Here is a 115343-nt window from a genome sequence, read left to right as displayed (position 1 = left end):
CCACCCGATGGCGCCGGAGCATTTCGAAATGGTGCGTCGCAGCCTGGCTGCCTATCTGCAGGGGCGCGATGTCTATGTGCTGGATGCCGCTGCCGGGGCTGATCCGGCTTACCGCATACCGCTGCAGGTCATTACGGAACTGGCCTGGCATAATTTGTTCGCGCGCCAGCTCTTCCTGCGTGTGAGGGATGAGGATCTGGCCAGCGAGCGCCCGGGCTTCACGATTCTCTGCGTGCCCAATTTCCATACTGACCCACGGACCCACGGCACGCGCTCAGAGACGGCCATCATTATCGACTTTGAGGAACGCCTGATCTTGATCGCTGGGACCCACTACGCGGGCGAGATGAAAAAAGCGGTCTTCACGGTCCTCAATTTTATGCTGCCAGCCCAGGGAGTCCTGCCGATGCACTGCTCGGCCAATGTGGGGGAGAAAGGCGATGTGGCGCTCTTTTTTGGCCTCTCGGGTACGGGTAAGACGAGCCTGTCTGCTGATCCGACACGTCGCCTGATTGGCGACGATGAACATGGCTGGGGCGATACGGGGATCTTTAACTTCGAGGGCGGCTGCTATGCGAAGTGTATCAATCTCTCACGCGAGCATGAGCCGCAGATCTGGAACGCCATGCGTTTCGGCGCCATCTATGAGAATGTCGTCCTCGATGAGAAGACGCGCGAGCCGCGCTATGAGGATGCCTCGATTACTGAGAATACACGTGCGGCCTACCCGGTCGATTTTATCGACAACGTGGTCCTGGAGGGTCGGGCCGGTCATCCCCAGGCGATCATCTTCCTCTCTGCAGATTCCTTCGGGGTCCTTCCTCCGATCTCACAGCTGACGACAGAGCAGGCAATGTACTATTTCCTCTCCGGCTACACCAGTAAGCTGGCGGGGACGGAGTCAGGAGTGACGACGCCGCAGGCCACATTCAGCCCATGCTTTGGAGCGCCTTTCCTGCCGTTGCGTCCCGGAGAATACGCCAATCTGCTACGTGAGCGTATTGTCGCTCACAAGGTGCGTTGCTACCTGGTCAATACGGGCTGGACCGGTGGTCCCTATGGGGTGGGACGGCGCATCAACATCAACTATACGCGAGCGATGGTACGAGCGGCGATCAGCGGCGAACTGGAGGGGGTGGAGACAATCACGGACCCTGTCTTCGGCCTGCATGTGCCTGTAGCCTGCCCTGGGGTGCCCGCGGAGCTGCTCAATCCTCGCAGTACCTGGCCTGATCCTGAAGCCTACGATCGCCAGGCGGCAGAGCTGGCGGCGCGTTTCAAGGAGAATTTCAAGCAGTTTACGCTGCCAGGTGAGGAAGTACGCGCTGCCGGGCCGCGCTGAGCTGCTCCCTGTGGCCGACCAGACCACGGCAGAGACTGAAGGGCTGCACCGCTTGCTCGCGGGTGCAGCCCTTTTTAGCATTGGCGGTGTCGGCCCGTATGAAGGCTGAGCCGCCCTCGCTAGTGGTCTTGCTCTGGTTCTAGCCGCTGTCCCTTGTGCTCCTGCAAAGCACGCACATAGGCGATGAAGCGCCGTCCTCGCTCAAATTCGTTCTGGAACATGCCGAAGCTGGTGAAGCCGGGCGAGAGCAGCACGACGTCTCCTGGCCGGGCCAAGGCTACAGCGGCGTCGAGGGCCTCCTCAAAGCGGTTGAAGATCCCCTGAACCGGGTCAGGGCGTCCCTGTCTGGCAGCTTCGGCGCGCAGGGCAGGCAGCAGCTCCTCTGTCCCGCTGCCCTGGAGCAAGAGCACGGCGCGGCAGCGCGCCACAATCTGAGCTGGCCAGTCTTCCAGCGGCAGATGTTTGCTGTTGCCGCCAGCGATCAGGATCAGAGGCTCGTTGAAGGCCATCAGGGCCATGCGTCCGGCGACCGGCGTGGTGCTGGTCGTATCGTTGATATAGCGCACGCCATCGATAGAGGCCACCTCTTGCAGGCGGTGTTCGACGCCGCGGAACTGGCGCACGGTGCTGGCGATGATCTCATCCGGGATCTCTAGCAGGCGGGCGACAGTAGTGGCCAGCAGCACATTTTCCAGGTTATGCCGCCCGGGCAGAGGAGTGTCACGGAAGATAAAAGGCAGCAGCTCGTTGGAGCCACGGGGAAAGCTGCCGCCGCGTTCAAGGCTGGCGAACCAGGTGCGGCCTGGAGCCTCCTCGCCGAAGCGACGTGTCCAGGGATTATCGTAGTTGAAGACGGCCAGGTCTTCGGGCCGCTGATAGCGGAAAATATTGGCTTTGGCCGCGCCGTATTCTTCCATACTGGCGTAGGTGTCGAGGTGATCGGGGTAGAGATTGGTCATGACGGCCACAGCAGGGCTGATGTGGTGTTGCTCGAAGCCCTCCAGCTGCCAGCTTGACATCTCCAGGACCACCAGGGTTTCGGGCCTGATCTGGGGCAACAACGAGAGCGTTTCGACGCCAGCAACGTTGCCGCCGATAACCACGGGCTTGCCGGCAGCGCGCAGGATCTCGTAGATGAGCGTGGTGGTAGTGGTCTTGCCACGTGTGCCGGTGACGCCGATGGTGCGTCCCGGACAGGCAAGCATAAAGAGCGCCAGCTCCATCTCGATCTGGGCGCCGTGAGCGCGGGCGATCTGCAGGTAGGGTGAATTACGTGGAATGCCCGGGTTGCGGATAACGATTTCGGCCCAGCGGAAGTCTTCTTCGCGATGTTCGCCGAGGATGAACTCAATGGGAAGGCCCGCCAGGGCGCGAATGCTAGGTGCCAGCACGTCCGCCGGCTTCTTATCGGTCACGCGCACGATGGCGCCCTGCTCAGCAGCATAGCGAGCTGCGGCGATACCTGAACCCTGCAAGCCCAGCCCCATGACCAAAACGCGTTTCCCGCGTAGCTCCATCCGTCAACAGCTCCTCTTCTCCGCTCCCCCAGAGAGGGCAGTCTCATCAGCAGTATATAGGAGGTTGTATAGCAGCCTGGGCGCGCTGCTGTCAAGCCCCTGCTCTGGAACAGGAACGCGGCTGAACGCCGGTCTGGCTGTCAACCATGCGGACCGCTCGTCTGCCAGCCGGGCCAGGAGCTTATGTGTGGGATGAAGAGCTGTCCTCCGCTTCGCTCTCGGGACGGCGTGGCACGAGGTGAATATCGATGTCGTTGCTCAGGCGGAGCAGGCGATTGACCAATGAGCCGCGCAGCAGCTCCTCCCAACGGTGGCGTGTTGGGAGGCCCAAGACGATCAGGGTGACGCGGCGCTCGCGGGCGATGGTAGCGAGCGCCTGGGCAATGTCAGGGCTGCGCACATGGAGCACCTCGGCCCCCAGGTCCTCAGCGAGCAAGGCGTGTGCTTCAAGACGGCGCCGCGCCGCCTCCTCCTCAGCGCGCAAGCGACGGCCATATTTGAGCAGGCGCACCAGGCGTGCCGTCACAGAGGCGAAGCCAGTTGGCTCTACGGAGACGGCGATCAGCTGAGCCTGGAGGCTGTGCGCCAGGCGCCAGGCATCGCGGATCACCTGGCGGCTGTGAGGACGGTGATCGAAGCCGACCAGGACGCGCTCGCAGGCTGGCCAGAGCTTATTGATCCTATGCGAGGCCATGTATTGCTGCAGCTGGGCCTCGGTCTTCTCGGCAGTGCGCCGGAGGGCCAGCTCGCGCAGGGCCGTCAGGTTCCCCTCGCGGAAGAAATTATTAAGGGCGGCATCGATACGCTCGCGAGGATAGATGTTGCCATGTTTCATGCGCTGGCGTAGGGCATGGGGTGAGATATCGATCAGCTCAACCTCGTCGGCCTGGTCGAGAATCCAGTCGGGCAGCGTCTCGCGCACGCGCACGCCCGTGATGTTAGCCACAATGTCATTGAGGCTCTCCAGGTGTTGGATATTGAGGGTAGTCACCACATCGATGCCGGCCTCCAGCAGCTCCAGCACATCCTGGTAGCGCTTTTCATGTCTGGAGCCGGGGACATTGGTATGGGCCAGCTCATCGACCAGCACCACCTGGGGACGTCGTGCCAGAACGGCCTCCAGGTCCATCTCTTCCAGGGTCAGGCCGCGGTAGGCGCTCTTCTTGCGAGGGATGATCTCCAGATCGCCGATCTGCTCGGCGGTACGTGGACGCCCGTGGGTCTCGACGTAGCCGATGACCACATCAGTTCCGCGGCTCTTGCGTCGGTGACCCTCGTTGAGCATCGCATAGGTTTTGCCTGCTCCCGGGGCGGCGGCCAGGTAGATGCGAAGGCGCCCACGGCGGCCTGAAGAAGGCCGTGGAGGGCGTGCCCCCAGTGCTGGGATTGGGCCTGTAGCCGGCCTGTGGTTGCTGCCAGCCGCCCCGGCTCCCTGTTGGGGTTGCTGCTGCCCGGCCAGATCCTCATCGCGCAGGCCGTAGCGCTGCAGCAGTTCCTCGGGAGAGGGGCGCCCATCGCTGGGCTCGCGGCTTTCTCTCTGCTCGCTCATAATCGGCAGGCTCCTCCCTGCTGGGCTGTGGGCCTCTCCAGCTGATCCATTTCCTCAGTTGCTCGACCTGCCCTAATGTTTGAGGGCGTCGAGCGCCAGATTCAGATCGAGCACATTGACATGAGGCTCGCCGAAAATGCCCAGAAAGCGCCCCTGAACGTGGCTCAGTACAAGCTGGCGCACCGTTTCCTGACTCAGCCCGCGCGCCTTGGCCACACGCGGCACCTGGTAGAGCGCGGCGGCTATCGAAATGTCAGGGTCCAGGCCCGAGCCGGAGGCCGTTACCAGATCGGCGGGCACCGGACCCGGTGGAGCATCCGGGTTCTCGCGTTTCAGCTCGGCAATACGCTGCTGCACCGTCTGCACCAGGACCTTGTTAGTGGGTCCGAGGTTAGAGGCGCCGGAATTCTCTGCATTGTAGGGCTGGACGTGGCTACCGTCATTGCTCAGCGTGGCCGAGGGCCGTCCATGAAAGTACTTGGGCGAGGTCCAATACTGGCCGATCAGCTCTGAACCGACCAGCCGGCCATCGGCATAGCGCAGGCTGCCGTTGGCCTGGTAAGGAAAGAGCAGCTGCGCCAAAGCGGTGACCACTCCTGGGTAGAGCAGGCCCAGCAGAATAGTGAGGAGCAGCGTTAGCATCAGCGCCGGGCGCAGATACTCGCGCAAGAGAGACTTCAATGACAGATGCATGGTGCTCATCCCCTTGAACAAGATGGCCTAGAGCGTTAAGTGCAACAGCGAGAGCAGCAGATCGATAAGCTTGATGCCCACGAAGGGGGCCACGATGCCACCCAGGCCGTAGATCAGCAGGTTACGCCGCAGCAATGGCCCGGCCCCGAACGGGCGGTATTTGACCCCGCGCAGGGCCAGCGGAATCAGGGCGATGATGATCAAGGCGTTAAAGATGACCGCCGAGAGCACCGCGCTGTGTGGGGTAGCCAGGCCCATAATATTCAGAGCATTCAGCTGTGGATAGGTAGTCGAGAAGGCCGCTGGGATAATGGCGAAGTACTTCGCCACATCGTTGGCGATGCTGAAAGTAGTCAGGGCGCCGCGTGTGATCAGCAGCTGCTTGCCGATCTCCACGATCTCGATCAGCTTCGTCGGGTTTGAATCGAGATCGATCATATTGGCGGCCTCTTTGGCGGCCTGCGTGCCACTATTCATAGCGACGCCGACATCGGCCTGTGCCAGGGCGGGGGCATCGTTGGTTCCGTCGCCGGTCATGGCCACCATGCGTCCGCCGGCCTGCTGCTCGCGGATCAGCTTCAGCTTGGTCTCTGGTGTAGCCTGGGCCAGGAAGTCGTCGACGCCGGCCTCGCGAGCGATCGCCGCTGCAGTCAGCGGGTTATCGCCTGTGATCATAATCGTACGAATACCCATGCGACGCAGCTGCTCGAAGCGCTCGCGCATGCCGCCCTTGACAATGTCCTTCAGCTCGATGACGCCCAGTACGCGGGCCTGCTCCTGATGATCCTGGCCGGTGCGCCAGGTCTCAGCGACCACCAATGGTGTACTTCCAGCGCGAGCAATCTCATCGACCGTGCGCTGCAGCAGCTCACCATGTGTGTTATCGCCGCCATGTTCGTGCACATAGGCTATAATCGCTTCAGCAGCCCCTTTGCGAATGGTGCGCACAGGGGGAGCCGCCTCCTCCTCGCCCCTAACACTGGCAGCCTGTCCGTCGGTATCAGCCAGCACATCGAGACCGCTCATGCGGGTCATGGCCGAGAAAGGCACGAAGCGGCTAGCCTGCTGCTGGAGGCTGGCCTCCTCGCCGATTGCGGAGCGTTCGCGGGCCAGCGCCACAATCGAGCGGCCCTCGGGGGTCTCGTCGGCCAGGCTAGCCAGCAGAGCTGCCTGGGCCAGGGCCTGCTCGTCGATGCCGGGCAGGGGCAGAAAGCGCGTGGCCTGGCGATTGCCCAGAGTGATGGTCCCCGTCTTATCGAGCAAGAGCACATCGATATCGCCGGCGGCCTCTACGGCGCGCCCGCTCATAGCCAGCACGTTGCGCTGCACCAGGCGATCCATGCCCGCGATGCCGATAGCGGAGAGGAGGCCGCCGATGGTCGTCGGAATCAAACAGACCAGCAGGGCGATGAGCGTTGTGATCGAGACCGGGCTTCCCGAGTAGATGGCAAACGGTTCCAGGGAGACTACGACCAGCAGAAAGATGATGGTCAGGCTGGCCAGCAGAATATTGAGGGCGATCTCATTCGGGGTCTTCTGGCGCTGCGCCCCCTCGACCAGGGCGATCATGCGATCGAGGAAAGTTTCGCCAGGATTGGCGCCGATGCGCACGATAATCCAATCCGAGAGTACGCGTGTCCCGCCAGTCACAGCGCTGCGGTCGCCGCCGCTCTCGCGGATGACCGGAGCCGACTCGCCGGTGATGGCCGATTCGTCGACCGCCGCCACGCCCTCGATCACCTCGCCATCGCCGGGAATGACATCGCCAGCCTCCACCAGCACATAGTCGCCTTTGCGCAGGGCGGGTGCGGGCACCTCCTCCCAGGGAGCCGAGCGCTCGGGACGGCGCAGGCGCTTGGCCATTGTGGTCGTCCGCGCGCGGCGCAGTGTTTCAGCCTGGGCCTTGCCGCGTCCCTCGGCCATTGCCTCTGCGAAATTGGCGAAGAGCACCGTAAACCAGAGCCAGAGACTGACGGCCAGCACAAAGAGCGTCTCGTTATGTAAACGCGCGGCAGGAAAAGCCGGCCCGGGGGCGGTCAGCAGCAGGCGCACGAACTCGATAGTCGTGATCACGCTGCCGACCTCCACCACGAACATCACCGGATTCTTGATCTGCCAGCGCGGATCAAGCTTGCGGAACGCATCCAGTAAGGCCTGGCGCACAATCTGCGGATCAAAAGACGAAACGGCTCCTTTGCGCCGTGTCTTCCACGGTCGCACTTCCAGTGTGTGACTGCTCATTCTTCAGAAGGTCCTTCCTGCCAGCATCAGCAAATGTTCAACAATTGGCCCGAGGGCGTAAGCCGGGAAGTAGGTCAAGGCTCCCACGATCAGGATCACTCCCACCAGAAGCGAGACGAAGAGCGGCCCCGTCGTCGGGAAGGTGCCTGGTCCGGCGGGGACAACGCGCTTGCCGACGAGCGAGCCGCCAAAGGCCAGAATGGGGATCAGGAAGGCGAAACGCCCGATCAGCATAGCCAGAGCCCCGGTCCAGTTGTAGAAAGGCGTATTGCCAGCTAGGCCGGCGAAGGCTGAACCGTTGTTGCCGTTCGAGGAGGTATACAGGTAGAGAATCTCTGAGAGGCCGTGCGGGCCAGTATTCGTCGTCAACGAAGCCAGGCCCTGGGGCAAGACGCTGGCCACGGCGGCGAAGCCCAGGACCGTGGCCGGGCTAATCAGCAGAGCCAGAGCAGCCATCATGACCTCTTTACGCTCGATCTTCTTCCCGAGGTACTCTGGCGTGCGCCCTACCATCAGCCCGGCGATAAAGACGGTCAGGATGGCGAACATCAGCATGCCGTAGAGGCCCGAACCGACGCCGCCGAAGATCACCTCACCCAGAGCGATATTGGCCAGAGGCACCAGACCGCCAAGCGGCGTATAGCTGTCAAGGAAGCTATTGACTGCTCCACAGGAAGTGGCGGTTGTCGTCACTGTAAAGAGCACGGAGTCAGTGATGCCGAAGCGCACCTCCTTGCCCTCCATGTTACCGCCGGGCTGCAGGGCGGAAGCCTGCTGGTTGTCCCCCAGATGCGCGAGCAGGGGGTTCCCGCCTTGCTCGGCGGGCAGGGCCACAGCCAGGCCGAGGACAAAGAGGATGGCAGCGGCGGCCCACAAGGCCCAGCCCTGACGGGTATCGCCGACCATGCGTCCGAACATATAGAACATGGCGGCCCCGATGCTGATGATCGCCAGCATCTCGATCAGATTCGTCAGGGCCGTCGGATTCTCATAGGGGTGGGCTGAGTTGGCATTGAAGAAGCCACCGCCATTGGTCCCCAGCTCTTTGATAATCTCTTGGGAAGCTACTGGCCCCTGAGCAATGACCTGCAGGCCGCCATCGAGTGTATGGACGACCGTGTAAGGATTGAAATTTTGGACCACGCCCTGTGAAACCAGTACCAGGGCCCCGACCAGGCAGATGGGCAGCAGGATATAGAGCGTGGCGCGCGTCAGGTCGACCCAGAAATTACCAAGGTGCTCGGCGCTGTGGCGGGCCAGGCCGCGTACTAAGGCCACAGCCAGGGCCATACCGGTGGCCGCCGAGATAAAGTTATGGTAAGCCAGGCCGACCATCTGGGTCAGGTAGCTCATAGTCTGCTCGCCGGCGTAATTCTGCCAGTTCGTGTTCGTCGTAAAACTGGCGGCGGTGTTAAACGCCAGCTGTGGCTCAACTGGCCCCAAATGCTGCGGATTCAGCGGCAGCCATTGCTGTGTCCGCTCCAGCCCGTAGAGCAAGAGCATGCCAGCCAGATTAAAGACCAGCATGGCGATCACGTAGCCGGTCCAGCGTTGTTCCCGTGCGGGATCAATGCCGCAGGCGCGGTAGAGAAAGCGCTCTAGCGGAGCGAAGACCGGCGACAGCCAGGTGCGCTCGCCGTTGAAAACCCTGGTCATATAGAGACCAAGCGGCTTCGTCAGCGCTAGCACAAGTGCTAAAAAGAGCGCAATCTGTACAAAGCTGTTGAAAGTAATAAACATTGCAAAAGCCATCCCCTATGGCTGAATGAGAGATTTAGAAGCGCTCCGGCTTCAGTAGTGCGATGAACAGGTAGATCAGCAACAGCAACGCGCTCAAACCGGTCAGCAAGTACTCCAGTGGTGTATTCATCGAGAGAGCTCCTTCGTCCTTCTGCGGGGCCTGCTCACAAGCGCTCGCAGGCTAGCGTGAAACCGACAAAGATCAGGAATATGAGCAAGGTCACCAGCACAATCAGCAAATCAAGCATAGAGCCACTCCTCAGAAGCCAGCCTCTCTGTATCTGGTAGGGCGGAAGAATGGGCAACCTGCTCCCCTCGCTGGCGGGCACAGGCTCTGGCAACCAGCCGCAACACGGCGCCAAGTGGGCAGAGACGCGGCAGACAGGCCAGCGGACGCAGCTCGGCTCTGTGCCATACCTGAAGCGGATTAGCAGACAACAGGATGACAGGGAGACAGGGATCGCCTTGCTCCGTAGCATGTGGAGCAAGTAAGCCACGTGCGCGGGCCTGGCGTAGCAGACCCCAGCCAGTATCGTCGCTCAGGGCCAGATCGACGATCAGCAGAGCGGCTTTTCTCCCTGTAAGCTGAGCCAGGGCTGCCGCCGCAGTCTCGCAAAGTGTCGTCTCGTAGCCCTGAGCTTGCAGTGCCCGCTGCAGCAGAGGGCCGAGGAATACATCACTGGTCGCAATCAAGATATGTTCCGTTTTCATCGCTTAATATATACCTCTGCTCTATAGAGCATAATAAAACCAGCAAGCCGTGATTGATAGCTTTCTAGCGCCTCTGGCCTTAGTGATGCTATCTAACGAGCGCTGCCGATGCGAGCCAGTCGTCCAAGGCTGTGGACCTTCAGCCAGGCGCAGAACCGTTGCACAAGTGAGAGACCTTCAGACTGCTCTGGTAGGTAAAAAAGCATCAGGGGTACCAGGCGCTCGCGCACGAGCCGCTGGACCTGTGATGCGGGCAGCAGAGCGTCACCGTGCGGACGGCGGATGACGAGAACTCGATCGCAGGCAAACTCGTGAGCAAAGCTCACAATGCTTTGCCCGACATCCTCGGTCAATAGCTCATAGGCTTCGCCTTTGACCCTGTAGCGCTGGCGCTTCCAGCGCACCACTTCCAGGAAATCCTGTGACTGCTGCCAGTGCTCGGCGCGCAGCTTATAGGGCGAGCGTGTCGTTGCCCCTGGCAGCAGAGAGAGCGCGATCAAGCTTGCTCCCTCCAGAGCGGCGAGACGCATAATGGCATCGATCGCCTCTACATCGACCTCCCAGCTAAAGGGGAGTAACCAGCGTCGGCTCATCTTGATCTGTCCCTTCTTGCGGCTTCGCCATCGCATCGCCACCGATAGCGGAGCCTTGGCACTTCTCTGCTTCGGCTTGCTCTCAGCTAGAGTGTAGAGCAGGATTGCTCAGGATGCGTTCCGAGTTTGTCCCACTTTGCTCAAGCTTTTCTCCAGAGGGCGGGGCAAGGACTCAAGACAAACTCAAGGCTCTGAAGAGTCAAGCTCGCGAGCAGCCTCGACCTCATCGCTGAAGCGGTAGCCCACGCCGGGAATGGTCAAGATCAGGCGTGGCTCGCCGGGTCGAGGCTCGATCTTCTGCCGGAGCTGTGCCACATAGACGTGGAGGCTATGCATGCGATCATACGAGGCTGCACCCCAGAGCATTTGCAACAACATCTGGCGTGTCAGCAGCTTACCGCGATGCGTTACGAAGATCCTCAGCAGTTCATACTCAGTCGGGGTCAGAGCTACATCGTGTCCATTGAGCAGCACCCGGCGACTTCCCAGGTCAACCACCAGCGGCCCGATGCGCACCTGCTCCTCCGCAGAATGTCCATTTTGTCGCTCCAGCCGGCGCAAGGCCACGCGGATACGGGCCAGCACCTCGGCGATCCCGAACGGCTTGGCCACGTAGTCGTCGGCCCCCAAATCCAGGGCCTCTACCTTATCGTGCTCGCTATTTTTCACCGAGAGCACGATGATTGGCGTCGGCGAGACAGCCCGGATACGGCGACAGACCTCCAGGCCACTTACATCGGGCAGCAGCAAATCGAGCAGCACGAGGTCGGGATGAGTGCGGCTGAACAGCGCCAGCGCCTCCTCTCCGCTGCCGGTACTCTGGACCCGGTAGCCGTGAGCCATCAGACTGCGCTCCAGAGCGCCAGCCAGTTCCGGCTCATCTTCGACCACCAGGATGGTGGCCCCAAAGCTCGCCATAGTATGACACCTCCCGCAGCCAGGCAGCAGAACCGAACCATCTGTCTCTCCGCTGCCACTGGTCCGTTTGTCCTTACCTACCCTCGGCAAGGGCCAGTATAGCCTGAGAACGGTCAAAAAACGGGCAGAAGTTCGGGGTCTGGTTCTCAGGATTTCCTCAAAAAATGGCCCTGTTCCGCCGCGACGCCTCTGCTCCCGGAAAGCAAGCTGCCAGCTATGTCGAGTTGGAAGAAGGAGAGACCTTGCAATAAGGAGGGGGTGGAAGGAAAGAAGAGCTGTTGAAGCTGGACAGGACCTTTGCCTGCCCTCACACCCGTGCGAGGAGGGCCATCAAGGGCAGATGGAGACGATGGGTCAGGAGTCGGGAATGTTGCCTGTAGCCGTCCTGGCCCATCGTCGCCTGGCCGAGAGAGAAGGGGAAAAGAAAAGCCAGATGTCAGCGGCCTGTGCCTGAGAGGGCCACTTAGCCCCAGACCTCGCGCGCCACGCTGGCCACCAATTCCAGCTTGCGGCGCTGGTCTTCGAGCGATAGGCGATTCCCTTCGATGGTAGAAGCGAATCCACACTGCGGGCTAAGCGCCAGCCGCTCCAAAGGAATATAGCGCGTCGCCTCCTCGATACGCCGGCGCAGCTCATCGCGGCTTTCCAGCCGTGGCTTCTTCGTCGTCACCAGACCCAGGACCACAAAGCGATCCTCTGGCATATAGCGCAGTGGCTCGAAGCCGCCCGAGCGCTCATCGTCGTATTCCAGCAAGAAGCGCTGGAAATGCGTCTTCTGGAAGATGCGAGCGATTGGTCCATAATCGCCGCTGGCATAAAACTTGCTTTGATTATTGCCGCGGCAGATATGGATACCGAACGTAATTCCCGGATGGCCATCGATAATGGCGTTATCCAGCTCGATGCAGCGATCGATGAGCTTCTCGGGGTCGTTGCCGCGCTGGCGATAGCCCTCGCGGATCTGGGGATCGAGCAGGGCAGCGTACTGAGGGGCATCGATCTGGATATAGGTGCAACCCAGGCGGATCAACTCCTCGACTTCGCGGCGGGAGATATCAACGATATCGGCGAGGTAGGCATCGAGCGTAGGGTAAGCGCCCTTCGACTTCTCAGGATCGTAGTAGGCCGCGGCCTGCTGAGCGCTAATCATGGTCACCTTACCAGCGTGCTTCTTGCGCGCACGCAGATAGACCCACTCTTCGCTGCACATATTGCGGCGCCAGCGCAAGCGATCCACCACCACTGGACGGCGCATTACCAGCTCCTCGCCGCTCTCATCGCGAAAAGGAATAGCCCAGCCGCCATACTTATCAAAGCCGTCGAGGGCCTCGATGAGATGGCCGAAGAAGGCATAGCGTCGCTGCTCTCCATCGGTAATCACCTCGATGCCGGCCTCCTCCTGCAGCGCGATCGCCTCATCGACGGCTCGGTCCTCGATGGCCTTAAATTCGGCGGCGCTGATCGCTCCCTCCTCTAACTGCTGGCGCGCTTGATGGAGATAGGGGGGACGGAGCAGACTGCCGATTACTTCGCTATGGTAGACCATTGCGCTTCTCCTTCTTCCTTCATGCACTTCTCGTTCTTCTGACTCACTGACTGACCCCTCTCCCTCTGACCCGCAGTCGTAAGCGAGGGAGAGGGGTTTTACCGGCTGTCTCGGCCAGGCCCTGGCCAGGCAGCGGCCCTTCTATCTCACCCGCCGCTTGCCGAGGGACTGGTGACTGGCGACATGCCGTTCCGGGCTGGTCAGCGAACGCGGAAAGCGAACAGCCAGCAACATCTCGGTCTGACCTGAGTGAGCGGCAGGCGGAAAGCCACCGCCTCAGATCCTATCTTGGGAGGCCCGATCAAGAAGCGGAGCGGCCTGGAGCGCGCGGCAAGCCAAGCCACTATTTGGCCCGATAGTCACGTCAGCAACCAGTGGAGATTAGCGAGATAGTGACCGGCCAGGCCGATCGCAGCAGATCAAGAGCGAGAGCGGCGTGCTCTTGTCCTCTGTCAGAGAGGATCGAAGACAGGAGCTGGGGTCTGTCCACCCTGACCGGCCTGCACTGGCTCGATGACCGGCGTCCCGTAGGTCTTAAAGCTCTCTGGCAAGGCGCCGCCCCAATAGACGCCACGCCCGCGCTGCTCACGGCGCCAGACGATCGGCTCCCAATCGGGAGCAAAAGCGAGATAGCCGCCGGAGTAGACTTCGACCCGATTGCCACCTGGCTCATACAGGTAAAGGAAGAACGCCTGCGAGACGTTATGGCGCGCTGGTCCCGCCTCAATAAAGATATCATGCTCTGACAGAATATCGGCGGCGCGTAGCACCTCCTCCCGGCTATCCAGCCAGTAAGCGATGTGATGCAGGCGCCCGTGCGCGCCACTGAAATCGCGCATATAGGCGATATCGTGGGTGAGCGGCGTCACACTGAGCCAGGCTCCTTCCTCAACACCGTTCTCCTCCGGTTGCAGTAGCTCGCGCAGACGGAATCCGAGCTGTTCCTGCAGGAAGAGGCGGTTGGGCGTGATATCGTGGCACATCAGGTTCACATGATCGATGCGCTTCACACCCACGCCGTGGCCAGTGAACTTTTGGGGCTGATTGTAGAGGCGGGAGCGTAGCTCTGCCGAGGCCAGATATTTTTTAGCCTCGTAGTACAGCTCCATGACATGCCCATCGGGATCAGTAAAGCGGTAGGCGCGCCCGTGGCCGACATCGCCATCGATCCAGCCCTGGCCGTAGCCCTGAGAAGACAGCGCCTGAACGCGTCGTTCCAGCGCCTGGGGGCTGACCGTGCGCCATCCGACATGACCGAGGCCGGCGTGGGGTGCCTCGGTCAGCTTGAGAGTACAGTGTTCGTAATCGCCGTAAGCGCGGAGGTAGACCGACTGGCCCTGGCGGTCGGTCACCGTCATTCCGAGTACCTCTGTGAAGAACCAGAGGCTCTCGGCAGGTCGAGGGGTAAGCAGCTCAACATGGCCCAGGTGGGCAACATCCCTGATTGGCTCCTGAAAATCCGTCATGGGGCCATCTCCTCTCTTGATTGCGGCATTGCAGCGCGGCGGAGAACAGGCTCTGACCTTGCCTGCGGCTGCAGTAGGCCCTGTTGAGCACAGCACAGGATAGAGGTCTGTCCTGTAGCTGGCAAGGCTCATGTCCTGCTCTTCCGTCTCGCGTCAACGTGGTTCTGACTCCTTTGAACCATGCTGGTCTTCATCCGCGACCAGTTGCTGAAGAATTTGGGCACCGAGATTGCCAGCGGGCAACCCGCGAAAGAGAAAAGCCAGATTGACCACCGCGTTGAGTTCTTCCCAGGTGGCGCCAGCGCGCCGGGCGGCGCGTGCATGCAGATGAGCCGCATCAGAGAGCAGCACCAGCAACATGCCGAAGAGCATTAACTGGGCTGTCTTTGTATCAAAGCATGGGGGATACATAGCGCGCCGGCGGATCTCTTCCTGGAGCAGAAGGAAGTCGGGATCGAGGCGAGCTAGCAGATCGGTTCGGGCCTGAACCCGCGGGGGAACAAAGCCAATCAGCTCAGTATAGCGCTGGCGAAGCTCCGCCAGTTGCTCCTGGCTCAGCTTCAACTCAGGAAGCTGCTCTCCCCCTTGAGAGTGGCTCATATGCGCGTCTCTCTCCTTGCCCTTCAGTGGGCTGACTGAAATAGCCGGCCTGCATACGAGGCGAGCGTCTTTGTTTGTATACATGATACCATAAAATAGCTGCCAGGCCTGCATCTTCTTGACCTTCCAAGTCAACAGTGGATCAGCGTACCTCCAAACAAAACGAAGCCGATCCCCCGGGGTAGAGCAGAGCAGGTGTGTGGGGAGCTGGGAGCATATGACCGTGGAAGAGATAGCCTATCTGCCCTTGTAATACCGCTCCGTCGTGGTTAACCATGCCATTCTTAAATATATCATGAGAAATAGTCTTTAAAATTGACTATAGTGATCAAAGGAGATTTTACAATCTGGGCTTACTCTGGACTTGAATAAATGGAGATCGCCAGCATTTTCTATCTGGATAATAGACCAGTCTGATTGCATTTAGCGAGCCTTAGCAGTGCCAGAAGGCTCGCTTGATGTGGAAGGCTGAACTTCTCCTCGACCTGCGTTGGGGGAGAGAGGTAGTTTTTGTCTGGCGGAAGAAAGTGCTGTCTCTCGCCTGAGTGAGAGCCGCTTTCGCCCAAACTGAGTGGGGACAAGCGCGTGCTGAGTATGACAAAAGGAGGTTCAGGATGACCACATCCACGCATCTGAGAACTAGCCCAGAGAAAGTCAGGACCAGTATTCCGTTTCGGCTGGATCGCCTTCCCTGGAGTCGCTGGCACTGGCTGGTCGTCATATCGCTGGGAATCACCTGGATTCTCGATGGTCTAGAGGTGACCATTATTGGCTCGATCGCAGCTGTCCTGACAGATGCACGTACGCTCCACCTGTCAAGCGTTCAGGTCGCCTCGGCTGGTACAGCCTATCTGATTGGAGCTGTGCTTGGCGCCTTTTTCTTTGCACGCCTGACCGATCGTTTCGGGCGCAAATTGCTGTTTTTGATCACTCTCAGTGTGTACCTGCTGGCAACGGTAGCCACCGCTTTTTCCTTCAACTTTCTCTGGTTTGCGGCCTGCCGTTTCCTAACGGGGACTGGTATCGGAGGCGAGTATGCAGCGATTAACTCGGCAGTTGATGAGTTGATCCCCGCCCGGATGCGCGGTCAGGTTGACCTGGCGATCAACGGTTCCTGGTGGTTAGGGACTGCTGTCGGGGCCTTGCTAACCACGATTTTGCTTAACCCGCATCTTCTTCCCGTGAACGTTGGCTGGCGATTGGCCTTTGCGCTGGGGGCCATACTGGGCCTGGGGGTATTGCTGGTACGGCGTAATCTTCCAGAGAGTCCACGCTGGCTCTTAATGCACGGACGTTTTGAGGAGGCAGAACGTATTGTACGTCAGATTGAAAGCATTGTAGTCAAGGAAAAACATCTGACTGCTCTGCCCGAGACCTGTGAGACGATCGAGATGCATCCAGTGGGCATGGTAAGTCTGAAAACGCTGGTGCGTATCATACTCAAAGAGTATCCGACGCGCTCGCTGCTAGGTTTCTCCCTGTTGGTTGGCCAGGCCTTTCTCTATAATGCCATCTTTTTCACCTATGGTCTTGTGCTTGCACGCTTTTATCGGGTGCCAGATGAGGCCATAGGCTTGTATCTGATCCCGTTCGCGATTGGCAATTGCTTTGGGCCGCTGCTCCTGGGGCGTTTCTTTGACACGCTAGGAAGACGCAAGATGATCAGCTTTACCTATATCCTGCCGGGAATACTGCTGGTACTCACTGGCTGGCTCTTTATGCGGGGGAGCTTAACGGCAGTCACTCAGACGCTCTGCTGGTCGGTCATCTTCTTCTTCGCCTCAGCGGGTGCCAGCTCGGCCTATCTCACAGTTAGCGAAATTTTCCCCTTGGAGGTAAGGGCCCAGGCCATTGCCCTCTTTTATGCGGTTGGTACAGGTGCTTCAGCGGTGGCTCCGCTCCTCTTTGGCCTGCTGATCCAGTCCGGCGGGGCTATCAATGTCTTCTTTGGCTACCTCCTGGGGGCTGTAGTGATGGCGGCTGCGGGAGGTGTAGAAATGGTTTTTGGGGTTGACGCAGAGCGGCAATCGCTAGAGAAGGTAGCTCGTCCTCTTTCAGTCAGTGAGTGCTTCGATGAAGGTCATGGCTGATTGCCCCAGGGCACTAGCCAGGCAAACAGCAAGCCTGGCTGGTGCGTGAGGTGTCTGGTCTGATGGCTCCCTGGGCTTGCTGGTGGCGAGGCACAGAAGGCACCAGGGCAGGGAGCTGCCTTACTACTCAGCCAGGTACCAGAGGGATCCGGTGAGCGGCAAGCGCGCCACGCCAGCCTTCAGGGGGTATCCCACTCGCGCCCATCGCGCCGGATCAGCTCTTCCGCCTCGGCGGGCCCCCAGGTCCCGGCGGCATAAGGGCGCACATTGTCTGCTGGCATCTGCTGCCAGGCCGTTGTAATAGAATCAATGATGCGCCAGGCGGTCTCAATCTCATCGCGGCGGATAAACAGCGTCGAATCCCCGAGCATACAGTCAGCGATCAGGCGCTCATAGGCATCGGGTGGCTCGGTCTGGAAAGCTGTCGCGTAAGAGAAGGTCATGTCAACCGACTTAAGCCGCTGGGCGGCGCCGGGTACTTTGGCCCCGAACTTCAGCGTGATCCCCTCTTCTGGCTGGATACGTACCGTCAGACGATTAGGGATCAACTCACGGGCCTCGCTTGGCTTGTAGAGTAGATGAGGCACGCGCTTGAACTGAATAGTCACCTCAGTGCTGCGTTTTGGCAAGCGTTTCCCCGTACGGATATAGAACGGTACATCGGCCCAGCGCCAGTTTTCGATAAAGAGTTTGAGCGCCACGAAGGTCTCGGTCGACGAATCGGCAGGAATCCCATCCTCCTCACGATAGCCGGGAACCTCCTGGCCGTTGATAGTACCGCGCGTATACTGGCCGCGCACCACCTGATGTGCTACCTCCTCGGGGGTCAGAGGAGGAATAGCGCGCAGCAGCTTCACCTTCTCGTCGCGGATCGCATCAGCCTCGAAGGCGACAGGCGGTTCCATTGCCGTCAGGCAGAGCACTTGAAAGATATGGTTTTGCACCATATCACGAATGGCCCCAGCCTCATCATAGTACTCGGCTCGTCCGCCAATACCGATATCCTCTGCAACCAGGATCTGCACGTGATCGATATATTTCTGATTCCAGAGTGGCTCAAAGATGCCGTTTGAGAAGCGCATGGCCAGGATATTCTGTACCGTCTCTTTCCCCATATAGTGATCGATGCGGTAGATCTGATCCTCGTGCAGAATGCGGGCGATCTCGCGGTTAAGTTTCTGGGCGGAAGGAAGATCGCGCCCGAAAGGCTTTTCAATGATCACGCGGCTCCAGGGACCATGATGATTGGCACGGTGGCCGCCGTGAGGGCGATGGACGAGTCCATTTTCTCCGAGCATATGCACTACCGGAGCATAGAGATCAGGGGGGATAGCCAGATAGAAGATGCGATTGCCGCGGGTCTGATACTGCTGATCCAATTGCTCAAGCAGCTGAGCGAGTTTCTGATAGCCTGCGGACTCATTCAAGTTAGCCTGGCAATAGAAAGTACGCTGGGCGAAAGACTGTCGGGCCTCCTCATCCAGGCCCAGCTCGGGTGGACTGTTCTCGGCAAGAGCTTGCACGACAAGCTGGCGCCATTGTTCCTGTGTGAAAGGGCGGCGGGCGAAAGCTACCACTACGAAACCCTGGGGTTGTGGGTGGGCGTGCATCAAGTGGGCCAGGGTTGGGAGCAGTTTGCGTCGGGTTAGGTCGCCCGTGGCCCCAAAGATGACCACAATGCAAGGCTCAGGATGAATACCATCCTGCCAGATGACGTGAGGCTGAAGGGAGGATTGCGCCTGTGTATCGTTCGCCATCGAGGTCTCTCCTGCTTCCTTGGCGTCTGGACCGGTCTTTTTTTGGTCAGATCAGTGGCTCGTTGCGGATAAGGCAAAGGGCCGGCCAGCGGTCTTCTCTGTTTCCTACCCTCATTGTAGCAAAAAAGGATGACCAGCCGCTATCCAGCCAGGGGTTACACGGTCTGACTGCGGAGACAGGCAGGCTGTCGACCGCTGGTCGACAGCAAGCGATCAAAGTGGGGACCAGGCGGTGGAGGAAAGAGGGCGAGCAGACTGTTTAAGTAGCGCTCGCAGTCCTCGCTGCCCTGGCCCCAAGTAATACACTCGCGGAAAGGCTATGAAGCTTCAGCGTGTTGGTATAGTGGCTACGGCTACCTTCACCAGCCGTCAGCCCCCGCCTGTTTCCGCCGGGCAACGGGGAGACGCAACGGGTCGCAGGAGAAAGTCGGGTGACAAGCGGGCTGACGGCCTGCTCAGATCGGTGGAGGATAGGAATGGCCAGTTTAAGGACTGGCGTCAGGCTTCGATTTGGAGAGCCTCCAACACCGCGCGTCGACTCTCCTCGCGCGAGGGGAGGGAACCGCGTAGGTAGAGCGAATGGCGAGCGATAGCGGCATTCGCGGCCTGACGGAGGGTGATGCGGTAACCATGCGTGCGATTGAGGGTCTGGGTAACATCCTGAAAGTCCTCCAGCTCCTCGATGCTTCCTTCGGCGCGACAACAGAACGCATAGAGTGCCATGTCAGCATAGTGAAGGACCCACCAGCGGCGACGCTGCTCCCAGGGCGAGCGCTGCGACTCGGAGAAAGCGGCGTATGATTGCTGGTAGCACTTGCGGAGCATTGCGGCAGTCCAGTAGCAGGGAGGCTCATGGAAGACACTGGCTAGCTTGCTGGCCAGGTTGCAGACCTCGTTGATGATCTCATCCTGTTCGGTGGCCTGTTGCAGTTGCAACTGATTCGACATAACCTTCCCCTTTCCGTTCCTTCCTTGCCACGAACGGGGGCAGTGACTGTAGACTGGGGAGCTACACAGCTCCCCTTATATAGGGTACATGAAAGACAAAAATTTGTCTAGAGCAATTCGGGCTTTTCTTGTTATACAAGAAAAATAGTGCGAAGAAAAGTGATAAAAGAGGGTCTGTGTCAACTGGATATCCTATTTATGGAGTAAATCACGTTTTAGTGGTAGAAGACTTTCTGGGGGCGCTGGAGTAGTACGTTGCCATTGCGACACGGAGGCGGGCGAAGATGGTGATCAATACCAAGCAGATCAAAATTGGAACATAGAGAGAAACCATCGCTGGAAAGTGTAATACGAAATAGAACAGTGATTGAAGCACCGGCAGAGGTACGATGAGGAGCAAGACCGAGAGGGTCACGGCCAGCGACCAGCGTCCACCAAGGTGGGAGACCAGCGTCTTGTAGCGTAGCTCAGCCTGTTCGCGGATACTCTGCTGCATCTGCAGGAGCTGCTGACGCTCGCTGGCGATCTGCTGGCGTTCGTGGGCCAGCTCCTCTTCAAGCTGACGGGCACGGCGCTGTGCGTCGCGTATCAGATAGAGAGCGGCAGCGGCCTGTTCATCTTCCTCCTGGCGTACTTTCAGCTCAATTGTCTTTTTAACATCCTGGAACAGAGAAGGGACATGATCGGGGCGCATAATGATCGTATTGGCCGCCTCTGCTATCATCTTGTGCGCCTCTTCCTCGACTGCTTGCTGAAAATTCCTCTGAAGATCCTTATACTGCCCTTGCAGGATCTGCTTCTCTGCCTGGAGGTGGCGATTCTCCGCCAGCATATCGCGGAGGTGCGCCTGATACTGCTCAATCTGTTGCTGATGTCCCTCTTTCAGGGCTGCCAGCTCCTCGTCGAAGCTAGCCTGCTGGGCGTTATAAGCGGCGACCAGGCGCTCCAGCTCGGCGCGCTGCTCGGCCAGCTCAGTGCGCAGGCGCTTGTTCTCCTCGCGTAGTAAGACAAGCTGGCGTTGAAGATTACGTGTTTGGGCCAGATTGATCTCGCGGTTCTGGCTGGCGGACCACGACTTGAGCATGCTGGCGGAGGCGGCCTCATGCTGGTTGGCTGAGTGCTGACTCTCGTCGAGGGCTGGAGTACGCTGCTCAGGTGGTCTCTCCTCTGAAGAGCGTGTCATGGTGCTTTTCCTATATCTAAATATGCCTGCAATGATCTGTATCTTGACCTATGGAGAGATGTCAGCAGACACTATCTATCACATGATAGTATAGCACGCTTCTTAACCTGCTTGAAGGAGCAGCAAAATAGAAGCACATCACGCCGGTACAGTTCTCTCTACAGCAATTATGCCTCGAATTGAGAGAGGTTTCAAGGGATACAGCGCCGCATCTCCTGAGACAGTGGCAGGGGACGCTCCTGGTAGGAAGGCGGATCAAAAAAAAGGGACCCGGCTCCAAATGCTACCGGCACCTTGGGCCTGGGTGCCTTCTAGCGTTGAGCCGGGTTGCGACTCAGCTCGCTCTCTGGCGGACGAGCGCCGGAGGCGGCATAGCCAACACAAAAGGTAGCCTCACGGGTGAGGAGTGGCCGTTCCTCGGGGTGGCCCTGGAGGGAACGTCACCGTGATCGTCACGGTCGGGAACGGCACGGCAGTGGAAGTAGCCGTGGGCGTTGGCGTTTCCTGTGTCGGGCTACCGGTCGCTTGAGGGCTGGCCGTCTTGGTGGCTGTCGCTGTCCCACCGCTGCTGATTGTAAAATAGGCGGCCTGGGGCACCGTACAGCCTGGTGTTCCCTCTTTGCTGAAGGTCACGTTCACCAGCGTCAGCTTGCCGACAGCATCCGCCCGAGGGGGGATGGAAAACACCGCCAGACCGTCGCTTGTCGTCTGCACCGTCTGCGTCGTCACACTGCCATCCCACCAGCGCACTGTGGCTGTCGCAGTTGCATCTCCCACTCCTACCGGGTTCCCATCGACAGTGTGCACAAACTTTGCGTAGACCATGATCATCTTCCCGCTACTGATCTGTGGTGAAGTGTCGGTCGCCCACGCACCACAGAGGTAGTCTGGCAGGGACGGAGTGGGAGAATCGTTCGTGCCGAAAACAATGGTAGCCGTTACGCTCGGGCTCTCCAGGTTCGCTTGCGAGCTATTATTGCCACAGGCGGCAATCACTACACAAAAAGCTAAAAACAGACCCAGAGAGCTAAACTTTAACGCCCGTTTATAAATGGAAGAAGGAAATGTCTTCTTCATCAGTCATCATCTACAAAAATAGCAGCAACTGCTTTCTATTCAGCCAGCGTTTCAGGCTGCCGGATGAGGGGCCGCTGCTTGAGACTGACTTGAGTATAGCATACCGTCCCTGGCCATCGGCGAATCGGCGTCTGCTTGTGACAAAAAGTACTAGCAAGCGCGTAGGACCCACGGCGGCGGCTGATCTGGGTGGCGGCGGAGAGGAGAGGACAGTGGCGGCAGGAGCAAGACTGACCTCTATGCGAGGGCCGGCGGACCAGAGAGCTTCCTGTCCTCTGTGACAGGCGACAGGTAAGAGCGATCTCCGGCGACCCGGCCCTCTTGCTTCGCTGCTTCTGGCTGGCCTGGGAGCGGCCTTGCTTCTCCTGCTACTGGACGATAACGGTTAACTGCATGTTGGGATGGATAGTGCAAAGCAGATGATAGGTGCCAGCGGTGGTGAAAGGTGGGGTTGTAGCGCTTTCACCCTGAACTCCATTGAAGTTCAGATCCACCGTTGGGGCGCCAGCCTCCTTTGTCACATCGGGGCTGGAGCCTTTCCAGGTGCCGTTTTTGATCACGTGGGGGACGGCCACATCATCTACCAGGGTAAGCGCCTGGCCCTTCTTGATGGTAATCTGCGTCACCTCAAACGCAGTTGAACTCATCTTCACCGTCGGACCAGTGTTTGTCGCACCTGCGGCTGTATCGCGGATACCGCAGGCTGCCAGAACCAGTGTGAGGAGTCCCAGAAGTACCAGACCCGTAACAACCTTTTTATACATAGGAAGACATCCCTTTCGTCATAGAGAGATAGAAAAGGAGCAGGCGAGCGAGATCCTGCTGCCGTCAGCCTGGCGCGGACCGGCTAATGCGGGAGTCTGCGTAGCCGGCCAGGTGGTGCAGTGCTCGCTACCTGAACAGGTGCGGTGCCCCTGCTAATAACTATAGCAAAAGCCGGCAGTGGCGAGAAGGGAAAAGGACCTCTCCCTACACACGATCGTGCCAGGGGGACAACCGTGGCGTGCCGACACAAACAAAAGGCCCGAGGCGTAGCCTAGCCAGCGGGCCTCGGGCGAGAAAAGGTAGCGCATACGGGATTTGAACCCGTGATCTCCGCCTTGAGAGGGCGGTGTCCTAGACCGCTAGACGAATGCGCCAGGTAAGCGATTCACTCAAGTCAGCAGGGACTCAACTGCTGGCGCGGTTATCATACCCTATTCTTGGCCGCCTGTCAAGGGTTCCCGGAGCCAAGGCCCAGCGGTTGGCTTGCTGAGTACTGAGACCGCGGCTCAAGTCCTCTCTCTATCGGAGCGTCCCGGCGCGCGTGTATAGCTGAGGGAGCCTGAGCTAGCTGCCAGGCTAAATCAGGGCGCGGAGAAAGGGAGGGAGGGAGGGAGGGAGGAGGAGGAGGGGACGCACAAACAAAAGGCCCGAGGCGTAGCCAGCCAGCGGGCCTCGGGCAAGAAAGGGTAGCGCATACGGGATTTGAACCCGTGATCTCCGCCTTGAGAGGGCGGTGTCCTAGACCGCTAGACGAATGCGCCAGGTAAGCGATGCACTCAGGTCAGCAGGAGCTGAACCGCTGACGGCAACTATCATACCCTACCCTTTGCCATTTGTCAAGTACTTTTCTCAGAAAGACTATCATCGCGAGTGCTGGCTGAAGTTGAGACCCAGGAGCCGCAGATCTGCTGCCAGTCATTCGCTGCGAGTGGAAGGGGAAGGCTCACCCGAGGTGGTGGCCATAGATTGTAAGGGATCAGTCACAGAATAGTATCCTCCCCAGTGCTCACGAGCGATGGCCGGTCCGGCGACCAGCGCAGCCACAATGGCCAAGGCACTAAAGAGCAGCATGATCCCAAAAGCATCGCTGTAGCTGGCCGTTTGATCGAGCAAGAAGCCAATCAGAGGTGGACCCATAATCAAGGTAGGCGAAGAGATCACGCTCACCAGGCTCTGAGCCACGCCTTTGCCGACGCTGCTCAGAGAGGCGGCCTCATTAAAGATGGCCGCATAGGGAGCGCTAGAGCCAATCGCCGTCAAAGTGATCCCGATCCAGCTTAGCGGGGTGCTATGCCAGGGCAGAGCCAGGCAGATAATACCTGCGCAGCAAAATAAGGCCATCAGGCGTACCAGGGTGATGCTGCCCAGCCAGCGCCGCCCAAGGATCAAGCCTCCCAACGGGCGGAAAAGCATCCCGCTCAGCAAAGCCAGCGAGCCACAGGTCGCTGCCAGGGCCAGAGGCAGGTGATCCAGCTGCACCAGGTAGAGTGCGATCCAGGTAGCGATGGCATTCCCCAAACCGAACGTCCCCATGTGCGCCAGCCCCAGGCTCCAAACGGCCCCCGAGCGGAGTCCGCGCCTCAGTCCTCCCTGGCGCAGCGGGTGCTGCTCCGCAACGTCTACCAGGAGCCAGATCAGCGCGCCGAGCAGGCCAGGGAGGCCCCAGCAAAAGAAAGCTCCACGCCAGCCAAACAGCCGGGTGAGATAGGGAGTCAAGAGCAGGCCCAGGCCGGCTCCCACCTGGGTTGAGCCGCCGTAGAGGCCCTGGGCCAGGGCCGCCAGGCGACCGCTACCTGCCGCCAGGCTGGCGCCTGCCACGAAAGCCCCGCCGATCCCCAATCCCGTCACGAGTCGCATGGCCAGCAGCCAGCCGAAATGCGGAACAAGAGGGAGCAGCAAGGCCCCGCAGGTTGCCAGCAGCGTCGAGGCCAGTAGCACTGGACGAGCGCCATACCGATCGATCAACACTCCTGCTGGCAGATAGGCCAGGGTGAGGCCGAGAAAGAGTAGGGTCGAAAAAAGGCCGACTTCACCAGCGCTGATCTGCAGCGTGGCTCGCAGCTCAGGGATCAGCGGGCTGTAATTCGTGTATTGCACCGTCAGAATCAGCAACGTCAGACAAGCAGCAAAAATACGCCAGGGCGCGCTGCGTCGTTGCTCGAAGAGAGGAGAGCGCATGATAACCTTCCTTGTCAGCCGCACTGGAGCATGCATGAGCGGCGGTCACCAGGCCAGCAGATAACATAGCCCAGCCGAGCCAGGCGACCTCATCGCAGAGAGGCCGCCGCTGGCGATCTTCGCCTGGATCTTCTTGCTCCATACAGAGAAAGGATGCCAGCCAGAGAGCGGCGCGTCAAGTACCTGGCAGCCGCGATCAAATGCGGGCATAAGAGAGCATAGTGAGCCAAGACTTGACAGATGAGCAGAGGAACGGGTACAGTCTTGCTATAAGCACGGGCAGAGCGAGAGGCGAGGTAGCGCGGCCAGCGTTGGACGCGCAGATGAGCTGTTCTCTCGTCTTCGTCTGCGCCGTCAGCCAGACCGGAGGTCGAATCCAAGCCAGGCCAGGTCAAGCCACGCCGCGCGCGACCCCCAGGCCGGCCAAGTATGCCAGCCGAAGCCTAGAGAAGAGAGGGGGAGAAACCTCATGGAAATCGGCAAAGACTCAGGCGAAGTGGCCATGAGCGCCGCAGCGACTGCGGAGCTTCCTATCCGTCGAGTGTCGCTCCTCGAACACATCAACATCAACGTCTTCTGGTTCGCCAACAACTTTCACTGGCAGGCGTTGCTGGCCATTGTCATTCCCAGTATGGTGGCCAAATTCCTGCCAGTCAGCCAGGAGGCTATCAACCTCACCACCGTCGTTCTCTGGGGGACTATCGTCGCTGTGATTGTCAACCCGCTGGTCGGAGCCATCTCCGACTATGCCACCTTTCGCCTGGGACGACGGCGCCCCTTCATGATCATTGGCACCGTCTTCAATATCATCGTCCTGGTGGCTTTTGCCTTCGCCCCCGGCTGGGCCAGCTCTACGGCCTTGCTCGCACTCTTCGCCGTCCTCTTCATCCTTCTCCAGATCGCCAACAACGTTGCCAATTCCCCCTGGAGCGCTATTATCGCTGACAAAGTTCCTCAGAGCCAGCGCGGCCTCGCCGCCGGCTTCAATGGACTGCTCTCGCTGCTCGGAACTGCCGTCGGCTCGCTCGTTGCCGGAGCCATTGTCAACAAGCACGATCCTCTCCCGGTCTACCGTCAAGAGATTGTCCAGATCTTCCTCCTGATCGCCGCCGTCCAGATCATCTTCGTCGCCTACACGGTCCTCACTGTCAAAGAGGTGCCCCTTCCCCTGACGGATCAGGAGCGTTTCAGCTTCAGACGCTTTATCCGCCGCTTCCTCTTCAATCCCCTCCACTATCCCGACATGGCCTGGGTCCTCCTTGCCAGGTTGCTTGTCATGATGGGGATCTGGACCGTCTACTATTTCCTGCAATACTACTTTGACAACGTCCTGGGGGGACCGGGGGTACGGACCATCATCTACAATACGCCCTTCTCCGGCGAATTCTTCAATGGCCTCGTCTTTCAACCGGCTCTCTTGCTCACCGCTCTGCTGACCTCGATCGTCGGCGGCTGGGCTTCGGACCACTGGGGCCGCAAAGGGCTGGTCTATCTCTCCGGGGCGATGATGGCCATCGTCTGTCTCGTCTTTATCTTCTTTCAGACTCAATACGGGGCCTTAATTGCGGCTCTCATCTTTGGCGTTGGCTTCGGGGCCTACACGAGCGTTGACTGGGCTCTGACCACCGATGTGCTGCCGCCAACCAACGAGGCCGGTAAATTTATGGGCTTCTGGTCAATGATGGGTATTCTGCCCCAGGTCATAGGGACGGCCATCGGTGGCGTCATTCTCCAGCTGCTACAGAGCCTGCCCAATCATCTCGGCTACACAGTCCTCTTTGCCGTGACTACGCTCTACTTTGCCATTGGTACCCTCGCCATCAAGCAAGTTCGGGGAGCGCGCTAGCATGGCGATCCGGGCAAGGAGCCAGCTAGCGGCGCAGGCTTGAGACGGAGGGAGCAAGCCATCCTGCGAGAAGCGAGGCAGTGTGGCCAGCCAGGTAGAGCGCTAGGCTAGCGTGGGCCGGCGCGCTGCCTCTGCCAGTGTATGGCCAAAGCAAAGGGCTGGTCAACCCAAAACCGGGCGACCAGCCCTGCGTAGTCAGCCAAGGCCGCTGTGGCGACCCTCACCTATCGTGCCTGTCACGCGAGCAGCTGAGCTTAGCGAATGGACCCCTCGTAGATGCCCATCACTGTGTTCAGGAAGCGCAGTGCCTCGTCCTTGCGGCGCTGGAAGGAATTGCGTCCGATGATCGAGCCGAAGCCGCCGCCATCGCGAATAGCGCGCACTTCCTCGAAGACCTGCTCGTCGGCAGCTGCCGGTCCACCCGAGAAGATCACGATGCGCCGGCCATCAAAGGCGCTCTGCACCACATGGCGCACACGATCAGCCAGGGTAGCGATTGGAATTTCGTACTTCTGATAAACCTTTTGCGCTTCTGGCTTTTCAATCTTCTCGCTAGGGAGCTTCACCTTAATAATGTTCGCGCCGAGCTGGGCGGCGATGTGCACCGCATAGGCCACCACGTCGATGGCCGTCTCGCCCTCCTTGCTCAGGCCACTGCCGCGGGGATAGGACCAGACGACCACAGCCAGGCCGTGGGCCTTGGCCTGGCGAGTCAGCTCGCGTAGCTCCTCGTACATCGTGTCGCGAGCAGCCGAGCCGGGATAGATCGTAAAGCCGATCGCCGAGCAGCCGAGGCGCAGAGCGTCCTCGACGCTAGAGGTCAAAGCTGGCAAAGGATCACGCGACTCATAGAGCAGGTCGTGGTTATTGCACTTCAGGATGAGAGGGATCTCACCGGCGAACTCTGCGGCGCCGGCCTCCAGGAAGCCCAGCGGGGCGGCGTAGGCGTTGCAGCCTGCCTCGATAGCCAGCTGGAAATGGTAGCGGGGATCATAGCCAGCCGGGTTCGGTGCGAAGCTCCGCGCCGGACCGTGCTCGAAGCCCTGGTCGACTGGCAAGATTACCAGCTTACCGGTTCCTCCCAGGCGACCATGATTCAGAATACGGGCCAGGTTTGTTAAGACGCCGGGGTTCTCGCCGGCGTACCAGCTCAGAATCTCGCGAATGCGCTCGTTCATAGGTGTTGCTCCTTCCTCCATCAACAGCGACAAATACGTTGGTAAACAGGATCTGTAAGCGTAGCTCAGCTAGAGAGAGTTCACAACCTTTATTGTACCACGGCTGGGACCGCGGTCCTGACCAGGGAAGACAGCGGACCGCACGAGTCGCTGAGCCGGGCCAGACAGACCGGGCAGGCATAAGCATCTTCGCCACTGTCTGGAACCTGCTCCTCTACGAGCGGGCATCACTCTGCTCAAGGCTATTGAGCCGGCCAGTTGGGATTGGCCACGCCGACGGCGCACCTGCTGAGCGCCTGCTGAGCGCCTGCTGAGCGCCTGCCGACCTTCTCAGGTTACCAGCGCTTCACCATATGCGCCACCTGCATTCCGCCACCGGGACTAATCTCGTAACTAATGCGATCGGGGTTAATATCCTCAATCCTGGGCACCTCGTCGGCGGGGACAATCGTATCGTGAGGGTGAACGATCTGCCAGACGCGGGCGATCGTTCCCGGCTCATAGGGACGGTAGACATAGCGGCGGGTGCTGATTTTAGCGCGGCGAGCCTGGCTTTCGGCCTTCCCGAAGAGTTCCTTGGCCTGTTCATCCTCCAGGTAGGGATCGACCACCTCGAAGAGGCGCGGCGTCCGGGCCACACGTGGCTCGCCAACGTAGAGGAAGACCACTGGGCGCCCATCGGCGCTCTGGAGTGCCGTACGGATCACATCCTCATTATGAGGATTATTGGCTGTTAGCACTGCCAGAATGGAGCCGTGGAGATGATCCTCGATCGTTGTCACAGGCACAGGCAGGCGGCCCATCAGGCGGTGGCTGCGATAGTTATAGAAAGCCACTCCCATGCCCAATAAAGCGACCGAGCCGCCGAAGGCCGTAGCCAGCGGCTTGGCCACCAGGTTAATTGACCAGGCCAGCGTCACCAGGAAAGTGGTAACGACTCCCAGATAGAAATCGATAGTGTACCAGAGGCCGCGCCAGCCCTCGTAAGAGCGCTCGGAGCTCTCCACGATCTCGCCGTGAGTGGATTGCCGCGAGGACTGAGGCCCGTGGTGGCCGTTGAGGGCCAGGCCACTTTCGGCGGTGAGCGCCAGCTCCGCCTCTCTGGAAACGTGGCCATTCTGCTGGCTCTCTCGCAGCTCCGCCAGGGCCGCGGCGCGATTCCGGGCCGCGTGTCGCTCGCGCCAGCGCACAACATCCAGGCCCAGGCAGGTCAACGAAAAGGCCCCCAACAGGCCAAAGGCGTACATATCGCCGAGCAAATCCAACTGGCCGTGAACCAGCAGCAGGACCACAATCGGAACGCCAGTGGCCAGAGCGATCGAATAGTGGGGGGTACCGCGCAGGCGATTCCGCTTCAGCACGAAGGAGGGTAGGAACTCCATACGCGAGAGGGCCATAAACACGTGGTAAGCGCCGATGATCGCGGTATTGCTGGCAAAGACCAGCAAAGCGCTGGCGCTGATCGCCACCTCACTTTGGAGCCAGATATTACCCCAATGGCCAGCCAGCAGCGAGACAAGCTGGCTGTTCTTGAGGGGGTCAGTGGCCTCCTGGGGCTGCAGGAGCGTCGAGAAAGTCGTAAGCAGGGGGCTGGTGAGGCCGATCGTCACGACGACCAGCAGCAGAGCCAGGCCGGCGACCTTTTTGCGAGGGGTCTTCATGACCGGCGACAGCTGAGAGATGCTCTCCAGGCCCGAGAAAGCCAGGAAGGCCCCTCCGAAGCCGACCAGCAGCTTGACCGGAGTCACGGCGTTGCCGGCGAACATGCTTGCGAAAAGATGGAGGGCCTCAGCGAGTGAGATATGGCTAAAAACTGTAACGAGAATAGCCAGATCGCTGACAAAGGCGATCAAGGCGCCGATCAAGCTCACCGTGGCGCTCTCTGTGATACCGATCCAGTTAAGGATGCCCAGAAGGGTCAGGACAGCGATTGTAATCCAGAGAGCGTTAGGCCCCAGGACTGGGAAGACGACGCTGAAATAGAAGATGCCCGAGAGACAGCTCAAAGCTGCCGTCAGGAAGTAGTCCACGAGAATAAACATACCGCCCAGGGCGCCGAACCAGGGATTAAGAGCATGGGCTGCCACACTGACAACACCACCGCCCTGGGGGAAGCGGGCCGAGACCTCAGCGTACTTGAGCGTGAGCAGTATGAAGACAAACGTTGTGAGGAGGACAAAGAACCCGGCCAGTTTCCCCACAGTAACGTAGAGAATGCCGGGCGTATAGTACACTGAAGTGCCAATGTCGGCGAAGACGACTGCCCAGCAAAGCAGGGGGCCGAGGCGGCCACGGCCTGGCTGATGCTCCTGCGACTGGTCTGTTGTTGCTGCCTGTGTCACCGATTCCTGCATTGTAGAGTCCTTAGCTGAGCTCAGATGATCTTGGGTTGTGCCATCCCCTATTTGGTTTCCCCCAAAAGGGAGAGGCACCTGAGCCGGCGCGTCGGTTGTTCCGGCTATAACTGTAACATGCAATCTTAATCCGGGGCAAGGGGAAAACGCCTCACTCTGGGCCATTGGCCAAAGCTCGGCCACTGTTACTTCGCTGCCGCTCAACCGTTCTAAGCCAAAGAAATGTTTCTCGGGTAATCATGCTGTTTCACTGGTCGGACGGACCTGGTGACAGGCGCATCTAGCTGGTAGTGTATCGGTGTAGGGTGGCTGGAATCAGCGCCTGGACGAGGCAAGAGGGCGGCAGTTGTCTTACGCTGGGAAGTGGGGAGCAGGTCGAGCGGTTATAGTCCGTCTCTATCTTGTCTGTCTCCAGAGTTCGCGGGCAGCGGTTGGTCGTGGCTGATCGGATCGTCAGGTCTGCAACTGGAGAGGAGAAACTGAATACGATGACAGTAAGTGGCGATACCTTTGATCGTCTTCTAGAAGCAATCTATGCCCAACAGCGTCTATTAGAAGAGCTTGAAAGAGAGAATCGCGAGCTGCGCCAGCAGCTGCAAGATCTACGCGAGGGGCGAGGGATTTTTGTAGAGATTCTGGGGGTGCGCTATCCCCTGTCTGTGGCGGGGGCGGTAGAGCGGCAGATCACCGCGCCTGCACCGGCAGTCGCTGCGCAGCCTGAATACATAGCCGGGCCGCCGTCATCTCAGCCGCTGTCAGAGCGGCCAGAGGAGCGCCTCGGGGGTCAGGACCAGCGAGGGGTAACGTCGGCGGAGGAGCGCTCCGGAAAAATTGCGCAGATCAGAGCCTCGATTGGTCCGCTGGAGGCCCAGCAGATGGCTCGGCCTCTGCCCCCGGCCCAGGCGCCAGCCTTAGAGGGGCCGCGGCTCTCCCCTTCGTATCTCGAAGAAATGTTACTTGATGAGTTTGCCGCCGCTGCCACAGGGCCGCTCGGGGCCTTTGCCAGCTCTGGTACTGAGCCTGGATCAGCTGGACCCCAGAGCGCAGAACATCCACCTGAGCAAAGGCTGGCTCATGGTGAACCAGCAGGCCCTGCACCTACGGCCCTCGACGAAGAAAGCAAGGCGGCTCTCAGACGTGAGCTGATGGGGAGCTTCCTGCTGGACTAAGCGCCAGCACGAGTCAGGAACCGCTGCTTTTCACTGCTCCTGTGGAACACAACTGCCTGCTGTCCCTGGAAGGGGGGATCTCCTTCCAGGGACACGTCCTTCTGACCAGCTCAGCAGCTGGTCCTCCACGTCTCTTCTCTTTGCCGTCTGTTTGCTCACCTTTGATCCACGGTAGTGATGGACGAGCTACCGGCCAGTGCCGATCTGTCTGGGCAGGCAGTGGAGGCAAGGCTAGGATGTCAGGCGAATGGTCGTGCTAGCGCTCTGCATGCCGCTGCCGGACTGGCCCATTATCAGGGTAAATTGCTGATCCTGCTGAGGAACACTAAAAGTGACCATGCCGCCCTGGCCATTAGCTCCCTGGGCGAAGGCCACGGGCAAAGTGCTATAGCTAGGGGCAATTCTGTCACCGTTGGCTGTCTGGAGACGGATATAATCGTACGGCGAGCCGGGGATCACCGTCTGGGCCAGCGTATTCTCAACCGTCAGCGTCAGGGTCAAGAAGACCTTGCCCCGTGGGGCCTGCTGGCCGGCAGTGCTCCAGGCCAGCATTGCCCTGGTAACGGTCCAGTTCAGTCCGAAGTACTGCAGTTGTGTATTCAGCTTGACGCTGCGGGGGGCGTAGCGTGAGAGATCCGGCTTACTCGTCAGAGGGATATCCATCTGGGCCTCATTGGCCGTGCCCAGGCGCAAGGTGAGTCTGCTGAGGGGGAGGTTCAGAGGGACTGCAAAGTCCAGCAGATTGTTGCGGCTCGCCTGGGGAGCGAGCGGGCCATTGACGGTCACAAGCAACGGGGCCTCCGCGCCTTTCCCGGGCACGAGCAGATGGACACACTGGTAAAGATTATACATAATTGGGCTGGCTGTCGGATTCTCCTCTTGCAAGAAGATACGCAGCATCCCGTCTGCCGTAGCTTGTGGATCATCGGCGAAGGTCTGCGCCTGCTGAACGCGTTGGATCGTCAGGCGAGCGCTAGCATAGGTCACCGTCGTATTCAACGTCAGCGTCGTCTCCGGTCCCTGTGCATGGCTTGGGAAACCTGGCATGGGGACACCGACGAAGCCAGCGACAATATAGCCGAGGGCAACGAGGAGCACAAGGGCAAGCAGGGCAGGGAGCAGCCAGCGCTGCCGTGGAAGGCGTCTGGCGAGCGGACGCGCTGTCATGACGGGTCCCACTGGCGCCTGCTGCCCGGATACAGGCTGCGGTGGCTGTACGCTTAGGTAAGAGAAAGCCTCTTCCGCGCTCAGGCCACAGTGAGGGCAGAAACGCTGGCCGGGTCTCGCCGGGGCGCCACAGCGGGGGCAAGACGACAATGGCGAATCCTGCGCCATAACCAAAGACTCCTTGGGTGGGTACTCTCTCTGGGCTTGGCGTAGTGACGAAGGCGGGGCTTCTCCCCCCGGCCTCTCGCTACCATTGTAGCATAACGCCTTGTAAAGACTGTGTAAATCAACCCTGCCCCAGAGTCCCATGCCCGTGCATGTCCGGGTTTTCTTGCACTGGCAAGCGCCGGGCGACCAGGTGAAAGAAGGGGTCGCTACTGGGGAGAGAAGATGATATAATGGTGAGGACTTTTGGAGACTCGGCCATAAGCCCAAGCCACCGCCAACGCAGGCGACGCAGACAAGTATCGGCAGGCAAGCGCTAAGAGACATGAGGGGGTCAAGACCTGTGCCTGAGTTCAAAGTAGAATCACCATTCACACCAACCGGTGATCAACCGCAGGCCATAGCGGCTCTCGTCGAGGGCCTCAAAAAGGGTTATCGCATGCAGACGCTGCTCGGAGTCACTGGCAGTGGCAAGACCTATACGATAGCCAAGGTCATTGAGCAGGTGCAGCGACCAACATTAGTGCTGGCCCCCAATAAGACCCTGGCAGCACAGCTCTACAGCGAATTCAAGGAGTTCTTTCCAAATAACGCAGTAGAATACTTTGTTTCTTACTATGATTACTATCAGCCAGAGGCTTATATTCCGCGCACCGATACCTATGTCGAGAAAGAGAGTCTCCTCAACGAAGAGATAGAGAAGCTCCGTCTCTCAGCAACCAGGAGCCTCTTTGAGCGACGCGATGTCCTGATCGTGGCCTCGGTTTCCTGTATCTACGGCCTGGGCAGCCCAGAAGAATACGGTGAGGTAGTGCTCACGCTGCGCGTTGGTGAGGAGCGGCGGCGTGATAAAATCTTGCGTCACCTGACCGAGATTCAGTATGAGCGCAACGACACCAACTTTACTCGGGGGCGCTTTCGTGTCCGTGGCGATGTGCTGGAGATCTTTCCTGCGTATGAGGATGTAGCGGTACGGGTTGAGTTTTTTGGCGATGAGATTGAACGCATGACGGAGATCGATCCGCTGACTGGAGAAGTGCTGGGAAGGAGGCAACGCCTGGACATCTACCCGGCCAAGCACTGGGTCACGACACGCGAGCGTCTCAACTGTGCCATCGAATCGATCCAGGCCGAGCTGCAAGAGCGCCTGGCCGAGCTAGAGGCCCAGGGGAAGCTGCTGGAGGCGGCCCGTCTGAAGCAGCGAACGAATTTCGACATCGAGATGCTGCGTGAGACTGGCATCTGCTCGGGCATCGAGAACTATTCGCGGCACCTCTCGGGACGCGCCCCAGGTGAGCCGCCCTGGACGCTGCTCGATTACATGCCCGATGACTTTCTGCTGGTGGTCGATGAGTCGCATATTGCCCTGCCCCAGGTACGCGGCATGTACGAGGGCGATCGCTCGCGCAAACAGGTGCTGGTGGACTACGGCTTCCGCCTGCCCTCGGCACTCGATAATCGCCCGCTGACCTTCGCCGAATTTGAGCGCCAGATCAACCAGGCGATCTTTGTATCGGCCACGCCTGGCCCTTATGAGTATGAGCACAGCGAGGCAGTTGTCGAACAAATCATTCGCCCGACGGGCCTGGTTGATCCCGAGATCTTTGTGCGTCCAACCCGAGGCCAGATCGATGATCTGGTGGCTGAGATTCGCCAGCGGGTCGAGAAAGGGCAGCGCGCTCTGGTCACCACTCTGACCAAGAAAATGGCTGAGGACCTGGCCGATTATCTGCAGGAGCTGAACATCAAAGTTCATTATCTGCACTCGGAGATCGACACCATCGAACGCGTCGACATCCTGCGCGATCTGCGCCTGGGGATATACGACGTGGTGGTAGGCATCAACCTCTTGCGCGAGGGGCTCGATCTGCCAGAGGTCTCACTGGTAGCGATTCTGGACGCAGATAAAGAGGGGTTTCTGCGCTCGGAAGGCTCGCTTATTCAAATGATCGGGCGAGCCGCGCGCCATGTTGAGGGCACGGTCATTATGTATGCGGATACAATCACTGGCTCCATGCAGCGGGCCATTGATGAGACGAATCGCCGGCGTCGCTTGCAGATGGCCTATAATGAGCAGCATGGGATAATCCCGCGTGGTATTAAAAAAGGGGTTAAGACACTCTCGGAGCGTATCAAAGCGATGAGTGGGGTGGGGGCTGATGAGAGTCATCAGGAGCAGAAAGCTGCCTTAGCCCTGGCGGGTATTCCCAAAGAGGAGGCTCTGCGCCTGATTAAGAATCTGGAGGCTCAGATGCGCGCCGCTGCCAAGCAACTGGAATTCGAAAAAGCCGCTGAGCTGCGCGATCAAATCATCGAGATCCGGCGCGCGATGATTGAATAAGCTGGCCAGGCGTGCTCAGGCGTCAGTCGCGTGATAGCTCATTACTTGGCCAGACGCATTGGCAGAAAGAGCAAGAGGGCAGAAGGACTTTCTGCGGCGCTCACTTTGCCAGGCCCCTATGCCTGGCTCGAAAAGAGCAAGTTATTTACATGTGTGCCTGCTTGAAAGTCAGGCTTGCCGGAGTCCGGCACCACTACCTACCCGACCAGGAAGGAAAGGATTGGCAGTACTATCAGCTATGGCCCAGCAGAGTCCACATTGTCGGCAGCAGACCCAGCGCGGTCATCACGCAGCGACCCAGGAAGCCGGACAGTCTGAGCAATCCGAGCAATCTGAGCAGTCGGAAGAACGTCTCTTCCACGCCGATCGGTGGAGTTGTCCTCCTCTGTCTCCTTATTGGCGGCAGTTAGAGGCAGACAGAGCAGTAGCAAGTGACCACCACTTTGCTAAAGCTGATCATATTGCGTGCTGGCAGGAGGCAGCACGTTTCTTTGTAGCAAGCGCGGCATGTGGCACAGACATACAGCGACAGCCGCTCATCCTCAATAGGAACGACGCCATTGCTTACCCCGCGTTCCCTCAGCCGCTGAGAGCGGCGAGACAGGAGAAAGCCCGCGACCTCACCACCAAGGTTCAGGTCTGGCCAGCTCGAAGGGTGCCGCAGCAGAGCGCCTGCGCCAGTGGCAGGGTCTGGCCTACCTCGGTCTCTGGCATGATCGTGATCAGGAGGCGCCAGATCCGCACGGCCTTAAGGAGAGGGCTGTTGGTGCTCAAGGCGCGGGTCTTTGACCAGGAGCCAATGACCAGCTTCCTCCTGGTACAGCAACTGAATGTTCTACTACCGCAGCTGGGCGGCCCACGGGATAGTGGGCGTGACCTGGAGAGGCCGCTCTCTACCGCGATGATCGCCTGGCGGATTGCCAAGCCTGAGCCTGAGCGACGCACAAGCGCAACGATCAACTGCGTCCACTGGACCAAGGCGGTCCATTTGCTGGTAATCTGTCTTGCCAGCAGGGCCTGGCTGCCTCCACGCAAGCACCTTCGCGACCGACGCGCTGCGTGGCTGGCGGCAGCAAAGTGGCTCTCTCGTCGCCAGGCTTGTTGAGCGCTGGGGAGCGGTGGCTCTGGGCTTCTGCGCCCCGGTTAATCCTTTTGCCATGCAGCGCCCGCCATTCCTCCCCAAACTGCTGAGCTGATCTCTTTCCGTTCGCTTGCTCGGGGGAACGTGTCTGCCCATGTCTCCCCAGCTGGTTCCAGCTGAAGGGCTGAGCTGGCCAGTGATCGAGGCGCGCTTGCTTACGGATGGAGAGCAACTTAAGCTCAAACATAGTGATACTGTAACGATTGTACTCGATTACTAGTTCAAATGAGGAGGCAGGCCAATGAAGCGGCTCCCCTTAGTCATCATCTGGGAGCTGGATGCATTTCTGGTTCAGCGTCGGCTTTGAGGCTCCTCTTCTGAGAGGAGAGAGCCAGCAGGCTGGGCCGCGACAGCAGTCGCCTTGTGGTTCCGTTGACCTGCTACCGTATAATATCACTTGTGCTCAAAACGGCACTTGAATTGATTGCAGCGAGTCGCTAACCTGGCAGTCTGGGCCGAGTAAGGGTGAAGACTCGCAGATTTCATACTTTTGACGTCTACAGGAGGAGTAGCCCGATGCTTGTGCATTTAATGCTGGAGTTGTACGGCTGCAAACGGGAACTCTTGACCAGTGAGCCGCTGCTCAGGCGCGTGCTGGACGAATTCCCGGCTCGGGTGGGGATGGAGAAGGTGAGTCCGGTGCACCTCTACGACATCGAGACACCGAATCCGCTCGACTCCGGCATGTCCGGCTTTGTGATCATTGCCCAGAGCCACATTAGCCTGCACGCCTGGCCCGAGTACGGCGAGGTCGATATAGATATCTGCTCCTGCAAGGAATTCAGCCAGGAGGATGCCATTGCCTATGCCAAAGAGATGTTCCAGACGGAGGATGTTGAGGCCCATTTTGTAGTCCGTGCCACGCGCTCACTGCGCCCGGACACACCTGATCCGGTGCGCTATGCCGAAGCGATGGCGGCCCGTCGTGCCAGGCAGGCAGCCCTGGGCGAATCCAGGTTGACGACGGAGGTGTCCTAAAGGCAAGGACAAGAGGCCGGGGAGTGGCTCCACGGCCCTTCACTATCAGTCTCGTCCGGGTATCCATCCCGGCTGAGGAGCTATCTGCGACAAGTGGATAGCTCCTCGTTTTGTCTGATAGGTCCCGGCTTGTCTCCAGGCCAGTTCGTCTGCTATCCTGAGAAAGTGCACGGCCCAAGTGGGGCTGTCTCATCTTGCGAGCGGGAGGAAGCAGCAATGGGCATGACGGACCCATCCAGCCCTGGAGCACCAGTGATGCGCCTGAGCTATGGCCCCTTGCCTCTACACTTTGGCGAACTGCGTCTGCCGTCTGCTCCAGGACCTCATGCCGTGGCGGTCCTGATTCATGGCGGCTTCTGGCGCAATCCTTATGATCTCTCTCTCATGCACGGGCTGGCCGAGGATCTGACGGCCCACGGTCTGGCCACCTGGAATATAGAGTATCGCCGCCTGGGCGACGATGGAGGGGGCTGGCCAGGCACGCTGCAGGACGTCGCCCAGGCCGTGGATGCCCTGCGGCAGATGGCGCGGAGCTATCATCTTGACCTCGAACGGCTCGTCTCTGTGGGCCATTCCGCTGGAGGACAGCTCGCCCTCTGGCTGGCGGCGCGGCCCCACCTCGGACAGCGGGTCGCCGGCCCTGAACGGGCGCTGCTTGCCGGTGAGGGTGCCTTACCCCTGCAGGGAGCGGTTAGTCTGGCGGGGGTCATCGATCTAGAGGCCGGCTGGCGTCGCCATCTAGGACGTGATGCCGTGTCTGAGTTGCTGGGAGGCAGCCCCGATGATGTGCCAGAACGCTATCACCTGGCCTCGCCAGCAGCTCTACTTCCGCTCGGCGTCCCCCAGATCTTGATTCATGGAACGGCAGATGATCGTGTGCCTGTAGAGATCAGCCGCGATTACGCAGCCCGCGCCCGTGCTGTGGGCGATCGGCTTACACTTGTCGAGCTGTCTGGCGTTGATCACTTTGCTCTCATCGATCCCCATTCGTCAGCCTGGCAAACGACCCGCGAGCTGGTGCTTTCCCTCTCGCGCCGGCGCTGAAGGTGGAGACAGTGCATGAACGGGTGCGATCGAGATGGGGAGCGCTGCGGCGGTGGTAAAATCTCGGGGACAGGCGACCAACCTCGTCGCCAGAGACCCTCTCGTCGCGGCGCTCTCCTGGCTCAGCCCTGTTCGATCCGCCTCAGCTAAGAGGACGTGCGTTTCGCCCACAGGCCGGTTTGGGAGACGAAGACATCGTAGCTGCCATCAGCTGGATTGAAAACGGCATTGCCGTAAGAGGCCTCCACGAAATTTGAGAGCCAGCTGCCCTGCTGATTACGCATCGTCTGGAAGAAGTTATCATCGCCCCCATTCAGGACCACAACCGTGTGCTTGGCGTTCGCCTCCAGATTGGGATCGTCAAAGCGCCCCTCCAGGCGCGTCAGCTTGTAACCCGAATGAAGGCCCAGGACATTCAGCCAGGCCGGGTACTTGACGATGTCGCCTTGGAGCATCCACTCATCGCCGGCCACAATGTAGAAGTTATCCGAGAGCTGGCTGCCGTCCTGGCCATAGAGAATCAGCTCGACATTCATGGTGTGGGGCATATTAGCAACAGGGTGAGCCCGGACCTGGGCCACCTTGATGTCGCCGGTCAGTCCAATATAAGTCTGCATCAGCGAGGTCAGCCAGAGCAGCAGGATCGCGAACAACAACAGAACCAGCCCCCCAAGACCGTGCCCCACGCGATAGCGCCGTCGATAGCGAAAGAAGCGTCGGTGGGGATGGTCATACCAGCCGTGCTCCCAGGCTTCTTTCTCGCTGCGGTAGGGATGCTTTTGACGGTAATAGACCTTCTCGCCACGGACCACGCCGTGGATGGCGTAGATAAGCAGGGCCAGGCCAAGGAGTGCGATGGCAAAAAGCAAGAGCTGCTGCCAGCCGAAGACAAAAGGTGTATTCATCGGGCCTTCCTTATCATTTCTGCTCCCCGGTATTGCGGGAAGGTTGCTTCCCTTCAGCCATTGGAAAAGAAAACGCTTCTCTATCAGAAAACACGTCCTGCCGGGGGGTGTGGTTCTCTTCGAGAAGAATCTTACCGGGCGCGGTCGGGGGGGTCAAGTGACAGCAGATCGAGAAAAAGGATGGCGAGGAAGAGCGGGCCAGGCGATCGAGAAGAGAGTTGCCGGTGCCAGGCCGAAGGTCGGGATTGATTCCACAAGAGGAGAGTGTAAGCTGGTCCGGTCGGCGCCGCCTGCGGGCAGGAGGTTGCTGCAAGAGGACTGAGGCAGCAGCAAGCGCCGACACAGACCAGACAGGATAAGAGGGCCACAATAGGCGCGAGCGAGTAAGCGGCCAGCTAGATCTCTGGGAGCAGCGCAGAGGGATGGCGCTGCAGGGCGCCGCAGGACTCGCGGATCACAAGACTGGTGGGCAGAACAATGCGCGGCGCCTCACGCGGCGACTCCTCGGCTGTGGCAGGCAGGGTCTGCCGTCGGCGTCGCGGCATTTGTTCCTGCTCGATCATCTCCAAGAGCAGTTTGATAGCCTGCTCGCCCATCGCGTGTACTGGCTGTCGCACTGTCGTCAGGGCGGGCCGCACATGGGCCGAGGCTGGATTGTCATCGAAACCGACCAGGGCCAGATCCTGGGGGATACGCAGACCGAGCGTTTCGGCAGCGGCGATCACGCCATAGGCCATGTAGTCGCTGGCGGCAAAGATCGCTGTGGGCCGCTCGCTGGCGGGACGCGAAAGGAGCGCAAGGGCACAGCGCTGACCGCCCGCGGGCATAAAATCGCCCTCCAGCACAAGCGAGGGGTCGACTTCCAGGCCGGCCTCCTGGAGCGCGTCACAGTAGCCCTGATAGCGCTCGTGAGAAACGCAGTATTTGAGCGGCCCCTGGATGTGAGCGATGCGCCGATGACCAAGCTCGATCAGGTGACGCGTGGCTTCGTAGGCCCCACGCCGATTGTCGGCCCCAATCCAGGGAATGCCCTCTGGCGGCGGACTCTGGTCATCAATGAGCACAACCGGAAAGCCCTGGCGACGCAGCCGCGTCAGGTGCTGGCTGGATTGGCCCGGGAAGACAGCCAGTAGTCCGGCGGTCAGCCGCGTGGCGAGAATACGGTCGATGATCTTGCCACAGTCTCGCTCGTGATTGGAGCTGCTGATGCTGTAGAGCACCATCTCATAAGAGGTGCTCTCGACAACGGACGCCACACTCAGCAGCAGTTCGGGGATCAATGGCCAGGTCAGAGCTGGCACCAGCACGCTGATCAGGGGATTGCGCCCAGCGGCTAGACCGGCAGCAGTAATGCTGGGTACAAAACCTTGCTCCTCAACAATACGTAGGATGCGCTCGCGCGTCGCCGGGTCGACATCCGGCTTGTTATGGAGGACACGCGAGACGGTGGTCGTGGAGACCTTCGCCAGGCGTGCAATATCGAGTATCGTAACTTTGTGGGCCATAGGTGTTTGCTTTTCGCCTCCGCTGCTTGTGGAACATAACTGCCTCAAGGCAGGCAGGCCGATGGAAACCTGCCCTCATGTCGTCTCTACTCTGCTGTGCTGCTCCGGGTTCCTGCGCTACTCTGTGAGAGATCACAGGTGACCTGCTTCGGTTACCTGCTTACGAGATAAGTATACCGAAACGCCAGCATAAGCACAAGCATCCCGACGGTTCCATCCTGCCTGCTAATGTCCCACTCTTGACAATCAAAAGTCTTCTTAATATATCTACCTACGTAAACGATTACGGTAACGGTTGCAAAAAGAAGGCAAACAACCTCACGCTTCTGTCGGTCGTCGGAGAGGCGATGCCAGGCACGTCATAGTGCATGACGGGCGGGCAGACGAGCGAACGAGCAGAGCGGGCTGACGGATAGGCAACCAGTAAAGAGAGAGCATGACAGGGAAGTGCATCTCCTCGAAGCTGGTCCAGCGCAGCTGGCTAAAGCTCATTGTCGTTGCGGCTCTGCTGCTACTGAGTCTCTCCAGCGTTTCCACGGTAGAGGCCGAAGCATCCAGCCAGGAAGAGATTGGAGCCAGGGCTGCGACCACGGCGGTTGTGGTCGACATTCGCATAGCGCTGCGACAGACGGTGAGTTTCCTGGCGTCTGTCGCCTTTGGTGCCAACGAAGCCGTCTGAGATGGGCATCTTCTTGCTTCCCAGGTGCCTGCCCTCCTACGAGCAGATGGCGTGCAGGTCATGCGCCACCTGGATGGTTCGACCGCGGGTGTCTTGCACTAGCCGAGCAAGACTATTGAGCCTGGCGATACCGATGCCGAACCAGTCACCGTTGACCGCTTCCGCTTCATGCAGGTCGTGCGCCAGTAGAAGCCATCCCCGTCATCGCTGTCCACTGCGGCGCTGTAACGTCCCAGGAGGCTGTTGCCTGGGTGAGGTATGCCAACGTCACCCATCACTATGATATCAAATTTTGGGAGATTGGCAACGAAGCCTCCGGCAATGGGACCAGTGGCCTGTGCCATCAATGCATTGCCATTGATTCGCCTCGTGAAGGCGGTTGATCGGACCATCAGGGTCAGCATCGTGTTCTCTGCAGATGAGAGGGTAGCTATCAGTATTGAGCAGTGCCGTGGTCCGGCAGCGCGCGCTGCTTCTCCCGCCCTACTCGCTCGCTACGCTAATCTTCCGACCGGTGCCCTGGTAGGGACGAGTACGACGGGTCAAGGATCAGACCGGTGTATCTGGTCAAAGCCACGCTGGGGCAGGTCTAGCCGCTCTGAAGCCTGACAGTCCTCTGCTCTAAGGACGTCCAGTCAAATCGCATGAGCCTGATTCACCGCGACAGAAGCAGCCTGCTGCTGATCAGCGCTGTAGAGGTGTGGTCTTCTCTCCTGTCAACGAAGGGGTGAGACAGCCGCTGGCAGAGGCCACCGCTGTCTCACCCCAGGCGACTGGGCTTCTCCTCTCCGGCTCGCTGGACCGGCAAGAGCTGGCGGTTCAGGCCAGAGCGGCTTCGAGCCGTTCCTGCTCAACTGTGATGGGGCGCTTGAGCACGAAGAGCATACCTGTTGTCACCAGGGTGCCCACCACAATCGACAACAGATACTGCGGCAGATTGCCCACCACGCCTGGCAAGAACATGACCCAGATCCCGCCATGAGGCACGTGAAGCTGGCAGCCGAAGAAGGCCGAGAGCGCGCCGGTCACTGCCGAGCCGACCATAATCGAAGGAATAACGCGGAACGGATCATTGGCGGCGAAAGGGATGGCGCCTTCTGTGATGAAGGAGAGACCCAGCACCCAGGCGGCTTTGCCAGCCTCGCGCTCGTCAGGAGTGAAGCGGTTCTTGAAGAGCAACGTCGCCAGAGCCAGCCCCAGAGGCGGCGTCATTCCGGCGGCCATAGCCGCGGCCATCGGTAGATAGACGGGGTTATGGGCGTCGAGTAGCAGGCCCGTCGAAAAAGCGTAGGCCGCCTTGTTAACCGGGCCACCCATGTCGAATGCCATCATCAACCCAATGATCAGCCCCAGCACGGCGGCATTGGCTCCCTGCAGATCCTTGAGGCCGTTGACCAGAGCCTGGTTCAGCAAGGCGACCGGGGTACCGACCACATAGAGCATCAGCAGGCCAACAATTAGTGAACCGAACAAGGGCAGGATCAGCACCGGCATCAGTCCAGCGAGATTGCTGGGCAGGCGAATGCTGCGGTTCATCCAATAGACCAGATAACCAGCCAGGAAGCCGGCGATGATGCCGCCCAAGAAACCCGAGCCGGTCAGGCTGGCCAGCACTCCGCCGATCATACCTGGGGCGATGCCAGGCCGGTCGGCAATAGAGTAAGCAATGAAGCCCGAGAGAATGGGGACGAAGAGCAGGAAGCCCGCCTTAGCGCCAATAACGAAGAGCGCCGCCCCTACCGATTGCAGCGGATTGGCACTGAAGCCAGTCGTCAAGGTAGTCAAATTGGAGGTATCGTAGAAGGCAATACGATAGCCAGCGATGGCAAAAGCCAGAGCAATCAAAATACCGCCTGCGACAACAAAGGGGATCATGTAGGAGACGCCAGTCAGGAGGTGCTTGTAAGGACCACGACGGGCCTGAGCCTGCGCCGCCTTGGCCTGCTGGACTCGCGCCAGATAGCCACTGCTCTCTCCGGACTCGGCCTTGGATGCGCCGCTCGCACTCGCGCCAACCTGACCAGCCGCAGCCTCGGCGCGGGCGAGGGCTTCACGAATGACTGTCTGGCCGTCCTTGATGGCGGCGCTGGTCGAGGTCTCATAGACCGTCTTCGCGCTGAAGCGGCTCAGGTCGACCTTGGTATCGGCAGCGATGATCACCACATCGGCGGCGGCGATCTCCTCGGGAGTCAGGGTATTCTGGGCGCCGACCGATCCCTGAGTCTCGACTTTGATCGTATGGCCCAGAGCCTCGGCGCCGCGCTGGAGACCCTCAGCGGCCATAAAGGTGTGGGCGATGCCCGTGGGACATGAGGTGATGGCTACAATCCGTGCCATGTGCGAACTCCTTTGTGTGTGCTAGGTGTCGACGAAACGACGCTGCTTCGTTGCTCCTACGTAGATAGGGGCTAAAACACTGCTCTTTTGAGGGCTGACTGGCCACTGATCTGGCAGCAAGGCACTGCCCGCCTGCGGCTCAGCCCATCCAGGCGAGGGAGAAGAGGCCGCGCAGGTCAGGTGAGCCAGGCAGCTATCTCAAGCTCAGGAGGCAAGGCAGTAACGATCATTGCCGCGGTTAAGCCTCCAGCCACGCGGCTCATCTAATGAGCGGGGACCCAAGCCCGAGCGTGGATGGAAGCCCAGCACGGCGCTAGCCCTCCGCGCTGAGTAAAGCCAGCGGCGAAAGCTGCACGCGCTCACTGTAGTCCTCCAGCACTGTCGATGGCGGCAACGTCCCATCGAGGCGCGTAATACGGGCCAGGGCATAAGCTGTAGCCAGGCGCGCCGTGGCTGCCAGATCGAGGCCGCGCTGCTCGGCCAGCACCAAAGCGGCTACCATGGCATCGCCGGCCCCGACTGTGCTCTCTACCGTCACCGCTGGCGGCAGAGCCTGCAGAACCTGCTCGCCTTCCACAAAAAGCGCCCCTTGCTCGCCGAGCGAGACCACCACGCGCCGAATATCGTGCCGCAACAAGGAGCGAGCGGCCTGTGCCACCGCACTCGGGCTGGTGAGGGGCTGGCCGACCAGCTGTTCCAGCTCCACCCGGTTTGGCTTCACCAGCGTAGGCCCGGCCAGGATGCCTTGGGCAAGAGCCTCGCCGCTGGCATCGAGTACTGTTAGCCGACCCAGGGCCTTCAGGCGCGCGATGAGAGTCGCGTAGAGGGAGCTAGGGACCGCTGGCGGTAAGGCTCCCGCCAGGACAAACCAGCGGCAGTCGGCTGCCAGGTCTTCGACCGTTTGCCACAGCTTGCTCAGAGCCTCCTCTGAAGGAGCCAGGCCCGGTAAATTGATATCGGTTGTCTCTCGTCGCTCCTCATCGACAATCTTGATATCGATGCGGGTCTGGCCTGGAAGACGTACGAAGGCATCAGCGATGCCGCGCTCGGCAAAGAAGCGCTCAAAAACCGAGGCGTTCTCGCTTCCCAGAAAGCCTGTGGCGATAACTGGGCACCCGCTCGCCGCCAGAAAGGCTGCCACGTTGATCCCCTTGCCGCCAGCCTGCAAGAGCATGGTCCGTGCCCGGTGGACGTGGCCCGGCTCCAATGAAGCCACGCGCACCGTCTGATCAATTGCCGGATTCAGGGTCACCGTTGCCACCTTCATAGAGCGCGTACCTCCTCTGCCGTGCGGCAGCGTAAAGCCCGCTGGGCCAGCTGTTGCAATTCGGCCAGCGAACGACTGCGGATCTGCGCTTTGATCGTCGCCAGGGAGGGGATGGTCATGCTCAGTTCTGAGACGCCCAGACCGACCAGGAGGGCGGCCCCCAGCGGCTCGCTGGCCATACCGCCACAGACGCCAACCCACTTGCCGGCAGCGCGTGCCGCCTCCACCGTGCGCGCAATCATCCGCAGAACGGCGGGATGGAGCGCATCGGCCTGGCGAGCGAGCTGCGGATGCAAACGATCCATTGCCAGCGTGTACTGCGTCAAATCATTGGTTCCAATCGAGAAGAAATCGACCTCCGCGGCGAACTCCTCGGCTAGCAGCACCGCCGAAGGTACCTCGACCATCATGCCCAGCGGCAAGCGCGGTGCATTCAGCTCGCGCCGCACACGCTCGGCATACTCGCGGGCCTGAGCGAAGTCCTCCAACGTTGCAATCATCGGGAACATAATACTGATCGGCCCACAGGCAGCAGCGCGGTAGAGCGCGCGCAGCTGTGTCACGAAGAGGTCGGGGTAGACCAGACAGAGGCGAATGCCGCGTAAGCCCAGGAAAGAGGAATCTTCAGCAGACAACTCCAGGTAGGGCACCTGCTTATCGCCCCCGATATCCAGCGTGCGAATAATCAGCGGGCGCCCATTCAAGGCCCGCGCCATCGCGCAGTAGGCGGCATACTGCTCATCCTCAGAAGGGGGAGCAGCCCGTCCCAGGAAGAGAAATTCCGTGCGCATCAACCCGACGCCCTCGGCTCCTGCGGCCAGGGCCTGGGGAACCTCCTCAGCGCGGTTGATATTGGCCGCGATCTCCACATGGTGACCGTCGCGGGTGACTGCCGGAGCAAAGCGCTGACCCTGAGCCGCCTCCTCCTGCTGTTGCAGCTGCACCTGCAGCGTCCGCGCCTCAGCCAGATCGGCCTCGCTGGGCTTCACATAAAGCCGTCCGTTGAAGCCATCGAGAATAGCTGGCGTTCCATCGGCGAGTGCCAGCACCCCCTCACCAGCGGCCACCACCGCCGGGATGCCCTGAGAACGAGCGATAATGGCTGTATGCGATGTTGGGCCGCCGCGCGCCGTGCACAGGCCCTGCACGATGTCCGGGTCCAGAGCTGCCGTATCCGAGGGCGTCAGATCATCCGCCACCAGAATCACCGGTCCGCTGATGGGGAAGGCTCCTGGGGCGCTCACACCGAGCAGGTGGCGTAGCACTCGCTCGCCGACGTCGCTCAGATCGACGGCGCGTCCCGCCAGCACTGGATCATCAAGCTGCTGCAGCTGATTCACGCGCCTGCTGATGGCCTGTTGCCAGGCCCAGGCTGCGCCGTGCCCGGCGTAGATGAGGCGGACCGCCTCTTGAATCAGCTCGGCGTCCTGCAGAAACTCGCGATGGGCGCGGAAGATCGCGGCCCGGCTCGAACCGAGGCGCGCCCGCACCTCCTCGTAGAGCTGATCCAGTTCGGCCTGTGCTGCGTCGAGGGCGTGCTGGAGGGCCAGCCCCTCGCTGGCGGGGTTGCCCGGCTGATCGGCGACCTCTAGACGCTCGCGACGATAGCGCTGCAGGGGGGCAATTGCCAGACCGCCAGAGGCTCCAAGGCCGCTGTAGATGGCGGCCGCTGAGCGTGGAGCCCAGCGAGGTACAGCGCCTGGAATCTTCTCATCGCGGGCCGGCAGCGGCTCCAGCTCGTCGCCCAGGCCGGCGGCGATGGCCTCCTGCAGAGTGGCCAGAGCCTGGGCCGCATCGGGGCCTTCTGCTGAGACCCGGATAGTGGCGCCGCGCTCGACCCCCAGCTGGAGCAGCGCGATCAGACTCTTGCCATCAGCGACACGCTCGCCGTAGCGCACCCGAATGGCTGCCTGGAAGCCGCGGGCCAATTCCACAAAGCGTGTCGCCGGACGGGCGTGCAGTCCGGTGCGGTTCTGAATCACCGCCTCGAAGAAAGCGGTATAGTCGGCCACGGCGCTGGGAGTGGCGGGCCGTTCGCCGGTGAGAGCCTCGATAATATCTCGGGGATCAGTCGTGTGAATCAGGCGCTCGACGGCAGCCATGTCGCCAAGCACACGCGTCAGCCGCCGCAGCGCATCGATGTGCTCATCGGAGCGAGCGGCAATGGCCACTACCAGGTGGACAATTTCGCCGGGGTTCCAGATTACGCCAGCAGGCAGCTGCAGCACAGCAATCCCAGTACGGTGAATCAGCTCCTGATCGCGGGGCAAACCGTGGGGGATGGCGATGCCGTTGCCAAGATAGGTGTTGGCGACCTGCTCACGCTGCAACATACTGTCAATGTAGCCTGTCTCGATGCAGCCACTGCGCACCAGGAGGTCGCCCGCCTGGCGAATGGCTCCTTGTTTGTCCTCGGCCTGCGCCTGCAGCCGAACTTGCTGCTCAGTTATGCGAATCATCGTTGCCTCCAGGGGGAGAGGAGCCAGGGCACACACTCTATCTTATTTGTAAACGATTACAATAATTTTGTCAAGTATCTCCCCTTCTCCCGCGGCTCGAGCAGCCCAGAAATTGGCCTTTTTGGCCGGAAAATGGCAGAGATTTTTGTAAACGATTTCATAATGATTACTGAAATGGCCGCATGGTGATATGCCGAGATACAAAATTGTGGTATAGTAAGATTCGAATTGACTGGAGTGAGTCAGTCGGCCAGCAAGCCCATCACCGAGAGGCATTCGGAGAGCGTGCATGGCGAGCATCAAAGAGGTAGCCAGAGCTGCGGGCGTATCGACAGCCACTGTTTCGCGGGTGTTGGCCAACAGTCCACACGTGCGTCCGGCGCTGCGCGAGCGTGTACTGAAGGCTATCAAGGAGCTAGAGTATCGTCCCAATCTCATTGCGCGCAGCTTGCGTGCTCAGCAGACCACGACTATTGGCCTGATTGTCTCAGACATTCGCAATCCTTTTTTCACGGCTATTAGCCGAGCCGTCGAGGATACTGCTTACGAGGAAGGCTACAGCCTGATTCTCTGCAACACGGACGAGGACCCCAAGAAGGAGAGCATTTATCTCAACGTGATGCGCGATGCCAACGTAGCGGGCGTCATCCTCTCGCCGACCGGGCCAACGGCGGCGGGGTTACGCGAGCTGGAGACGGGTTTTGCGGTAGTGGTCATCGACCGCTCGATCCCTGACGCTGACGTTGATATGGTCTTACTGGACAACGTTGATTCGGCCTATCGCCTGACCCGCCACCTGCTTGAGAATGGTTACCAGCGTATTGCTGCCATCTGCGGGGAGCGCAGTACCACGGGGCGGGAGCGCTGTGCCGGCTACGAGCAGGCATTGCGAGCCTATGGGCTGCTGCCGACAGCGGAGCTGGTGCGCTTTGTGCCGCCGCAGATTGAGGCTGGCTATGCGGCGGCCCTGCGACTGTTAGATCTGCCTGAGCCGCCGGAGGCACTGCTCACGACCAATAGTCTGCTGGCGGCGGGAGCCTTGGAGGCGATCCGCGAGCGCGGGCTACGTATCCCCGACGAGATAGCGCTCGTCACCTTTGATGAGACAACCTGGGCCTCGCTGGTCCAGCCACCGATTACCCTGATTGAGCAGCCGACGTATGAGATTGGCAAGACGGCTACCGAGCTGCTGCTACAGCGGGTGGCTGAGCCGGAGCGTCCGACGCGACGCGTTATTCTCAAAGGCCGCCTGTTGGTTCGCGGCTCTAGTGCTCCGCGCGTTCGTTGTGGTTGAGAGCGACGGACCTGAATGGCTGGTAGGGAAGACTATATTTTAGAAGGAGAAGAGAGGCGGCCATGCGCTATCTGTGGCCTGATTATGTCTATACATCCCGCGGCTGGCAGCGCGATCTGCTGGTGGCCCTGGGTGAGGATGGGCGCATTGCTGGACTGCAGCCACGTTTTGCCGATGGGGTGGCCTTCACCTTGCCGGAGGGGGCTGTCTTAGAGCCGCTGCCGGGCAAGGCCCTGCTGCCTGGCTTTGTGAATGTCCACAGCCATGTCTTCCAGCGCGCGCTACGTGGTCAGGCTCAGCGGCCTGTAAGCGGGCGTGATACCTTTTGGAGCTGGCGCCAGGCGATGTATGCCGAGGCCCAGCGCCTCGACCCTGAACGTCTTTACACGCTGGCCCGGGCTACTTATCGCGAGATGCTGGCTGCCGGCTACACCACGGTTGGCGAGTTTCATTATGTGCACCATCAACCCGATGGTCAGCCCTACAGTCCCCCCAATCTCATGGCTGAGGCCCTGCTACAAGCAGCCCGTGAGGCAGGCATTCGTCTGGTGATCTTGCTTGCCGCCTATGCGCGCAACGACTTTGGCCAGCCGGCCTTAAAGGAGCAGCGCCGCTTCTGCGATTCCTCGGTCGCCGCCTATCTGGAGCGGGTCGAGGCTCTGCGCAGTCAGGGAGCCTCCGTCGGACTGGCGCCGCACTCGGTGCGAGCGGTTCCCGAGGACTGGCTGCGCGCCATTGCCGTCTACAGCCGGCAGGAGCGACTGCCGTTGCATATCCATGCCGATGAGCAACTGGCAGAGATCGAGAGTTGTCTGGCGGCCTGTGGTTGCCGCCCGCTGGAGTTGCTGGCACGCTGCGAGGTGCTTGGGCCGCTGACCACTGTCATTCATGCCACGCATGCTGATCAGCAGGAGCTGGCTCTCCTGGCCAGCTCTCAGGCCAGCGTTTGCCTTTGCCCGACGACCGAAGGCGACCTGGGCGATGGCATTCCGCCGTACCGTGACTTCCTGACGCAGGGCATCCCGCTGGCCATCGGTTCCGATAGCAATACACGCCTGGACCCATTCGAAGAACTGCGCTGGGCTGAGTACACGGCACGTCTACGCTATGGCGAGCGGCGCGTGCTCGTGGCTGAATCAGAGACCTCGCCCGGGGCCTATCTCCTGGCCTGTGGCTGCGAGCATGGAGCAGCAGCCCTGGGTCTCGAGAGTGGGCGCCTTGAACCCGGTCGCCTGGCTGATCTCGTGGCCATCGATCTGGAGCACCCCATGCTCCAGGGCTGGACAGTCGAGAGTCTGCTCGATAGCCTCTTCTTCGGTGCCTCGGCGGAGGTTGTCAGTGCTGTCTGGGTAGCGGGAAGGCAGGTCTATTGCCGCTGAGATGAAAGTCCCTCTTCTCCCGGAGCGGGAGTAGCAGCGATAGACGATGGCCTGTGGTGGTAGATCAGTCGGGTCAGCGCCGCCCTGGCGGTTATCTGAGAACCTGGCTGCTTATCGATCTCGTCGCTATTGTTCCGCTGACGGGCCTGTACCCCCTGACGGCCCGGGCTGTGGCGGTCTCCGGCGGGACGGGGAGCTACCCAGGCAGCCTCTTCCTCATCTATGGCCTGATCGCTCTCTTCTTCTTCTGGGAGTGGAGGGGCTTCTATGCTATTTTTAATGATCTATTATATCCTTGATATTGTTAAGAATATGATTTTGAAGATTGTAATTGTGAGATCGTTTGTGCTGATTCTACGTTGCGCCTGTTCTCTATAGCCTGCTACGGATAAATAGCGTCTGGCTGTATCTCACCTGCTCTACTCTCCCTGTTCAGGATAGTTGGCTGTCTGGCTAACGCGAAGGCTGGATGAGACGCGGGGGCGGTAGCATAGCCGTAGACCGGCCCCTGCGCCTCACTTCCCATAATCACCGGCTCTCGCTCGCTGGCACGCAGTCAGTCACTCAGCCGCTGCGGGTGTATCGACATTGCTGTCGGGTAGAGCCTGGCTGCTGGAGCCGGGTTCAGTGGGTGGTGAAGAAACCAGCAAGCGTGGACGGGAGCGACGTGGGCGCTCACCGGGTTTGGGCTCCAGGACCGGATAACTCTCCAGCAGGCGCAGTGCCTCAGCGACGGCCCGCTCCAGCTGTGGATCGCGCTGGCTAGCGTAGTCCTGGGGAGCGATATCCACCTCGATATCGGGATCGGTGCCGTAATTCTCGACATTCCAACCGACATCTTTGAACCAGAAAGCAAACTCCGGCTGCGTTGTCCGTGTTCCATCGACCAGGCGATGGCGGGGGCTGATGCCAATCACGCCGCCCCAGGTGCGTTTCCCGATCAGCGGCCCCAGGCCCATCAGCTTAAAGCAATGACTAAAGATATCGCCGTCCGAGCCAGCCTGCTCATTGGTCAAAGCGACCATTGGGCCGCGCGGTGACTCCGGGGGATAGGGGACGGGCTGTCCCCAGCGTGGAAAATCGTAGCCGAGGCGGCGACGCGCCAGCTTCTCCAGCAGCAGAGGCGAGACGTGGCCGCCACCATTCCAGCGCACATCGATCAACAGGGCCGGGCGATCATACTCATTCAGGTAGCTACGATGGAACTCCGCATAACCCTCAGCTCCCATATCGGGGATATGGATATAGCCTACGCGTCCCTCCGAGAGCTGATGCACCAGGCGTCGGTTGCTTTCGACCCAATCGCGATAGCGAGCGTGGCGCTCACTGGCCAGAGCCTTCACGGTGATCGTGCGCACCTCGCCGGTGGCTGCGCTCTCGATCGTCAGCTGCACCTCATTATGAGCCTGATTCACGAGCAGCTCCTCGGGACTGCGCTGTGGCCCGACGCGCTGACCATTGATCGCCAGTACCGCATCGCCCTCGGCCACGTTCAGCCCGGGCGAGGTCAACGGAGAAGTAGCGCGGCTGTCGGAGGGATCGCCACGCACAATGCGGGCGATGCGGTAGCGCTCGTGCTCAGCGTCGTAGAGCCAGTCGACGCCAAGGAAGCCTTGTCGATACTGCGGTCCGTGGCGATACTCACCGCCCATCTCATAAGCGTGAGACGTGCCCAGCTCGCCCTGCAGTTCCCAGAGCAAATCAGACAGTTCTGAACGCGAAGCGACGCGTTCCAGCAAGGGGGCATACTGGGCATGAATGGCTTCCCAATCGATGCCTGACATATCCTCATCCCAGAACTGTTCGCGTTGCAGGCGCCAGGCCTCATCGAACATCTGGCGCCACTCGGCAGCTGGCTGCACCGACACCTTCACGCGACCCAGATCCAGCCAACCCGTTTCACGGTTGGCCCGCTCACCGTTCTCTCCTTTGGGAGCCTTCTCACCGGCCTTAACCACGCGCAGGCGCTGACCGGAGCGATAGATCAGCATGCGACCATCGCGAGCCAGCTCAAAATCATCGACGCCATCGATCAGCCACTCATACTTATGGTTCTCCAAATCATAGCACTCGATATGGCCACGGACCGGCGGTGTCTGGCCATCGGTCTGGCTGTGCAGCGCTCCCTCGACCGGAAAGCTCAGGAAGAGGACTTTCCCCTTCATACCGCGGATCTTGCGATAGCGGCCCTCTGGCACGGGGAAGGGTAGCACTCGCTCTGTGATGCCCTCCAGATCGATAGTCATGGGAACAGGACGGCGCTGGCCCTCTTCGCCGTTCTCCTCCTCGCCTTCCTCCTTGGGGTCGCCTCTGGGAGTGCCCTCGGCTCCGGTCCCCGCGGGGCCAGCTCGCTTCTCCTCTTTCTCTCGCCCATTCGGCTGTGGCGCCCGTGGCTCCGGCACAAATGGCGAGCGCTGGTCTCGGCGCAGCATAATAGCGTAGGGCTTCACCCCGCGTGGAAAATTCAAATCGAACTGCAGAGCATCGTAGACTGGATTGAAGATGCGGTACCCCAGGAAGTAGAGAAACTTCCCCTCGGGATCAAAGGAGGGCGCCACGTCGTGTAGCACTGGACGCGTAGCCAGGGCCAGCTCGCCACTCTCCAAATTGCAGAGTTTGATGGCCGTTTGCTGGGCGCTGGAAGGAAAGCTGTAGGCCAACCAGCGCCCGTCGGGCGACCAGGCCACATGCTCGATCTGACCGAACGGGCTGCGATCAAGCAGACGAGCACGACCCTCGACCAGATCGACCACTAGCAGCTCATTGCGGTGGTTCGAGATTGCCACCTCGTCGGCGACTGGCGAGACGTCGACGGTCAGCGCCCGCCCAAACTCGATCTCGGCATAGAGGCGAGGCTCAGCAGCGTCCTCGGGATCAAAGACTACCAGGGCTTCGCGTCCGATGGCATCGCAAACTGCTACCAGGCGCCGCCCATCATTGAGCCATTGCAAGAAGCGATAGCGCACACCATCAGGCTCGCCATACTGAATGACCGGTCCTTCCCAGTTGCCGAAAGAGAACGCCTTGCCACGGGTTGTCACCGCTACCATATGCCCCTGGGGATGGAGGGCATAGGTATCGAGATAGTGAGCCGCGGACACAAACTTGCGATTGCGCTGTGTACGCTGGCTTGGGAGCAGCACCTCCAGGCGGCGTGTCTGGTTGCTCGCGGGATCGAACAGATAAAGATCGGCTCCGGCATGATAGACCAGGCGCTCGCCATCGCTAGCGAGATTACGCGCGTAGAAATCCTCGTGGTGCGTGTGACGACGCAGGTCCTCCCCTTCGGGGGTGCATGAATAGACGTTACTGATTCCCTCATGATCGGAGAGGAAGTAAATGCGCTCGCCCACCCAGCAGGGAGAGCTGATGTTCCCGTCGATGCGCAACAGGCGTTCGAAGTGTCCGCTCCCATCGCGGTCGCACCACAGGTGGCCGACGGTGCCACCGCGATAGCGCTTCCAATAAGCTGCCTCGCGGATGTTGCGACCGAGGACGATGCCGCCACGGGGACCGAAAGAGATCTCATTAGCGGCGCCGTAAGGAAGCTGGCGCGCTAGGCCGCCAGCGGGACTGACGGCGTAGATCACTTCATAGTGCAGGCTCATCTGACCGGCGCTGCTGGCATAGAGGATGGCATCGCCCGTTGGAGTCCAGCCCAGGACCTTACAGGAGGCGGCTTGATACGTCAGGCGGCGGGCCGGTCCACCTGCCGCTGGCATCAGAAAGACCTCGCTGGGACCTTCCTCGTGACCAACAAAAGCAAGCTGGGTGCCATCGGGAGAAAAATGCGGATGGCTGATCGCGCCCATACCTGCCGTCAGGCGTTCAGCGCGTCCACCCTCGCTGGAAACGAGCCACAGGTCGTCCTCGGCCACAAAGACAATCTGATCGTGGTAGATCGTAGGGAAGCGCACATATCCCTGGGAAGGCATATTCTCTCCTTTAGTCGGATCAGGAATTAATCGCTGCTGAGTCCTCTGTATGGCAAAAGAATGACGTCTAGCTCCTTGGCCATATTATATGAGATGAGCTATGCTACTGTGCAGTAGTAGAGAGACTCTAGTGAAGCTACTAGGAGCATTCTAGCATAGATTGCTTCAATTGTCGAGTTTTAGCTGAGTGACGAACGACCGTGGGTGGCCAGCAGCGCAGCCTCAGCCTGGGCAGAGGAAGCGAATGGGCGGGCATCTCGTGGGGAGTATGGCTTGTGCGCAGGGAGAAGCTCGCGTAGGTGATAGGGGCGCTAGAAGAAAACCGGCGGCGACCTGCGCAGGCTTGCTCTTGCCAGAGTGGAGGAAACATGTTAATCTCAGCGTAACAATGCACACCATCACCACCGGGGCAGGCATCCATCACAGATCCACAGAGGAGAGTGTATGACGCAGACAGCACAGGGGAAAAAAGGAGGTTCGCAGAGACAGCGCCGTCCGGGGCAGCGCCAACAAGAGCGAATCAGAAGGCAGGTGCGGCGTCGGAGGCGTCAACAGCTCATTATCACCAGCACTGTGACTCTTGTCATCATTGCCCTGGCCGTGCTGGGCTTTTGGCAGTATCAGCGTGTCAGTGCTCAGCAGGCCGCCTCACGTGAGGCCACAGCGACCGCCGTCAGCAAGGCCCATGCCAACGCCACGGCGACGGCGCTGGCGCGCAACTGCTTCATCGATAGCAGTGCCTCTACGCAGGTGCCCTCGATTTACAGCGCCACGGCGACCCCGACAGCGGGGCCGGCAACCTCGCCAGCGGTCAATGGAACGCCAGTGGTCAAGAGCGATGGACTCAAGTATTTTGACATCCGTACGGGCAACGGTACAGCGGCTAAGAACGGTTCTACCCTGGAGGTGGAATACGTCGGCTGGCTGGCCAATACCTGCAAGAAGTTCGATAGTTCCTATGATCGCAACGGTCAGCCGTTCTCGTTCACTCTGGGCAAGGGGCAGGTCATTAAAGGCTGGGATGAGGGCCTGGTTGGGGTCAAGCCGGGGACGATTCGTCGCCTCTACATTCCGGCGAAGCTCGGCTACGGCAATCAGGCGCAAGGCTCGATTCCGGCTAACTCGGACCTGATCTTCGATGTCATCGTGCTCAGCGTGAAGTAGCCTGAGCGGCCTCGCCGGCTGGCCGCTGGCAAGCTGCCGCGGTCAGCCTTGACAAACATGGTAGTGCAGCGCAAGCCACTGAGGGATGGGAAATGATGGATGAAACAGAGCTGCTGGCGCTCTTTGAGCGTCTGGGGGTTGTCTCGAAAGGGCACTTTGTGCTGACCTCGGGTCGGCACAGTGACGAGTACTGGGAGAAGTTTCGCCTGTTGGAGTGGCCACGGGTCACGGAGCGCCTCTGCGCTGAGATTGTGGCGCGCTATGCTCTCGAAGAGATCGAGGCCGTGGCTGGTCCCACCACTGGTGGGGCGCTATTGGCCCAGGAGGTTGCGCGTCAGCTTGGGACGCGCTGCCTGGTGGTAGAGCCGGCTACCGGTGGTGGGCGTGAGCTGCGCCGTGGCTTTAGCCTGCGGCAAGGCGAGCGCGTCTTAGTGGTTGACGATGTCCTGACGACAGGGCTGTCGCTGCACGAGACGCTGCAGGCCCTGCTGGTCTATGAGCCAACGGTCGTGGGCATTGCAGTCCTGCTGGATCGTAGTGGCGGCGCGGCGGCAAAGGAGTTGCCTGTTCCTTGCCAGGCGCTCCTGACAGTGACGGCACGGACCTATGAGCCTGGCGCCTGTCCTCTCTGCGCTCAGGGACTGCCGTTGACGAAGCCTGGTAGCCGTGGCCTGCGCGCTCCTGGAGGAAGGTCATCATGAGCGGGCCGAGCTTTCTGGAGAAGTGGCAGCAGGCGAGTGGTGATCGTCAGAGTCTGCTGTGCGTTGGACTTGATCCCGAGTTGGAGCGCTTGCCGAAGCCGCTGCAGGGGGGTGGGCCGGAGGCGCTGGTGCGTTTCTGTCGCGAGATCGTAGAGGCAACCTTGCCCTATGCCTGTGCCTATAAGCCGAACCTGGCCTTTTTTGAGGCTCTTGGGCCGCAGGGGTGGTCGCTGTTGCGCGAGATCCTGGCGGCTATCCCATCGGAGGTGCCGGTGATTGCCGATGCCAAGCGCGGTGATATCGGGCACACGGCCCGCGCCTATGCCGTGGCTATCTTCGAACAGCTCGGCTGTGATGCTGTGACAGTCCAACCCTATCTCGGCTACGACGGCGTGCAGCCGTTTCTGGCCTATCGTGAGAAGCTGGCCTTTATACTCTGTCGCACCTCGAATCCGGGTGCGCGCGATTTTCAAGATCTCCTGGTCCGCTCCTCGGCGGCTGGTGCTGAGGGTGAGGAAACGAGTGACTCGCAGCTCACGCCGCTCTATCTGGCAGTGGCGGAACGCGTGCGTCAATGGCAAGAGCGCCACGGCAATTGTGGGCTGGTGGCCGGGGCGACCTATCCCCGCGAGCTGGCGGCCATTCGAGAACGCTGTCCGACCTTGCCGCTGCTGGTGCCTGGCGTGGGAACCCAGGGAGGCGAGCTAGAGGTGGCGGTACGAGCTGGTCTGGATGAGTATGGCGGGGGAATCCTGGTGGCGGTCTCGCGTGCCATCCTGTATGCTGGTGCGGGAAGCGACTACGCTCTGGCAGCGGGCGAGGCAGCGCGGCGTCTGCGTGATGCTATCAACCAGGCAAGAGGAAGCTAGATGCAGCTCACGGTCGAACTGGCGGCGGGACGCAAGAGCAGTCTGCTGCTGCGTAATCCGGTAATGTTGGCTGCCGGGACCTGCGGTTACGGCCTGGAGTACGCCAGAATCGCTGAGATCGAACGCCTGGGAGCCATTGTCAGCAAGGGCACTACTTTGCGCCCGCGGCGGGGTAACGCGCAGCCACGCACGCACGAGGTCGCGGCGGGCTTGCTCAATGCCATTGGGCTGCAGAACCCTGGCATTGAGGCTGTGATCCGCAGATATGCACCGATCTGGGCCACCTGGCAGACGCCCGTAATCGTCAACATCGCCGGCGAGACGGTCGAAGAGTTTGCTGAGCTGGCGCAGCGTCTGGAGGGTGTGCCGGGAGTAGCGGGCGTTGAAGTCAATGTCTCCTGTCCCAACGTCCGCGCCGGAGGCCGTGTCTTCGGGGAGAGTCCCGAGGCAGTAGCCGCAGTCACGGCAGCGGTACGCCAGAGCACGACGCTGCCGGTGATTGTCAAGCTCTCGCCTAATACTGGCGATGCACGTCCAACCGCCCTGGCGGCGGCGGAGGCTGGGGCCGATGCTGTCTCCCTGATCAATACCCTGACCGGGATGGACATTGATATTGAGGCGCGCCGTCCACTGCCAGCCCACGGGACCGGCGGGTTGTCGGGACCAGCGATCAGACCGCTGGCCTTGCGCATGGTCTACGAGGTGGCCCGTGAGTTACGCGACCGGCAACCGCAGGTGGCAGTCATTGGCATAGGTGGGATTACCTCGGCCTCGGACGCGCTGTCCTTTATCATGGCCGGGGCGATCGCTGTGCAGATCGGCACGGCTAACTTTGTGAATCCGCGTACAGGTGTGCTTGTGCTGGAAGGGATTGAGGCTTTTATGCGAGCGCACGGCGTCGAGAACATTGCCGAACTGGTTGGGGCCGCCCTCCCTTAAACCGTGCTCTGCTGAGCAAGCCAAGCCAGAACTGGACGGCGCTTCTCACTATATCTGGAGGCTTGTCCGATCAGGACTGCTCTCTCGCCACATGGGTCTCTATTTCAGCTTCTTGAGAATTGCAGAGCTTCAAGAAGCTGACTCTTTTTTTGGGGGGAGAGGGCAGGAGGCGCTGTAGGACCGAGACGAGTGCTCAGGTCTGGGCACGCTGTTTGAGCAGGTGCCAGCAAGCCTCGGCAATCATCCAGTCTTCCTGAGTCTGGACGACCAGCACGCGCACGGCTGAGTGAGGGCTGGCGATGTCGGCGTCGCCGCCGGGATCGGCGTTACGGCTGGCATCGATGGCCAGGCCGAGGAAGCCAAGGGTCTCACAGGCAGCAGCGCGTACTTCGGGAGCGTGTTCGCCGATGCCACCGGTGAAGACCAGGGCGTCTATGCCTCCCAAGACTGCCAGCATGGCGCCGATTTGCAGACGCAGGCGATGGACGAAGGTGTTGAAGGCCAGACGGGCCCGCCGATTCCCTTCGGCGCGCGCTTGCAGGATGATGCGCATATCACCCGATAAACCAGATATGCCCATTAATCCCGATTCGCGGTTGAGAATGCGGTCAAGGTCGTCTGCGCTGTAACCAGCGTGACGCAGCAGGTAGAGGAGCAAACCGGGGTCGATCGAACCGGAGCGTGTGCCCATCATCAACCCCTCCATAGGGGTGAAGCCCATTGTGGTTTCGATGCTTTCGCCGCCCAGGATGGCGGCCAGGGAGCAGCCGTTACCCAGATGGCAGGTGATGAGGCGCAGGCTGGTGAGGTCGCGCCCCAGGAGCTGAGCGGCCCGGCGCGCGCAGTACTGGTGGCTCAGGCCGTGGAAGCCGTAGCGGCGCAGGCCCTGGGCGAACCATTCGTAAGGGCCGGGATAGATTTGGGCTGGCAGAGGCATATGGCTGTGGAAAGCGGTGTCGAAGACGGCGATTTGCTGTGCCTGGGGAAAGGCTTCTTCTGCGGCGGCGATGGCTTCAAGGCTGGCGCGATTGTGGGAAGGCGCCAGTATCTGTAGTCGCTCGATAGTGGTTTTCAGTTCAGGGGTGATCAGCGCCGGCTCACGGTAATAGGCCCCACCGTGTACAACGCGATGTCCCACAACCCCGATCTCTTCGTTTCGTTCGATGCTGCCTGTCGAGCCGTGGCTGAGACTCTGCAGGATATGTTTGAGGACCGCGGGCCGCTCGCTGGTTGGTAGCGTCTCGCGCTCTTCTTGCCCGCTGGCGCTGCGAATGACCAGTTCGGTTTTGCCCGGCTCGTGCGACCAGTCGGCGCTGGCTTCCCATATGGGAGGTGGCGCCTCTGCTGGTAATGGCGCCTGTACTTCGTATAGTCTGGTCTTTTGGCTGCTTGAACCGGCGTTGAAGACGAGGATTTTCATGTCTTGCTCTGTCCTTTCTGCGGCTCTCTCGGACGGCGGATTGCTCGCCTGGCTCACTGTTTCTTCTTCTATTATCTGTTACGGAGGTCGACCGTGCACAGACGCTGGCACCTCACAAAACTGGCACCGTAGGCCGGCAGTGAGGGGCTTCTAACAAGAAGGGTCTGGGCTGATGCCAGTGTAATGCCTCTGGCGCTTGATGGAGCTCTCCGCGTGAGCCTTGCCTGAAGGGAGTAGCGGTGATAGCATGAAGCAAGTAGCCTCTCTGCTGGCAACAGCCTTGCGAGTAAAATGGTGAAGGATGGATGGCCACAGAGAGAGCAGTGGAGAGCTGGCCAGCCAAGGTGGTGGTCGCAGGCATAGGTCTGCCCATGTGCAGGTACATGGGTCTGTGCGCCGGGCATATACCGGTCAGATACGCATGTATGTACCAGTACTGAGTGTCAGTGAGGAGAGGAGAAGGAGCGAGGCAGCAATGACGGATGCACGACAAGAGATCGATCAGGGGCAGAGTCAGCAAATCCAACAGTCTCGACCGGCTCCTACAGATAGCGCTCAGCAAGAGGAGCGTTTCCTTTATGCGGGCTACCATAGTATCATCAGCGGCGTTGATCGGCATTGGGACTATGGAGGCTTCCCGCTGCCTGACGGCGGTTTCTGGCGCTATCGTGAGCCAAACGCCGTGGTGGTGGTTGAGGGCAATCGTCTGCGCGTGGCGGCGGTCCCGTTAACGCGCTTTCATAACGAGGTGCAGATTCTCGATAACGCCAAAAATATGTTTTTCTCGACACGGCGTTTCACGATGCCCGATGAGGGCACGATTCTCTTTGAGTGGGAGATGCGTGCCCGTGGGATCAATACACGACCACGGGATCTCTACGATGGCTTTGTCTCGGCTCACCTGCTCGATTTCTCCACCGGTATGGCTTTCGATTTCTTCGTCTCTAACGATACGATTGCCACGGTTTATGCGCTCCTGCCGTTTCCAGGGGTGCCAGCACCGCCCGATCCTGAGCCGGAGCGCGCCGTCAAGCCAAAGTACTTCTGCGATTTTAATGAGCTGCCGCTAGAGACGGCGCCCTGGCAGTGGCATCGCTACGGCATCAGCTACTGCAAGGCGCGCGATGAGGTGCGCTTTTTCCTGGATGGGCAGGAAGTGGGTCGCTACAGCGAGGTACCGTGCAAGGTGGACGGCTGCATTCTGGCGCTGGGCCTGATGACGGAGAAGAGCATTGAAGACGGACGCAGCGTTTCGCTGCATGGCCAGGGCCTGATCGGTGAGTGGGGGCCGTTTACGATCACAGTGCGAGGCAATGGGGAGGACGGAGAAAAAGCCCGTCCGTAGAGGCCCGTGCCTGCCAAGCGCGCTGGACGCGGGTGCAGGGTTGCGCTGCCTGGCCACGAGGTGAGGAAAGCTGTCGGCTTTCGTCCAGGGCCAGGCCGGGGAGACCATAAGCATGGGGCCTGGATGGTGCAGGCCCAAAGGGGCAGGTCTCTCTTGGGTACAGGCAGGACCCTTTAGCTGTCCGGCCCGTAAACGGTCGTGTTCGGGAGCATCTCCAGATAGGAGCTGGCGAACCAGATAGAGCGCGGGACGAGCTGATCGGCGAGTTGCCGCCATTGATCCAGGGCCGCCGGCAGGCTCCTGGCGATGCGGAACTCTGTGGCCTCGCGCATCGCCACGGCCAGGAAACCGTCGCGAACGCCAGCTTCTGCCAGAGCACGTAGCCGCTGCTCAAGCCCCTGGACAGGAGGATCACCCGCCCGTCCCACTGTGGCCAGGCTCTTTATCTCCTCATCAAAAGTCACCTCACGAAGCTGTTGACCCGGCTGCTCTGCGTCCTCCTGAGAAAATTCCTCTGTCCTCTTCTTGGCTGCCAGGCGTCTGGCCTCTTCAGCCACGGCGCGGCCTTGCAGGGCCCAGCCAAGAGAAGCCCACAGGCTGCCTAGCCTAGCGGCGATCTCCGGGTCGCGCGGCTGGGGAAAGGCCGTGGCAACCCACTGCTGGATGAGCTGCAGATAGGCTGAGATGCCGTACAGATCATCTGGACCGTAGATCCATTTCTGATCCATCAGATAGTAACCTCCTTACATGCCTGGCCTCCGTTCGTGCTCAATAAAAACTATAAGCTTCTGCAGGAACAGCCAGATAAATCGAACGCCTGTATTCTCTACCTATCTTAGGGTAGATCAGCGCAGACAAAAATACAAGCGCTCACTCGGCTGGGAAGATCTCATTCTCGACGCATAGGGGACCTGGGCGGCAAAGTGCAACTGCACCCGCTCTCTCTTCGCCGCCAGGCCCTTAGCTCAGTCAGGTTGCCGCCGTGCTGCTCTGCGCGCCGCGCTCTGTTGCTGCTCACTGGACAGGGATCGGATTGGCCTTCTCCTGGCCAGCAGATCCCGATTGGGGCCAGCCAGTGTGCGCTAACTCAGGCCAGCTCTTCCAGGACGCCCAGGACGCGCTCGATTTCGGCGGACGTATTATAGTGGCAGAGGCCGAGGCGCAGGGCGCCGCCACGTCCTTCAAGGCCGAGGCGCTCCATCAGGCCGAGGGCATAATAGTTGCCGTCCCAGGCGAAGATACCACGTTCACCCAGGGCGACAGCCAGCTCGCGCGGGTGACGGCCATCGATGGTACAGGCCACTGTTGGGACCCGCTGCGCCAGCTCCTCGGGGGTGGTCCCGCTAATCCCATAGATACGTAGGCCCTGGATTTCGCGCAGGCCCCGCAGCAACTGGGCCGAAAGCTGGTGCTCGTAGTCGCTGATCGCACGCATTGCCACTTTCAGTGTGTGCCGCCGCCCGGCGTAGGACTGCAGCGCGGGATCGTTGCCGTAGTGGGCGGCCTGCTCCTCTCCGAGCAGCGTCAGGTAGTCGATGGCTCCCAACAAACCGGCCAATCCTTCATGGTTCTGGGTACCGGTCTCCCAGCGGTCGGGGACCGCGTTGCTGGCCGGGCGCACCTTGTAGGCTGGGAAGCGCTCTAGCTGTTCGCGCTTGCCGTAGAGAATGCCCAGATGCGGACCAAAGAATTTATAGGCCGAGCAGACCAGGAAATCGGCATCGAGGGCCTGGACATCGATCGGCCCATGCGGTGCATATTGCACAGCATCGATCCACACCAGGGCGCCGACGGCGTGGGCCAGCTCCGTAATGCGCCGCACATCGTTGATGGTGCCAACGGCGTTGGAGGCATAGCCCACGGCCACCAGGCGCGTACGCTCGTTGAGTTTGGCCTGCAGATCCTCCAGATTGAGCGTGACATGCTCGGGATGAATATCGACGGTGCGCACAACTACGCCGCGCTCCTGCAGGGCCAGCCAGGGGGCGACGTTGGCATCGTGGTCGAGGACGGTCACAATGATTTCGTCGCCGGGCTGCAGCGTTTTGCCGATGGCGCGGCTGAAGGCAAAGGTCAGGGTGGTCATGTTGGGGCCAAAGACGATCTCTGCCGGGCTGGCGGCGTTGAGGAAGTCGGCCATCGCCTGGCGCGCGGCGGCGATGGTCTCATCGGTGTGCCGGCTGGTGAGAAAGGCCCCGTGGGCGTTGGCGTTGGCTTCGCGCAGGTAGCGCGTCATAGCCTCGATGACCTGCTGGGCGACTTGGGTGCCGCCGGGGTTATCCCAGTAGATGACGGGCTGACCGTTCATCTCCTGCTGCAGGGCTGGAAAATAGCGACGGTAGGCGCTCAGGTCAAGAGGTACTGTCATGTGGTGCTCCTCCTTGGCAAGTCCCCATTGTCCCTTGCTCTCATCATATCACCTGGCGTCGCCGGCTGGCGCTGGCTCCGTAACTGACCAGGTTGGCCCTGTGCTATAATGGGCCTACCATTGAAGGGGGAAGACCAGAAGAAGGCAGGGGACGATTCGTGAGTACTGCAAATCTGCCACCGACCTATCAGGGACCGGCCCCCGGCTCGCCCGAGCATGTGCGTGCGGTCATCGCCGAGCTGCGGCGCCTTTATCCCGATGCAAAGTGCACGTTGAATTATGAGAATCCACTGCAATTGCTGATTGCGGTCCAGCTCTCGGCCCAATGCACCGATGAGCGCGTCAATGAGGTGACGGCTCAGCTCTTCCGCAAGTATCGCACGGTTGAGGATTTCGCCAACGCTAACCCCGAGGAGCTGGAGCAGGATATCAAGCCGACAGGTTTCTATCGCAATAAGGCGCGCAATCTGCGACTGACCTGCCAGCGGCTGATCACCGACTACGGGGGCGAGGTGCCGCGCAGTATGGAGGCGCTACTGACGCTGCCAGGCGTGGCACGCAAGACCGCCAATGTGGTGCTGGGGAATGCCTTTGGCATCGTCGAGGGCTTCGTGGTCGATACGCACGTCAAGCGTCTGGCGCGCCGTCTCGGCTGGACGCAGAGTGAGGACCCGGAGCAGATCGAGCGCGATTTGATGCGCATTGTGCCGCGCGAAGAGTGGCTGGATCTGTCGCATCTCTTGATCTTCCACGGGCGGGCGCTCTGCCGCGCTCGTGATCCGCGCTGCGAAGAGTGCCCGCTGGTACCGCTCTGCCCCTCGGCTTTCCAGGCCAATGGGGAGACAGCAGCTGCAAAAAAGCGCCCGCGCCGCACCGCTGCACGCTCGTCCTCATAAGTAATAAGTAAGGGGCATTCTCAGCGATAGAGGCAAGGGCAAGCACCCGTCGCAGCCTGGTTGATTGACCCGCATAGCCGGGAGCCGGTTGCGCTGCGACGGGTGAATTGAGAGGCGCTGCGGCTCGCGCAGGGAAAATTCTTGTAGTCTTGATGACCGGAAGCAAGATGGACCCGCACTACGGGCGCCGGATCGCTCAGGCTAGCATCTTACAAGCAGCGCCTGTGGAAGGACGTTGACCTCGAAGCGCTGGCCGTGGAAAACTTCGCCGTCCATCTGGGCATTGAGTGGCAGGCGGCTTTCGATGGTGAGGCCCTGGATGCGGTAGAAGTGGACTTCAGGCAAGTGGGCATGCTGGCCGCGCTTGACGACAGGCAGCAGTCTGAGGGCGCGCCCGAGGGGGGCATAGCGAATAGTGCAGAGGTCGAGCAGACCGTCGCTGGCGTCGGCCTCGGGATTGATGCGGAAGCCTGAGCCATAAGTGGGGCCGTTGGTGACGGCCAGCAATACGTAGCGCTGGAAGGTCTCGGCGGGCGGAGCCTCGGAAGCGGCAGGCTCCAGGCTGAAGCGCAGCCAGGGGCACTGTCGATAGCCGAAAAGAAGCTGTCTGACGGTGGAGCTGTAGTAGAGGCGCATGCCGGTCATAAAGGGAATCTTTTTGAGCTGGCGAGCACCGGCGGCGATGTCGGCGTCAAGACCGACGCTGAAGGAGTTGGCAAAGTAGCGCTCGTTGGCCTGGCCGGCGTCGATAGGCACAGGCTGACCGCTAAAGGCGCGCTCGATGGCGGCCTCCGGCTGACGCGGAAGTCGCAGGGTGTTGCAGGCAAAGTCGTTGCCAGAGCCAGCGGCGATGATGCCCAAAGGTACACGCCGACCGCTGTTGAGGATACCATTCACAACCTCGTGAACGGAGCCATCGCCACCGACAACGATGACGGGCCGTCCCTGGCGCGCAGCCTCGCAGGCGAGCTGCTCGGCCTCACCGGCCCGTGCGGTCTCGCAGTAGTCGGCTCCCGCGATGGCGGCAGCCCGCTGGCGTACCAGGGTACGATGACGCTGCATGCGACCTTGATTGGCGGTAGGATTGAGGATCACAAGGGGCGGGCGGTTGGCAGTGGAGGATGAGGGTGAAGTGGCAGAAGCGATCTCCATTGAGGGCCTCCAGGCGGCAGAAATGTCGTGCGCCCGGATTGTAGCACGTTTGATACTCTGCCGTAAAGAAGGGAAGGGGCAGGGCCGGACCTTCCCTTCCTAGTACTGTTCTGGTGGTGAGCGATCTGGGACCCGGCTGACAGCGCGGCATCCGCTAGGAAGCAGCAGCACCAGCCTGACGGCTCTCAGAGAGGGAACAAGCGCCTTGGCGTAGCGCCTGAAGCTCGACCTGGCGCTGCTGGCGCTCCTCAGCGCTCTCGGGCTGCAACGGTCCGCTCAGATAGCCTACGATCAAGTCTCTATAGTCTATTAGTAATTAATAGTCTTTATCGAATTTTAAGTCAATATGGACTATTTGACGCAATTAAGCAAAGCTGATACAATTTCAAAGGAGAAGACAGTATACGAGGTGCCAGGCGTAGATGACAGACCACAGTAACCACGGAGATGAGTGGCTGACCACCAACGAGGTGAGCAAGCTTATAGGGATTGGCCCGAAAACGGTAGTGCGAATGGTTGAGAGGGGAGAATTAACGGGGTATCGTGTGGCCTCCAGATGGCGCTTCAAACGCCGTGATATCGAGGCCTATCTTGAGGCCCATCGCTATGGTCCTGGGCGCCTGCCCGGATCGCGCAACGACGACGGAGCGGAAGCAGATCAAGAGCCAGACTGAACGGCCTGCGGAAGAGCAAACCCACCTCACCCATGCGCCTTGGGAACCCGCGTACGGGCAAAGAGAAAAGCTCACTGGTCACGGTCCGGACCAGCCAGCGCCGCTCTTCTCAGCTGGTGCTCACTCAGGCACTCCCGCCCGTCGCTGGCTGACAGAAAAGCCGGCACCGGAGAGAACGAAGGCCCCCGTCCAATCCGGGCACAGATCTGCCTATTCCTGGCCAGCCAGCCAGCCAGAAAGCTAGCGAGCAGTGAATAGAGATACAACGGCTTACCTGCGGTCCGGGGAATCAATGCCCAGAGCACAGGGCAGGGCTATAGAGGGCCATAGAGAGCCATAGCGACCACTGATCGGGACAAAGGCCGAGTGCGCGCGCGGGCGGTGAGAGCCTGGTGCTCATCAAGGAGCGATGCGGGGGCGGTACTGCACCGCCTCCGCCACGTGGGCTGAACCGATCAACTCCGCTCCTTCCAGATCGGCGATTGTGCGCGCCAGCTTCAACAGCCGATGAAAAGCGCGTGCCGACAGCGCCAACTGCTGCACCGCTGCCTTCAGCAAGCGCTGCCCGGCCTCATCCACGCGGCAGAAAGCCTGCACCTCAGCCGGCCCCATCTCCGCGTTGCAGGTCAGGCGCGTTCCCGCAAAGCGCTGGCGCTGGCGCTCGCGGGCGGCCTCGACGCGGGTCCGAATACGCTCCGTACTCTCTGGTGCTGGAGCGCCAGCCAGCTTCTCATAAGCCACACGCGGCACCTCCACCTGAATATCGATGCGGTCCAAGAGCGGACCGCTGACGCGCTTCTGATAGCGGCGCACCGCCGCCGGCGAACACGTGCACTCGCGTGCCACATCGTGTAGATAGCCGCATGGACAGGGATTCATCGCCGCGATCAGCATAAAATTGGCCGGGAACGTCACCGACCCCTGGGCGCGCGAAATGGTCACCACCTTATCCTCCAGCGGCTGGCGGAGGGCTTCCAGCACGTACTGACTGAACTCAGGCAACTCGTCCAAAAAGAGGACGCCGCGGTGAGCCAAACTGATCTCGCCCGGGCGCGGCTGACGCCCCCCACCTACCAGGCCGGCGTGGCTGATCGTATGGTGTGGCGCACGGAAAGGGCGCTCCATAATGAGCGGCACCTCTGGCGGCAGCAGGCCGCCCACGCTATAGATGCGCGTCACATCCAGGGCCTCCTCAATCGAGAGCGGAGGCATAATCGACGGCGTCGCCCGAGCCAGCAGCGTCTTTCCCGTCCCTGGAGGGCCACACATCAACAGATTATGACCGCCGCTCACCGCCACCTCCAGTGCTCGCTTCACATGGTCCTGGCCGCGCACAGCCGCCAGATCATGGGTTGGGCAACAGCGACTGATCTCCTGCAACAGGGTCGTATTTGTCGGTAAGGGAGCCAGGCGCTGCTCGCCACTCAAATGGGCAACCAGCTGGGCGAGCGTCTCCACCGCGTAGATTGGAACATCGCGCACTAAAGCCGCCTCGCGCGCATCCACCGCCGGCACAAAAACCGCGCGGAGGCCACGCTCCCGTGCCAGCGCCACCATTGGCAAAATCCCATTCGTATGACGCACACTGCCATCGAGGGACAGCTCACCGAGGAAGAGACAATCAGCAATTGGCTCAGCGGGGACCAGCTGGCCCGAGGCCAGCAGAATACCGATAGCGATGGGAAGATCGTAGACAGGCCCCTCTTTGCGGAGATCGGCGGGGGCCAGATTTACTGTAATCCGCTTATAAGGAAAAACCGCCCCACTATTCTTAATAGCGGCGCGTACCCGTTCGCGCGCCTCCTGAATAGCCGTATCGGTCAGGCCCACGATCGTAAAGCCCGCCAGACCATTGGCCAGGTCAACCTCCACCTCAACCAGGGCGCCTTCCAGACCCACAATAGCACAACTTCGAACCTGCGCCAACATCCTGTCTCCTTAAAAACCTCCTCTCCTCCACGTAACAGAAGATAGCCTATATTATGGCGCAGTAGCTCAACATTTGCAAGCCCACCGATAAAATGGCCAGAGGTCAGCGAGCTAATGCAGGCGCTGGCCTAGGGGGTCCGCGCAGAAGGCAGCACAATAATCTCCTCGCCGGGCCTCAAGACGGTCTGCAGGTCATGCGGACCAGTAATCAGCTTGTTGCTCACGAAGAGCTGGATCTGAGCGCGCACACAGCCGTGCTCATCGCACAGGCAGCGCCAGACCTGCGGATAGTGGGCCTCCAGCGCTTCGAACAGTTCGCCTACCGTGCTGGCCCGTACAACGATCTGGCTTTTGCCGCCGTTGCAGGCGCTCAGCGTTGAGGGTAAGCGCAGCGTCACAGTTGCCTGCTCAGTGCCACCCATGCCGTCTACCCTGCCTTTTGAAGATGGCATCGATTTTTCATCGAGAACAAGGCTCGCATTCCGAGACTCTATCATGCTGTACCAAGCAATATACTACATACAAAACCCCGTTTGCAAGCGTGGGCCTGCGAAGGTCCCTCCATCCCGCCAATCAACGTCTCTAGCCTCCACCCGACGGAGCAGGCGCTCGCTCAGACTCAGGCGGCGCTCAGAGCCAGAACCTCTGTCAGGCGACTGATCACGCGTGCCCCAGCCTGCAGTAACTGCTCAACCAGCCGGGTTGCCTCGCCGCCAGTATAATCCCGGGCGGCGATTCCCGTCCGTGCCAGGAGAAGCGACAGCTCCTGCGACTCGCTGTCGGGTATGAAGGCCATATCGGACGGCTCTGTCGCAGCCGTTTCGGGAGCCACCAGCAGCACCCTGCAGCCCTGGCGAGCCGCCGTCAGGGCCTCGCCCAGCAAAGCCACATTGCCGGGTCCAACGTACATTGGACAGATAATCAGCGTCTCGACAGTCGTCAGGGCCGTACGCAGCTCCTCCAATGCGGCCTGAGAGAGAGGGGCATACGGTTGCTCTGTCAGTACGCGGCTTGCCAGGCGCAGGGCCAGCGTGTGATCGCTGTCACCCATATTGAGCACTCCAGCCAGAAAAGGAATATGCCAATCTGCCAGAGCACGCATCACCCGTTCGCCGGAGCCGCCGCCAGCCATGACGAACACTCGCGGAGGAGGCTCCAGGGCTGCCATCTCCTCCTCGGCCTCTTGAGCCTCGCGACTGCCCGGCGGCACCACACTGAAATGCGCCGTGCCGCGCACAATTCCCACCTGGACCGCGATCCCATAGACACGGCTGAGCAAGCGCGGCTCCAGGACCGTCGCCGGCGTCCCGTCTGCCACGATGCCACGCTGGAAAAGTACCAGGCGCGGAAAATAGCGGGCCGCCAGATTCAAGTCGTGCATAGCGGCCAGCACCGTCAGCCCGTGCTCGCGATTCAGGCGCTGCACCAGCTCCAGCACCTCGATCTGATATCTGATGTCCAGATGGGCGGTCGGCTCATCGAGTAACAACAAGCGCGGCTGCTGAGCCAGGGCCATCGCCACCAGCACACGCTGTCGTTCCCCGCCACTCAGCTCATTGAAAGGCCGCTTCGCCAGAGCCGCGACCCCAGTCACCTGCATCGCTGCCTCGATCCGGGCGCGGTCCTGCGGCCCGTAGCTGCCCAGCAAACCGACAAAAGGCAGGCGGCCCAGCGCCACCAGTTGCTCGACTGTAAAATCGAAAGGAATGTGCAACTCCTGGGGCACCACCGCCACCACACGCGCCAGCTCACGTCGTCGCCAGCGGTCAAGCTCTCGTCCCTGCAGCCGGATCTCCCCCTGGGTTGGGCGCAGCACCCCACTCAGCAGGCGCAGCAGCGTGGTCTTACCTGAGCCATTCGGACCCAGCAAACCCACCATCTCACCAGCCGCCAGCTGCAGACAGACATCAAAAAAAACCGGCTGCAGCTCGTAGCCGAAGGTCACATGGCGCACCTCCAATAAGGGAAGGCCGCCCGCAGCAGACACGTTCCAGCTCTCGGGCCTGAGATTCACGACCATCGATACTCCTTCTTACTCTGACGCAGCAGATAGAGGAAGAACGGCGCCCCGATCAGGGCCGTGAAGACCCCAACCGGTAAGACCGCCGGCGCGATCACTGTGCGTGCCAGCAAATCGGCCAGAGTCAAAAAAGAAGCTCCCCCCAGGGCCGAGGCCGCAATCAAAGGGCGATGGCGCGGACCAATCAGCAAGCGCAGCATATGCGGTGTGACCAGACCCACAAAGCCGATCAGACCGCTAATCGAGACCGCTGCCGCTGTCAGCAGCGAACCGAGCATGATCAGCAAAAACTTATACCACTCGACCCGCAGGCCCAGGTGGGCGGCTCCCTCCTCGCCCAGCGCAAAGGCATCCAGCACCTGCCCCAAGACCAACGCCCCGCCGATGCCCGCCACGATAAGGCTGCCCACGATCACCACTGGCCACCAACTATTGACGCTGATCCCTCCCGAGAGCCAGTTAAAGAGAGCCTGCAGATTAAACTGCGCCTGGGGACTCAGCGTCAGAATCAGGGTCTGGACGGCCACCAGCAGGGCATTCATCACAACGCCAGCCAACAAAAGGGTCACCACTGGTGTGCGCCCGCCGACGCGCGCAATGGCGTAGACCAACAGCACTGTCAGTAACGCCCCGCTAAAAGCCAGCAAGGGCGTCAGAGAGAAGAAGAGACCATAGGTTGTATCGAGCGGCAGGATGAAGGCAATGACCGCCCCCAGGGCGGCCCCCGAGGAAGTCCCCATCAGGAAAGGATCGGCCAACGGATTACGCAACATCCCCTGAAAAAGCACCCCGGCCACCGCCAGCCCGGCCCCCACCAGGGCCGCCCCCAGCGCCTCCGGCAGGCGTAAATCCCAAATAATGATGGCCAGTGCCGGGTCCCAGCTCTCCCGGAAATGCAAAAGGTGGCTGCCGTCGAGCAGGATCTGCAGGACAGTCGCAAAAGGAATGGCCGTTGAGCCAGTGCTCACCGCCGCCAGCAGCGTGAGCGGCAACAGAAGCAAGAGAGCTGTAAAGATGAGGGGAGTCAGGCGGCGTCTGACGTGCACGGCCTTAGCATCGGCAAGGGTCGTAGCGGTGGTCGTCGCGAGTGCTGGCGATTCCTGGGTCGTTCTGGTCTCAATCTTCATTCCGTCGGAGGGCTGTCCATAGGCTACTGCTTATCGCTTTCGCTGTAACTATACGCGCTAGAACTGCCCCTGTCAATGGAAGAGCGGTTGGCAGGACTGTTCTGGACCCTGCTCGCTGGCAGAGAAGCGGCACATATGCTACGATTCTGCTACGGAGTTCTGTCCGAAAGGCCAGTGTCAGGCGCCGACAGGCCCCGGATACTACAAGTGAGCAGACGAGGGAACGATGCTTGTGTGCGGCGCTGGGGTGGGGCTGCAATCAATGCCCCGAGGCGGCGCACAAGTGGTCTCCTAATTCCCTCGCTGGCTTCTGATGGTGAAGGAAGAAGAGGGATCGAGCCGTTAATGTCTATTGACAGAGAATTCTTTCGCCACGTCCTGGGGCAGTTCGCCACAGGAGTAACGGTTGTGACCACGAGGGGCAGCGCCGGCCTGGTGGGGCTGACAGTCAACGCCTTCTGTTCTGTCTCGCTAGACCCTCCGCTGGTCCTTGTCTGCATCGACCTCAAGAGCCGAACCCTGCAGGCCATTCGCGAGAGCCAGATTTTTGCGGTCAATATCTTGAGTGAGGAGCAGGAAGAGCTGGCCCGCTGCTTTGCCCTGCCCTCAGAGGAGCGCTATCGCTACTTCTGCCATGCACCCTATCATCCGGGCGTGACCGGGGCGCCGCTGCTCGAAGGGACCCTGGGTTTTGTGGAAGCGCGGCTGGTGGCCGATTATCCGGGCGGCGACCATGCGATTTTGCTAGGCGAGGTCGTGGCCCTCGGGACTGCTGATCAGCCCTCGTCAGACAGCGCGAACGCCGCCAACGAGCATCAGGTTGCCGGCATGGGAACGCTCCAGGACGGCAACAGGGAGGCTGGTCAACCTGGCGGCAAGCAGCCTTTGGCCTATTACCGGGGCCGCTATCGCCATCTGGCGCACGATTATGCCCGGCCAAGCCTCTCATCCTTGTCAGCGCCAGGCGATGTTATTTGATGAAGCCTCTTTGCTCCGGCACGAGGAATCAGGGCAGCGAGAAGGAGAGGAACAGGAGCGCCTCAAGCAGCTTGAAGCGCTGAAGCGCCTGCAGGAGACTTTGCGCCTGTGCCGTCGCTGCCAGGACCAGGGCTACCTGGAGCAGGCCCTGCCAGTGGTCAGTCCAGTACCTCACGAGGGACTGATCGGGGGACTGATGGTCATAGGGCAGGCGCCCGGACTGCGTTCGCAGCAGCGCGGCATTCCCTTCGGCGGCCCGGGCGGGCGCATCCTGCAGTCCTGGCTAGAGCAGGCGGGCTTTCCCCCAGGCTACCTGCATCAGCGCGCCTACCTCAGCTCGCTTACGCGCTGCTATCCTGGACCGGCTCCCCATGGGCAAGGTGATCGCCGACCTTCGCCCCAGGAGCTGGCCCTGTGCCGCCCGTTTCTCGAAGCCGAGCTGCGCCTGCTCCGTCCACGCGCGGTCTTACTCGTAGGCGTCATGGCCATTGAAGCCTTCTGGGGCAAAGTCAAGCTAGAGGAGATCATCGGTACAGGGCGCATAGAGGAGACCAGGCGCTGGCTCCCTTTGCCCCATCCCTCGGGGATCAGCCGCTGGCTCAATGTCCCCCGGCATCGGGAGCAACTCCAGCGCGCGCTGACGCTTCTGGCCGACTGGCGCCGCGAGCTAGGCCTGTAGTCGCTCTCCGCCTCCCTGCCTCCTCTGTCTGCCGTTAGGTCTCAGGTACGGCACGAGAGGGCCGTGGGCCGGGTCAGGAGGACTGTTGCTGTGCTGATCCCGGGTGTTGTGACTGCGACTGCTCTTGAGCCTGCTGAGGTAGATCGCTTTGCTGCGAGAGCTTGCGCATGCGGTACTCATGTACGCCGCGCTTTAGCGTGCCCAGGGCCAGCGTCGCGCAGGTGGGGCGTGTCATCACCACCTCGCGTCCCAGATCCTCGATCAAATCCTCAAAGCTCAGGTTCTCAATCTCTTCTGCCGTCATCCCGCGCGTCAACTCGGTCACGTAGGAAGCGGCGGCGCGGCTAATAGTACATCCCTCGCCCTCCCACTGCACTTGAGCCAGGCGGCCCTGCTCATCGAAACGCCCGTACATCGTGATCACATCGGCGCAACCCGGATTGCCTCCCTTCAAGCTGACATCGGCCTCCTCAAGAGGACCATAGTTGCGCGGATTCTCGTAGTGATCAAGCAGAAACTCAATGGCTTCTTGTCTGTCCATAAGGCATCACGGAACTTTCCAGCAAAAGCAACGGGGCCTCCACCGTTGTCGGAGAGGCAGACAACCACGGCGTCGATAGAGCGACGCTGGCGAAAAGATTGACAGCCGCGGTTAGGCGCGCTACCTCCCTCTGCCCGGGGATGGCCCCGTCTCGTTCCATCCTGGGTGCTCTGTCTATCCAGGCAGGCTCTCCGTGCCAGCGCTGGTGCGGAGAATGGACCAGCTGCGGCTTCTGATGTCGGGCAGCTGATCCCATCCCAGGTCAGGGCTTCTCAATCGGCGCGCGCACCATATTGCCCCACTCTGTCCAGGAGCCATCGTAGTTGCGCACGCGTGGATAGCCGAGCAGCTGTGTCAGCACAAACCACGTGTGGGCGGAGCGCTCACCGATACGGCAATAGGTAATCACATCCTTATCGGGCGTGATCCCCTGCTCGCCGTAGAGCTTTCGCAGCTCCTCCGCGGACTTAAAGGTTCCATCAGGGTTGGCAGCCATCGACCAGGGGATATTTTTGGCCCCGGGAATATGTCCACCACGCTGGGCCCCTTCCTGGGGATAGTTTACCATATGGATTAGCTCGCCGGTATACTCCTGGGGCGAACGTACATCAACCAGACCGTAGCCGGACTGGTGCAGGGTGGCCAGCACATCCTCGCGGAAGGCGCGAATCGACTCGTCTGGTTCCGGCGCCTGGTACTCGCTTGGTTCATAATGGGGCACTTCCTTCGTCAGCGGTCGCCCCTCGGCCTCCCACTTCTGGCGTCCACCGTTCATAATCTTCAAATGCTTATGGCCGTACATTGTGAACAGCCAGAAGCTATAGCAGGCGTACCAGTTATTGCGATCGCCGTAGAGCACCACCGTCGTGTCGTTGCGAATGCCCCAACGACGCATCAGACGCTCGAAGCCCTCGCGGTTGACAAAATCGCGCGTCACCGGGTCCTGGACATCGACATGCCAGTCCAGCTTGACAGCTCCAGGAATATGGCCAGTCTCGTAGAGTAACACATCCTCATCGGCCTCGATGATGCGCACGTTGGGATCATTGAGATGCTCCGCCACCCAGTCGGTTTCCACCAAGACTTCGGGATGAGCGTAACCAGCGGGCGTGCTCTGGCCCTGGCCCGCCGTTGTGGCCTCTGTCTCTGGCATAGAATCGTCCTCCCTACTCCAGTACGGAATACTCTAGAATAACAGCTACAAGAGAGCGGCCAGCCTGGGGCGCGTCTACCGCCACTCTTAGAAAGAGTGGTCTGCGCAGCCAGGCGGTAGTTGACTATGTCAATTCAGTTTCTATTCTACCGCAGTGCGAGACCCAAGGCAAGCCGTGTTCGGGCTATTGAAGTACGAGCGTGCTTTTAGGTGAGCAGCGAGAAAATGGAATGTTACTCTAGCAAAGCTCTCAGACGCTCGGCCAGAGCGGTATTGCGCTGTGCCACGCGGTCGTTGCGGATGGCCTGTTCCAGGGCCTGGCGTTGTCCCACCAGAACACAGAGCCGTCGAGCGCGCGTGATAGCGGTATAGAGGAGATTCCTCTGCAGCAGCGGAGCATGCTGCAAAAAGAGGGGGATAATTACCGCTGGGTATTCACTCCCCTGGCTCTTATGAATCGTGACCGCGTAGGCCAGAGTCAGCGCGTCCAATTCAGCAAATTCGTACTCGATCAGCTGGGGGCCGGCCTCTTCCTGAAATTCGACCGTTACGGTTGCAGCCTGGTGGTCGATGCGGCGTATCCAGCCGAGGTCGCCGTTGAAGACCCCCTTATCGTAGTCGTTCCGCACCTGCATGACCTTATCGCCGACGCGCAGGCGGTGTTTGCCCAGCAGCAGCTCGCCCTCGGTGCGTGGATTCAGGTGCTGCTGCAGTAGCTCATTGAGACTGATCACACCGAGTGGCCCGCGATACATGGGCGAGAGCACCTGGATGTCGGCGCGTGGATGAAGGTGGTAGCGAGTCGGCAGAAGGCGCTCCACCAGGTCAAGGATCAGGGAGCGGGCCCGCTGCGGATCGCTCTCGTGTAGAAAGAGGAAATCGCTGCCCTCCTCGTTCTTGACCACGGGCAAGAGACCAGCGTTCACGTGGTGGGCGCTGACCACGATGCGACTCTGGCGAGCCTGGCGAAACAGCTCGGTCAGGTGAGTGGTTGGAATGACCTCGCTGCGCAAGAGATCGCGTAGTACGTTGCCTGGGCCAACCGACGGGAGCTGGTCGGCATCACCAACGAGCAGCAGATGGGCCTCTGGCGGCAGAGCCTTGAGCAGATGGTAGAAGAGAAGAATATCGACCATCGAGCACTCGTCGACAATGACGAACTGGCAACTCAGGGGGCGTTCCTCATGGCGCTGATAGGGGCCGTCGTGAGGGGTATACTCTAGCAAGCGGTGAAGCGTTTGGGCAGGCAGACCCGTGGCCTCACTGAGGCGCTTGGCGGCGCGCCCGGTAGGGGCTGTAAGAGCCACCTCCACCCGTTGACGGCGCAGGAGTAACAGGAGCGCGCGCAGCGAGGTGGTCTTGCCTGTCCCGGGGCCACCGGTCAGAATACTGACCTTCCGCGTAAAAGCCGTCTGCACGGCCTCGCGCTGTCGTTCTGTTAGCTGGAGCTGGCGCCTGACCTCCAGATGCTGAAAGACCTGTTCCCAGAGCGCTGGTGAAACTGCTGGCAGCCGGCTAGGCGTCCGCAGCAGCCGCTTAAGCAGGCGAGCGGAGCCGCGTTCGGCGTGCCAGAAGGGGCCATAGTAGATCCGTCGCTGGGCCGTTCCGGCAGGAGCTGTTGGCAAGGCCAGGAGTGGGTCGGTTTCGGCCTGAACGGCTGCGCTGGAGGCTGATCCGAGATCCTTGAAGAGGGGCCAATCGGGGTCCGGTTCGTGGCTCTCTGTGTCAGGCGGGGCCGGCTCAATAAAAAGCTCACCCTCGTGCTGCCCCTGTTCCAGAGCCTGCTCCAGTGCTGAGCGAGGGACCTGCAAGATACGTTGTGCCTGCAGCAGCAGCTCATCCTCCGGCAAATAGCAATGGCCGGCCTCATTGGCTGCCTGGGCGAGCACATAGGTCAGACCCGTCACCAGGCGCGGCAGGCTGTCGCGCGGCAGTCCCAGCCGGGTTGCGATCTCATCCGCTGTACGGAAGCCAATCCCATAGATATCCTGGACCAACCGATAGGGATTCTCGCGTACCACCCTGACGCTCTCGGCCCCATACTGGCGATAGATGCGGCTGGCCAGATGCAGTGGAATCTCATGAGTCTGCAGAAAAAGCTGCACCTCCTTCATTTCCTGCTGCTGGGTCCAGGCGGCGATGATGCGCGTACGATCCTTCTCGCTGAGGCCGCGCACCTCGGCCAGGCGCTCGGGCTGCTGCTCAATAATCGCCAGCGTCTGCTCGCCGAAGTGTTCAACGAGCGTGCGGGCTTTTTTAGGGCCGATGCCCTTAATCAGGCCAGAGCTGAGGTAGCGAATAATGCCCTCGGTGCTTGTGGGCAAGCGTTGATTAAAGCTCGTCACATGGAGCTGGTGGCCGTAGCGCGGATCGTATTCCCAGACGCCTTCCACGGTCAGCACTTCGCCGGCGCGCACTCCTGGCAGGGTGCCGACAATAGTGAGCAGACCGTCGCGGGACGAGCGGGACGAGCCGCGGCCAGTACCGGTGCTGGGGCGAAAACGTGCAACGGTGTAGTGCGTTTCCTCGTTATGAAAAACGATGCTCTCAATAGAGCCTTGAAGTGTTGGCATGCCTGGCACTTCTGGGTCGGGTCGTGCGACTGAACTGCTTGCTGATGGAGCAGTGGTGCAGGCGAGTGAGCAAGGGTGTGTCACCGCGCGTGTCCTTTCTATCTTAGCCTGCTGCCGTGGCCCTGTCAACGGCGCGTGCAGTGGTCTGAAGAGACAACGGTTTTCTCCACGGCGCTGGCTGTCCAATCGGGCTATTGGTTAAGGAACCAATACTGATGAGAACGGTCGGCGTCTTATAATGAACTCGTATATATTTCTTGATGACGGGATAGCTCTCATTGTGAAGTCCGATGCATCAGTAAAACAGGCTATGAACGTGTTTCTTCTTCTTGGTAGCTGTTACGACGCTGCTATTGCATCTCGTAGTGCGGCAAGGATAGAGAGTCGATGCAACTGACCTCGACCAATGGCCTGGGCCAGAGGGAAAGGACTCAATGGAGAGCAAGGTGACCTATCGTCAGCAGTACACGCGCTGTGGCAAGCAGCGCTGCCGGAAATGCCGGGAGGGAGCAGGACATGGCCCTTACTGGTACGCCTATTGGAGTGAGAACGGGCGTACTGTCAGCAAGTATATTGGGGCGCAGCTGCCAGCGGAGGTGGAGCAGGCAGGTCAGCGGCTATCGGCAGTCTCTGTCTCCGCGCGGCGGGGGCCGGCAGCTGCGGGTAGTCGTGCCATTGTGATAGGGGAGCGCGAGCGCCGTAGCGGGCGTAGCGAAACCAGGCCGCTGTTACGCATTTATGTCCTTGGTCAGTTTCGGGTGGAGCGACGCAGCGGTAACGGTTGGATTGAGGATGATGGACGGCGCTGGCAGCGGCGGCGGGCCCGTGCCCTATTAGGCTGCCTGTTGTGTCACCCTTTGCGTCGCATGGGACGGGAGCAGGTCATGGAAGCGCTCTGGCCTGATCCCGATCTTGATAGCGAAACGGCGGCCAATCGTCTCAACGGTGCCGTCCATGAGTTGCGCCTGCTGCTGGAGCCAGAGATCCGGCGTCCGGCCTCCTCGACGCTCTTGCGCCTTCAGCATGAAGTGCTGGAGCTGGCCGACGGAAGCATCATCTGGGTTGATGCCGATGAGTTTGAGCAGAAGATCAGGCAGGCTGAGCAGTCGGCTGATCCCTTGCAGATTGAGCGGCTACTAGAGGAGGCGGCGGCCCTCTACCGCGGTGACTTTCTGGTTGAGGAACTCTATTCAGAGTGGGCTCAGCCTCGACGGGAAGCGCTGCGCCGTCGCTGGATGGGGATGCTGCTGCAGCTTGCCGAGCTGCGAGTCCGGCGTGGAGCCTTGGCCAGCGCTATTGAGCCGCTGGATCGGCTACTGATGAGCGATCCCACCCATGAGACAGCGGTACGCCAGTTGATGATGGTTCTGATGCGCCTGGATCGGCGCGTCGAGGCCTTGCAGGCTTATCAGCGCCTGACCGAGGTCCTGGAGCGCGAGTATGACAGCGAGCCGCTGCCCGAGACGCGTCGTCTCTATGAAGCCCTGCGCAGCGGGGAACTGGGGCCAGCGACCGTTGCTGCCGCCTCACCAGCGCTTACAGGGCCTGGGGCTGCTTCACCATCGTCCCACTCACCTGCCACTCTCGCTCTTCAGGCTGGTGCCCACTTCGATACTGCGCAGCCTCCAGTTCTCACTCGCTCCGCCGCGCCGACTGCGCCTGTGCGAGCCGTGACCAATCCCCACTTCCCCTCGGGACGCCATAAACGGACGCCGCTGATCGGGCGCGAGCGTGAATTAGCGATCATGCGGCAGCTGCTGTCCATCTTAGGCCCTGCTCGCCCCAGCGAAAGCTCGGGCAGGGCGGACAGTCTTGTCCCGGAGCCAGTGGACGGTCAACAAGTCCCAACACCGGAGCCCTCGCTCTCGTCACCTCATTTCTTGCTTTTGACCGGCGAGGCGGGTATTGGTAAAACACGCCTCGCCGAGGAGCTGAGCGACGAGGCTGGACGCCAGGGCTGGCAGGTAGTCTGGAGCCGCTCCTATGAACAGGAAGGGGCTATCCCTTACTGCCCCTGGGTCGAGCTGCTGCGCACGCTCTTGCAGAGCCGACTGGCTGCTCAGGCGCTCTCAACCTCCCAGATCCTGATGGAGTTGGGCCTCTCTACCTCTCACCTGCAGCGTCTCTGCACCTTACTGCCCGAACTACATGAATTGCTGCAGCCCGGGGTAGCGCCGCTGGTCTTACCAGTAGAACAAGAGCGTCTCCATCTCTGGGAGGCCACGCATAGCCTGCTCTCAGCTCTCAGCCGGCGCACACCCCTTCTGTTAGTCCTCGATGACCTTCATTGGGCCGATGAGAGCAGTCTAGAGCTACTCAGCTATCTCGCGCGTCATCTGCGTGAGCAGCCGATACTGCTCCTGGGGACCTGCCGCGACATGGAGCTGTTGCCAACCCATACCCTACGCACTCTCATCAACGATCTCCAGCGTGAGCAGGTGCTCCTGACGCTGCCGGTCCAACCGCTGACGGCGGCGCAGATTGCGCAGCTCGTTTCTCATTTGCCGACCCGTCTCGTACACAGTATTCAGACGCAGGCGGACGGGAATCCCTTTTTTGCCGAAGAGCTGGCGCGTTATCTGGAGCGTGAAGCCAGCGAAGGGGGGGCGGCCTCAGCCGGGCAGACCGCTGCGGGGGCAGGAGAGGGTCGACTTGCACTTCCCGCGACCATTGCCGCTGTGCTAGATCGACGTCTCAGCAAGCTCAGCACGGCCTGTCAAACGCTGTTGAGTAAGGCGGCAGTCTTCGGGGCACCCTTCGAATTCAGCCATTTGCTCTTCATGGACAGCGGTCAGCTCCCTCATCCCCAGGAGGAGCAGGTGCTGGATCTCCTGGAGGAGGCTCTGCGCGCCGGTCTTCTGATTGAAGAGGAGAATGGCAGGCAGGTGAGCTACCATTTCTGGCACCCGCTCATTGAAAGCCATCTCTATCAGAGTCTCTCGGTGGCGCGCCGCATTCAGCTCCATCGTCGGGCGGCTGAGGCCCTGCTGACGCTCAATCCCCAGCGCGAGGAAGAGGTAGCGGCGGCAGTGACCTACCATTTAATCCGTGGAGCCAGCGAGGGCAGCCGCATTGCGCGCTACGCTGAGCGGGCGGCCAATCGGGCCTATCGACTGGCTGCCTATGGTGAAGCCCAATACTATTACCGTCTGGCTCTGCTGGCCCTGGCCGGGGCGCCGCCCCCGCCCCCGTTGGAGCGTCAAGCCGTAGTAAGCGTCGAGTACCTGCCGCCCGAAGCCGACGCCGATCCCGCTCCCTCGCTCGATCAGCTCCTGCCGAGCGCCGGTGAGGAGGAGCTGCTTCACTTCGCGCGTCTCTTAGAGCATGTCTGCGAGTGCTGCATGATGCAGGGGAACTACAGCGAGGCGCGCCGCCTCTATGCGCGCGTTCTGGCTCTGCGCCAGCGCTCGCTACAGACCTGGGAGCGTCGCCTGCCAGAGCGGCCAGATGGGGAACAACTGCACAGGCGACGTCAGCACGAAGCCCAGATTCAGGCCATCATCTGGCGTGAGATGAGCCTGGCCTGGCTCAGGACCGGCGATTTTGCCCAGGCCCGTCACTGCCTTGAAGAGGGGAAACGCACTCTGCGCGAGGTCGACGCCTTGCAGAGTCCAGCCAGCGCCTGTCTTCTCTTGCAAGAAGGCAACCTTTCGGCGCTGGAGGGCAACTATGATGAGGCGCGCCGCCAGGTTGAGCAGATGCTGGACATGCTGGAGGAAGCCATGAGACAAGGGCCGGCGCCGGTGGCTGCGGGTCAGGAACTGCCAACGCTGAGTGAGCGCGCCATAGCGGGTGACCCGCTGGAGCTGGGCCATGCCCATGAGACCCTCGGAGTAATCGCCGCGCGGCTGGGTCATCCGAGCGAAGCCTTGCAGCATCTGCATACGGCTTTGACCATCTATGAGCAGCATGAGTGTCTGATGGCTATGGCTCAGATTTGCGGTAATCTAGGGGCGGCCCATGCCCTGGTAGCCGATCATCAGGCGGCACGGGCCTACATGCGGCGGGCGCTGGAATTGACGGAGCGCACCGGAGATCTCCCCAATATGGCCTTTGTCACGGGCAACCTGGGCGAGTTGGCCCGTCGCTGTGGAGATCTGCGCGAGGCCGAAGCCTGCTTCCGGCGGAGCCTCGCCCTGGCCGAGCGGACCCAGGAGCGCGAACACATGGCCTGGTGTAATATTGCCCTGGCTGAGACTTTGCAAAGTGCGGGCAAGCTCGATGAGGCTCTGCACTGCATCCAGCGCTCCTTGCTGACTGGCCGGGCCATCGGGCACGCGCGCACAATCGCCCATGCTCGTATTGTGCTGGCCGAGGTGCGGCTAGCTCAGGCCAGTGCCATCTGCCTGGCATGCCTGCGCCAGCGCCAGCCCTCTCCCGCTGGCTCTCGTCCAGAGCAACATGGCTGCCGCGAGAGTTGTTTCTATCGCCGTCTGCTTCTGCGGGGTCAACGGGCCTTAGAGCGCGCGCTGTGCTACGAAGGATTGGATGCCGAGGTAGCTTTAGAGGGGCGCTATCTGCAAGCCAGCGTGGCTTTCCTGCTCGATCGCCTGGAGGTGGCCAGACGAGTGGCCCTCGATCTGCTGACCAGCGCCGACCGACAGGAGAATCGCCTGACGTTGGGTCATGCCCACCGTCTGCTGGCTCGCATCCTCGCGGTCCAGGGAGAGGCCGAGGCTGCAGCGGCCCACTTTGAGCGGGCTGCACGTATTTTTGAGGAGAGCGAGCTGACCCTTGATTATGCGCGCACTCTGCATAGCTATGGAGTCCATCTGGCTCTTCTGGGGGCCAGACAGTGCGGGGGCGAGCAGCAGGCTAAGGCCCGTTCCTACCTGAGAGAGGCGCAGACGCTCTTTGGGCAAGCGCAGGCTGCGATTGATCTCCAGTGGGCCGAGACTCTCCTTGCTACCTGGCCATCGTTGCCTCTCCTGGCTGCTGCTCTCAAGGCTATGCCTTGAGCTTCTCCTGCTGGCTTGAGCGCTGAGGCCAGGTTGACACTGGTTGACCGACAGCCATACAATGAGAGCAGGTCGGGAGCGAAAGCGTCAACAAGGCTGGGAAGTGCCCTCGATGCTGGCTGGCTACCTGTGATGCTGATGCTGCTCTCAAGGGCCGGGCGCTATGGTGGTGGGCGTGGTTGACGCTGCGGCTCACCTGGCGCTGGCGGCGGCAGATCATGCCCAGATAAAGGAGCAGAGCAACTTGAGCGAAATTCGTGAGCAACGGCCAACGACTGAGGAAGAGTTGCTGGGTCTGCGCCGGCTGGTGCAGATCCAGCATGAGCTTGAGGAGCAGATTAATCGAGTCTTTGCCCCGGAGGACGAAGCGCTGCGGTATGCCCTCCAGGCCAGTGCAGAGGCCGGGCTGCCGCAGATCAATATTTCCCCTATCGAGGGCAAGCTCTTGCAGTTTCTGGCGCTTGTTTCTCAAGCTCGCACCATCCTGGAGATTGGCACGCTGGGGGGCTATAGCGGTCTCTGGCTGGCGCGCGCCTTGCCACCGGATGGGCGCCTGATCACGCTAGAGATGAATCCCCAGCATGCCAGCGTCGCGCGTCGTGTCTTTGAGCATGCTGGCGTAGGCGAGCGAGTAGAGATCCGTCTTGGGCGGGCCTTGGAGCTGCTCCCTGCACTCGTCGATGAAGGCGCAGGACCGTTTGACCTGATCTTTATCGATGCGGACAAGCCGCCCTATCCGCGCTATCTCGACTGGGCCTTGCAACTCAGCCATCCTGGCACCATCATTGTGGCCGACAACTGCCTGCGGGATGGGCGCTTCATCCATGAGCCTGTGGACGAGGTTACGGCGGGCATCGTCGAATATTGTCGGCGCATTACGAGCGACCCCCGTCTCTTCTCGCTGGCTCTCAATATCGATGAGGGCTATCGCGACGGGTTCACGGTGACCCTGGTGCGTGAGGGGTGATCGCTGTGGCGAGAGGCACGACCAGAACGGCGGCCATCACCATTATTGGCGGTGGCATTATGGGCGCAGTCCTGGCCTATCAGCTCGCCCGTCGTGGAATGCGTGAGGTAGTCGTTCTGGAGCGCGAGACTGTGGCCTCTGGCTCGATTGGACGTGCTACGGGAGGGCTACGTCAACAGTTCGCCGACGAGCTGGATATTATCTTTGCCCGTGAGGGTCTGCGCTTCTATCGTCAGTTCATTGCAGAGATGCAGGCCGAAGCGGTTCCAGCCTCCCCGCCTCCTCCCCCATTCTATCAGTATGGTTACCTGTTCCTGGTCAGCGACGATGAAGCCTGGCAGGCCATGCAGGGCTATGTTGCCCTCCAGCAGCGACTTGGCGTCCCCAGTGAGCTGCTGACGCCGATGGAGGTGGTAGCGCGCTGGCCGGGGTTGTCACTGATCACAGAAGATCTGCGCGGCGCCAGCTTCTGCTCGACCGACGGCTACACGGACCCCGCAGCCATGACGCGCGCGCTCATAGGGGCAGCGCGTCGGCTGGGCGTGGAAGTCTACGAGCAATGTCCTGTCCTGGCCATTCAGACGACTCGGGGGCGCGTACAAGCCGTGCAGACCTCGCAGGGGAGAGTGGCTACGCCTCTGGTCATCAATGCCACTGGTGTCTATGCGGCCCTGACGGCGCGTCTGGTCGGGATTGATGATCTCCCAGTCTATCCTTTACGACGTCAGCTCTATCTCTGCGAGGCGGTCGCTGGGCTGCCAGCCGAGCTGCCGATGGTGGTAGACCAGGCAACAGGCTTCCATTTTCGCTGGCGCGATGGTGGCCTGCTCCTGGGTTTGCCCCATCAGCCTTCTCCCGCAGAGCAGGCGGCCAGCCGTGCTCTGGAGACGCCGGCTTTTGACCTGACGCTTGATCCTGGCGTCTGGCCCCAGATAGAGCGTGTCATCCCCCGCCGCTTTCCGGCGCTAGCTGGTCTGCGCCTCCGAAGGGCCTGGGCCGGCCTCTATGAGATGACGCCGGATGAGCATCCGGTGCTGGGTCCAACCGAGGTCGAGGGCTTCCTCTGCGCCTGCGGCTTCTCTGGGCATGGCTTGATGCATGCTCCGCTGGCGGCACAGCTCCTGACCGACTACCTGACCACCGGCAAAAGCAGTACGCTCGATATCGAGCAGTTCGGCCTCCAACGCTTCCGCGAGGGCCGATTGCTGCCTGCGACGCGGCTGCTTTAAACAGAGGAGAGGCAATGACGATTGATACGGACTTTCATAGCCATGTTTCCCGTAGTTCAGCCAGAGCGATGGTGAGCGAGGCCCGGGAGCGGGGATTGCGCGTGCTGGGTCTCTCAGAGCATGTCTTTCAGATGCGCGAGATACGTCCACTCCTTGCGCATATGCCGCTGGAGGGGCCAGAGATGGCCCTGGTTGACTATATTGAGAGTGTGCAGGAGGCAGGGCAGGCTCTGCGGTTCGACGTCCGTCTGGGATTGGAGATCGATTTTATTCCTGACAAAATTGAGGCAGTGCGGGAGCTGCTGCAGGGCTACCCCTGGGATTTTCTCATTGGCTCGGTTCATGAGATTGATGGAAAGCAATTGGAGAACGAGGAAGGCTGGGGGGAGGTGGCCCAGGCAGAACGAGCCTGGCAACGCTATATGGAGTTGCTGCGTCAGGCTGTCTGCTCGGGCTTCTTTAGTGTTATCAGTCATCCAGTCAGATTGTTCGTTGAGAATCGACACTTGCCCGCCAATATCGATGAGGAGCTGGAGCAACTCGCTGCCGAGGCCACACGTTGTGATGTGGCTCTCGAAATCAATGGCTTCGATGTCGCCACCTATCCCCAGCTGGTGCGCCGTCTCGTACGAGCCTGTGCTTTGCAGGGAACGCCGGTGAGCGTCGGCTCAGATGCTCACTATCCGTCGAGCCTGGCCACCAGCCACGAGGCCAGTGAACAGCTGCTGCGCGAGGCCGGCATTCAGCGGATTCGTATCTGGCGCAATATGAGTGCTGAAGAGTATCGCCTCTGAGAGAGCACGGATCGGAAAGGAACCCGGAGCGCCAGAAGCCGTCAGTCGCCCTGGCGGCGTTTGAGTGAGCGGGCTGATCCGGTCTTCGTTGATCGGAGGTCAGCCCGCCCTGAGAGGTAGACAGCAACGCTTGCTTTAGCTCAGGCTGGCGGATAGCGGTTATAGCCGATCAGCTTGCTCGTCGGGGCAGTCTGAGCTGAGAGCTGCTGGCCGTTATCCAGATTATAGGCCAGCAGGGTGGAATGCCCGTCAGGGTAGTAGGCCTGCACGACCAGGTGATGGCCATAGGGGGCCAGGGCTACATTATTCGAGCAGATCAGCTCGGCATCGATCGGTGTAGCTGAGGCTGGGATGGGGCGACCTGCGCAGAGGGTGCTCGCACCGGGGGCGACGTTCTGGAGCAGCACCTGGTCCTGGGCTGGAGTCAGACCCAGCTTGACCACCTCAAAGCTGCCCTGGCGATAGCGCATGACCATGAGCGAATTATCCTCCGCATAGCCAATGGGGACTCCCCAAGGGCGCAGACGATGGCGGTTCCCTCCATCGCTGTCAACAGCGTAGATACCCGGCGCCTCAGAATGGTAATTGACATAGTAGATAGTGCGCCCGTCAGGACTGAGCCAGAAATCGGTGCTGGCCCTCTGAACCGGCGGCGTGATCGCCTGCCGCTGGTCAAATGTTCCCCCGAGGGGCAGGCGGAAAAGCGCTTGCTGGTTACTGCCGACGCGCCCCACAAAGTACAGGTACGGCGCGCTGTAGAAGGCCAGGCGTGTGTCTGGAAGCGCGGCCATGACCGCCTTGGGCTGCAATTGCTGCATATTGACCCGTAACAGAGCGGTGGGTGTATTGAGCAGCAGCGTTTGGGCATTGAGCCAGATGGCGTTGCCACCGCTGCCGGAGACGTGATATTGGAAACGTATGAGTGGGGGCGTCATGCGCAGATCCATAACGTAGTAATCCGTCTGAGACGTGCTCGGGATGTGATAAGCCAGGGAGCTGCCATCGGGCGAGATTCCGTCGATCTCCGTCTGGGCTGGTAAAGCCGAGAGCAGCTGTAGCAGCTGCCCGCTGGCATAGTTATAGTTGCTGACAGTTAGCTGCCCGCTCTGGTCGCCCGAGACCAGCAAGAGGCCATTCCAATCATCATTCAGAAGGGTATTCCCCGGGGTCTGGTTTATCGAGGGGGTGGGAGTAGCCTCATTGCTCACGGGGAGCTGATCCCATCCGACCAGTTGTGGCATACCTTGCTGAGAGACCTGGGCCGCTGGTACTGAGAGGAGCAGTTTTTGGGCATGCGTCATCAGGTTTGTGGCCCAGAGACGCAGTGAATGATCGGGATAAAGGGCCTCCGTCAGCAAGGCCCAGCCGTAGGGAGCGAGGGCTAGCCCGTTGGTCAGAACGCTCCTGGCCCCTGGGGCAGCGTTGACCACCACGAGCTGGTCTTGCTGGGGGGTGGCGCCCAGCTTACGCACCTCAAAGGCGCCATTCGTCTCCTGCAAGAAAAGCAGGCGGTTATCCTCAGCGAAGCCGAGTGGGATACCGTGTCGGTTGAGCGAGTGCAGATTGCTTCCATCGCTATTGACCATGTAGAGGGTCGCTCCCAGGCCGCTGCCCGCGCTGTAGTAGATGGTCGAGCCGGTCGGGTTAAGCAACCACGCATTGCGTCTGCTGGAGGTGGAAGTGGGCATACCTTGATCCGCCGTCAGGGGCCGGGATGCAATTGAGCGTATTTCCCCGTTGGCCAGATCGAGGCGATACAGCACCTCCTTTTCTGTTTCCTGATGTATGAAGAAGAGAAAATCGTTGTAATAGAATGCAAGTGTACTATTTTGTAATAAATCTGATGAATAGATTGGTTGACTGTTACCGGACAGGTTGACCAGGAAAAGCTTGCTACCAGCGCTGATCAAAAGATGGCTGTCATCGGTTGTCCAGACAGCGCTGCTCTGGCTACAGCTGCAGCGAAAGATCGGCTCAGGATGGGAAAGTGTCCGGAAGAGACGCGCCTCTCCCAGCGTGTCATGATAGAGCAGATCGCGCCCGCTGTGAGCGATGCCGTCGACGGCAGAAGTGGCGTCGCAGCAGGTGCTGGTCAAGAGACGCTTCTGGCCGCTGAAAGGATCATAGTTATAGAGGTGATAGCGACCAGTGCCATCGGGGAAGGGATCGACCATCGCAATCGCCTTCCAGACCAGGCTCTGGTAGGAGGCCTTCACAGAGATAGCTGTTGGGGGTGAGGAGGCGGGTGCCTGGGAGGAAGTATCACGTAGCAGGAGATAACCGAGACTGCCGGTTGACAGGAGCACCACCAGGATGACAGCCACCAGGACCAGCGTTTCCCGCAGTGGCGAGCGCCGAGGGGCGCGAGGAATGGCAGGTTGCTGAGCGGTCAGCTCAGGAAGCCGGCTAAGAACAGCAAAAGGGAGCCGGCGATGCTGGTTCTGACCGCCGTGGTCGGCGTGATTGAGTGTCGCCAACGACTCCTGTTCAGCCTCAGCCGATGTCTGACTAGAGCGGATCGCTTGCATGATCAGCTCCTGGGTTGAAGGCGTACGGCGCTCTGCGTCCTCCAGAAACTGACGCAGCAGCTGGCGCTGGTGATCACGCTCATAGCGCGCCTGGGCAACGAGGCTAGAACAGATCTGGCATTCAGGGAGATGACGCCGCAGTCGACTCAGTAGCTCAAACTCGTCCCCGTGGTGGGTCGAAGGCTCTGGCTCGCCCTCAGCGTTTGCCGGCGTCTTTGGCACATCAAGCTCATCGAGCAGACGCAGACAGTGGATGCTGAGAGGACATGATAATGAATCAGGTCGCTCTTTTCGCTTCATGACTGGCCTCCTCGATCAAGCCGTTTGTAGACCTGCTGAAACGCCTGACGTGAGCGGGCCAGGCGGCTGCGCACGGCTGACAGCGAATCCTGCATAATCTCGGCAATCTCGCGGTAAGAGAAGCCCTCGGCATCCAGGAGCAGGCAAGCTGCGGAAGCCGGGGGGAGCTGAGCCAGCACACGAGCCACCAGGTCGCGCTCCATCACCTGCTCCTCGAAGTGCTCATCGCTGACGAGAGCTTCCTCGGGCGGAGGTTCTGAAAAATCATCGACCTGGCCCGTGGGACTGGTGAAGGGAACCCAGGTGATGCGACGACGGCGGCGCCACTCGCTGCGCAGCTGGTTCAAGGCAATACGGTAGATCCAGGGGGCGAACTGCAGTTCCTCTCCCTTCATGCGTGGCAGAGCACGAAAAGCTGCCAGGAAGGTTTCCTGGCAGAGATCCTGAGTTAATTGTATATCATGAGTTAAGCTATAGAGCATGCGCCTGATGCGCGGCTCGTAATAGAGTACCAGAGCCTCGAAGGCTGCTGTTGAGCCGTGGCAGGCCTCGATCGTCAGCCGAGACTCATCTTCCAGAGTCTTCATACGTCCCCATCACCAGGTGAAAGGCAAAAATTGGATCCCTCACAGGGAGGTAATGCACAGACGAGCCATTTTGTCGCAGTTGGCCAGACCTGGCCAGGGAAAAAAGTGCCAACGGGCGAATGCGGCCTACTCGGCAGAGGACGAGTCAGATGCCTGACGTGGTTCTCTTCCTGGCAACGTTGCCAGCGAGGAACGTACCTCAACAGAGCGCGCAAGGATAAAAACCACGTCGGAAAGGCGATTCAGATAACGAATCACCTCGCCGTTATGGATCACGCCGTCGTGGAGCAGCTTTACTGCCAGGCGTTCGGCGCGACGGATCACGGTGCGAGCGAAATCGAGGGCCGCCCCATCGAGAGTATCGCCGGGAATAATGAAGCGGTTGGGGATCTCTACCTCACGCTTCAGCTGCTCGGCCTCCGCCTCCAGGCGCTGCACATGCTCAGCGGTGATGCGCAGCCCGATCTTCTCATAATTTTCTGGGGGTGTAGCCAGCTCTCCCATTAGCAGGTAGAGATCTTGCTGGAGGCGGTAGATGAGGTCTTTGACGCGTGGATCCCTGGCCACAGCGCGTGCCAGTCCAAGCGCGGATGTGGCTTCATCGATCGTGCCGAAGGTCTCAGGGCGCGGATCGTACTTCGGGACGCGCTGTTCCCCAAGCAGCCCGGTATAGCCCGTATCGCCACCGTGGGTTGTCACTTTGGCCATTGCTAGCCACTCTCCTCTCTTGCTTGTTGGCCTGCCTTTGCTTGCTCTTTTGCTTGCGCTCGCTTGTTCTCTTGGCCTCGACCAGTCTGAGCCGCAGGAGCTGCCTTCAGCCAGTGCCTGAAGCGTGTTCAGCCGAATAGCAAGCGAGCTATGAAAAGATCGTAGGCGAAGCCGCGATATACCTGTGCTCTTGCGGGTGCCGGCCAGTCAGAGACTGCCTGACCGGTCTCTGCTTCTTGCTCACTCTCACTAACTATAGCACAGATCAGTGGCCTTCGGAGCGACTGCGGTAGCGATAGGCGCGGCTCACGCGGCGCCAGTCTAGCTCGCGTCCGCGCACTGGACGCTCTTCATCCAAAGGTTCCAGGGTATTTGTGGCCAGAAAGCGACGGCGCAGGTTAGAGAGATCGATTTGCTCATCGGGGGGGAAGAAAGCACGGTAGAGTAGCGTCGCCTCAGCCAGCGTCAGTGTCCCGTCGCCGCTGGGAGGTTCGCGGAGGGCACGCAGCGGGCGTGTCTCCTTACTGAGAGCGGTATGGGTTTCCTGGCGCCACCACTCGATGCTATCGCGGTGCGGAGTTGCCATATCGGCCAGATAGCGCAGCACCAGCTCTGGATTGCGCTGAATCTCCGAGCGTAAGGTATTAAGCGCCATCTCCAGCACGGGGCGAGCCTCGGGGTCAAGCTGGCGCTGACCCGACTCAACCTCGGCCACGGGGGTCCATTGGACGCGCAAGCTTGGGACTGGGTGGCGATGCAAGTTAGGGCGCAGCTCATCGCGATTGGCGCGCAAGAGTACACTATGAATCAGGGAGACAGCAGCCCCTTGCTCTGCGCTGCCCCAGACATAGACCTGCTGCTCTACCCAGCCCGCTTTTAGCTGCAGCAAGGTGGCCTCATCGGGCCAGAGCAGCACTGCCTGCAGCGTGCGAAGCACCGCCTCGGTCACGGTCTCATTACTGAGCACAAGGCGCATAGGCGGTCCCCACGGCCCTTCACGCAGCAGCACCCAGAGTGTCCAATCACGGATGGCAAAGATCACCACACCGGTGGTGACCATTAAACGGCGGGGGCTGCTGTCGCGCACGGGCCGCGCCGGGATCGAGGAATTTGACCCTGAGAGCGGTGTGTTCACTCTTCTCCTTGTGTCCCCCTGTCCGCGGCAGGCTTTGACCCGGCCATATGTAGCTGATTCTACCTGCTCTCACTGAGAGACGCAAGCCCGAAGCCAGACTGCCTCTCATCTGGTCCCAGGCCGGGGGCTGCAGCCGTGGTGGGGCAGCCACCAAAGAAAGAAACAAGCTGGCCCTTGCTTGCCACGCGCAGAAAGGAGACTGCTCAACGTTTTCTATGGTATCCTCTCGCTGTGGAATCATCTCCTTCGCCACTCGTCCCTACCTTTGTTCTCACCACCAAGGCCTCGTTTTTCGGCATCGGAGGGGAGGTCCAGGGAGAGCCATCTGAGGATCTAAGGGGGCTGAGCATAGCAACGGCAACTGGGGCCGGGCCGCCTCACCATTGAGGCACGCTGCAGGCACTCGTTGCCGGTAGCGATCTGCCTGGTCTACCTACTTTCTTTCCTTCTAACAATTGGACGAGCAGGCTCGGGGTCGGAGGCCGATCCGGGGCTGCCTGCTCTGCCGGAGGTTAAATCTTACTGGAGCCTTGCTTTGTTGGATCTCTTACTTCAGTAAGAGGAGCCGAAGCAGCTGATAGGTACCTAGCGCCGATGCCGCGCTTGCAAGCAAGCCCAGGAGCAGGCGATAGCGTTGCAAAGTCTCCCGTAGCGCCAGGGTTTCAACCCTCGCGTCACCTGTTGTTGTGCGCCTTCGAGATTGATGCTGCATAACCTCTCCTCCCGCCACAAGCGGCGAGCGCAATAGTTGCGAGGAGGCATCGAGAGCTGGTTTGCTCACGCTCTCCTCATTCTACTGTAAATACGGATAAGAGCAGTTCAGAGTTGGAGTCTCTGAACCTTTTAGCTAGGCAACTCGCACCAGCCGGCTGGGGTAGAAAGAGCCAGCCGCGGGGCGCGAGCTTGAGTGCAGCTCTTCCCTGGCTTGACCGGTCCGGTCGTCTGCACGGCTGCCGGCCCTTGCTCGTGCCTGTACTCATCCTCCCAACCGAGAGCTAACCAGCGACCGTCGAGGAATCGGCGGGCTGCCGCCTCTCCTCTGCCGTGCCAGCTAAGCTCTCTCCATAGAAAGCTAACAGCCGACGGGCCCGTGAATAATCCCCTTCTAGCAGAATCCGGAACAGCTGCTCACAGCTGGCCAGCAGCTCGGCTGCTGTGGCCCGTTTGGCGGCGGTCAATGAGCCGAGCAGATCATGACGTCGCGCACTGCGAAAAAGCCCGTGCAGCTTCTCCAGGCAGTCGCCTAGCTCTGCCTGGACAACCTCGCTGTGGCACTCGATGTCTGCCAGGGAGGCGGCATGTGTCAGGAAACGCTCGCCCAGTTGAATCACCTGGTCATACTCGCGATGACGGGCCTCTAGCAGCGTCTCCAGCATCCGCTCTTCGTCGGCAGGATCAAGGGCGACGAGGGCGAAAAGGCAGGCTTCTCCTCCCATCTCTCGTATTTCGCTGGCGAGCTGGCGGAACTGCTTTTCAACCTCCTCAGTGAAAGGGAGGACATAGACCGAATGCTGGAGAGGGTAGGCCCCGAGATGTTGCAGACGGCGCCAGACCCAGACCCGCTTTTGTGAAGGCTCACTTGGAACTTTATACGTCAGTTGCAACCAGCGCATACCACTGCGCTCAGACATAGGCTAACCCCCCGGAGGAAATGCCGGTAACATATGTTACTGGCACTTGCTATCTTACTCGATGGAGGGAGAAGAAGTCAAGCACGAGGAGAGATAGGGCACATCCGGGGCAGCAAGGCGCCGAATGCTTGGCTCGCTTAGAATAGAAGCCCCGACTCCCAGCTTCAAGAAAGACAGGGTTGCGCAGCCTGGTGCCATCCTGTCTGGCCTCTTTCTGAGGGAATCAGGGCGGCGGGCGGGCCTTGGGCCAGAAAATGACTGTAGAGTACCTGGCTGGCGGCCCGTGGGCTGCGATAGCCTATGCCAGGGCCTGGAGAGGGGCGTGGATGGATTCCGCTCAACCAGGTTGTGGCCAGACCGTTCTCGGCGAGCCTTGTCTTATCCAGCCCTCTGGCCATCGAAACCGAGACCTGCCACCAATTGGTATCGCGGAGAAAGCCACTGTTGCCCACAGGCAAGCGGGCCAGGCAAATGCTCGAGAGAAGGAAGAGAGGCCGGAGCTGGCGCCGGTCTGAGTCGGAGAGCGCGCGGTGAGAGTCAGTAAGGGAAGTAGAAGAGTTGGGGCGATACTGATCACTGCCTCTGATAGGGGCTGTGCTCTGCGGTAGGACGGTCATGTGGTAACCATATGGCCCTTTCTGATGATGGAGGCTGATCCCTTGCTGGAGCGAAAAGGAAGGGGGGCCGAGACCGGTCGTGCCTCGGCTGCGCGGACTACTGCCAGAAACGAGTATCATGGTGATGGAGCACATAATAGGTAACATATGTTACTATTACTGGTCCCTAACAACATCCTCTGGAAGGGAGATGATGAGGGCACGACCACTGATGACGGAGGCTGGCCGACACTCGTCATTGAGCGCGCATTGACCGGGTGGCCAGCCAGCTATCGCAAGGAAGACGGAAGGGGCCCTACTGCTGTGCCGGGGAACTACTTCCCCGAGGTAGGAGCGCGCCAGTAACGTCGACGGAACAGCTCGTTCCCCTGACTGGCATTACTCTTCACCAGCCCGGCGAACTGCAGATGCTCCAGGGCCTCTAACAAAAAGCGAGGACGCAGTTGCTCGGTCTCGACCTGGCGCTGGCGCAGCCGATCAGCTAGCTCAGAGAGTGTGATGCCCTCGCGCTCGGGCAGAGCAAGCAAGACCAGATGGGCCAGGCGCAGACGCGCGAGCCGTTGGGTAGTCTGGGCGGGCGTTTCAGCAGGCTGCCCCTTGCCTGGGAGAAACTGCACTTCCAGTCTGCACTCGGGAGCGCCATGCTTCATGCAAGCCACCTCGATAATACGAACAGCTTCTCCGTAGCGTTCGGCGGCCCCTTCAATGGTGCCCCACAGCAGGGAACAGAGATGGCGGGGGCTGTCGTAGATGAGCAACAACTCATTGGGATTGCTGGAAATGCTCTCGTAGCGAAAGATGGGAGGGATGAGCTGAGGCGAGGCGCGCCGCATCTGCGCATGGGCATCACGCATGGCCAAGAGGAGTGCGCGCCCGCTACGTACCTGGCTGAGCAGGTAGGCGCAGAAGTGCCCTGTGAGGCCATTGAGCAAGAAGTAACGTCCGTACTCGCGGAGGAGCGTATCTGGACTCAGCTTTGTCAGCTTGCTGGCGGCCTCGACGCCGATGAGCCACTGCTCATCTTTGTAGATGCGACTTGCCAAAGGTACGACGTGGCTCTGTATGCCAATGGCTTTGCGGTAAACCTCTAAAAATTCTTTGCCGAAGCGCTCATAGAGATACCGCTCCCACGTCACAACGATTAACCCTTGCATAATACACCTTCCTCCAGACAGAACCTCGTGGCAGGTATGCCTCGCCCTGCCCTGACTTGCCTTGCCTCATGTGCTCTCTATCCCCAGGCGACGTGTGCAGGCAGTGTGCCGCTTCTTCCCTTGACAGAAGTGGCAAGAGTCATCTCCCGCCGGCTCTCAGCCTCGGCTGCAGGCAGTACAGCAGTCGATCAGCGCTCCTGACCCTGGCGCTTGCTCTGCCCTGATCGCTGTGGAACCCAGGCACTGAGCCACAAGGAGCGCCCTTGCTCCCGCTTCTTCCTGGGCCTTGCTGTTTGTCTGCTCCTCCGCTGGCTTCTCCACAGGGCCGCTCTTGAAGACGCGCTTCTCGTGAAGTGTGACTATAGTCATGTTTTTGGAGTATTCTGAGAAGAATATCCTTTTTTCTCCTGTGTTGACCTCCCCAGGCCGGGGAATGGTCCTGCAAAAAGCATTGGTAGTCAGCCTGGTCGTCTCTCGATCTTCTCTTCTCTCTACTCCTTTCCTGGAAGGGACGGGGCACCACCTATCACCGTCCAACGTCTCTCGCTTGCGGTGATTTCTCGACACAATGATATTATATATTTCTCTCTTTGTCTTATCAATATAGAAAGGAATATTATACAAGAATATTTAATCAGATTTTTATGTCAATCTATGGGTATTCTTGTGTATCATCTGGTAACAGGAGAAGAAGCGGCCTGCGATAGAAGGGAAAGGAACTCATCCTTATCTCTGCCCGTGGCCTGGTGGCGTGTTCTATAATACTAGCGTTGCTGGCGGCCAGGAACGAGCGAGGAGCCAGTCGGGGGAGGGCGCTGAGCCGAGCGGGGAGCGACGTCGGGAGGAGCAAGGAACAAGAGAAAGCAAATCTCAAAAGGAGGTGCTATCGTTGACTTATGGAAAAGGTACGTATCTGGGCAACGGTGACGCGGGCGCGCACGCTGCCTGTCATGGTTGCCCCGGTGGTCCTGGGGGCTATTCTGGCCTGGCAGGAGGGCTACAGCTTCCAGTGGGGTCTCTTCCTGCTCACCCTGGTAGGAGCGCTTGCGGCCCATCTCGGCGCCAACGTTGTGAACGACGTCTTTGATTTCACGGCGGGAGCTGATGCCCGGGCGCGCCAGCTACAGAGCCAGGGCAAAGCACTCACCACCGGTTCACAGGCCCTCTTCAGCGGCAGCGCCTCGCTGGCCGATTATCGTCGGTTCTGGCTGATCCTCTTCGCCATAGCCTTGCTGTGTGGTCTCATCCTCAGTCTCTGGCGTCCCTGGGTCCTTGCCCTGGCTGGAGCCGGCTTTTTGCTAGCTTTCTTTTATGTCGCCCCTCCTCTACGGCTCGCTTATATTGGCCGAGGCCTTGGAGAGCTAGACATCTTCCTCTCATTCGGTCTGCTGCCACTGGTAGGTTCCTACTACGTTCAAGCAGGAAGTATCAATCTATCTGCTATTCTGGCTGCTCTGCCTGTTGGACTCTACACCACCCTTGTACTCTACTTCCATCACTTTCTCCATTGGCGAGCTGATCGCGAAGTGGACAAGAAAACACCGGTGGTGCTGCTTGGTGAGGCTAGAGCGCGGCAGCTGGGAGCGGCACTGCTGGGACTCACCGCCCTCCTCATTGTCATCGACATTCTCCTTGGGGTCTTCCCCTGGTATGGCGTACTCGCCGCTCTCACAGTCATGCCTGTCTACCTGGCCCTACGCCGTGCCCAGGGCGAGCTGAAGCAGTATCTGGCTCTCATGGCTCAGAACATGAGCAGCAATCTGCTCGCAGCGCTCTTGCTTGTGCTGGCCCTGCTTGTGCGAGGCTTCATGCATTTCTGATCTGAAGGAGAGACTGCGACCGGTTCAGCCCCGACGGGCTGGCCGGGCTTCTATCCCGCCATGTCTGCGCTCCGGCGGCTCGCAGCCTCAGAGGCGGAGCAGGGTGCTGGCAGTAACAGGGGAGCTTCAGCGTGGTGGCCCTTGTTGAATGCGATGCAAGGTCCCTGCTGCCTCCTTCGCTGAAGGCGAGATGAATTCTACCCACCAGGTTGCCCCGGCCTCGGCGAACTGCAAGACCTGGCTCCGGGCCTCGACTGGGTTCTGGGGGCTGCTGCCACCTGCCACGAGGTCGAACCCTTCCAGGCTGCCACGTTCAGCGAGCAAGAAACGCCGAATGGCCGCGACATCGCCTGGCGTCAGCAGGCCATCCTCTCCATCGCCAGCCAACTTAGCTGGACAGAAGCCGTCCCAGCGCGCAGCTCGGCGGGCTGGGGCGCGGCGTGGCCAGAAACCGCCGATCCAGATCGGTATGCGTGGCTGCTGGCGCGGAGCTGGCTGAAAAGTGAGAGGCTTTACCTGATAGTAGGTGCCCTGGTAAGAGAAAGGCTGTCCGCTGAGCAGGCCCGTCAGGACCGCCAGGCCCTCATCCAACATGGCCCCGCGCTGCTTGAGATCGCTGCTCTCGCCAAAATAGGAATCTTGCAGGTCACCTAGCCCAAAGCCCAGGATCAGGCGGCCCTGGGAGAGATGATCGAGCGTTACAGCCTCGCGGGCCACTTTCCAGGGCTGGCGAACTGGGAGCGGCACCACCGTGATCCCGAGGCGTATCCGACTGGTGCGCATAGCGATTGCTGTCAGGGCCAGCCAGGGATCAAACGTCACCTGTGCCCCCTCCCAGTAGACCAGGTAATCCTCTAAAAAGACGCCGTCCCAGCCGGCAGCCTCGGCGGCGCAGGCATAGTCAACCAGGTGCTCAATAGAGCCATTGATGCCGGATAAAGGTAATGCTAATCCGTAGTGCATACAATTCCTCCTCTGGGACAGATACTACTCAGCCAACGAGCGCAACCAGCGCAAGTGACCGCTGCTGCTATCGAGGGCTGCCAGCTGTCCGCCAGAGGTACTGACATAGAGCAGCAGTAGATTGCTCGGCGCCAGGGCGAGATCTCTGATAGTGTCAGCAAAACGGGTTCGCCAGCGAAACTGGCCGCTAGTGCCATCGAGAGCCAGCACCGCGTTATCATTCACCGCAGCATACAACATCGTACCGTTCGGCTGGGCGCTCATCAGCCCCTGCCCAAGGTAGCGCTGTTGCCAGAGCGTTTGACCATTGCTGACAGAGACTGCCATAAGCTGGGCCTGTGGCTGATCCTGACGCTCCAGAACTAGATAGAACATGCCATTGTGCTCCTGGGCCAGGATAGCAAGAGAGAGTCCCTCGCTCACTGGGCGCTGCCAGAGCAGCTGGCCGTTCTTGTCATCGAGCGCCAGAAAGAGAGTCACATCGCTGCCATAGGTATTGCCGGGCGCGGTCTTGGCCACATCAGTCAACGCAAACAGCTTGCTGCCGGCGCGGCTCCCGAACAGGTTGAAGTTGATCAACTGGCCCGGAATGGTATGCTGCCAGAGCTGGGCGCCGTTTCGGCTATCCAATTGGCAGAGCAACGTTTCCGGTAGAGGCACGCTGGCCCCCCGGGCATCCGTGGCCAGATAGATGCGACCCTGCTCCTCCAAGACGGGCCTCAAAGAGCCTGGGAGCATCTGGCTCCAGAGAGGTTGGCCATCATCAAGTCGCAGGGCAAACACCTGAGTTTCCGGCTGCTTCTCTGCTCCCAGAGGGAGAGCCACCACCATCTGATCCTCCTGACCGCCCACCAGCCCCCCATTCAGTGAGCCAGAAAGATGCCGTTGCCAACGAATCTGCCCTGTCTTGGCCTCCAAGGCCTCTACCAACGCTGCTGAGGTCAACGACTGGACCAGATAGAGCTTCCCATCAATAAGCGTATTTGCGAAGAGGCGACCTTCCTCTACCCGCTGCCAGAGCAGTTGGCCATCGCTGGCACGTACAGCCGCTAGAATTGTCCTCACTCCAGAGTCTGAAAGACAGGGAGAGCTGGCACGTGGGGTTCCTGCGGGAGAAGCTGCAAAGCAAACGCCGCTGATATAGACCACGCCATCGGCCACGAAAGGCGAAGAAGGCAGGAACTGGGAAGCCGCAACCGGCAGGGTGTAGCGCCAGAGGAGGCCACCATCGTGGGCCTGTACGGCAGAGAGTACGCCCTCACTGGAGAAGGCGTAAAGCCTATCGCCGTTGACTGCCAGCAGGAGGTTTTGGCCACTCATCAGAAGTGCAGCCGACTCAGGAGTTGCAGCGCTGGACGGGGCACCGGATCTAAGCAGGAAAGCCCCTCGAAGCAGAGGAAGCGCCACAGCGAGCAGCAATGTCAGCAGCAATAGCCCCAGGGCACCACTCAGGAGCCAACGACGGGAACGAGCCTCTTCCCACCAGCGCAGCCAGGGGAACGGCGCCCGAGCGGCAGCGGGCAAAGGAACAAGCTCCAGCTCATCCCCCGTTGCGGGCGATGATCCTGACCCAGCCTCAGCTTGCGACTCAGCTGCTGAAGGAGGAACCGGCGAGCCTCTGGAGGAGCCAGAACAAGACGAATCGTCAGCGAAGAAGCGATGATAGGGTGAGTACATGGCTCTGCTGCCTCCTCCAATGCTCAGGCGTGCGAGAGCGAAGTCGGTACAGTCCTCCACTATGATGACAAATAGCGAGCTACGAACCCTGTGTCGCTGACGCTCGGTCCTCAGCTCAGCTCGTCTTGGCTCGGCTCGAAGAGAGCGGGAGCGCCAGCGACAGGCAGGGCGGCGGGGTCAGAGCCAGCTATCGCTTCTGGTCCGTTTCACGGGGCAACATTCTCGAAAACGGCGGCAATGCCCTGACCACCGCCAATGCAGAGCGAAGCCACCCCATACTTCAAATGATGGCGACGCAGCTCGTGCAACAGCGTAATCGTCAAACGAGCACCGCTGGCGGCCAGCGGGTGACCGATTGAAATGCCTCCTCCATTCACATTCGTCTTCTCGCGTGGCAGGCCCAGTTCTTTCTCCACCGCCAGATACTGGGCAGCAAAAGCCTCGTTGACCTCGATACGGTCCATATCCTCCAGGCGTAGATCAGCCCGTTTGAGTGCCTGACGAATCGCCGGGGCCGGACCAATGCCCATAATCTCGGGAGGCACGCCCACCACGCTCCAGGAGACCAGACGAGCCATTGGCTGCAGATTGTGGCGTTTCACGGCCTCCTCGGTTGCCAGGACCACACAGGCGCCCGCATCGTTAATCCCACTGGCGTTGCCAGCAGTCACCACCCCGCCCTCGCGAAAGCGAGCTGGCAGCTTTGCCAGAGCTTCCATTGAAGTATCGCGAATCCCTTCGTCCTGGTTAAATTCCACCGGGTTGCCCTTGCGATCGCGCACCGTTACCGGCACGATCTCCTCTGTCAACCAGCCAGCCTGCTGAGCGCGACGTGCAGCCACCTGACTGCGCAGCGCGTAGGCATCGACCTCCTCGCGCGTCAGCCCGTAGCGCTCGGCCAGGTTCTCCGCCGTAATGGCCATCCCGCAGCCGATATAGGTATCGATCAAAGCCTCCCACAAGCTATCTTCCAGCTGTGGGGTCTGACCCAGCTTAAACCCAAAGCGGGCGCCACGGATCACATGAGGAGCCTGGGTCATATTCTCCGCTCCTCCGGCCAGCGCGATCTGCCCCTCGCCAAGCAGGAGGAGCTGAGCCGCACTCACGATGGCCTGCAGACCCGAACCGCACAAGCGATTGACCGTCAAAGCTGGCACCTCGATCGGGAGGCCGGCCTTCAAGGCGACATGGCGAGCAAAATAGATGGCGTCCTTGCTGGTCTGCAGCACATTGCCCATCACCACCTGATCAACCAGCGCTGGCTCAACCTTGCTTCGTCGCAAGGCCTCTTTGGCGGCGACCACACCCAGATCGATAGCGCTGATCTCCGAGAGGGAGCCTTGCAAAACACCGACCGGTGTACGTGCTCCTGCGATAATAAAGATATCTTGCGGCATCGAATCACCTCATCTTTGATGGTGAAAGAAAAAGCAGTGTCTATACACTAGCACGTGATGGCGACAGAGGTGCAGGCCGCGGTTGAAGAGAAAGAGCCTGCCCTGGCGCGCGTTCTGTTGCCAGTGTACCACATTGGCAGGCAAGTGCCCAGGCAGACAGCTTCCCTGGAAGGAGAAGGCCAGGCCAGTGGGGTGATTGCTCTGGCCAACGACCTGAGTGAGCCTGGCGGGCGACTTCCTCTATTTGTCTCTCCTTGCGCGGCATGCTCCTGACCCTTGTTGCGAGGGCGTGCCTGTAAAGGAGCCTGCTAGAGCCAGTTTGGCCCTTAGAAAGCCGTAGAACCACATTCCGACAGCCCGCGAAATGTGTTATAATAATCACGTACACCACTCCTCTGATGCGGTCATAATTACTGAGCAATAGCCAACTGCAGAAAGGGAGGTGCTGGGCGCCAATCTCATCCATAAATCGGCATATGCCTGGTTATGGAAGCTGTGGGTGAGGGCGCACCTGAGCGGGTGCGAGGGCAGATAGAAGGTGTTTGCGACATCTGGTGGTGGCGACCTCCTACCTGGTAGGTAGCAGGCAGAGTCGCCTGTGGAGAGTGCAGGTCCGGGCAGCGAAGCTAGCAGAGAGCTGAGCGCCCGAGCCAGTAAGCGAGGCACAGTGTGCCTGATCATTAACATCTCGACAGAAAGGTGGGAACGTCAATGGCCCAGATTGCAGCAGAGCGCAGCGAACCCGCTGCCGCCGCAGTTGCCAATCCCGCTCCACTTGGCCTGGCCGCATTTGCCTTGACCACATTTGTCCTTAGTGTTGTCAATGCCGGTCTTGTCTCCAGCAATGGTATCAATGATGTTCTTGGTCTGGCGTTCTTCTATGGCGGCCTGGCGCAGTTGCTAGCGGGCATGTGGGAATTCCGCAACCGCAACACCCTTGGAGCCACGGCCTTCTCGACCTACGGTGCTTTCTGGTTGGCTTTTGGCTTTACCGTCTGGCAGAAGCTGCTGGTGACTGGTCCCATTCTGGGCTGGTTCATGCTGGCCTGGGGGCTGATCACCCTGCTCTTCTTCCTGAGCGCCCTGCGCACCGATATTGCCCTGATGGCCGTTCTCTTCTTCCTCTTCCTGACCTTTGTGGTACTGGGCATTGCTGAGTTCAGCGGCAACTCGGTGATCACCAACGTGGCTGGCTGGCTTGGCATCGTGACCGCCCTGCTGGCCTGGTACCGCTCCTGGGCGGGCATTCTGGAGAGCGGTCAGGGGCCGTTCCGCCTGCCGGTTGGGCCAATGGCCTGAGCTGGCTAGCTCGTTCATGATAGAGGGCTTATAAGGCAAGGTTGCATCTCATCGCCGCAGCAGAGACAAGAGTGGTAGCGGCGTGACAGGCCAGCCACCTGTCACGCCCCTTTGTTTCTGGCCCAAACGAGGTACTCTCTTCCTGGCCGTCTCCCTCCCCTTCTTCCTCCTATCCCTGGGCGGTGCAGTGCAGTCTGCGCGGGTTCCTGGTCCCCCCTCTCGGTTAAACTCTCTGCCTGTCTTGGGAAGGGCGAGGCGGAAGAAGGTGGACTGGTCCCCCGGGCCTTGACCGGGCGAGAGAGCTACGCTATAGTGTAACGCAAACGTTTCACTCTAGAATTACTCAACTGCATTCGTCCGTGTTGCGGATTGTTTAGTGAGGCCGTATGACAACAAGCACAGAGGCACAGGAAACCGCCGAAGCGGCACCGAGAGATCTCCATGAGTATCTCAGCGCACTGGTTAGAGAAGCGGCGAGGAGCTACCTGGCCCGTGAGCAAATCGATTATCCTGTTGAGGAACTCCCCATCGACCTGGGCTTTTCCGCCCAGGCCAGCTTTGGGGACTACTCCGTTCCACTCATGTCATGGGCCGCGAAGAATCGCCTGGGACGGCCACCGCTGGTCATCGCCGAGGCCCTGGCCGACTATCTGCGTTCGCTGAACCTGCCGACGCTGCAGGAGGTCACGGCCACGCGCCCGGGCTATCTCAACTTTCGCCTGAACCGCCCGTTGGTGAGTCGTGACATCATGGTACGTGTGCTAGAGGCTGGCCCTGACTTTGGGCAGAGCGAGACAGGGGTGGGCACCAAGGTAGTGGTCGAGCATACGAATATCAACAGCAACAAAGCGGCCCACGTTGGCCACCTGCGGAACTCATGCTTAGGGGATACCCTGGTACGTATGCTGCGGACCCAGGGCTACCAGGTTGAAGCCCAGAACTACATCGACGATACCGGAGTTCAGGTAGCCGACGTTGTTGTCGGCTTCACCCTCCTCAAGGAAGGTCGGCTCCATCTCCCCGAGGGTGATGAACCTTTGCCAGGCGAGCCGTTTGACTACTACTGCTCCCGGGTCTACGTTGCTGTGGGCAAGGCTTACGACGAGCAGCCGGAGCTACTGGAGCGGCGTCATGCAGTGCTGCGGGCCATTGAGCACGGCAGTGAGGCCGAGGCCGGTCGGTCAGAGGAGGGAGCGGATTACGCGGCCCTGGCCGCCGATCTCTCCCAGCGCATTGTGCAGGCTCACCTCAAGACCATGTCCCGGCTGAATATCTCCTATGACCTGCTCACCTGGGAGTCGGCCATTCTCCATAGTGGCCTCTGGAGGAGAACCTTCGAGGTCCTGAAAAGCCGCGGCCTGCTGCGGCGCCCTGAGAGCGGCAAGCTGGCCGGTTGTTGGATTCTGCCGTTTGGCGAAGGCGAGTCCCAGGACGAGGAGAGTGAGCATACGCTGGACAAAGTGCTGGTCAAGAGCGATGGAACGGCGACCTACACCGCCAAGGATATCGCGTACCAGCTCTGGAAGTTTGGCCTGACCGATGATCCGGCCTTTGATGTACACTTCACCTTTGTGCCGTGGGGGCGCCAGCACGATGGGCGCCTGCTCTGGACGATGCGCACCCCGGGACTTCAGGGGGAGGCGAGTCAGGAGGGCGATCCCCTCCGTTTCGGCCATGCCCAGCGCGTTATTAACGTCATCGATGTACGCCAGTCCTATGCCCAGCAGGTAGTCTACGAGAGCCTGCGCCGCCTCGGCTATGAGGAGCAGGCCAGCAACTCGACGCACCTTGCCTACGAGATCGTCACTCTCTCCGCCGCGACCGCAGCGAGTTTGGGAGTGGACACCTCCGATGGACGCGAGTTCTATCCGATGTCGGGGCGCAAGGGCATCGAGATCAAGGCCGACGACCTGATCAATGCGGCTATTGCCCGTATGAAGGAGGTCAAGCCGGACCTGCCCGACGAGACCGCGGCCATTCTGGGGGCCTCGGCGATCCGCTACTTTATGATCCGTTTTAGCCTGCAGCAGGTGATCGCCCTTGATATGGAGGAAGCGCTCCGACCAACGGGAGACACCGGTGTCTATCTCCAGTATGCCTATGCGCGCGCCAATAGCATTCTGCGCCGCCTGCAAGAGAGCGGCTATGAGGTCCCTGAGCGCCTGGAGGAGTTGCCGCCGGTCCTGGAGCAGAGCGAGTGGGAGTTGTTGCGGCATATCGATGCCTATCCGCGTCGCCTGGCGGAGGCGACCAGCCATCTGGCGCCCAATCTGCTGGCCGCCTATGCCTATGACTTGGCCGCTCACTTCAGTGATTTCTATGAGCATACGCCTCCCATTGTCAAGGAGGAGGACCAGCGCGTCAAGGCCTTCCGCGCCTGGATCGTGCGCACCACGGCGCAGGTAATGAATAATGCTCTGCGCACACTCGGCTTTATCCCACTGGAGCGCGTCTGAGCCGCAGAGTAAGCGCACATCAAGCAAGCACGAGGTAGAAAGAAGCAGACAACAATGGCAGCGAGAAGGGCACGGCTGCGCTTTGGCCTCAAAACAGCGCAGCAGTTTGTGAGCTATGAAGAGATCCGACGGGTCTGGCAGGAAGCTGATGCACAACCGGCCTTTGAGCATGCCTGGCTCTTCGACCATTTTATCCCGCTAGGGCTGGAGGAGCAGAGTCAGGGTCCCATCCTGGAAGGTTGGACTCTGCTGGCGGCCCTGGCGGCGCAGACGCAGCGACTGCGCCTTGGCCTGATGGTAGCCGGCAACACCTACCGCCATCCCGCCGTGCTGGCCAAGATGGGAGCGACGCTTGATCTGATCTCGGGGGGGCGGCTCGACTTTGGCCTGGGGGCCGCCTGGTTTGAGCGCGAGCACCGGGCCTATGGTCTGCCTTTTTACTCCACGGGCGAGCGTATTCGGCGCCTGGGCGAGGCCTGTGAGGTGATCAAGCGCCTCTGGACGGAGCCGCGCGTTACCTTCGAGGGCAACTACTATCGCTTGCATGAGGCTCCATGTGAGCCGAAGCCGCAGCAGAAGCCCCATCCGCCCTTTGTCATTGGCGGCAGCGGAGAGCGCTTGACGCTACGCGTTGTAGCGCGCTATGCTTCAATCTGGAACTATAACGGCAGTGACGTAGGCGAATTTCGCCGCAAGCAAGCCGTGCTGGATGCGCATTGTGCCGCCATCGGGCGCAATCCCCAGGAGATCGAACGCTCGCTTCAGCTCCCTGTCGATCCGGCTCGCCCGCTGGCGGCGCTTCGCTCGGCTGCCCGAACCTTCATCGAGGCTGGGGCCACGCATCTGATTCTCAATCTGCGCCCTCCCTATTCCCCGGACATCGTCGCGCGCCTGGCCGCGGAGGTCGTACTTCCGCTCCAAGAGGAAGCCGAAGCCGTGGAGGAGCGGCAGGTCGAAGCAGAGGAATGAAAGTTCTTACTGGCCTTTTCCGCCTTGCCCTCTGACCTGGCGCTGGCCCTGGTAACTGTTCCCACGGCAGAGAGGGTGATCTGCTGGAGGATACAGGACGGAAAGGTCAGAAGGTAGAAGGTAACTGAAGGCGGGGGCGGGTCAGTGATCGTCTCTCTATCTCTGCCATCTGCGTGGTAGTAAGAGAAGAGGCGAGGAGGTAGAGGGATATGGCGAAGAGGATGCCACAGCTGAAGGGGAGCGAGGATCGTCCAGGCCGCGCTGAGCAAGCGAGCAGATGCTAGAGCGAGACAATCGGCGGATCGGCTGAGCGAATAACTGTGATCGGTGTAGGGCCTGGCGGTTGCCTCACCTGAGCGCGAGAGCTATAATGGTTACGAAAAGCGGCATTGTTGAGGTCGCAGTTTTTCTTTCATCGAGGCACAAATAGCACAGGGAAGGACGACGCGCGTGGCCCAGAAAAAGCCCATCTCCTCAGCGAGTGAGGAAACGACCAAAAAGAATATTGTGGAGCAATTGCTCCCGCGAGCCTTTCGCAAAAGTGAGCGTCCGAAGAGCGTGCGCGAGCTAGGCCTCAGCGTTCTCAAAAATCTGCCAGCCAATCTGGCGCTCATGCAAGCTTTCATGCGAGCGGTCAATTGGAAGCAGGCTCATGAGGAAGTAATGGCCGGTCTCAGCAACACAGTGGTCATTGTCGGGCGACCCAACTCTGGCAAAAGCACCCTCTTCAACAAGATCATGGGGAAGAACATCTCCCTGGTATCTCCCGATGCCGGTACCACTCGCGCGCTGGTGCCTGCCGAGTTTGGTCCGTTCACCCTCATCGATACGCCCGGTCATCTTCCCGAGATTACCAGGGGGGCGCTGGAGCAGGCGAGCGTGATTGTGCTCTTGCTGGATGGCGTACGAGGGCTTCAGGCAGAGGACCGTGAGCTATACAACGAAGTGAAAGCGTTGAACAAGCCCGCGGTCATCGCAGTGAACAAGGTTGATGCCCTACCGGCTGGATTAGATGGCGATCGTCTGGCGACCGAGATCGCCGTACGCCTGGGTGTAGCTGGGGTTATTCCGATCTCGGCCCAGAACGGCCAGAATATTGCTGAAGAGCTGATTCCGGCCATCATCGAAGCCAGTCCCGAGGCCGCCCTGGTTATTGGGCGAGAGCTACCGGCTTTTCGACGCAGTGCGGCCCAGCGCATTATTCGCAACGCCACGCTCCTCAGCCTGGCCGCTGGCCTGGAGCCGGTGCCTTTCATTGATATTCCCATTATCCTGGGAACGCAGGTGCGTCTGGTGCTACGCCTGGCCGCTCTCTATGGGGAACCCATCTCCTCCAGCGAAGCGATGCGTCATGCGCGCGAGCTGATTCTGACAATGGTAGGGGGGGCAGGTCTGCGCTACCTGGCAGAGCAGGTAGCCAAGGCGGTACCTGTTGGGGGGGACCTGGTAGCGGGTGCTATTGCGGCTGCTGGAACATGGGCCATTGGTCAGGTAGCGCTGGAGTACTATGACAGCGGCAAGCAGCTCACGCCCCGGCGTCTCCAGCAGCTCTACCGTTGGTTCTATCGGCGCTTCCGTCAAGAGAGGACTATTGAGGAGCTGCAGCGCTATGCCCGCGAAGAAAGAGATGAGCGGCTTTTGCCGGGAGGGATAGAGCCAGCGCCCTCCGGGGCGGGACCAGAGCCAGGTCGGAGCGAGTAGAGTAGGAAGGAGAGAGAGCGCTCTGCCCGCTCTTGGTCGGCCACGCTTAGCTCACGGCCACGGGGCAGCAGTTGTAGCATTCTGCTGGCTGGTCTAACCAGGAGCCTGAAACCACAGGGTCCCTGGCCTGGTATGAGACTACAACGAGAAGAAAGAAGATCATGTCGTTCCCCTATGAGCGTTATCGGACACTGCTGGATAGCTTTCTGCTCTACTATCCGCGGGGGTATGAGCAGCAAGCGCAGCATCTCCTGCTGAAACTCAATCAGGCAGCGGAAGAGCTAGGCCGTTTGCTCAAACTGCCGCTGCCGGAGCTGGAGATCATCCTGGTCGCGCCGGCTGACTGGGAGAAGGTGCCTCATGATGAGGATCTGGGGAAAGCGCAGACCCGGCTGCCCTATTTTACTAATGCGACAGAGCCGCCCTCATTGGTCGTGCCGACGCAGCTTGATCCCATCATTGGCGAGCCGGCAGCCGAGAAGCTGACCTTCCTCCTGTACCACGAACTGGCCTATGCTTTTTTGGAGCAGGACCCGCGTCCCTGGCCGGAGGACTATCCGCTCTGGGCTGATGAATGGCAACTGCAGTTTGCAGCCCTCTGGCTCTCCCATCGCCTTGATGGCCAGCACGACGTGGTTAATCGTGATCTGCATGAGCTGTATGCAGAGATTTTCCTGGCGGAAGAAGATGGGAAGACGCCGGTCACCATTCGCAGTTTCAGCTGGGATGAGGAGACCTCGGCTGAAGATTATCTGTGCTTTGATCTACTGCTAGAGCGCTTTGCCCTCGACCTCCTGAAGCGCGCCGGCCCCGAGGTCTTGCCGCGCTTTCTGCGCGAGTATCGGAAGGAGCAGCGCGCTTTACTCAGCGATGAGGTCACTGCCATGTTGGGGGCCGCTATTGGCCCGGATGGAGTGGCCTGGCTGGAGAGCTTGCCCTACTTTTAGTGCGGCGAATAGTGTGGCGAACGGGCGAGCAGGCCCGTCGCGCAGCTCTCCTGTCGACTTCGCCGTCGCTCCCGTTGCCCTGGCTTTGTGTACTCATCGATCGTTATCACTGGCTGCACTGATGTGAGGATACTCCATGTTTCAGCGCGTAGCAATTGTCGGATTAGGATTGATCGGCGGTTCGATCGGACTGGCTCTCCATCGGGCAAAAGCGGCCCAAGAGGTGACCGGTTATGACCTGGGGCGTGGGGTTTGTGAGCAAGCCCGCAAGATGGGAGCCATTGATCAAGCCTATGACTCGCTGGCCGATGCCGTGCGCGGCGCCGAGCTGGTGGTGCTGGCGACGCCCGTGGGGGCGATGCGGGCCCTCCTGCAGCAGTTGGCCCGCTGCGTGACTCCCGGAACCGTCATTACTGATGTGGCGAGCACGAAGGCTCAGGTCATTAGCTGGGCGGAGGAGTTCTTGCCAGAGAATGTCTCGTTCGTTGGTGGACACCCGATGACTGGTAAAGAGGTCAGCGGAGTCGAGGCTGCCGATGCCGGCCTCTTCCAGGGACGTATCTATTGTCTAACACCAACGGCGCGGACCCGCCCGAGCGCTGTCAACAAGGTCGCCAGCTTCGTGGAAGCCTTGGGGGCCCGCATTCGTTTCCTTGAACCGGCGGAGCACGATGGCCAGGTCGCCTATGTCAGCCATCTGCCTTTTGTGGCCGCCATTGCTCTCATGACAACCGCCGCCGAGGCTCCATCCTGGGGCGATGCCGCCTTGCTAGCTTCCAGCGGCTTCCGCGACATGACGCGCCTGGCTGCCGGTAGCCCCGAGATGTATCGCGATATCTGTCTGACCAATAGTGAGGCCCTGGTGCGCAGTCTCAATGAGTATCTGCTGACACTCGCGCGGCTACGCGATCGCATCGCGGCTCACGATCCGCATTTGAATGAGATCTTTGCCCGTGCCCAGGAGCTGCGTCTGCAATGGCAGGCCACCTTTGGCTCTACGGGCCACGCCGGGCCGCGGAGTCGCGAACCTGGCCACAATGGATCGTCGAGTAGCTAGGTGCTCGCTCTGCTTCTCTACCACATGGAGCGCAGCCCCTCGCCTTGACAAAGCGACAGAGATATGTTATACTTTACAAAGAACAGAGGAGCAGCGCTAGCAAAGGCCTGCTCCTCGTATAAAATGCTCGCCAAAGTTGGCAAGCGGTGTTTTCTTTTTTTTGTAGGAGGATTGTTAACAATCTTGTAGACATGATTGTTAAACAGAGGAGAGCTGGCTTGCAGGCCGATGCGGAGCTGGCTTTGTGCTCACCACCTGCGAGCGGCGCCTGATTATTACCGCTGTCGGTGTTGACAATTTTGTAGGCAAGATTGGTGGCAAAACTCTGCCGGGCGAAGGGGCCTGGCGCACACGCTGCACAGCGCAGTCATCGGGAGTCGTGACCCGCTACAAAGGAGGTTCTTGAGCCATGTCTGAAGCGCTCTGCTTTGACATTGCTCACCTGGGGCATGTTGAGCTATTGACCCCCAGCTTTGACGAAAGCCTCTGGTTTTTCGTCGAGGTTCTGGGCATGGAAGAAGTTGCCCGGCTAGGGCGCTCGGCCTATCTTCGTTGCTGGGGCGATTATGAGCAGTATTCGCTCAAGCTAACCGCCCATGAGCATGCCGGAATTGGTCATACAGCACTGCGGGCAATGAGTCCAGAGGCTCTAGAGCGACGGGTGGCCGTCCTAGAGCAAGGGGGGATTCGGGGGGCGTGGATCGAGGGGGATCTCGGCCATGGCCGCGCTTATCAGTTCCGTGGCCCCGACGGTCATCTGCTGGAGCTTTATTATGAGACCGAATACTATCAGCCTCCTGTCCATCTACGCCCTGCTCTAAAGAACCAGCCTCAGAAGTTGACCGGGCGAGGGGTTGGGGTCAAGATGCTCGATCATGTCAACTTTCTCTCTTCGTACGCCGAGGCTGACGGCGAGTTTGTCGAGCGCTATCTTGGCCTGCGCCTGACTGAGCAGATCCTCCTCAACAATGGCCGGCGCCCGGGACTATGGTACCGGGCCACCAACAAATCCTACGACCTGGTCTACACCCAGGATGCCACTGGTGCCAGGGGGCGCCTCCACCATATCGCCTTTCACGTCGAGTCCAACGAACTGATCTGGCGGGCCGCCAACCTCTTTGTCGATCATGGCGTCTTCATCGAATTCGCGCCGAGCAAGCACGCCATTAACCAGACCTACTTTGTTTATGTTTATGAGCCGGGCAAGAACCGGATCGAGGTCTGCTCTGGCGGCTACCTGGTCCTGGCTCCCGACTGGAAGCCCATCACCTGGACTGAGGAGGAGCGTGCGCGCGGTCAAGCCTGGGGGAACAAGACTGTAGAAACCTTCCATACCTATGGTACACCGGTGGTTTGAGGAAGATGGGAACGCAGCTATTGAATGAACAGACCTGCTATGAGCGTCTTCGTAACTGGATCATCGACGGCACGCTGCAGCCTAATGAGCGTCTGATCGAGCTTGATCTGGCGGCGCGGCTGGGAACTGGACGAGCGACCATCCGCACCGTGCTGGCCCGCCTCGAACAGGAAGGGCTGGTCGTGCGCGAACCGAACCGTGGCGCGCGTGTGCGTTTCGTCTCGCCCGAGGAGGCACTAGAGATCTTAGAGGCACGCACTGCCATAGAATCGCTGCTGGCCCGTTTTGCTGCCATGCGGGCTCGGCCCGAGGATATCGCCCAGATGCGCGATCTACTGGCCCAGATGCACGCCTGTGTTGAGCAAGGCGACCTCGTCTCCTACTCTGCTCTGAACACGGCTTTGCATCGGGTGATCGCCGAGGCTGCCCGTCACCGTACAGCGGCCAGGTTGCTAGAGACACTCGGCTCGCAGAGTGTGCGCTATCAGTATCGCACCATTCTGGCGCCCGGTCGTCCAGCTACCTCGTTAGCCGAGCATGATGCTGTTATTAGGGCTATTGCTGTCCATGATCCTGATGCCGCCGAGCAGGCCATGCGCGCCCACCTCTCTGGTGTCTGTGAAACCCTGCGACGCCTGAAGCAGGGCCACTGATGGCTCGGAGAATAGGAACCTGGGCTTACTCGCGGGCGCATGCCGATGAGGAAAGATCGTCTGCGGCCCCTGCCAAGTCGCATGAGCCGGTGAGCGGCCCGATCTGCTTGAGAGCGAGGATAGGGAAGCCTCCACACATCACAAATCAAAGCGAAGAGGAGAGTGAGCCGGGTGATTGACAGAGAGCGTGAGGATCTCGTCCGCTTACTGGCTGGCGCTATCGACATGCACCTGCATATTGAGCCAGATCTGATTGAACGCAGCACAGATGATCTATCGCTGGCTCGGGAATTCGTCGCCCTTGGCTGGGGCGGCTTTGTCCTGAAATCGCACTACTTTCCCACCGCCGAGCGTGCCAGAGTGGTCTCTGCTGCTGTTCCAGGGGCCCAGGTCTTTGGGGCGGTGGCCCTCAACCACGCCGTGGGTGGCTTCAATCCGGTGGCTGTCGATATCGCTGGCCGGGCTGGAGCGCGTGTCGTCTGGCTGCCTACCGTTGACGCCGCCAATGAGTCGCCGGAGAGGCAAGAGGCCCGTGGCGAGCGGCACCAGCCATTTTGGACCCGCATTCAGCAGGAGATCCGAGCCAAAGGCTGTGCTCCCGAGCCACTTAGTGTCTTCGATGAGCATGGTCAGCTACGCCCCGAAGTGCGGTCCTGCCTTGCTCGTGTCGCCGAGTATGACATGGTGCTGGCCACAGGGCATCTAGCGCGAGATGAAATCTTTGCAGTAGTGGCAGCAGCACGGGAGAGCGGTGTCAAGCGCATAGTGGTTACTCATGCTCTCTTCCCCTCGCAGGCCCTCTCCATTGAGGAGCAGCGGCGGCTGGCGGACATGGGGGCCTATATCGAAGGCTGCTATACCACCTTCTACACCAACAAATGCCCGTGGGAAAGACTCTTCGCTGCTATTCGCGCTGTTGGTCCAGAGAGAACCGTGCTATCATCCGATCTTGGCCAGCGCTCAAACCCATCGATCGTCTCTGGTCTTCTTGATTTTGCCGCTCGTTTGCTGGCAGCTGGTTTCACGCGCCGTGAAGTTCAGCGCCTGCTGGTTGAGAATCCAGCGCGGCTGGTGGCAGACGAATAGATGTGGCCTGCGGCTGCAGGCCGTCGCTGTGCTCTGCCTGCGCCGGCCAGACAGGCAAGGCCAGGCAAGAGATTGGGCGCGAGCCATGCAGCTGAGCCAGGCAAGGCTGAGCAATAGTGAGGCTTTAGCAAAGCCTTTGGTTGAGTGAGGAGAGAGCGTCTATGACTAAGGCTGCAGATACGGGTACCTTGATGGTCGTAAGTGCCCATGCTGCCGACTTTGTCTGGCGTGCTGGAGGAGCCATTGCCCTCTATGCGCAGCGTGGTTGGCGCACGCGAGTTCTTTGCCTTTCCTTCGGGGAGCGAGGCGAATCAGCGCGCCTATGGCAAGAAGGCAAGACGCTGGAGGAGATCAAGGTGATCCGCCGGGCTGAGGCTGAGCGGGCCGCGGCGATTCTCGGGGCAGAAGTACGTTTCCTAGACGCTGGCGATTATCCACTTGACGTGACCTCCGAGCTGCGTGATGCCCTGGTTCAAGAATTTCGCCAATATCGACCAGACATCATCTTGACCCATTCTCTACAAGACCCCTACAACATGGACCATCCGCGCACGACCCAGCTGGTGCTGGAGAGCCGTATTCTGGCTCAGGCGCATGGCTATCCCTCCTCCTATCCCGTCATTGGGGCGCCGCCGGTCTTTCTCTACGAGCCACATCAGCCAGAGCAGTGTGGCTTTCGCATTGACCTTCTGCTCGACATCACGCCGGTCTTTGACAAAAAGCGCCAGGCTATGGAGTGCATGGAGGCGCAAGAGCATCTCTGGGCCTATTACACCGATGTAGCCAAGCGGCGTGGCATGCAGGCGGGGCGCAACTCCGGCCAGCGCGTGGTCTACGCAGAAGCCTATCAGCGCGTCTACCCCACCGTTGGAGGTGAGTTTCTATGAGGCGTCCCGTCGTCGTCACAGCGGTGCCGCGACCAGAAGCGGCTCTGGTCGAACAGTTAGCTGCCTATGGCGTGGCGACTGTTCACGAAGCCCTTGGCAAAGAAGGCTTATTACAGCCGTATCTGCGTCCCATCTATCCCGAAGCGCATGTGGTGGGGTGCGCTGTTACCGTCCTCTGTCCTCCTGGCGATAACCTGATGGTGCACGCAGCCATCGAGGTTTGTCAGCCTGGCGATGTGCTGGTCGTGGCGACAGAAGCTCCCTCGACAGATGGCATGTTTGGCGAACTGCTGGCCACCTCGGCGCGGGCGCATGGAGTGGTTGGTCTTGTCATTGACGCTGGAGTGCGCGATGTGGGGACGCTGAGTGCCATGCGCTTCCCGGTCTGGTCGCGAGCCATCTCGGCGCGAGGCACTGTCAAAGAAACGGCAGGAGCAGTCAATATACCGATCGTCTGCGCAGGTGCCCTGATCAGGCCAGGCGACGTCATCCTGGGCGATGCCGATGGAGTGGTTTGTGTTCCTCGCCAGGCTTTGGCGCAAACCCTTGCCCAAGCCGCCATCCGTAGCGCTAAAGAAAATGCCACCCGTGAGCGTCTGGCTGCTGGTGAACTAGGTCTGGATCTCTACAGCCTGCGCGGTAAGCTCAAGGCTCTTGGCGTCGAGTACGTGCGCTATGACGAGTGGGAGGAATGAACCATGCGTCTCGGCTTCATCGGCTTTGGTGAGGCTGCCTCGGCGATTGCCACAGGACTGGCGGAGGAAGGACTACGTGACCTGTACGCTTACGATGTTGTCAGCGGTCCGGCCCTCACTGAGCGGGCAGCCCGCTGCGGAGTCCACCTGGTGACCAGCCTGGCTGAGTTTGCTGCTCAAGCTGATCTTGTGCTCTCGCTGGTCACAGCGGGCGGAGCCTTGACAGTAGCGCGTGAAATTGCCCCACACCTGCGAGCCAGGACTCTCTACGCTGATCTCAACTCGTGTGCTCCGCAGGTCAAGGCCGAGATTGGCCAGGTGATCACTCAGCTGGCCCCGAACGTCAGCTATGCCAGTGTCGCCGTTATGTCTGCTGTACCTCCGCTGCGGCACCGCGTTCCTCTTGTGGCTGATGGGCCAGGGGCCAGACGCCTGCGCGAGGCTCTGGCGCCCTATGGCATGAACATCGAAGTCCTGGAAGGACCACTGGGTGCGGCGGCCACCCTCAAGATGTGTCGCAGTGTGGTGCTCAAAGGCATGGAAGCCCTCTTTCTAGAAGCCTTGCTGGCAGCTGAGAAGGCGGGCCTGACCGAGCAGGTGCTGGCCTCACTCAATGCCTCTTTCCCCGACAAGCCTCTGGGGGATCTCGGGGCTTATTTGCTTGAGCGACATCGGCTCCATGCCCAGCGCCGGGCCGACGAGATGCAGGAGGCAGCGGCGACCCTGGCCAGCCTCGCAATTGAACCCCTCGTTTCTGCTGGGGCTGCCCAACGCTTGCGCTGGTCAGCGGAGCGGCTGACCAGCACGGTGGAAGTGTCGGGCAGCGGCCCTGAGACTGAGGTGGGCAGTAAGGACCTCCAGGCCGGGGGGTATCGCACTCTCTTACGTCGGCTCAACGATATTCAAAAATGAAGAGGAGGTGTAAGCATAGCAAAAAATATCAGTTTGATAGACAGGATGAATAGAAGATATTCTTACTGATGAGTGAGAAAAGTAGCAAAGAGAGCTACAGAGTGCTGACACTCAGAAGAAGCCAGCCGGGGGAGCGAAGTCACTGCCCGTGTCATAGCGGGCTGGTCGGCCTTCCTCAGCGTTGAAGGAAACGAAGTTGCAGATCGGGCCAAGCGAACCGAGGCATAGCTTGGAGTGCTAAGCGTCTCTCGAGGGAGTCCGCGAGCCAGGGTCGAGGTCTCCGTTGCTGGAGACGCCCAGATCGAAAGGGCACGCTACGGGCCAGGTCAGGCAGCGTGCCAGAGTATTGTTCATCGGGTCAAGTGAACAAGCGAGCGAGTAGACAAGAAAAAGGAGTTTGCAGGTATGGCTTCGCCGCAGAAGAGGTCCTTTTTCCGCTACGAGAACGGTGTCGTTCTCATGATGTTCTTCACCTTTGGCTTCGTCTTCATGGAGCGGCTCAGCATTGTCTATCTCTTCCCTTTCATTGCCCCTGACCTGAAGCTCAGCAATGCTGAGATTGGCATGATTGCCTCGGTGCTTGCGGTGTGCTGGGCGGTCTCCGGGTTCATCTTTGGCTCGATCTCTGATCTCGTTGGTTCTCGGAAGAAGGTCTTGCTGCCCATTACCCTTGCCTTTTCGCTCTTCTCCTTCCTCTCAGGACTAGCCCGTAGCTTTTGGCAAATGATCCTCGTGCGCGGCCTCATGGGCGTTTCTGAGGGGCCGGTGCTGCCATTAGCACAGGCGAGCGTTATCGCGGCCTCCACGCCCGAGCGCCGTGGTTTCAACCTTGGTTTTGTCCAAAGCTCGTTAGGGCTGGTTGGCTCATTCCTGACACCGATCATCGTCACCCAGATCGCTGTGCATTACTCGTGGCATGAAGCCTTTTATCTGGTAGGTGTGCCTGGCCTGGTAATGTTCTTTGTCCTGCTCAAATGGATGCGTGAGCCTGGCCGAGGAACTGCTCAGGAGGCTGAGGCGGTTGAGCACACCAAGGTGCGCCTGGCAGACATCGGAGCGGTCTTTCGCCATCGCAACATGTGGTTCTGTGTGCTCATCGCTATCTTCTCAATGACCTGGCTTTTTGCCTTTACCACCTTTGCCCCGACCTTCCTGACGGCGGTAAGCCACTATTCACCTGATGAGATGGGCCTGATTATGTCCGCGGTAGGTTTGGGGACCTTTGTCTGGGGCTTTGTCGGGCCGGCCATCTCTGACCGTCTGGGCCGCAAGCCCACCTTGATCCTCTTCGCCTTCGTCGCTTGTTTGTCGCCGATCTGCCTGGCGTTGTTGCGCGCCCCCGTGGGAGTCATGATGATGGTTGCTTTCCTGACAACCGTTGGCCAGGCTGTCTTCCCGCTCTTCCTGGTGATCATTCCGGGTGAGTCCCTGCCATATCGACTAGTGGCCAGCGCGGTCGGCCTGACCCAGTTCATTGGGGAGCTGGTAGGTGGTACTTTTGCCCCCTGGCTGGGCGGCGTGGCCGCAGATCACTGGGGGCTGGTGGCTCCAATGTGGATTGCCGCCGCAGGCATGCTGGTCAGCGCACTCCTGGCTTTTGGTCTCAAGGAGACTGCTCCAGCCAAGATCGGACGGAGGGCGCTTGAGGCCCAGGAAATCGTACCGACTGCCTGACTCCATTGCCTTGATTGACCCTTTTCCCTCTCCTGGGAGCGAGCTCCTTCCAGGGACTCGCTCCCCTTTTTGAGAAAATTTCTGGCAAATTGGCCAATACCCCCTTGACAACCGATCCAGGCTGTGAGATAATCTCACTCGCCTCGCAGAGAGGAACAAAAAGACAGCGAGGCCACTCAGCGAAAGCCGGTCACCCCGCCCATCGCTGGTGGGCTGTCCAGATCCAACATCGGCAGCCAGTGCCAGTCATCTTCTGTTTCCAGGTGTTTCACGTGGGGGGGTCTGCCCTTAGCGAGATGGTATCGTGGAAGATGGTGAGCGTAGGGAGATAACAACGGCCTGAGTGAGACCAGATTAGTGTACCTTGACAATTGAAGAGTGGAAAACAGCAGAGGCGGATGTGCTGTGTTCGCTACTGGCGGATTGCGGTGAGAGCGATCCTCTTCTCAAGAAGTTCGCAGTCAACGCAAGTAGGTCCGTCAGGCGAGGCGGCGCAGATGGCCCTGACGTCCAGAAGAACATAATGGCGGATGGTTTGCTCAGCGGCTGGGGAACCAGCCGCTGAAGATAGAAGCTCGACATCGTATGTTCAATTAAGAA

At 60.3% G+C, this 115343-nt stretch carries 91 protein-coding genes and 2 tRNA genes (1 of these 93 running past the window's edge); 41 read left to right on the top strand and 52 right to left on the bottom strand.

Annotation, left to right across the window (positions count from 1 at the left end):
* Positions 1 to 1342: the 3' portion of a phosphoenolpyruvate carboxykinase (ATP) gene (gene pckA, locus A4R35_RS05310; protein WP_112427243.1), read on the top strand. It extends 242 nt beyond the left edge of the window; the window shows 1342 of its 1584 coding nt (coding positions 243-1584); the start codon falls outside the window, past its left edge; it ends in the stop codon at positions 1340 to 1342.
* A gap of 119 nt (positions 1343 to 1461) precedes the next feature.
* Here the strand turns inward: pckA and murD are convergent, their stop codons facing one another.
* The 12 genes from murD to A4R35_RS05250 all read right to left on the bottom strand — a co-directional run bounded on the left by murD (position 1462) and on the right by A4R35_RS05250 (position 14916).
* A complete protein-coding gene (gene murD, locus A4R35_RS05305) occupies positions 1462 to 2859 on the bottom strand; it encodes a UDP-N-acetylmuramoyl-L-alanine--D-glutamate ligase (protein ID WP_112427241.1) in 1398 nt (465 codons plus the stop codon).
* Positions 2860 to 3040: 181 nt separating this feature from the next.
* Positions 3041 to 4408: a universal stress protein gene (locus A4R35_RS05300; protein WP_112427239.1), complete on the bottom strand. Its 1368-nt coding sequence runs from the start codon at positions 4406 to 4408 to the stop codon at positions 3041 to 3043.
* Positions 4409 to 4480: 72 nt separating this feature from the next.
* Positions 4481 to 5101: a potassium-transporting ATPase subunit KdpC gene (gene kdpC / locus A4R35_RS05295; protein ID WP_112427237.1), complete on the bottom strand. Its 621-nt coding sequence runs from the start codon at positions 5099 to 5101 to the stop codon at positions 4481 to 4483.
* 27 nt (positions 5102 to 5128) lie between these two features.
* Complete coding sequence (gene kdpB, locus A4R35_RS05290) at positions 5129 to 7342, bottom strand: potassium-transporting ATPase subunit KdpB (RefSeq protein ID WP_112427235.1); 2214 nt, start codon at positions 7340 to 7342, stop codon at positions 5129 to 5131.
* A gap of 3 nt (positions 7343 to 7345) precedes the next feature.
* Entirely contained in the window at positions 7346 to 9082 is a 1737-nt protein-coding gene (kdpA, locus tag A4R35_RS05285; protein ID WP_223258210.1) for a potassium-transporting ATPase subunit KdpA, read from the bottom strand.
* A gap of 34 nt (positions 9083 to 9116) precedes the next feature.
* Positions 9117 to 9212, bottom strand: a complete 96-nt coding sequence (kdpF, locus tag A4R35_RS05280) for a K(+)-transporting ATPase subunit F (protein WP_112427233.1) — start codon at positions 9210 to 9212, stop codon at positions 9117 to 9119.
* Between the two features lie 110 nt (positions 9213 to 9322).
* Entirely contained in the window at positions 9323 to 9793 is a 471-nt protein-coding gene (locus A4R35_RS05275) for a response regulator transcription factor (protein WP_112427231.1), read from the bottom strand.
* Positions 9794 to 9885: 92 nt separating this feature from the next.
* Complete coding sequence (locus A4R35_RS05270) at positions 9886 to 10386, bottom strand: universal stress protein (RefSeq protein WP_112427229.1); 501 nt, start codon at positions 10384 to 10386, stop codon at positions 9886 to 9888.
* A 183-nt stretch (positions 10387 to 10569) separates the two neighbouring features.
* Positions 10570 to 11304 (bottom strand): response regulator transcription factor, encoded by a 735-nt coding sequence (locus A4R35_RS05265; RefSeq protein ID WP_112427227.1) that lies wholly within the window; start codon positions 11302 to 11304, stop codon positions 10570 to 10572.
* Positions 11305 to 11767: 463 nt separating this feature from the next.
* Complete coding sequence (locus tag A4R35_RS05260; RefSeq protein WP_112427225.1) at positions 11768 to 12850, bottom strand: cobalamin-independent methionine synthase II family protein; 1083 nt, start codon at positions 12848 to 12850, stop codon at positions 11768 to 11770.
* Positions 12851 to 13302: 452 nt separating this feature from the next.
* Positions 13303 to 14316, bottom strand: coding sequence for a catechol 2,3-dioxygenase (locus A4R35_RS05255; RefSeq protein WP_112427223.1), 1014 nt, complete (start codon positions 14314 to 14316; stop codon positions 13303 to 13305).
* A 153-nt stretch (positions 14317 to 14469) separates the two neighbouring features.
* On the bottom strand, positions 14470 to 14916 hold the full coding sequence (locus A4R35_RS05250) for a carboxymuconolactone decarboxylase family protein (protein ID WP_112427221.1): 447 nt from the start codon (positions 14914 to 14916) through the stop codon (positions 14470 to 14472).
* Positions 14917 to 15530: 614 nt separating this feature from the next.
* Here A4R35_RS05250 and A4R35_RS05245 point away from each other — a divergent pair.
* Positions 15531 to 17006, top strand: coding sequence for an MFS transporter (locus A4R35_RS05245; RefSeq protein WP_112427219.1), 1476 nt, complete (start codon positions 15531 to 15533; stop codon positions 17004 to 17006).
* A gap of 179 nt (positions 17007 to 17185) precedes the next feature.
* On the opposite strand, the gene zwf is transcribed toward A4R35_RS05245, so the two are convergent.
* The 8 genes from zwf to A4R35_RS05205 all read right to left on the bottom strand — a co-directional run bounded on the left by zwf (position 17186) and on the right by A4R35_RS05205 (position 24914).
* A complete protein-coding gene (gene zwf, locus A4R35_RS05240) occupies positions 17186 to 18763 on the bottom strand; it encodes a glucose-6-phosphate dehydrogenase (protein ID WP_112427217.1) in 1578 nt (525 codons plus the stop codon).
* Positions 18764 to 19261: 498 nt separating this feature from the next.
* Positions 19262 to 19711 carry a hypothetical protein gene (locus A4R35_RS05235; RefSeq protein ID WP_112427215.1) on the bottom strand — a complete coding sequence of 150 codons (450 nt, stop codon included), beginning with the start codon at positions 19709 to 19711 and terminating at the stop codon, positions 19262 to 19264.
* Between the two features lie 208 nt (positions 19712 to 19919).
* A complete protein-coding gene (locus tag A4R35_RS05230) occupies positions 19920 to 20894 on the bottom strand; it encodes a hypothetical protein (RefSeq protein WP_112427213.1) in 975 nt (324 codons plus the stop codon).
* A gap of 393 nt (positions 20895 to 21287) precedes the next feature.
* Positions 21288 to 21971 carry a hypothetical protein gene (locus A4R35_RS05225; protein ID WP_112427211.1) on the bottom strand — a complete coding sequence of 228 codons (684 nt, stop codon included), beginning with the start codon at positions 21969 to 21971 and terminating at the stop codon, positions 21288 to 21290.
* A 368-nt stretch (positions 21972 to 22339) separates the two neighbouring features.
* On the bottom strand, positions 22340 to 22735 hold the full coding sequence (locus A4R35_RS05220; protein WP_112427209.1) for a cupredoxin domain-containing protein: 396 nt from the start codon (positions 22733 to 22735) through the stop codon (positions 22340 to 22342).
* 301 nt (positions 22736 to 23036) lie between these two features.
* Positions 23037 to 23110, bottom strand: a tRNA-Glu gene (locus tag A4R35_RS05215).
* A gap of 313 nt (positions 23111 to 23423) precedes the next feature.
* A tRNA-Glu gene (locus A4R35_RS05210) sits at positions 23424 to 23497 on the bottom strand.
* A 154-nt stretch (positions 23498 to 23651) separates the two neighbouring features.
* Entirely contained in the window at positions 23652 to 24914 is a 1263-nt protein-coding gene (locus tag A4R35_RS05205; RefSeq protein ID WP_189361355.1) for an MFS transporter, read from the bottom strand.
* A gap of 469 nt (positions 24915 to 25383) precedes the next feature.
* Here A4R35_RS05205 and A4R35_RS05200 point away from each other — a divergent pair, with 469 nt between their 5' ends.
* The gene (locus A4R35_RS05200; protein ID WP_112427205.1) at positions 25384 to 26760 is read left to right on the top strand and encodes an MFS transporter; all 1377 of its coding nucleotides are present in this window, start codon (positions 25384 to 25386) and stop codon (positions 26758 to 26760) included.
* A gap of 254 nt (positions 26761 to 27014) precedes the next feature.
* Here A4R35_RS05200 and A4R35_RS05195 read toward each other — a convergent pair whose 3' ends face one another.
* Positions 27015 to 27938 (bottom strand): class I fructose-bisphosphate aldolase, encoded by a 924-nt coding sequence (locus A4R35_RS05195; RefSeq protein WP_112427203.1) that lies wholly within the window; start codon positions 27936 to 27938, stop codon positions 27015 to 27017.
* Positions 27939 to 28273: 335 nt separating this feature from the next.
* Entirely contained in the window at positions 28274 to 30292 is a 2019-nt protein-coding gene (locus A4R35_RS05190; RefSeq protein WP_189361353.1) for an APC family permease, read from the bottom strand.
* Between the two features lie 488 nt (positions 30293 to 30780).
* On the opposite strand from A4R35_RS05190, the gene A4R35_RS05185 reads away from it, so the two are divergent.
* A complete protein-coding gene (locus tag A4R35_RS05185; RefSeq protein ID WP_112427199.1) occupies positions 30781 to 31461 on the top strand; it encodes a hypothetical protein in 681 nt (226 codons plus the stop codon).
* Positions 31462 to 31692: 231 nt separating this feature from the next.
* On the opposite strand, the gene A4R35_RS05180 is transcribed toward A4R35_RS05185, so the two are convergent.
* Positions 31693 to 32796: a zinc ribbon domain-containing protein gene (locus A4R35_RS05180; RefSeq protein ID WP_189361351.1), complete on the bottom strand. Its 1104-nt coding sequence runs from the start codon at positions 32794 to 32796 to the stop codon at positions 31693 to 31695.
* A gap of 340 nt (positions 32797 to 33136) precedes the next feature.
* On the opposite strand from A4R35_RS05180, the gene uvrB reads away from it, so the two are divergent.
* The 4 genes from uvrB to A4R35_RS05160 all read left to right on the top strand — a co-directional run bounded on the left by uvrB (position 33137) and on the right by A4R35_RS05160 (position 38297).
* Positions 33137 to 35134 carry an excinuclease ABC subunit UvrB gene (gene uvrB, locus A4R35_RS05175; protein WP_112427195.1) on the top strand — a complete coding sequence of 666 codons (1998 nt, stop codon included), beginning with the start codon at positions 33137 to 33139 and terminating at the stop codon, positions 35132 to 35134.
* Positions 35135 to 35900: 766 nt separating this feature from the next.
* Positions 35901 to 36239, top strand: a complete 339-nt coding sequence (locus A4R35_RS05170; protein ID WP_112427193.1) for a hypothetical protein — start codon at positions 35901 to 35903, stop codon at positions 36237 to 36239.
* Positions 36240 to 36791: 552 nt separating this feature from the next.
* Positions 36792 to 37253 (top strand): S-adenosylmethionine decarboxylase family protein, encoded by a 462-nt coding sequence (locus A4R35_RS05165; protein WP_112427191.1) that lies wholly within the window; start codon positions 36792 to 36794, stop codon positions 37251 to 37253.
* A 222-nt stretch (positions 37254 to 37475) separates the two neighbouring features.
* Positions 37476 to 38297: an alpha/beta hydrolase family protein gene (locus A4R35_RS05160; protein ID WP_112434016.1), complete on the top strand. Its 822-nt coding sequence runs from the start codon at positions 37476 to 37478 to the stop codon at positions 38295 to 38297.
* A gap of 146 nt (positions 38298 to 38443) precedes the next feature.
* Here A4R35_RS05160 and A4R35_RS05155 read toward each other — a convergent pair whose 3' ends face one another.
* Together A4R35_RS05155 and A4R35_RS05150 are read right to left on the bottom strand one after the other, a co-directional pair.
* Positions 38444 to 39202, bottom strand: coding sequence for a hypothetical protein (locus A4R35_RS05155; protein ID WP_112427189.1), 759 nt, complete (start codon positions 39200 to 39202; stop codon positions 38444 to 38446).
* A 395-nt stretch (positions 39203 to 39597) separates the two neighbouring features.
* Positions 39598 to 40707 (bottom strand): LacI family DNA-binding transcriptional regulator, encoded by a 1110-nt coding sequence (locus tag A4R35_RS05150; protein WP_112427187.1) that lies wholly within the window; start codon positions 40705 to 40707, stop codon positions 39598 to 39600.
* Positions 40708 to 41143: 436 nt separating this feature from the next.
* Here A4R35_RS05150 and A4R35_RS05145 point away from each other — a divergent pair, with 436 nt between their 5' ends.
* Positions 41144 to 41386, top strand: coding sequence for a hypothetical protein (locus A4R35_RS05145; protein WP_112427185.1), 243 nt, complete (start codon positions 41144 to 41146; stop codon positions 41384 to 41386).
* Positions 41387 to 41484: 98 nt separating this feature from the next.
* Here A4R35_RS05145 and A4R35_RS23855 read toward each other — a convergent pair whose 3' ends face one another.
* The 4 genes from A4R35_RS23855 to ptsP form a co-directional block, all read right to left on the bottom strand.
* Positions 41485 to 41778 carry a hypothetical protein gene (locus tag A4R35_RS23855; protein ID WP_223258209.1) on the bottom strand — a complete coding sequence of 98 codons (294 nt, stop codon included), beginning with the start codon at positions 41776 to 41778 and terminating at the stop codon, positions 41485 to 41487.
* Between the two features lie 427 nt (positions 41779 to 42205).
* Positions 42206 to 43723 (bottom strand): PTS fructose transporter subunit IIC, encoded by a 1518-nt coding sequence (locus A4R35_RS05140; RefSeq protein ID WP_112427183.1) that lies wholly within the window; start codon positions 43721 to 43723, stop codon positions 42206 to 42208.
* A 313-nt stretch (positions 43724 to 44036) separates the two neighbouring features.
* Positions 44037 to 44990, bottom strand: a complete 954-nt coding sequence (gene pfkB / locus A4R35_RS05135; protein WP_112427181.1) for a 1-phosphofructokinase — start codon at positions 44988 to 44990, stop codon at positions 44037 to 44039.
* Positions 44987 to 47449 (bottom strand): phosphoenolpyruvate--protein phosphotransferase, encoded by a 2463-nt coding sequence (gene ptsP, locus A4R35_RS05130; protein ID WP_112427179.1) that lies wholly within the window; start codon positions 47447 to 47449, stop codon positions 44987 to 44989. Before ptsP ends, pfkB begins: the two co-directional genes overlap by 4 nt.
* Before the next feature lie 289 nt (positions 47450 to 47738).
* Between ptsP and A4R35_RS05125 the strand changes: the two genes are divergently transcribed.
* The 3 genes from A4R35_RS05125 to A4R35_RS05115 all read left to right on the top strand — a co-directional run bounded on the left by A4R35_RS05125 (position 47739) and on the right by A4R35_RS05115 (position 50421).
* Positions 47739 to 48743: a LacI family DNA-binding transcriptional regulator gene (locus tag A4R35_RS05125; RefSeq protein WP_112427177.1), complete on the top strand. Its 1005-nt coding sequence runs from the start codon at positions 47739 to 47741 to the stop codon at positions 48741 to 48743.
* 62 nt (positions 48744 to 48805) lie between these two features.
* A complete protein-coding gene (locus tag A4R35_RS05120) occupies positions 48806 to 50122 on the top strand; it encodes a formimidoylglutamate deiminase (protein ID WP_112427175.1) in 1317 nt (438 codons plus the stop codon).
* A 56-nt stretch (positions 50123 to 50178) separates the two neighbouring features.
* A complete protein-coding gene (locus tag A4R35_RS05115; RefSeq protein ID WP_146747120.1) occupies positions 50179 to 50421 on the top strand; it encodes a hypothetical protein in 243 nt (80 codons plus the stop codon).
* Positions 50422 to 50682: 261 nt separating this feature from the next.
* On the opposite strand, the gene A4R35_RS05110 is transcribed toward A4R35_RS05115, so the two are convergent.
* Positions 50683 to 54057 carry a S41 family peptidase gene (locus A4R35_RS05110; RefSeq protein WP_112427171.1) on the bottom strand — a complete coding sequence of 1125 codons (3375 nt, stop codon included), beginning with the start codon at positions 54055 to 54057 and terminating at the stop codon, positions 50683 to 50685.
* Positions 54058 to 54501: 444 nt separating this feature from the next.
* Here A4R35_RS05110 and A4R35_RS05105 point away from each other — a divergent pair, with 444 nt between their 5' ends.
* The 4 genes from A4R35_RS05105 (at position 54502) to A4R35_RS05090 (ending at position 57730) form a co-directional block, all read left to right on the top strand.
* Positions 54502 to 55221 (top strand): FKBP-type peptidyl-prolyl cis-trans isomerase, encoded by a 720-nt coding sequence (locus tag A4R35_RS05105; protein ID WP_112427169.1) that lies wholly within the window; start codon positions 54502 to 54504, stop codon positions 55219 to 55221.
* A gap of 92 nt (positions 55222 to 55313) precedes the next feature.
* A complete protein-coding gene (gene pyrE, locus A4R35_RS05100; protein ID WP_223258208.1) occupies positions 55314 to 55922 on the top strand; it encodes an orotate phosphoribosyltransferase in 609 nt (202 codons plus the stop codon).
* Positions 55919 to 56791, top strand: a complete 873-nt coding sequence (gene pyrF / locus A4R35_RS05095; RefSeq protein WP_112427165.1) for an orotidine-5'-phosphate decarboxylase — start codon at positions 55919 to 55921, stop codon at positions 56789 to 56791. The genes pyrE and pyrF overlap by 4 nt, the downstream gene beginning before the upstream one ends.
* On the top strand, positions 56792 to 57730 hold the full coding sequence (locus tag A4R35_RS05090; RefSeq protein WP_112427163.1) for a dihydroorotate dehydrogenase: 939 nt from the start codon (positions 56792 to 56794) through the stop codon (positions 57728 to 57730).
* Between the two features lie 193 nt (positions 57731 to 57923).
* On the opposite strand, the gene A4R35_RS05085 is transcribed toward A4R35_RS05090, so the two are convergent.
* Positions 57924 to 59150 (bottom strand): acetate/propionate family kinase, encoded by a 1227-nt coding sequence (locus A4R35_RS05085; RefSeq protein WP_112427161.1) that lies wholly within the window; start codon positions 59148 to 59150, stop codon positions 57924 to 57926.
* Between the two features lie 475 nt (positions 59151 to 59625).
* Here A4R35_RS05085 and A4R35_RS05080 point away from each other — a divergent pair, with 475 nt between their 5' ends.
* Complete coding sequence (locus A4R35_RS05080; protein WP_112427159.1) at positions 59626 to 60495, top strand: DUF6081 family protein; 870 nt, start codon at positions 59626 to 59628, stop codon at positions 60493 to 60495.
* Positions 60496 to 60668: 173 nt separating this feature from the next.
* Here the strand turns inward: A4R35_RS05080 and A4R35_RS05075 are convergent, their stop codons facing one another.
* Positions 60669 to 61223, bottom strand: a complete 555-nt coding sequence (locus tag A4R35_RS05075) for a hypothetical protein (protein WP_112427157.1) — start codon at positions 61221 to 61223, stop codon at positions 60669 to 60671.
* A gap of 359 nt (positions 61224 to 61582) precedes the next feature.
* The gene (locus tag A4R35_RS05070) at positions 61583 to 62863 is read right to left on the bottom strand and encodes a cysteine desulfurase-like protein (protein WP_112427155.1); all 1281 of its coding nucleotides are present in this window, start codon (positions 62861 to 62863) and stop codon (positions 61583 to 61585) included.
* A gap of 158 nt (positions 62864 to 63021) precedes the next feature.
* On the opposite strand from A4R35_RS05070, the gene nth reads away from it, so the two are divergent.
* Positions 63022 to 63759 carry an endonuclease III gene (nth, locus tag A4R35_RS05065; RefSeq protein ID WP_223258207.1) on the top strand — a complete coding sequence of 246 codons (738 nt, stop codon included), beginning with the start codon at positions 63022 to 63024 and terminating at the stop codon, positions 63757 to 63759.
* A 201-nt stretch (positions 63760 to 63960) separates the two neighbouring features.
* On the opposite strand, the gene A4R35_RS05060 is transcribed toward nth, so the two are convergent.
* Positions 63961 to 64911, bottom strand: a complete 951-nt coding sequence (locus A4R35_RS05060; protein ID WP_112427153.1) for a diacylglycerol/lipid kinase family protein — start codon at positions 64909 to 64911, stop codon at positions 63961 to 63963.
* Positions 64912 to 65333: 422 nt separating this feature from the next.
* Here A4R35_RS05060 and A4R35_RS05055 point away from each other — a divergent pair, with 422 nt between their 5' ends.
* Entirely contained in the window at positions 65334 to 65585 is a 252-nt protein-coding gene (locus A4R35_RS05055) for a helix-turn-helix domain-containing protein (RefSeq protein ID WP_112427151.1), read from the top strand.
* Between the two features lie 399 nt (positions 65586 to 65984).
* On the opposite strand, the gene A4R35_RS05050 is transcribed toward A4R35_RS05055, so the two are convergent.
* From A4R35_RS05050 to A4R35_RS05035, 4 genes are all read right to left on the bottom strand, one after another.
* The gene (locus A4R35_RS05050; RefSeq protein ID WP_112427149.1) at positions 65985 to 67514 is read right to left on the bottom strand and encodes a YifB family Mg chelatase-like AAA ATPase; all 1530 of its coding nucleotides are present in this window, start codon (positions 67512 to 67514) and stop codon (positions 65985 to 65987) included.
* A 128-nt stretch (positions 67515 to 67642) separates the two neighbouring features.
* Complete coding sequence (locus A4R35_RS05045) at positions 67643 to 67966, bottom strand: ubiquitin family protein (protein ID WP_189361347.1); 324 nt, start codon at positions 67964 to 67966, stop codon at positions 67643 to 67645.
* Positions 67967 to 68133: 167 nt separating this feature from the next.
* Positions 68134 to 69534: an ABC transporter ATP-binding protein gene (locus tag A4R35_RS05040; protein ID WP_112427145.1), complete on the bottom strand. Its 1401-nt coding sequence runs from the start codon at positions 69532 to 69534 to the stop codon at positions 68134 to 68136.
* Entirely contained in the window at positions 69525 to 70661 is a 1137-nt protein-coding gene (locus A4R35_RS05035) for a FecCD family ABC transporter permease (RefSeq protein ID WP_223258206.1), read from the bottom strand. Before A4R35_RS05035 ends, A4R35_RS05040 begins: the two co-directional genes overlap by 10 nt.
* A gap of 345 nt (positions 70662 to 71006) precedes the next feature.
* Here A4R35_RS05035 and A4R35_RS05030 point away from each other — a divergent pair, with 345 nt between their 5' ends.
* Together A4R35_RS05030 and A4R35_RS05025 are read left to right on the top strand one after the other, a co-directional pair.
* Positions 71007 to 71639, top strand: a complete 633-nt coding sequence (locus A4R35_RS05030; RefSeq protein ID WP_189361345.1) for a flavin reductase family protein — start codon at positions 71007 to 71009, stop codon at positions 71637 to 71639.
* On the top strand, positions 71629 to 72318 hold the full coding sequence (locus tag A4R35_RS05025) for a uracil-DNA glycosylase family protein (RefSeq protein WP_189361342.1): 690 nt from the start codon (positions 71629 to 71631) through the stop codon (positions 72316 to 72318). Before A4R35_RS05030 ends, A4R35_RS05025 begins: the two co-directional genes overlap by 11 nt.
* A gap of 73 nt (positions 72319 to 72391) precedes the next feature.
* Here the strand turns inward: A4R35_RS05025 and A4R35_RS05020 are convergent, their stop codons facing one another.
* From A4R35_RS05020 to recD2, 3 genes are all read right to left on the bottom strand, one after another.
* Complete coding sequence (locus A4R35_RS05020) at positions 72392 to 72859, bottom strand: iron-sulfur cluster assembly scaffold protein (RefSeq protein WP_112427139.1); 468 nt, start codon at positions 72857 to 72859, stop codon at positions 72392 to 72394.
* 262 nt (positions 72860 to 73121) lie between these two features.
* Positions 73122 to 74012 (bottom strand): sulfurtransferase, encoded by an 891-nt coding sequence (locus A4R35_RS05015; protein WP_112427137.1) that lies wholly within the window; start codon positions 74010 to 74012, stop codon positions 73122 to 73124.
* 233 nt (positions 74013 to 74245) lie between these two features.
* Entirely contained in the window at positions 74246 to 76585 is a 2340-nt protein-coding gene (recD2, locus tag A4R35_RS05010; protein WP_112427135.1) for an SF1B family DNA helicase RecD2, read from the bottom strand.
* A gap of 434 nt (positions 76586 to 77019) precedes the next feature.
* Here recD2 and A4R35_RS05005 point away from each other — a divergent pair, with 434 nt between their 5' ends.
* The 4 genes from A4R35_RS05005 to A4R35_RS04990 all read left to right on the top strand — a co-directional run bounded on the left by A4R35_RS05005 (position 77020) and on the right by A4R35_RS04990 (position 84533).
* Positions 77020 to 81543: a DUF6788 family protein gene (locus tag A4R35_RS05005; protein WP_112427133.1), complete on the top strand. Its 4524-nt coding sequence runs from the start codon at positions 77020 to 77022 to the stop codon at positions 81541 to 81543.
* Positions 81544 to 81787: 244 nt separating this feature from the next.
* Entirely contained in the window at positions 81788 to 82510 is a 723-nt protein-coding gene (locus A4R35_RS05000; protein ID WP_223258205.1) for an O-methyltransferase, read from the top strand.
* Between the two features lie 5 nt (positions 82511 to 82515).
* The gene (locus A4R35_RS04995) at positions 82516 to 83739 is read left to right on the top strand and encodes an NAD(P)/FAD-dependent oxidoreductase (RefSeq protein WP_146747119.1); all 1224 of its coding nucleotides are present in this window, start codon (positions 82516 to 82518) and stop codon (positions 83737 to 83739) included.
* Between the two features lie 14 nt (positions 83740 to 83753).
* Entirely contained in the window at positions 83754 to 84533 is a 780-nt protein-coding gene (locus A4R35_RS04990) for a PHP domain-containing protein (protein WP_112427127.1), read from the top strand.
* A 140-nt stretch (positions 84534 to 84673) separates the two neighbouring features.
* Here the strand turns inward: A4R35_RS04990 and A4R35_RS04985 are convergent, their stop codons facing one another.
* The 6 genes from A4R35_RS04985 to A4R35_RS04965 form a co-directional block, all read right to left on the bottom strand.
* On the bottom strand, positions 84674 to 87361 hold the full coding sequence (locus A4R35_RS04985) for a hypothetical protein (protein WP_112427125.1): 2688 nt from the start codon (positions 87359 to 87361) through the stop codon (positions 84674 to 84676).
* On the bottom strand, positions 87358 to 87948 hold the full coding sequence (locus A4R35_RS04980; protein WP_112427123.1) for an RNA polymerase sigma factor: 591 nt from the start codon (positions 87946 to 87948) through the stop codon (positions 87358 to 87360). The genes A4R35_RS04985 and A4R35_RS04980 overlap by 4 nt, the downstream gene beginning before the upstream one ends.
* 126 nt (positions 87949 to 88074) lie before the next feature.
* Positions 88075 to 88656, bottom strand: coding sequence for a cob(I)yrinic acid a,c-diamide adenosyltransferase (locus A4R35_RS04975; protein ID WP_112427121.1), 582 nt, complete (start codon positions 88654 to 88656; stop codon positions 88075 to 88077).
* 265 nt (positions 88657 to 88921) lie between these two features.
* Entirely contained in the window at positions 88922 to 89791 is an 870-nt protein-coding gene (locus A4R35_RS04970; RefSeq protein WP_146747118.1) for a hypothetical protein, read from the bottom strand.
* Positions 89792 to 90338: 547 nt separating this feature from the next.
* Positions 90339 to 90503, bottom strand: coding sequence for a hypothetical protein (locus A4R35_RS24185; protein ID WP_189361340.1), 165 nt, complete (start codon positions 90501 to 90503; stop codon positions 90339 to 90341).
* 283 nt (positions 90504 to 90786) lie between these two features.
* On the bottom strand, positions 90787 to 91422 hold the full coding sequence (locus A4R35_RS04965; RefSeq protein WP_112427117.1) for a Chromate resistance protein ChrB: 636 nt from the start codon (positions 91420 to 91422) through the stop codon (positions 90787 to 90789).
* 764 nt (positions 91423 to 92186) lie between these two features.
* Between A4R35_RS04965 and A4R35_RS23850 the strand changes: the two genes are divergently transcribed.
* A complete protein-coding gene (locus A4R35_RS23850) occupies positions 92187 to 92384 on the top strand; it encodes a hypothetical protein (protein WP_146747117.1) in 198 nt (65 codons plus the stop codon).
* Here A4R35_RS23850 and A4R35_RS04955 read toward each other — a convergent pair.
* Positions 92354 to 93193, bottom strand: a complete 840-nt coding sequence (locus A4R35_RS04955; RefSeq protein ID WP_112427113.1) for a heme NO-binding domain-containing protein — start codon at positions 93191 to 93193, stop codon at positions 92354 to 92356. The two genes, A4R35_RS23850 and A4R35_RS04955, sit on opposite strands and share 31 nt — an antisense overlap.
* An 896-nt stretch (positions 93194 to 94089) precedes the next feature.
* Here A4R35_RS04955 and A4R35_RS04945 point away from each other — a divergent pair.
* Positions 94090 to 95013, top strand: coding sequence for a prenyltransferase (locus A4R35_RS04945; RefSeq protein WP_112427109.1), 924 nt, complete (start codon positions 94090 to 94092; stop codon positions 95011 to 95013).
* A 126-nt stretch (positions 95014 to 95139) separates the two neighbouring features.
* Here A4R35_RS04945 and A4R35_RS04940 read toward each other — a convergent pair whose 3' ends face one another.
* The 3 genes from A4R35_RS04940 to A4R35_RS04930 form a co-directional block, all read right to left on the bottom strand.
* Positions 95140 to 95976 (bottom strand): LLM class flavin-dependent oxidoreductase, encoded by an 837-nt coding sequence (locus A4R35_RS04940; protein ID WP_112427107.1) that lies wholly within the window; start codon positions 95974 to 95976, stop codon positions 95140 to 95142.
* Positions 95977 to 96000: 24 nt separating this feature from the next.
* On the bottom strand, positions 96001 to 97653 hold the full coding sequence (locus tag A4R35_RS04935) for an outer membrane protein assembly factor BamB family protein (RefSeq protein ID WP_112427105.1): 1653 nt from the start codon (positions 97651 to 97653) through the stop codon (positions 96001 to 96003).
* A 206-nt stretch (positions 97654 to 97859) separates the two neighbouring features.
* The gene (locus tag A4R35_RS04930) at positions 97860 to 99050 is read right to left on the bottom strand and encodes an acetyl-CoA C-acetyltransferase (protein ID WP_112427103.1); all 1191 of its coding nucleotides are present in this window, start codon (positions 99048 to 99050) and stop codon (positions 97860 to 97862) included.
* 711 nt (positions 99051 to 99761) lie between these two features.
* Here A4R35_RS04930 and A4R35_RS04920 point away from each other — a divergent pair.
* The 14 genes from A4R35_RS04920 to A4R35_RS04860 all read left to right on the top strand — a co-directional run bounded on the left by A4R35_RS04920 (position 99762) and on the right by A4R35_RS04860 (position 114743).
* On the top strand, positions 99762 to 100349 hold the full coding sequence (locus A4R35_RS04920) for an acetate uptake transporter (protein ID WP_112427099.1): 588 nt from the start codon (positions 99762 to 99764) through the stop codon (positions 100347 to 100349).
* Between the two features lie 386 nt (positions 100350 to 100735).
* Complete coding sequence (gene argS / locus A4R35_RS04915) at positions 100736 to 102805, top strand: arginine--tRNA ligase domain-containing protein (protein ID WP_112427097.1); 2070 nt, start codon at positions 100736 to 100738, stop codon at positions 102803 to 102805.
* A 54-nt stretch (positions 102806 to 102859) separates the two neighbouring features.
* On the top strand, positions 102860 to 103774 hold the full coding sequence (locus tag A4R35_RS04910) for a TIGR03560 family F420-dependent LLM class oxidoreductase (RefSeq protein ID WP_112427095.1): 915 nt from the start codon (positions 102860 to 102862) through the stop codon (positions 103772 to 103774).
* 450 nt (positions 103775 to 104224) lie between these two features.
* Positions 104225 to 105475 carry a GTPase gene (locus A4R35_RS04905; protein WP_112427093.1) on the top strand — a complete coding sequence of 417 codons (1251 nt, stop codon included), beginning with the start codon at positions 104225 to 104227 and terminating at the stop codon, positions 105473 to 105475.
* Between the two features lie 161 nt (positions 105476 to 105636).
* Positions 105637 to 106422, top strand: a complete 786-nt coding sequence (locus A4R35_RS04900; protein WP_112427091.1) for a hypothetical protein — start codon at positions 105637 to 105639, stop codon at positions 106420 to 106422.
* Between the two features lie 136 nt (positions 106423 to 106558).
* Positions 106559 to 107479, top strand: coding sequence for a prephenate dehydrogenase (locus A4R35_RS04895; RefSeq protein WP_112427089.1), 921 nt, complete (start codon positions 106559 to 106561; stop codon positions 107477 to 107479).
* A 244-nt stretch (positions 107480 to 107723) separates the two neighbouring features.
* On the top strand, positions 107724 to 107885 hold the full coding sequence (locus tag A4R35_RS24180) for a hypothetical protein (protein ID WP_189361338.1): 162 nt from the start codon (positions 107724 to 107726) through the stop codon (positions 107883 to 107885).
* Positions 107886 to 107888: 3 nt separating this feature from the next.
* Positions 107889 to 108836 carry a VOC family protein gene (locus A4R35_RS04890; RefSeq protein ID WP_112427087.1) on the top strand — a complete coding sequence of 316 codons (948 nt, stop codon included), beginning with the start codon at positions 107889 to 107891 and terminating at the stop codon, positions 108834 to 108836.
* A gap of 5 nt (positions 108837 to 108841) precedes the next feature.
* Entirely contained in the window at positions 108842 to 109489 is a 648-nt protein-coding gene (locus tag A4R35_RS04885; RefSeq protein ID WP_112427085.1) for a GntR family transcriptional regulator, read from the top strand.
* A 225-nt stretch (positions 109490 to 109714) separates the two neighbouring features.
* A complete protein-coding gene (locus A4R35_RS04880; protein WP_112434010.1) occupies positions 109715 to 110575 on the top strand; it encodes a DUF6282 family protein in 861 nt (286 codons plus the stop codon).
* Positions 110576 to 110736: 161 nt separating this feature from the next.
* A complete protein-coding gene (locus tag A4R35_RS04875; RefSeq protein ID WP_112427084.1) occupies positions 110737 to 111462 on the top strand; it encodes a PIG-L deacetylase family protein in 726 nt (241 codons plus the stop codon).
* On the top strand, positions 111459 to 112157 hold the full coding sequence (locus A4R35_RS04870; RefSeq protein ID WP_112427082.1) for a 4-carboxy-4-hydroxy-2-oxoadipate aldolase/oxaloacetate decarboxylase: 699 nt from the start codon (positions 111459 to 111461) through the stop codon (positions 112155 to 112157). The genes A4R35_RS04875 and A4R35_RS04870 overlap by 4 nt, the downstream gene beginning before the upstream one ends.
* A 3-nt stretch (positions 112158 to 112160) precedes the next feature.
* Positions 112161 to 113069 (top strand): DUF1932 domain-containing protein, encoded by a 909-nt coding sequence (locus A4R35_RS04865; protein ID WP_112427080.1) that lies wholly within the window; start codon positions 112161 to 112163, stop codon positions 113067 to 113069.
* A 405-nt stretch (positions 113070 to 113474) separates the two neighbouring features.
* Entirely contained in the window at positions 113475 to 114743 is a 1269-nt protein-coding gene (locus A4R35_RS04860) for an MFS transporter (RefSeq protein WP_112427078.1), read from the top strand.
* 354 nt (positions 114744 to 115097) lie between these two features.
* On the opposite strand, the gene A4R35_RS24610 is transcribed toward A4R35_RS04860, so the two are convergent.
* On the bottom strand, positions 115098 to 115343 hold a 246-nt coding region (locus A4R35_RS24610), incomplete at its 5' end, for a hypothetical protein (RefSeq protein WP_223258203.1).

This window comes from Thermogemmatispora tikiterensis (assembly GCF_003268475.1).
GTDB lineage: Bacteria > Chloroflexota > Ktedonobacteria > Ktedonobacterales > Ktedonobacteraceae > Thermogemmatispora > Thermogemmatispora tikiterensis.
The sequence above is the reverse complement of the archived record's forward strand: the minus strand, read 5'-3'. Positions and strand labels throughout refer to the sequence as shown.

Bases quoted from the DNA above. Each gene is read 5' to 3' on its own strand.
- murD (WP_112427241.1), bottom strand. From the start codon at position 2,859: ATGGAGCTACGCGGGAAACGCGTTTTGGTCATGGGGCTGGGCTTGCAG.
- A4R35_RS05300 (WP_112427239.1), bottom strand. From the start codon at position 4,408: ATGAGCGAGCAGAGAGAAAGCCGCGAGCCCAGCGATGGGCGCCCCTCT.
- kdpC (WP_112427237.1), bottom strand. From the start codon at position 5,101: ATGCATCTGTCATTGAAGTCTCTCTTGCGCGAGTATCTGCGCCCGGCG.
- kdpB (WP_112427235.1), bottom strand. From the start codon at position 7,342: ATGAGCAGTCACACACTGGAAGTGCGACCGTGGAAGACACGGCGCAAA.
- kdpA (WP_223258210.1), bottom strand. From the start codon at position 9,082: ATGTTTATTACTTTCAACAGCTTTGTACAGATTGCGCTCTTTTTAGCA.
- kdpF (WP_112427233.1), bottom strand. From the start codon at position 9,212: ATGAATACACCACTGGAGTACTTGCTGACCGGTTTGAGCGCGTTGCTG.
- A4R35_RS05275 (WP_112427231.1), bottom strand. From the start codon at position 9,793: ATGAAAACGGAACATATCTTGATTGCGACCAGTGATGTATTCCTCGGC.
- A4R35_RS05270 (WP_112427229.1), bottom strand. From the start codon at position 10,386: ATGAGCCGACGCTGGTTACTCCCCTTTAGCTGGGAGGTCGATGTAGAG.
- A4R35_RS05265 (WP_112427227.1), bottom strand. From the start codon at position 11,304: ATGGCGAGCTTTGGGGCCACCATCCTGGTGGTCGAAGATGAGCCGGAA.
- A4R35_RS05260 (WP_112427225.1), bottom strand. From the start codon at position 12,850: ATGGTCTACCATAGCGAAGTAATCGGCAGTCTGCTCCGTCCCCCCTAT.
- A4R35_RS05255 (WP_112427223.1), bottom strand. From the start codon at position 14,316: ATGACGGATTTTCAGGAGCCAATCAGGGATGTTGCCCACCTGGGCCAT.
- A4R35_RS05250 (WP_112427221.1), bottom strand. From the start codon at position 14,916: ATGAGCCACTCTCAAGGGGGAGAGCAGCTTCCTGAGTTGAAGCTGAGC.
- A4R35_RS05245 (WP_112427219.1), top strand. From the start codon at position 15,531: ATGACCACATCCACGCATCTGAGAACTAGCCCAGAGAAAGTCAGGACC.
- zwf (WP_112427217.1), bottom strand. From the start codon at position 18,763: ATGGCGAACGATACACAGGCGCAATCCTCCCTTCAGCCTCACGTCATC.
- A4R35_RS05235 (WP_112427215.1), bottom strand. From the start codon at position 19,711: ATGTCGAATCAGTTGCAACTGCAACAGGCCACCGAACAGGATGAGATC.
- A4R35_RS05230 (WP_112427213.1), bottom strand. From the start codon at position 20,894: ATGACACGCTCTTCAGAGGAGAGACCACCTGAGCAGCGTACTCCAGCC.
- A4R35_RS05225 (WP_112427211.1), bottom strand. From the start codon at position 21,971: ATGAAGAAGACATTTCCTTCTTCCATTTATAAACGGGCGTTAAAGTTT.
- A4R35_RS05220 (WP_112427209.1), bottom strand. From the start codon at position 22,735: ATGTATAAAAAGGTTGTTACGGGTCTGGTACTTCTGGGACTCCTCACA.
- A4R35_RS05205 (WP_189361355.1), bottom strand. From the start codon at position 24,914: ATGCGCTCTCCTCTCTTCGAGCAACGACGCAGCGCGCCCTGGCGTATT.
- A4R35_RS05200 (WP_112427205.1), top strand. From the start codon at position 25,384: ATGGAAATCGGCAAAGACTCAGGCGAAGTGGCCATGAGCGCCGCAGCG.
- A4R35_RS05195 (WP_112427203.1), bottom strand. From the start codon at position 27,938: ATGAACGAGCGCATTCGCGAGATTCTGAGCTGGTACGCCGGCGAGAAC.
- A4R35_RS05190 (WP_189361353.1), bottom strand. From the start codon at position 30,292: ATGCAGGAATCGGTGACACAGGCAGCAACAACAGACCAGTCGCAGGAG.
- A4R35_RS05185 (WP_112427199.1), top strand. From the start codon at position 30,781: ATGACAGTAAGTGGCGATACCTTTGATCGTCTTCTAGAAGCAATCTAT.
- A4R35_RS05180 (WP_189361351.1), bottom strand. From the start codon at position 32,796: ATGGCGCAGGATTCGCCATTGTCGTCTTGCCCCCGCTGTGGCGCCCCG.
- A4R35_RS05165 (WP_112427191.1), top strand. From the start codon at position 36,792: ATGCTTGTGCATTTAATGCTGGAGTTGTACGGCTGCAAACGGGAACTC.
- A4R35_RS05160 (WP_112434016.1), top strand. From the start codon at position 37,476: ATGACGGACCCATCCAGCCCTGGAGCACCAGTGATGCGCCTGAGCTAT.
- A4R35_RS05155 (WP_112427189.1), bottom strand. From the start codon at position 39,202: ATGAATACACCTTTTGTCTTCGGCTGGCAGCAGCTCTTGCTTTTTGCC.
- A4R35_RS05150 (WP_112427187.1), bottom strand. From the start codon at position 40,707: ATGGCCCACAAAGTTACGATACTCGATATTGCACGCCTGGCGAAGGTC.
- A4R35_RS05145 (WP_112427185.1), top strand. From the start codon at position 41,144: ATGACAGGGAAGTGCATCTCCTCGAAGCTGGTCCAGCGCAGCTGGCTA.
- A4R35_RS23855 (WP_223258209.1), bottom strand. From the start codon at position 41,778: ATGGTCCGATCAACCGCCTTCACGAGGCGAATCAATGGCAATGCATTG.
- A4R35_RS05140 (WP_112427183.1), bottom strand. From the start codon at position 43,723: ATGGCACGGATTGTAGCCATCACCTCATGTCCCACGGGCATCGCCCAC.
- pfkB (WP_112427181.1), bottom strand. From the start codon at position 44,990: ATGAAGGTGGCAACGGTGACCCTGAATCCGGCAATTGATCAGACGGTG.
- ptsP (WP_112427179.1), bottom strand. From the start codon at position 47,449: ATGATTCGCATAACTGAGCAGCAAGTTCGGCTGCAGGCGCAGGCCGAG.
- A4R35_RS05125 (WP_112427177.1), top strand. From the start codon at position 47,739: ATGGCGAGCATCAAAGAGGTAGCCAGAGCTGCGGGCGTATCGACAGCC.
- A4R35_RS05120 (WP_112427175.1), top strand. From the start codon at position 48,806: ATGCGCTATCTGTGGCCTGATTATGTCTATACATCCCGCGGCTGGCAG.
- A4R35_RS05110 (WP_112427171.1), bottom strand. From the start codon at position 54,057: ATGCCTTCCCAGGGATATGTGCGCTTCCCTACGATCTACCACGATCAG.
- A4R35_RS05105 (WP_112427169.1), top strand. From the start codon at position 54,502: ATGACGCAGACAGCACAGGGGAAAAAAGGAGGTTCGCAGAGACAGCGC.
- pyrE (WP_223258208.1), top strand. From the start codon at position 55,314: ATGATGGATGAAACAGAGCTGCTGGCGCTCTTTGAGCGTCTGGGGGTT.
- pyrF (WP_112427165.1), top strand. From the start codon at position 55,919: ATGAGCGGGCCGAGCTTTCTGGAGAAGTGGCAGCAGGCGAGTGGTGAT.
- A4R35_RS05090 (WP_112427163.1), top strand. From the start codon at position 56,792: ATGCAGCTCACGGTCGAACTGGCGGCGGGACGCAAGAGCAGTCTGCTG.
- A4R35_RS05085 (WP_112427161.1), bottom strand. From the start codon at position 59,150: ATGAAAATCCTCGTCTTCAACGCCGGTTCAAGCAGCCAAAAGACCAGA.
- A4R35_RS05080 (WP_112427159.1), top strand. From the start codon at position 59,626: ATGACGGATGCACGACAAGAGATCGATCAGGGGCAGAGTCAGCAAATC.
- A4R35_RS05075 (WP_112427157.1), bottom strand. From the start codon at position 61,223: ATGGATCAGAAATGGATCTACGGTCCAGATGATCTGTACGGCATCTCA.
- A4R35_RS05070 (WP_112427155.1), bottom strand. From the start codon at position 62,863: ATGACAGTACCTCTTGACCTGAGCGCCTACCGTCGCTATTTTCCAGCC.
- A4R35_RS05060 (WP_112427153.1), bottom strand. From the start codon at position 64,911: ATGGAGATCGCTTCTGCCACTTCACCCTCATCCTCCACTGCCAACCGC.
- A4R35_RS05055 (WP_112427151.1), top strand. From the start codon at position 65,334: ATGACAGACCACAGTAACCACGGAGATGAGTGGCTGACCACCAACGAG.
- A4R35_RS05050 (WP_112427149.1), bottom strand. From the start codon at position 67,514: ATGTTGGCGCAGGTTCGAAGTTGTGCTATTGTGGGTCTGGAAGGCGCC.
- A4R35_RS05045 (WP_189361347.1), bottom strand. From the start codon at position 67,966: ATGCCATCTTCAAAAGGCAGGGTAGACGGCATGGGTGGCACTGAGCAG.
- A4R35_RS05040 (WP_112427145.1), bottom strand. From the start codon at position 69,534: ATGGTCGTGAATCTCAGGCCCGAGAGCTGGAACGTGTCTGCTGCGGGC.
- A4R35_RS05035 (WP_223258206.1), bottom strand. From the start codon at position 70,661: ATGAAGATTGAGACCAGAACGACCCAGGAATCGCCAGCACTCGCGACG.
- A4R35_RS05030 (WP_189361345.1), top strand. From the start codon at position 71,007: ATGTCTATTGACAGAGAATTCTTTCGCCACGTCCTGGGGCAGTTCGCC.
- A4R35_RS05025 (WP_189361342.1), top strand. From the start codon at position 71,629: ATGTTATTTGATGAAGCCTCTTTGCTCCGGCACGAGGAATCAGGGCAG.
- A4R35_RS05020 (WP_112427139.1), bottom strand. From the start codon at position 72,859: ATGGACAGACAAGAAGCCATTGAGTTTCTGCTTGATCACTACGAGAAT.
- A4R35_RS05015 (WP_112427137.1), bottom strand. From the start codon at position 74,012: ATGCCAGAGACAGAGGCCACAACGGCGGGCCAGGGCCAGAGCACGCCC.
- recD2 (WP_112427135.1), bottom strand. From the start codon at position 76,585: ATGCCAACACTTCAAGGCTCTATTGAGAGCATCGTTTTTCATAACGAG.
- A4R35_RS05005 (WP_112427133.1), top strand. From the start codon at position 77,020: ATGGAGAGCAAGGTGACCTATCGTCAGCAGTACACGCGCTGTGGCAAG.
- A4R35_RS04990 (WP_112427127.1), top strand. From the start codon at position 83,754: ATGACGATTGATACGGACTTTCATAGCCATGTTTCCCGTAGTTCAGCC.
- A4R35_RS04985 (WP_112427125.1), bottom strand. From the start codon at position 87,361: ATGAAGCGAAAAGAGCGACCTGATTCATTATCATGTCCTCTCAGCATC.
- A4R35_RS04980 (WP_112427123.1), bottom strand. From the start codon at position 87,948: ATGAAGACTCTGGAAGATGAGTCTCGGCTGACGATCGAGGCCTGCCAC.
- A4R35_RS04975 (WP_112427121.1), bottom strand. From the start codon at position 88,656: ATGGCCAAAGTGACAACCCACGGTGGCGATACGGGCTATACCGGGCTG.
- A4R35_RS24185 (WP_189361340.1), bottom strand. From the start codon at position 90,503: ATGCAGCATCAATCTCGAAGGCGCACAACAACAGGTGACGCGAGGGTT.
- A4R35_RS04965 (WP_112427117.1), bottom strand. From the start codon at position 91,422: ATGTCTGAGCGCAGTGGTATGCGCTGGTTGCAACTGACGTATAAAGTT.
- A4R35_RS23850 (WP_146747117.1), top strand. From the start codon at position 92,187: ATGTTACTATTACTGGTCCCTAACAACATCCTCTGGAAGGGAGATGAT.
- A4R35_RS04955 (WP_112427113.1), bottom strand. From the start codon at position 93,193: ATGCAAGGGTTAATCGTTGTGACGTGGGAGCGGTATCTCTATGAGCGC.
- A4R35_RS04945 (WP_112427109.1), top strand. From the start codon at position 94,090: ATGGAAAAGGTACGTATCTGGGCAACGGTGACGCGGGCGCGCACGCTG.
- A4R35_RS04940 (WP_112427107.1), bottom strand. From the start codon at position 95,976: ATGCACTACGGATTAGCATTACCTTTATCCGGCATCAATGGCTCTATT.
- A4R35_RS04935 (WP_112427105.1), bottom strand. From the start codon at position 97,653: ATGTACTCACCCTATCATCGCTTCTTCGCTGACGATTCGTCTTGTTCT.
- A4R35_RS04930 (WP_112427103.1), bottom strand. From the start codon at position 99,050: ATGCCGCAAGATATCTTTATTATCGCAGGAGCACGTACACCGGTCGGT.
- A4R35_RS04920 (WP_112427099.1), top strand. From the start codon at position 99,762: ATGGCCCAGATTGCAGCAGAGCGCAGCGAACCCGCTGCCGCCGCAGTT.
- argS (WP_112427097.1), top strand. From the start codon at position 100,736: ATGACAACAAGCACAGAGGCACAGGAAACCGCCGAAGCGGCACCGAGA.
- A4R35_RS04910 (WP_112427095.1), top strand. From the start codon at position 102,860: ATGGCAGCGAGAAGGGCACGGCTGCGCTTTGGCCTCAAAACAGCGCAG.
- A4R35_RS04900 (WP_112427091.1), top strand. From the start codon at position 105,637: ATGTCGTTCCCCTATGAGCGTTATCGGACACTGCTGGATAGCTTTCTG.
- A4R35_RS04895 (WP_112427089.1), top strand. From the start codon at position 106,559: ATGTTTCAGCGCGTAGCAATTGTCGGATTAGGATTGATCGGCGGTTCG.
- A4R35_RS04890 (WP_112427087.1), top strand. From the start codon at position 107,889: ATGTCTGAAGCGCTCTGCTTTGACATTGCTCACCTGGGGCATGTTGAG.
- A4R35_RS04885 (WP_112427085.1), top strand. From the start codon at position 108,842: ATGGGAACGCAGCTATTGAATGAACAGACCTGCTATGAGCGTCTTCGT.
- A4R35_RS04880 (WP_112434010.1), top strand. From the start codon at position 109,715: ATGCACCTGCATATTGAGCCAGATCTGATTGAACGCAGCACAGATGAT.
- A4R35_RS04875 (WP_112427084.1), top strand. From the start codon at position 110,737: ATGACTAAGGCTGCAGATACGGGTACCTTGATGGTCGTAAGTGCCCAT.
- A4R35_RS04870 (WP_112427082.1), top strand. From the start codon at position 111,459: ATGAGGCGTCCCGTCGTCGTCACAGCGGTGCCGCGACCAGAAGCGGCT.
- A4R35_RS04865 (WP_112427080.1), top strand. From the start codon at position 112,161: ATGCGTCTCGGCTTCATCGGCTTTGGTGAGGCTGCCTCGGCGATTGCC.
- A4R35_RS04860 (WP_112427078.1), top strand. From the start codon at position 113,475: ATGGCTTCGCCGCAGAAGAGGTCCTTTTTCCGCTACGAGAACGGTGTC.